Source organism: Paraprevotella xylaniphila YIT 11841, assembly GCF_000205165.1.
Taxonomy (GTDB): domain Bacteria; phylum Bacteroidota; class Bacteroidia; order Bacteroidales; family Bacteroidaceae; genus Paraprevotella; species Paraprevotella xylaniphila.
On sequence record NZ_GL883879.1, the window covers coordinates 1 to 115,127 of the forward strand.

83 protein-coding genes, 3 tRNA genes and 1 pseudogene are annotated in these 115,127 nt (G+C 50.4%); 55 read left to right on the forward strand and 32 right to left on the reverse strand.

The window, feature by feature from the left end:
• Positions 1-25 precede the first annotated feature (25 nt).
• On the reverse strand, positions 26-751 hold the full coding sequence (locus HMPREF9442_RS11820; RefSeq protein WP_008628882.1) for a hypothetical protein: 726 nt from the start codon (positions 749-751) through the stop codon (positions 26-28).
• Between the two features lie 365 nt (positions 752-1,116).
• Between HMPREF9442_RS11820 and HMPREF9442_RS11825 the strand changes: the two genes are divergently transcribed.
• Positions 1,117-5,103 carry a hybrid sensor histidine kinase/response regulator transcription factor gene (locus HMPREF9442_RS11825; protein WP_050795529.1) on the forward strand — a complete coding sequence of 1,329 codons (3,987 nt, stop codon included), beginning with the start codon at positions 1,117-1,119 and terminating at the stop codon, positions 5,101-5,103.
• 20 nt (positions 5,104-5,123) lie between these two features.
• Here the strand turns inward: HMPREF9442_RS11825 and HMPREF9442_RS11830 are convergent, their stop codons facing one another.
• Positions 5,124-6,278, reverse strand: a complete 1,155-nt coding sequence (locus tag HMPREF9442_RS11830; RefSeq protein ID WP_008628887.1) for a TlpA disulfide reductase family protein — start codon at positions 6,276-6,278, stop codon at positions 5,124-5,126.
• A gap of 185 nt (positions 6,279-6,463) precedes the next feature.
• On the opposite strand from HMPREF9442_RS11830, the gene pnp reads away from it, so the two are divergent.
• From pnp to HMPREF9442_RS11850, 3 genes are all read left to right on the forward strand, one after another.
• The gene (pnp, locus tag HMPREF9442_RS11835; protein WP_008628889.1) at positions 6,464-8,692 is read left to right on the forward strand and encodes a polyribonucleotide nucleotidyltransferase; all 2,229 of its coding nucleotides are present in this window, start codon (positions 6,464-6,466) and stop codon (positions 8,690-8,692) included.
• A gap of 166 nt (positions 8,693-8,858) precedes the next feature.
• Positions 8,859-9,470, forward strand: a complete 612-nt coding sequence (locus HMPREF9442_RS11840; protein WP_008628890.1) for a hypothetical protein — start codon at positions 8,859-8,861, stop codon at positions 9,468-9,470.
• Positions 9,471-10,426: 956 nt separating this feature from the next.
• The gene (locus HMPREF9442_RS11850) at positions 10,427-11,476 is read left to right on the forward strand and encodes a DUF4934 domain-containing protein (RefSeq protein ID WP_157183538.1); all 1,050 of its coding nucleotides are present in this window, start codon (positions 10,427-10,429) and stop codon (positions 11,474-11,476) included.
• 231 nt (positions 11,477-11,707) lie between these two features.
• On the opposite strand, the gene HMPREF9442_RS11855 is transcribed toward HMPREF9442_RS11850, so the two are convergent.
• The 6 genes from HMPREF9442_RS11855 to HMPREF9442_RS11880 form a co-directional block, all read right to left on the reverse strand.
• Positions 11,708-12,808 carry an ROK family protein gene (locus HMPREF9442_RS11855; protein WP_008628902.1) on the reverse strand — a complete coding sequence of 367 codons (1,101 nt, stop codon included), beginning with the start codon at positions 12,806-12,808 and terminating at the stop codon, positions 11,708-11,710.
• A gap of 13 nt (positions 12,809-12,821) precedes the next feature.
• Positions 12,822-14,573, reverse strand: coding sequence for a class I mannose-6-phosphate isomerase (locus HMPREF9442_RS11860; protein WP_040603082.1), 1,752 nt, complete (start codon positions 14,571-14,573; stop codon positions 12,822-12,824).
• An 11-nt stretch (positions 14,574-14,584) separates the two neighbouring features.
• A complete protein-coding gene (locus HMPREF9442_RS11865; RefSeq protein ID WP_008628906.1) occupies positions 14,585-17,308 on the reverse strand; it encodes a GH92 family glycosyl hydrolase in 2,724 nt (907 codons plus the stop codon).
• Between the two features lie 91 nt (positions 17,309-17,399).
• The gene (locus HMPREF9442_RS11870; protein ID WP_008628908.1) at positions 17,400-18,308 is read right to left on the reverse strand and encodes an AraC family transcriptional regulator; all 909 of its coding nucleotides are present in this window, start codon (positions 18,306-18,308) and stop codon (positions 17,400-17,402) included.
• Between the two features lie 141 nt (positions 18,309-18,449).
• Positions 18,450-18,523: transfer RNA gene (locus HMPREF9442_RS11875), tRNA-Asn, on the reverse strand.
• Positions 18,524-18,545: 22 nt separating this feature from the next.
• Positions 18,546-18,619 (reverse strand) — tRNA-Asn (locus HMPREF9442_RS11880).
• A gap of 164 nt (positions 18,620-18,783) precedes the next feature.
• On the opposite strand from HMPREF9442_RS11880, the gene HMPREF9442_RS11885 reads away from it, so the two are divergent.
• The 10 genes from HMPREF9442_RS11885 (at position 18,784) to HMPREF9442_RS11930 (ending at position 31,040) form a co-directional block, all read left to right on the forward strand.
• Positions 18,784-20,448, forward strand: a complete 1,665-nt coding sequence (locus tag HMPREF9442_RS11885) for a S41 family peptidase (RefSeq protein ID WP_008628911.1) — start codon at positions 18,784-18,786, stop codon at positions 20,446-20,448.
• On the forward strand, positions 20,445-20,837 hold the full coding sequence (locus HMPREF9442_RS11890) for a hypothetical protein (RefSeq protein ID WP_008628913.1): 393 nt from the start codon (positions 20,445-20,447) through the stop codon (positions 20,835-20,837). Before HMPREF9442_RS11885 ends, HMPREF9442_RS11890 begins: the two co-directional genes overlap by 4 nt.
• 136 nt (positions 20,838-20,973) lie before the next feature.
• On the forward strand, positions 20,974-21,441 hold the full coding sequence (gene rimP, locus HMPREF9442_RS11895; protein WP_008628915.1) for a ribosome assembly cofactor RimP: 468 nt from the start codon (positions 20,974-20,976) through the stop codon (positions 21,439-21,441).
• A 5-nt stretch (positions 21,442-21,446) separates the two neighbouring features.
• Complete coding sequence (nusA, locus tag HMPREF9442_RS11900) at positions 21,447-22,709, forward strand: transcription termination factor NusA (RefSeq protein ID WP_008628917.1); 1,263 nt, start codon at positions 21,447-21,449, stop codon at positions 22,707-22,709.
• An 8-nt stretch (positions 22,710-22,717) separates the two neighbouring features.
• Positions 22,718-25,519, forward strand: coding sequence for a translation initiation factor IF-2 (gene infB, locus HMPREF9442_RS11905; RefSeq protein WP_008628919.1), 2,802 nt, complete (start codon positions 22,718-22,720; stop codon positions 25,517-25,519).
• 7 nt (positions 25,520-25,526) lie between these two features.
• Entirely contained in the window at positions 25,527-26,063 is a 537-nt protein-coding gene (locus HMPREF9442_RS11910) for a CvpA family protein (protein WP_008628920.1), read from the forward strand.
• A gap of 95 nt (positions 26,064-26,158) precedes the next feature.
• The gene (gene sufB / locus HMPREF9442_RS11915) at positions 26,159-27,682 is read left to right on the forward strand and encodes a Fe-S cluster assembly protein SufB (protein WP_008628922.1); all 1,524 of its coding nucleotides are present in this window, start codon (positions 26,159-26,161) and stop codon (positions 27,680-27,682) included.
• Positions 27,683-27,704: 22 nt separating this feature from the next.
• A complete protein-coding gene (gene sufC, locus HMPREF9442_RS11920; RefSeq protein WP_008628924.1) occupies positions 27,705-28,460 on the forward strand; it encodes a Fe-S cluster assembly ATPase SufC in 756 nt (251 codons plus the stop codon).
• Between the two features lie 14 nt (positions 28,461-28,474).
• Entirely contained in the window at positions 28,475-29,818 is a 1,344-nt protein-coding gene (gene sufD / locus HMPREF9442_RS11925) for a Fe-S cluster assembly protein SufD (RefSeq protein ID WP_008628926.1), read from the forward strand.
• Between the two features lie 7 nt (positions 29,819-29,825).
• On the forward strand, positions 29,826-31,040 hold the full coding sequence (locus tag HMPREF9442_RS11930; protein WP_008628928.1) for an aminotransferase class V-fold PLP-dependent enzyme: 1,215 nt from the start codon (positions 29,826-29,828) through the stop codon (positions 31,038-31,040).
• An 84-nt stretch (positions 31,041-31,124) separates the two neighbouring features.
• Here the strand turns inward: HMPREF9442_RS11930 and HMPREF9442_RS11935 are convergent, their stop codons facing one another.
• Complete coding sequence (locus tag HMPREF9442_RS11935; protein WP_008628935.1) at positions 31,125-31,298, reverse strand: hypothetical protein; 174 nt, start codon at positions 31,296-31,298, stop codon at positions 31,125-31,127.
• A 235-nt stretch (positions 31,299-31,533) separates the two neighbouring features.
• Between HMPREF9442_RS11935 and rnhB the strand changes: the two genes are divergently transcribed.
• The 8 genes from rnhB (at position 31,534) to HMPREF9442_RS11975 (ending at position 41,113) form a co-directional block, all read left to right on the forward strand.
• Entirely contained in the window at positions 31,534-32,157 is a 624-nt protein-coding gene (rnhB, locus tag HMPREF9442_RS11940; RefSeq protein WP_008628937.1) for a ribonuclease HII, read from the forward strand.
• A 3-nt stretch (positions 32,158-32,160) separates the two neighbouring features.
• The gene (locus HMPREF9442_RS11945; RefSeq protein WP_008628940.1) at positions 32,161-33,075 is read left to right on the forward strand and encodes a helix-turn-helix transcriptional regulator; all 915 of its coding nucleotides are present in this window, start codon (positions 32,161-32,163) and stop codon (positions 33,073-33,075) included.
• A 57-nt stretch (positions 33,076-33,132) separates the two neighbouring features.
• Positions 33,133-33,444 carry a hypothetical protein gene (locus HMPREF9442_RS11950; RefSeq protein WP_008628947.1) on the forward strand — a complete coding sequence of 104 codons (312 nt, stop codon included), beginning with the start codon at positions 33,133-33,135 and terminating at the stop codon, positions 33,442-33,444.
• A 365-nt stretch (positions 33,445-33,809) separates the two neighbouring features.
• Entirely contained in the window at positions 33,810-35,327 is a 1,518-nt protein-coding gene (gene gpmI, locus HMPREF9442_RS11955) for a 2,3-bisphosphoglycerate-independent phosphoglycerate mutase (protein WP_008628951.1), read from the forward strand.
• A 206-nt stretch (positions 35,328-35,533) separates the two neighbouring features.
• Positions 35,534-36,196 (forward strand): uracil-DNA glycosylase, encoded by a 663-nt coding sequence (gene ung, locus HMPREF9442_RS11960; protein ID WP_008628952.1) that lies wholly within the window; start codon positions 35,534-35,536, stop codon positions 36,194-36,196.
• Positions 36,197-36,223: 27 nt separating this feature from the next.
• Positions 36,224-36,808, forward strand: coding sequence for a DUF3109 family protein (locus tag HMPREF9442_RS11965; RefSeq protein ID WP_040603087.1), 585 nt, complete (start codon positions 36,224-36,226; stop codon positions 36,806-36,808).
• 304 nt (positions 36,809-37,112) lie between these two features.
• The gene (locus HMPREF9442_RS11970; RefSeq protein ID WP_008628954.1) at positions 37,113-38,390 is read left to right on the forward strand and encodes a hypothetical protein; all 1,278 of its coding nucleotides are present in this window, start codon (positions 37,113-37,115) and stop codon (positions 38,388-38,390) included.
• 329 nt (positions 38,391-38,719) lie between these two features.
• Positions 38,720-41,113, forward strand: coding sequence for a leucine-rich repeat domain-containing protein (locus tag HMPREF9442_RS11975; RefSeq protein WP_008628955.1), 2,394 nt, complete (start codon positions 38,720-38,722; stop codon positions 41,111-41,113).
• A gap of 96 nt (positions 41,114-41,209) precedes the next feature.
• Here the strand turns inward: HMPREF9442_RS11975 and gyrB are convergent, their stop codons facing one another.
• Positions 41,210-43,177: a DNA topoisomerase (ATP-hydrolyzing) subunit B gene (gene gyrB, locus HMPREF9442_RS11980; RefSeq protein ID WP_008628956.1), complete on the reverse strand. Its 1,968-nt coding sequence runs from the start codon at positions 43,175-43,177 to the stop codon at positions 41,210-41,212.
• A gap of 220 nt (positions 43,178-43,397) precedes the next feature.
• Here gyrB and pnuC point away from each other — a divergent pair, with 220 nt between their 5' ends.
• Both pnuC and HMPREF9442_RS11990 read left to right on the forward strand, forming a co-directional pair.
• A complete protein-coding gene (pnuC, locus tag HMPREF9442_RS11985; RefSeq protein ID WP_008628957.1) occupies positions 43,398-43,976 on the forward strand; it encodes a nicotinamide riboside transporter PnuC in 579 nt (192 codons plus the stop codon).
• The gene (locus tag HMPREF9442_RS11990) at positions 43,973-44,614 is read left to right on the forward strand and encodes a thiamine diphosphokinase (RefSeq protein WP_008628958.1); all 642 of its coding nucleotides are present in this window, start codon (positions 43,973-43,975) and stop codon (positions 44,612-44,614) included. Before pnuC ends, HMPREF9442_RS11990 begins: the two co-directional genes overlap by 4 nt.
• A gap of 81 nt (positions 44,615-44,695) precedes the next feature.
• On the opposite strand, the gene rpsT is transcribed toward HMPREF9442_RS11990, so the two are convergent.
• Positions 44,696-44,950 carry a 30S ribosomal protein S20 gene (gene rpsT / locus HMPREF9442_RS11995; protein ID WP_008628959.1) on the reverse strand — a complete coding sequence of 85 codons (255 nt, stop codon included), beginning with the start codon at positions 44,948-44,950 and terminating at the stop codon, positions 44,696-44,698.
• Between the two features lie 30 nt (positions 44,951-44,980).
• Positions 44,981-45,052, reverse strand: a tRNA-Glu gene (locus tag HMPREF9442_RS16290).
• Between the two features lie 209 nt (positions 45,053-45,261).
• Here HMPREF9442_RS16290 and recO point away from each other — a divergent pair.
• On the forward strand, positions 45,262-45,987 hold the full coding sequence (recO, locus tag HMPREF9442_RS12000; RefSeq protein ID WP_040603083.1) for a DNA repair protein RecO: 726 nt from the start codon (positions 45,262-45,264) through the stop codon (positions 45,985-45,987).
• Positions 45,988-46,112: 125 nt separating this feature from the next.
• Here recO and HMPREF9442_RS12005 read toward each other — a convergent pair whose 3' ends face one another.
• Positions 46,113-46,559 carry a copper resistance protein NlpE gene (locus tag HMPREF9442_RS12005; protein ID WP_008628962.1) on the reverse strand — a complete coding sequence of 149 codons (447 nt, stop codon included), beginning with the start codon at positions 46,557-46,559 and terminating at the stop codon, positions 46,113-46,115.
• Positions 46,560-46,868: 309 nt separating this feature from the next.
• On the opposite strand from HMPREF9442_RS12005, the gene HMPREF9442_RS12010 reads away from it, so the two are divergent.
• Positions 46,869-47,978 (forward strand): hypothetical protein, encoded by a 1,110-nt coding sequence (locus HMPREF9442_RS12010; RefSeq protein WP_008628965.1) that lies wholly within the window; start codon positions 46,869-46,871, stop codon positions 47,976-47,978.
• A 116-nt stretch (positions 47,979-48,094) separates the two neighbouring features.
• On the opposite strand, the gene HMPREF9442_RS16470 is transcribed toward HMPREF9442_RS12010, so the two are convergent.
• The 6 genes and pseudogenes from HMPREF9442_RS16470 to HMPREF9442_RS12035 all read right to left on the reverse strand — a co-directional run bounded on the left by HMPREF9442_RS16470 (position 48,095) and on the right by HMPREF9442_RS12035 (position 54,842).
• Positions 48,095-48,268 (reverse strand): hypothetical protein, encoded by a 174-nt coding sequence (locus tag HMPREF9442_RS16470; RefSeq protein ID WP_008628967.1) that lies wholly within the window; start codon positions 48,266-48,268, stop codon positions 48,095-48,097.
• A gap of 17 nt (positions 48,269-48,285) precedes the next feature.
• Entirely contained in the window at positions 48,286-50,829 is a 2,544-nt protein-coding gene (locus tag HMPREF9442_RS15435) for a calycin-like domain-containing protein (protein WP_008628969.1), read from the reverse strand.
• 458 nt (positions 50,830-51,287) lie between these two features.
• Positions 51,288-51,944, reverse strand: coding sequence for a calycin-like domain-containing protein (locus tag HMPREF9442_RS12020; RefSeq protein ID WP_157183539.1), 657 nt, complete (start codon positions 51,942-51,944; stop codon positions 51,288-51,290).
• 20 nt (positions 51,945-51,964) lie between these two features.
• A complete protein-coding gene (locus tag HMPREF9442_RS12025; RefSeq protein WP_008628975.1) occupies positions 51,965-52,780 on the reverse strand; it encodes a porin family protein in 816 nt (271 codons plus the stop codon).
• Between the two features lie 20 nt (positions 52,781-52,800).
• Positions 52,801-53,949 carry a PCMD domain-containing protein gene (locus tag HMPREF9442_RS12030; RefSeq protein ID WP_008628976.1) on the reverse strand — a complete coding sequence of 383 codons (1,149 nt, stop codon included), beginning with the start codon at positions 53,947-53,949 and terminating at the stop codon, positions 52,801-52,803.
• A gap of 152 nt (positions 53,950-54,101) precedes the next feature.
• Positions 54,102-54,842: pseudogene (locus HMPREF9442_RS12035) on the reverse strand (peptidylprolyl isomerase).
• A 195-nt stretch (positions 54,843-55,037) separates the two neighbouring features.
• On the opposite strand from HMPREF9442_RS12035, the gene rsmH reads away from it, so the two are divergent.
• From rsmH to glsB, 16 genes are all read left to right on the forward strand, one after another.
• Complete coding sequence (gene rsmH, locus HMPREF9442_RS12040; RefSeq protein WP_008628982.1) at positions 55,038-55,946, forward strand: 16S rRNA (cytosine(1402)-N(4))-methyltransferase RsmH; 909 nt, start codon at positions 55,038-55,040, stop codon at positions 55,944-55,946.
• Positions 55,947-55,949: 3 nt separating this feature from the next.
• The gene (locus HMPREF9442_RS12045; protein WP_008628984.1) at positions 55,950-56,498 is read left to right on the forward strand and encodes an FtsL-like putative cell division protein; all 549 of its coding nucleotides are present in this window, start codon (positions 55,950-55,952) and stop codon (positions 56,496-56,498) included.
• Positions 56,495-58,657: a penicillin-binding protein gene (locus HMPREF9442_RS12050; RefSeq protein WP_008628986.1), complete on the forward strand. Its 2,163-nt coding sequence runs from the start codon at positions 56,495-56,497 to the stop codon at positions 58,655-58,657. Before HMPREF9442_RS12045 ends, HMPREF9442_RS12050 begins: the two co-directional genes overlap by 4 nt.
• Before the next feature lie 15 nt (positions 58,658-58,672).
• Entirely contained in the window at positions 58,673-60,124 is a 1,452-nt protein-coding gene (locus tag HMPREF9442_RS12055) for a UDP-N-acetylmuramoyl-L-alanyl-D-glutamate--2,6-diaminopimelate ligase (protein ID WP_172634409.1), read from the forward strand.
• An 11-nt stretch (positions 60,125-60,135) separates the two neighbouring features.
• Positions 60,136-61,401 carry a phospho-N-acetylmuramoyl-pentapeptide-transferase gene (locus HMPREF9442_RS12060; protein WP_008628990.1) on the forward strand — a complete coding sequence of 422 codons (1,266 nt, stop codon included), beginning with the start codon at positions 60,136-60,138 and terminating at the stop codon, positions 61,399-61,401.
• Positions 61,402-61,411: 10 nt separating this feature from the next.
• Entirely contained in the window at positions 61,412-62,746 is a 1,335-nt protein-coding gene (murD, locus tag HMPREF9442_RS12065; RefSeq protein WP_008628998.1) for a UDP-N-acetylmuramoyl-L-alanine--D-glutamate ligase, read from the forward strand.
• Between the two features lie 17 nt (positions 62,747-62,763).
• Positions 62,764-63,972 carry an FtsW/RodA/SpoVE family cell cycle protein gene (locus tag HMPREF9442_RS12070; RefSeq protein WP_008628999.1) on the forward strand — a complete coding sequence of 403 codons (1,209 nt, stop codon included), beginning with the start codon at positions 62,764-62,766 and terminating at the stop codon, positions 63,970-63,972.
• Between the two features lie 388 nt (positions 63,973-64,360).
• Positions 64,361-65,488: an undecaprenyldiphospho-muramoylpentapeptide beta-N-acetylglucosaminyltransferase gene (gene murG, locus HMPREF9442_RS12075; protein ID WP_008629000.1), complete on the forward strand. Its 1,128-nt coding sequence runs from the start codon at positions 64,361-64,363 to the stop codon at positions 65,486-65,488.
• A 69-nt stretch (positions 65,489-65,557) separates the two neighbouring features.
• The gene (gene murC / locus HMPREF9442_RS12080) at positions 65,558-66,934 is read left to right on the forward strand and encodes a UDP-N-acetylmuramate--L-alanine ligase (RefSeq protein WP_008629001.1); all 1,377 of its coding nucleotides are present in this window, start codon (positions 65,558-65,560) and stop codon (positions 66,932-66,934) included.
• Positions 66,931-67,668 (forward strand): cell division protein FtsQ/DivIB, encoded by a 738-nt coding sequence (locus HMPREF9442_RS12085; RefSeq protein WP_008629002.1) that lies wholly within the window; start codon positions 66,931-66,933, stop codon positions 67,666-67,668. Before murC ends, HMPREF9442_RS12085 begins: the two co-directional genes overlap by 4 nt.
• Before the next feature lies 1 nt (position 67,669).
• Positions 67,670-69,022, forward strand: a complete 1,353-nt coding sequence (gene ftsA / locus HMPREF9442_RS12090; RefSeq protein WP_008629003.1) for a cell division protein FtsA — start codon at positions 67,670-67,672, stop codon at positions 69,020-69,022.
• A 21-nt stretch (positions 69,023-69,043) separates the two neighbouring features.
• Positions 69,044-70,363 carry a cell division protein FtsZ gene (ftsZ, locus tag HMPREF9442_RS12095; protein ID WP_008629004.1) on the forward strand — a complete coding sequence of 440 codons (1,320 nt, stop codon included), beginning with the start codon at positions 69,044-69,046 and terminating at the stop codon, positions 70,361-70,363.
• Between the two features lie 23 nt (positions 70,364-70,386).
• Positions 70,387-70,836, forward strand: a complete 450-nt coding sequence (locus HMPREF9442_RS12100; protein WP_008629005.1) for a GatB/YqeY domain-containing protein — start codon at positions 70,387-70,389, stop codon at positions 70,834-70,836.
• A 237-nt stretch (positions 70,837-71,073) separates the two neighbouring features.
• On the forward strand, positions 71,074-71,439 hold the full coding sequence (locus HMPREF9442_RS12105; protein WP_008629006.1) for a hypothetical protein: 366 nt from the start codon (positions 71,074-71,076) through the stop codon (positions 71,437-71,439).
• A gap of 74 nt (positions 71,440-71,513) precedes the next feature.
• On the forward strand, positions 71,514-72,332 hold the full coding sequence (gene glsA / locus HMPREF9442_RS12110) for a lyso-glycine lipid O-acyltransferase GlsA (RefSeq protein ID WP_172634407.1): 819 nt from the start codon (positions 71,514-71,516) through the stop codon (positions 72,330-72,332).
• A gap of 23 nt (positions 72,333-72,355) precedes the next feature.
• Positions 72,356-73,288: a glycine N(alpha)-acyltransferase GlsB gene (gene glsB / locus HMPREF9442_RS12115; protein WP_008629008.1), complete on the forward strand. Its 933-nt coding sequence runs from the start codon at positions 72,356-72,358 to the stop codon at positions 73,286-73,288.
• 27 nt (positions 73,289-73,315) lie between these two features.
• Here the strand turns inward: glsB and dgt are convergent, their stop codons facing one another.
• Positions 73,316-74,671 carry a dGTP triphosphohydrolase gene (gene dgt, locus HMPREF9442_RS12120; protein WP_172604773.1) on the reverse strand — a complete coding sequence of 452 codons (1,356 nt, stop codon included), beginning with the start codon at positions 74,669-74,671 and terminating at the stop codon, positions 73,316-73,318.
• A gap of 130 nt (positions 74,672-74,801) precedes the next feature.
• On the opposite strand from dgt, the gene dut reads away from it, so the two are divergent.
• From dut to HMPREF9442_RS12140, 4 genes are read left to right on the forward strand one after another with little or no spacing between them, the layout of a single operon-like run.
• A complete protein-coding gene (gene dut / locus HMPREF9442_RS12125) occupies positions 74,802-75,236 on the forward strand; it encodes a dUTP diphosphatase (RefSeq protein ID WP_040603091.1) in 435 nt (144 codons plus the stop codon).
• 5 nt (positions 75,237-75,241) lie between these two features.
• Positions 75,242-76,987, forward strand: coding sequence for a tetratricopeptide repeat protein (locus tag HMPREF9442_RS12130; protein ID WP_253271112.1), 1,746 nt, complete (start codon positions 75,242-75,244; stop codon positions 76,985-76,987).
• Entirely contained in the window at positions 76,984-77,820 is an 837-nt protein-coding gene (lolB1, locus tag HMPREF9442_RS12135) for a lipoprotein insertase outer membrane protein LolB1 (protein ID WP_008629016.1), read from the forward strand. Before HMPREF9442_RS12130 ends, lolB1 begins: the two co-directional genes overlap by 4 nt.
• Positions 77,817-79,142 carry a murein hydrolase activator EnvC family protein gene (locus HMPREF9442_RS12140; protein ID WP_008629017.1) on the forward strand — a complete coding sequence of 442 codons (1,326 nt, stop codon included), beginning with the start codon at positions 77,817-77,819 and terminating at the stop codon, positions 79,140-79,142. Before lolB1 ends, HMPREF9442_RS12140 begins: the two co-directional genes overlap by 4 nt.
• Before the next feature lie 31 nt (positions 79,143-79,173).
• Here the strand turns inward: HMPREF9442_RS12140 and HMPREF9442_RS12145 are convergent, their stop codons facing one another.
• Complete coding sequence (locus HMPREF9442_RS12145; RefSeq protein ID WP_172634408.1) at positions 79,174-80,235, reverse strand: M20 family metallo-hydrolase; 1,062 nt, start codon at positions 80,233-80,235, stop codon at positions 79,174-79,176.
• A gap of 119 nt (positions 80,236-80,354) precedes the next feature.
• Here HMPREF9442_RS12145 and HMPREF9442_RS12150 point away from each other — a divergent pair, with 119 nt between their 5' ends.
• The 4 genes from HMPREF9442_RS12150 (at position 80,355) to HMPREF9442_RS12160 (ending at position 84,602) form a co-directional block, all read left to right on the forward strand.
• Entirely contained in the window at positions 80,355-82,211 is a 1,857-nt protein-coding gene (locus HMPREF9442_RS12150) for an AMP-dependent synthetase/ligase (protein ID WP_008629022.1), read from the forward strand.
• Positions 82,212-82,848: 637 nt separating this feature from the next.
• Complete coding sequence (prfB, locus tag HMPREF9442_RS12155; protein ID WP_008629026.1) at positions 82,849-83,961, forward strand: peptide chain release factor 2; 1,113 nt, start codon at positions 82,849-82,851, stop codon at positions 83,959-83,961.
• Positions 83,962-83,986: 25 nt separating this feature from the next.
• On the forward strand, positions 83,987-84,136 hold the full coding sequence (locus HMPREF9442_RS16475; RefSeq protein WP_008616959.1) for a hypothetical protein: 150 nt from the start codon (positions 83,987-83,989) through the stop codon (positions 84,134-84,136).
• Entirely contained in the window at positions 84,126-84,602 is a 477-nt protein-coding gene (locus HMPREF9442_RS12160; protein ID WP_008629027.1) for a CYTH domain-containing protein, read from the forward strand. Before HMPREF9442_RS16475 ends, HMPREF9442_RS12160 begins: the two co-directional genes overlap by 11 nt.
• Before the next feature lie 27 nt (positions 84,603-84,629).
• On the opposite strand, the gene HMPREF9442_RS12165 is transcribed toward HMPREF9442_RS12160, so the two are convergent.
• Complete coding sequence (locus HMPREF9442_RS12165; protein WP_008629028.1) at positions 84,630-85,025, reverse strand: VanZ family protein; 396 nt, start codon at positions 85,023-85,025, stop codon at positions 84,630-84,632.
• Positions 85,026-85,107: 82 nt separating this feature from the next.
• On the opposite strand from HMPREF9442_RS12165, the gene HMPREF9442_RS12170 reads away from it, so the two are divergent.
• Positions 85,108-86,466 (forward strand): sodium-dependent transporter, encoded by a 1,359-nt coding sequence (locus HMPREF9442_RS12170; RefSeq protein WP_008629029.1) that lies wholly within the window; start codon positions 85,108-85,110, stop codon positions 86,464-86,466.
• Between the two features lie 7 nt (positions 86,467-86,473).
• Positions 86,474-87,406, forward strand: coding sequence for a ComEA family DNA-binding protein (locus HMPREF9442_RS12175; protein ID WP_008629030.1), 933 nt, complete (start codon positions 86,474-86,476; stop codon positions 87,404-87,406).
• 8 nt (positions 87,407-87,414) lie between these two features.
• Here HMPREF9442_RS12175 and HMPREF9442_RS12180 read toward each other — a convergent pair whose 3' ends face one another.
• From HMPREF9442_RS12180 to HMPREF9442_RS12205, 6 genes are all read right to left on the reverse strand, one after another.
• Entirely contained in the window at positions 87,415-88,188 is a 774-nt protein-coding gene (locus HMPREF9442_RS12180; RefSeq protein ID WP_008629031.1) for a glycerophosphodiester phosphodiesterase, read from the reverse strand.
• An 11-nt stretch (positions 88,189-88,199) separates the two neighbouring features.
• On the reverse strand, positions 88,200-89,633 hold the full coding sequence (locus tag HMPREF9442_RS12185) for a calcineurin-like phosphoesterase C-terminal domain-containing protein (protein ID WP_008629032.1): 1,434 nt from the start codon (positions 89,631-89,633) through the stop codon (positions 88,200-88,202).
• A gap of 6 nt (positions 89,634-89,639) precedes the next feature.
• On the reverse strand, positions 89,640-90,188 hold the full coding sequence (locus HMPREF9442_RS12190) for a hypothetical protein (RefSeq protein ID WP_008629034.1): 549 nt from the start codon (positions 90,186-90,188) through the stop codon (positions 89,640-89,642).
• A gap of 18 nt (positions 90,189-90,206) precedes the next feature.
• On the reverse strand, positions 90,207-91,670 hold the full coding sequence (locus tag HMPREF9442_RS12195; protein ID WP_087944119.1) for a SusD/RagB family nutrient-binding outer membrane lipoprotein: 1,464 nt from the start codon (positions 91,668-91,670) through the stop codon (positions 90,207-90,209).
• Positions 91,671-91,682: 12 nt separating this feature from the next.
• Positions 91,683-94,952 carry a SusC/RagA family TonB-linked outer membrane protein gene (locus HMPREF9442_RS12200; protein WP_008629037.1) on the reverse strand — a complete coding sequence of 1,090 codons (3,270 nt, stop codon included), beginning with the start codon at positions 94,950-94,952 and terminating at the stop codon, positions 91,683-91,685.
• A gap of 231 nt (positions 94,953-95,183) precedes the next feature.
• Positions 95,184-96,560, reverse strand: coding sequence for an alkaline phosphatase (locus tag HMPREF9442_RS12205; RefSeq protein WP_008629039.1), 1,377 nt, complete (start codon positions 96,558-96,560; stop codon positions 95,184-95,186).
• 298 nt (positions 96,561-96,858) lie between these two features.
• On the opposite strand from HMPREF9442_RS12205, the gene HMPREF9442_RS12210 reads away from it, so the two are divergent.
• The 3 genes from HMPREF9442_RS12210 (at position 96,859) to HMPREF9442_RS12220 (ending at position 99,352) form a co-directional block, all read left to right on the forward strand.
• Positions 96,859-98,199 (forward strand): hypothetical protein, encoded by a 1,341-nt coding sequence (locus HMPREF9442_RS12210; protein WP_008629040.1) that lies wholly within the window; start codon positions 96,859-96,861, stop codon positions 98,197-98,199.
• Positions 98,200-98,325: 126 nt separating this feature from the next.
• Entirely contained in the window at positions 98,326-98,676 is a 351-nt protein-coding gene (locus HMPREF9442_RS12215) for a CidA/LrgA family protein (RefSeq protein WP_008616919.1), read from the forward strand.
• Positions 98,657-99,352: an LrgB family protein gene (locus HMPREF9442_RS12220; RefSeq protein ID WP_008629042.1), complete on the forward strand. Its 696-nt coding sequence runs from the start codon at positions 98,657-98,659 to the stop codon at positions 99,350-99,352. Before HMPREF9442_RS12215 ends, HMPREF9442_RS12220 begins: the two co-directional genes overlap by 20 nt.
• An 80-nt stretch (positions 99,353-99,432) precedes the next feature.
• Here HMPREF9442_RS12220 and HMPREF9442_RS12225 read toward each other — a convergent pair whose 3' ends face one another.
• The 4 genes from HMPREF9442_RS12225 to HMPREF9442_RS12240 all read right to left on the reverse strand — a co-directional run bounded on the left by HMPREF9442_RS12225 (position 99,433) and on the right by HMPREF9442_RS12240 (position 114,848).
• Positions 99,433-103,107 (reverse strand): hypothetical protein, encoded by a 3,675-nt coding sequence (locus tag HMPREF9442_RS12225; protein WP_008629043.1) that lies wholly within the window; start codon positions 103,105-103,107, stop codon positions 99,433-99,435.
• A 224-nt stretch (positions 103,108-103,331) separates the two neighbouring features.
• Positions 103,332-106,136, reverse strand: coding sequence for a LamG-like jellyroll fold domain-containing protein (locus HMPREF9442_RS12230; protein WP_040603085.1), 2,805 nt, complete (start codon positions 106,134-106,136; stop codon positions 103,332-103,334).
• 271 nt (positions 106,137-106,407) lie between these two features.
• On the reverse strand, positions 106,408-110,751 hold the full coding sequence (locus HMPREF9442_RS12235) for a family 78 glycoside hydrolase catalytic domain (protein WP_147639920.1): 4,344 nt from the start codon (positions 110,749-110,751) through the stop codon (positions 106,408-106,410).
• Between the two features lie 128 nt (positions 110,752-110,879).
• Positions 110,880-114,848 carry a hybrid sensor histidine kinase/response regulator transcription factor gene (locus HMPREF9442_RS12240; RefSeq protein ID WP_040603086.1) on the reverse strand — a complete coding sequence of 1,323 codons (3,969 nt, stop codon included), beginning with the start codon at positions 114,846-114,848 and terminating at the stop codon, positions 110,880-110,882.
• Between the last annotated feature and the right edge of the window lie 279 nt (positions 114,849-115,127).

The window sequence follows — 115,127 nt, forward strand, 5'->3', positions numbered from 1 at the left end:
TCAAACAGGAAAATTTAAACAAGCTCTAAAGGTTGGCATAATCCGTTATGTCTTGGAAGTTTGCCGCGTCTGCCGCGTCTAACTGGGCTTGTAACTTCTTTTTGGCTTGGTAAATGTCATAGGCAGTTGGCTCCACAAACTTCCAGTCGTATTGTGGATTCACGACACCTTCCGTTCCTTCGATGACTAACGGGTTGACCCCGAAGTCGCCTTCGTTGATTCCGATGTAACATCCGGCATATTGTGAGCTTTCACCATATAGGGGATCTTCATCGGCGATTTTGATGCGGTAAGCACCATTGTCTTGTTTCACGATTTTCCACAGGATGTGTCCTTGTTTGTCATGGTCCACACAGAGTACAAGTTCGCTGGGAATGTAGAATTCATGGAGCTTGCTGTTCGTCTTCCCCTCCATCATGGACATGCGCCAACCGTATGCGTCGTTATAAGACCCGTCCGTGACGGGACGGCGGCTCAGTTCATAGTCCTGCCCGTAGCTCAGTGTGACCTTCTTTCCCTCTTCGGCCACGATGAGTTCCGTGCCCCAGTTGTTTTTCCAATTGCCATCGCACATGAATTTCCGGGTGGCTACATGGTAGACATAATATACACCGCCTCCGTTCTCGTCGGGAGTCAAAGCCGGGTCAACAAAGGTCAAGGCCGGGTCGGGCCAGTTTTCAGACGCCCACAAGGGCAACGTGGATGAAGTTGCGCTGCATAATGCCATGGCAACGAGTAATTTGTTTCTCATTTCGTTAGAATTGAAGTTAGTCTGCCGACCGGGCTAAATCAGTGTGTGTGTAGCACGGGCCGCAGTGTTGTTTTTATTAATTAAATGACGTAGCAAGGAAGTAGACACACTGATTCCACCAATTTCAATGGTGAATATACTTCCATTTGGTTTGCTTGACGCAAAGTTAATGGCTTGCTTCCTCGGCAAGCGTGCGGAATCATTCTGAAAGAAGGGGAATTCCGTCAAACTCTCCATGGGGATATGCAGATAGTGTGAAATCGGTCAAAAAGAGGGCTATTGTTGCAAAAAGCATACGATGGGATGGTGGAACCGTTTAATTTATCATATCTTTGCGGAAAACTGGATCGTAAAATTCTAAGGCCATGAGACGGTACGTTTGTTTTTTTATGCTTTTTCTTTGGGAATGCCATGTGACGCTTATGACAGCCCGGCCATACGAGATGCAGCACTTGGGAGTGGAAAACGGTCTCTCAAATAATTTTGTGCTTGGCATGGCACAAGACAAGCGTGGTTGCATCTGGGTCGCTACGGATGTCGGTCTGAACCGTTTCGACGGAAACAGTTTCATGGTCTACAAAGCGCATGATTCGGGACTTACGTCCGATGCCTTGAACACGCTCCTTTATGATGAGGCAGAAGATGTGTTGTGGATTGGCGGTAAGTTCAGCGGACTTTGTGCTTGGGACGGCCAAACCGGATGTTTCCGTACCTACGAAAACCGTAACGGTTTAAAGTTAGAGAATGTGGTGCATTTGGCAAAGGCCGGTGACGGAGGGATTTGGATTACACCCCATCATGCGGATCCCATTCATTTTGACACCCGTACACAAAAGTTTTCCACCTTGTCCGAGATGGGCGTCCATTTGGATTATCATTCTAATTTGTGTGCTTTCGAGGATGCCGGAATATTGTATGTCGGTCACAATCGCGGTGGGCTGAGCATGGTGGATTTGAAGAGTAAGACCGTACGCCGGTTTTTCCACGATCCGGCTTCACCGCAGAGTTTGCCGGAGGACAGGGTATATGCTATCTGCAAAGACCGCATGGGGCATATCTGGGTAGGGACCGGACGGGGATTGGCCCTGTGGAATCCCTTTGCCGACAATTTTACGGTATTCCGGCATGGCCGGGGTAATCCTTCTTCTTTGGTGTCGGATTGTGTTTACGACATTTGTGAGATGGCGGACGGTAAACTTTGGATCGCTTGCGATATGGGCGGTGTGAGTATCTTGGATTTGCATCAGATGGCTTTCAAGCATCCTGAAGAAGTGGTTTTTGAGAACTTGTTGCCGGAAGGGGACGGGAAAGGACTTTCGTCCGGCAATATCCGCAAAATCCTACAGGATTCATTTGGCAATATCTGGATTGGAAATTATAACAGCGGCTTGGATTTTGTCAGCCACAATCGTCCGTTGTTCCGGACTTTGGGCAGTAAGCCTGCGTATGGGATGTATAAGGACGAAGAGGGCCGGTTGTGGGTAGGCGGGGAAAATGAATTGTTCTTGTATCGCGGCGGCAGGTTGTTGGAACGTTTTGATTTGTCGCCTTATTTGTCACGGTTCTATGGATGGGTGAGTGCCATCGTCGGTGACGGCATGGGGGCTTTGCTGATAGGTGTTTCTGGTAACGACCTCCTGAAGATGGAAGTCCGGACGGGAAGGATTGAGCGTATGCCTTTGGATGTGCGGGACTTGAGCGTGTTTACCTTTTTTAGGGAGGACGGAAAGTTTTGGATGGGGACCGTATTGGGATTGTATACTTATAGTGGTGGGAAGATACATAAGGAGACGGAGCTGAATCGCCAGTTGGAGGAAAAAAGCGTGTATGGTATCCTTCGCGACCGGCAAGGCAAGCTTTGGGTCGGGACTTGTGGATGGGGAGTTAAAGTGTTCGACCGTAACCGGCGTGTAGCGGCTGAGCTGAACACCGATATGGGATTTCCGGATGGTTCCGTAAATGCACTGTTCGAGGATTCCCGAGGCGGGGTTTGGATTGCCACGCGTGCCGGGTTGGGGTATGTCAGGGACACTCGCCGTCCTGATTCATTTCTTTTTTATGGTCATGAGCATGGTTTGGAGGACGTTTTCATACGTTCCGTTCAAGAAGACTCGCATGGAAGGATATGGGTTTCCACCAACAATGGCATCTCTCATTGGGATGAACGGAAACAGCGGTTTGAGAATTATGATTACCGTGATGGGGTCCCGATGGGAAATCTCGTTGAACGGTCAGCTTGCCGGGGGGCGGATGGTACGCTTTATTTCGGTTCGATGAAGGGTATCTGCTGTTTCAATCCTTTGGGATTGGATACGATGTCCCGCCGTGCAGGCAGTGTACAAATCATCGAGTGCCGGGAAATGGACAGCCGTACAGGGAGAGGCGGAAAATTGATTTTACCGGGAGAAAACGGGGAGATTGAATTGCCTTATCATCGCAATGCTTTCCGTATAAGTTTCTCCGTGCCCGATTATGCACAGAACGGGCAGGTGGAATATGCTTACAAGATAGAAGGATTGGAACGGGAATGGGTCAATATCGGAGAGGAAAACCAGATTTCGCTCCGTAACATGCCTTTCGGGACTTATACCTTCCGAGTGAAGGCCAGGCTGAGGAATGGGGAGTGGGACGAAAAGAATGTGGCTACGATGTCTGTCCGCATCCATCCTCCGTTATGGCTGACTTGGTATGCCTGGACTTTTTACGGATTACTGGCCTTGTCGGCTTTGTGGCTTTGGATGCGTGCCTATAAACGCAAATTAGCCGCCAAAGCCGCCATGGAGGCAGAAGAAAAAAGGATGCGCGACGAACAGGAACTGAACAACGAGCGGCTTCGTTTCTACACGAACATCACGCATGAACTGCGTACGCCGCTCACTTTGATACTCGGCCCGTTGGAAGACTTGGCCGGAGACGGGAATTTGCCGGATGTTTACCGCAAGAAAGTCGGTTTGGTGCATAAGAGTGCTTTGCAGTTGCTCGACCTGATTAACCGATTGTTGGATTTTCGTAAGGTGGAAACGCAAAACCGGCAGCTTCGGGTGGCCAAAGGCAGATTGGGACGTTTGGTGACCGAGATAGGCTTGCGCTACAAGGAACTGAACCGGAACCCGAAAGTGGATTTCCGTATAGAAGTTCCGGAAGAAGAGTTCCGGATGTATTTCGATGCGGAAGTCGTGACAACCATCCTGAACAATTTATTGAGCAATGCGATGAAATATACGCCGGAGGGGCATATATGTTTGCGTTTGTGCCGTGGAGAGGAAGAAGGAAGGCCGTATGCCGAGATTTCCGTGTCCGATACCGGATATGGGATTGCACCTCAGGCCTTGCCTCATGTTTTCGACCGCTATTACCAGGCAGAGGGAAAGCATCAGGCCTCAGGTACAGGTATCGGGTTGGCTTTGGTGAAGTCTTTGGCCGATTTGCACGAAGGGGTGCTGGGAGTGGAAAGTGAAGCGGGGAAAGGTTCCGTTTTCGTATTCCGCCTTTGGGCCGACCAAGTTTATCCGTCGGCTCTCCATTCGGAAGTTGCGGCGGAGATGGCCGGAGAGCATGTGGCTGACGAAGGGGAAGAGGCTGACATCAGGCCGCTTGTGTTGGTTGTTGAGGACAACGATGATATCCGGGATTACGTGGCCTCTTCCTTCGATGAAGGATACCGGGTGGTAACAGCCATGAATGGCAGGGAGGGATGGAGGGAAGCCCAACGTCTTGTGCCGGATATCATCGTCAGCGACATCATGATGCCGGAGATGGACGGGATTGGGCTATGCCGGAGGGTGAAAGAAGATGTACGTACTAGCCATATACCGGTCATTTTGCTGACGGCCAAAGATTCCATCCGGGACAAGGAAGAAGGATATGATAGCGGTGCCGATTCTTATCTGACCAAACCGTTCAGTGCCACGTTGCTGAACAGCAGGGTACGTAACCTGTTGGACATGCGCAGGAAACTGGCTCGGATGATTGTGGGAAAGGCAAAAGACGAAGAACGTGGAATGCCTGCCGGAGAGGTTCGTCTCAGCAAATTGGACGAAGAGTTTATCCGTCGGTTTACCGACGTGGTGACGGAGCATATCAGTCAGGATAAGTTGGATATCCCTTTCATGGCCGACAAGATGAACATGAGCGTGTCCACGCTTTACCGTAAGCTGAAAGGGTTGACCGGCCTGTCGGGCAATAAGTTCATCCGGAAGATAAAGCTGAAACGCAGTTTATACCTGATGACCGAACAAGGGCTCAACGTGACGGAAGCCGCATACTCCAACGGTTTTAACGATGTGGGTCATTTCAGACGCTGCTTCAAGGAAGAATATGGCGTTTCACCCTCGAAATACACAAAGCGTTAAGGCGTGTGTCATGTGATGCCCTATTCACATAATTTCCCGATGGCTTTTTCCAAGTCTTCTATTTGCTCGTCCCGCGCCACAAGGTCGCCGTGGCGGTCGATGAGGAAGAAGGTGGGAAGGCGGCGCACGAGGTAAGAGCCTAAATAGCCCGAAGCCTCTCCTCGGCTCTCATAGACGCAAGTCCAGGGCAGGTGTTCGCATGCCGTTTTCCAGTAATGTTCATCGGGGTCGATGGATACTTGGTAAATCTCAAATCCCTGTGCGGCGTACCGGTCGTAAAGTCCCCTCATCTGCATGATGCGTTCTTGTGAAGACGGAAGGGAGTAAGCAGTGAAGTCCAACAGTACGACCTTATTCCTGATGTCGGAAAGTTTGCGGTTTTTACCGTGTATGTCCGGCAATTCTATGTCGATGATGCCCGAAGCGGATATCTTTTCCGGGTCGATGTCTGCCAATGATACGGGAGTGGGGCGTTTGGTGTTCTTCATGCCTTGTATGGCAATGTTGTGCAAGTTTTCCGTGCGGTTGGTGCCTGGATAGTTCGCGTCCCATGCCGTGGCCACGGCTCCCACGAACTTGATGTCGTCCGGATTGCTTACCGGGTTGAAGATGAGGCTTCCGTTTACGGTCTGGAACAGGGCGAAGTAAGCCGGGGCAGAAGCAGGGGCTTCCATGATGTACTTCTTTTTCATTTCCTCCTTGTAGAGGTCTATTTTTTCACGGACGAGCCGTTCCTGTTCCCCTAACGTCAGGGTCTTGTCGGTCATGATGTCCCTGACGGATTGTTGCAAGGCGATGAGTTTGCCGTTGATTTCCTTTAGGGTTTGGCAGTCGGGTGAGCCTTCCACTTCATAGCCGGTGCCCATGGCGGGCCACGTGGCTTCCACGTGTATGGTCTCCGTAGAGTCTACGGACAAGTTGACGATTTGCCGGTCGATACGCAGGCGGTAAAATTCCGGATTGAAAGGACGCATGCCATGGAAACGGAAGTCGCCGTTTTCGTCCAGGCGGATAGAGTCAAGTGCTTCTATGCCGTTCAAGGTGACAGCCTCGAAGTAGAGTGTCTTGCCGTCGGCTTCGGCAATCCGTCCGTTGATTTCAAATTGTTCTTTCTTGTCTTTACAAGCCGTAGCCAGTATCATGAGGGCGGCCATGGCGCATGTCATTTTTTTCATCTCGGCATCATGTGTTTACAAACCATTTACAAAGATAGGGTCTTTCGGCTTCTCTCGGAGTATGAAACTACGGTTTTTTCGGAAAAAAGCCATGTTGTGCCATTTTTTACGGGCTTTAAGTCTGATTTATCAATATTTATGCGTACATTTGCCCGATTTATTGATGAAACATTTTAAGAAACCAAATGAACGTAATTAAGAAAACAGTCGAATTGCCTGATGGGAGAACCATCAGCATCGAGACCGGGAAATTGGCCAAACAAGCCGATGGAGCCGTTATGCTCACTATGGGCAACACGATGCTCTTGGCCACTGTCTGTGCCGCCAAAGATGCCGTTCCCGGAACAGATTTTATGCCTTTGCAGGTAGAGTACAGAGAGAAATTCGCCGCTGCCGGCCGTTTCCCCGGAGGTTTTACCAAGCGTGAGGGTAAGGCTTCTGACTATGAGATTCTGACCTGCCGCCTGGTGGACCGCGCTTTGCGTCCCTTGTTCCCCAGCAATTATCACGCAGAAGTTTATGTGAATGTGATTTTGTATTCTGCCGATGGCGTGGACATGCCGGATGCATTGGCCGGTTTTGCCGCATCTGCCGCATTGGCAGTTTCCGATATACCGTTTGAAGGCCCGATATCCGAAGTGCGTGTGGCACGCATCAACGGCGAGTATGTGGTCAATCCGACTTTCGCCCAGTTGGAACAGGCCGACATGGACATCATGGTGGGTGCCACGGAAGAGAACATCATGATGGTGGAAGGCGAGATGAAGGAAGTGACCGAACAGGACTTGCTCAACGCCTTGAAGGTAGCCCATGAGGCCATCAAACCGATGTGCCGCCTCCAGAAAGAGTTGGAGAAGGAAGCCGGTAAGGAAGTGAAGCGGGAGTATTGCCATGAGGTGAACGATGAGGACTTGCGCGAAGAAGTGAAGAAGGCTTGTTACGACGCAGCGTACCGTATCGCCCAGGAAGGCAACCGCGACAAGCATGCCCGTGAGGATGCTTTCATGGAAATCCGCGAAAACTTCAAATTGTCGTATGCTGAAGCACACGCTGACTTGTCGGAAGACGAACTGGCAGAGAAAAATACATTGATTGACCGTTATTACCACGACGTGGAGCGCGATGCCATGCGCCGTTGCGTGTTGGACGAAGGCAAGCGTCTCGACGGGCGTGCCACTACGGAAATCCGTCCTATCTGGTGCGAAGTGAGTCCACTGCCGGGTCCCCACGGATCGGCCATCTTTACGCGTGGCGAGACCCAGTCGCTTTCTACCTGTACGCTCGGTACGAAGTTGGACGAGAAGATTATCGACGAAGTGCTCGAACAAAGCAAGATGCGTTTCTTGTTGCACTATAACTTCCCGCCGTTCTCCACGGGAGAGGCCAAGGCGCAACGCGGCGTGGGCCGTCGTGAAATCGGTCACGGCCATTTGGCTTGGCGCGGCCTGAAAGGGCAAATCCCTGAAGATTTCCCTTATACGGTGCGTGTCGTGTCCGATATCCTGGAGTCCAACGGTTCTTCTTCCATGGCCACGGTTTGTGCCGGGACGTTGGCGCTGATGGATGCCGGTGTGCCGATGAAGAAGCCCGTCAGCGGCATTGCCATGGGCTTGATTAAGAATCCGGGTGAGGAAAAGTATGCCGTGCTGTCCGACATCTTGGGTGACGAAGACCACTTGGGCGACATGGACTTCAAGACGACCGGTACTATCGACGGTCTGACTGCCACCCAGATGGATATCAAGTGCGACGGTTTGAGTTACGAGATTCTGGAGAAGGCCCTGATGCAGGCGAAAGCCGGGCGTGAACACATCTTGGGTAAACTGACCGAGTGCATGCCTGCACCGCGTCCGGAGTTGAAGCCGCATGTGCCTCGCATCGTCCAGATTACGATTCCGAAGGAATTCATCGGTGCTGTCATCGGCCCGGGTGGAAAGATTATCCAAGGTATCCAGGAGGATACAGGTTCTGTCATTACCATCGAGGAGACAGACGGTGTAGGTGTCGTACAGGTGAGTGGCGCCAATAAGGACGTGATAGACGCAGCTTTGGGTAAAATCAAGTCTATCGTGGCTGTGCCCGAGGTCGGTGAGGTGTATGACGGTGTGATTCGCAGCGTGATGCCTTACGGTGCATTCGTGGAATTCATGCCGGGTCGCGACGGTTTGCTCCATATTTCCGAAATCGACTGGAAGCGTCTGGAAACGGTGGAAGAAGCCGGACTGAAAGAAGGCGACCACATTCAGGTGAAACTGGTGGATATCGACCAGAAGACAGGCAAGTTCAAGTTGTCCCGTCGCGTGTTGCTCGAAAAGCCGGAAGGCTACGTAGAGCGTCCAGTCCGTCGCGAGCGTCCTGAGAGAGGCGAACGCCGCGAACGTCGCCCGCGCAATGACGGACAAGGAGGCGAATAAATTGTTTCATCAACGAAAATGATAACCGAAAGGCTGTCTGCTATCCTGCGGACAGCCTTTTTGATTTGGAGACACTCATATTTTTCTTTTCAAATTTATGGGAAAATATTTGGTTATCTATAAGAAAAACGTCATATTTGCAAAGTGACATCAAAAAGGACATGTTATGAGTGTGAATAGTGCCCAAAGCCTTATAGGAATGTTGGCGGTTGTGCTATGGCTGAGTTCATGTGCCACAAGCCGGCGGAGAGCCTACGATATGCGTCCGGAGAACCGTGCCGCGCTGTATCAGGAACGCAAGGCTTCGCCCTATTACAGAATGGACAATGAGCACACGTTCCCTATCTATAAGGCACCTTATACAGTGAATCAGCAAGAGGGGCAGGTGCTTTTCGGTAGGGGGGCTTATGAGCTTTACCGTGCGAAGGACGCGACTTATGTCACGGCTACGTACCGTTGCCCAGAGGACTGGTGGTTTTTTAATTTTAATTCAGGATGGGCCATTATCGACAACAAGAGAGGCGACCGTTACATGTTGCGCGAAGTGGAGTATTATCCTACGGATACATGTTTTTGGATAAAGGACAGCAGGGACAAGTTTGTTCGTTTCGTATTGGTTTTCCCTCCGCTTCCCAAAAAAGTGAAGACCGTGGATTTCTTTATACCTTCCGGTGAGTCGCGTTTTAATTTCGACGGTTCGGAAAAGCATATGTCCGGCTTGTACGTGGAAGATTTACGACCTAAACACCGGATACCTCAAGGCGAGGTCATCCGCTGATCCCGGTTCGGCGTGGGATGTGGGGGTGGTTCCTGATTTCGGGGGCTGCCCCCTAATTTTGTCTTTCAGGCTAGACTGAGGCTGACATAATGTCAAAACGGAATCCTGCAAAGGAAGGTAAATAGAGTGGTTGTGAAGTCTTCTTGTTTGGTTCTTTTAACCTTTTAGACGGTTTTCGGTTTGTTTTTTGCATTTGTTGAGTGAATTTGTGATTCAGTCTCAGCCAAATGATTTTTCGTTTGGCTGAAAAAACATTTTTTTTGTCCGCATGTTGTTCGCCAACCCTCTGCATGTCGGTGCGAAGTTTTCCCGAAAACGGGGTGGCGATGCACCTCCGAGGCCCGTTTTTTCTCTATTTGAGGTGTTTTGCTGTACTAAAAAGGAATGACAGATTGTCTTGTGAATCTTGTTTTATGCTTACATTACCTTTTTCATATCAGCGGAAGTTGTGCCTTTTCATTGTGTTTCGTGAAAGGCAGGAGCCTCTGGTGTTTGGCAAATTGTCCGTCCCCTAATCCGCGAGAATCGCGTATTTCCAGCGGCTTCCGGCCTTGGGGACAAAAAAGGGATTCCTGAATGGGAGGTTTGACATATTGCAAATTCTTTAGGATAGAGGTGTATGGGTAGTCAAAATGACATGTAAGGTGTCTGTCTTTTTATGGCTTTTGTCATTTTTTGATAGGGAAAAGTACGGAATGTAACAAATCAAAAAGGAAGTGTTACATGGTAGAAAGTGTGATTTTTGTATTTTCTCTATATTTGTACCGTGAAGTTGTTCATGTGCAGCTTGATTTTGGATAGTATATTCATGTTCAATATATTATGATTTTGTCTTTGTTGTTATGATATTCGTAAAGAAAAGATTCTTGTTAGTGTTATTGCCTTCTCTTTTATTGTTCGCGTGCCGTGAATCAGTCCAATTTCCTTTGAAGGCTTTTGATGGCTTTGATGATGGAATGCGGAAAAACGGTGACGGGTTAGCTGTGGAGGCATTCTTTGCTGTGCCCCTGCAGTCGGGGGCACAGTGTATGGTGGAGGGTATAAAAAAAATCATACCAGTAGATTCGTTGCTGATTGTGGTGTCTGAAAGGAGCGTCTTGGCATTCGACCGCAGTGGGCATTATATATGTAATTTTGGGCAGCGCGGAAATGGAGAGGGTGAATATATAAAAGTGTCCACGGCTTATTGGGACAAGTCAACACGTACCTTACGAGTGATTGACGGTATCCGGAACCGCGCTTTGGTGTATGCCCAGAATGGGAAGTTGCTTGATACGCTTTTTTTCCCGCCTGCTACTTTTTCTTTGTTGGGAACGGCAGAGAGTTTGGGCAGGCATCGCCTTTTTTGTGCCAATTACATTTATAACGACCAAAACGTGGTGATGTCGGATTTTGATATGTCAAAAGAAGAAGGGGAGCCTGTATACAGGTTTCCCGGGCAGACGGACAACACGCAGGAATACACAGGGAGGCATCCTTTCGCGTTGTCCGGCAATGAGATAGCATGCGTGTTGCCGTTCGACAACCGGATATATGTTTACTCAACCGAAGACATGTCCTTGCAGCCTCGGATGGAAGTGTTGACTCGCCAACCGGTTCTGGCCGAAGAACAGTTGGTTGAGATTGAAGATTATGGTATCAACCGTTATGCGGAAGAATTGTCACGCGGTGTTTTCGTGGGCTTTACGGATATATTCGAGACAAGTGGGCATTATTTGTTGGGTTTTTCCAATCTTTATTATGCCGTGGCGGACAAGGTTGCAGGCCGTGTGAAACGGTATGGATATGGAGTGGATAAGGAGAATGTAGATTGTCTTCCTTTGGTGAACATACTGTCAACGGACAACGACGGTTACTTGATTGGCTATGAGAATGCGTTCGATTTGAAGTCTTGGCGTTTTGCGGACAGCATACAAGACAGGCATTTGCGTGTGATGGAGCGGGCTGTGTCTACCATGGCAGAAGAGGATAATCCTTGTCTGTTCTTTTATAAGCTAAAGCGTTGATTTCGAATATAAAGATAAGAAAGGATATTTGTCTTCATATTTTATAGCCACTCGGCCGGGGCTTTATCGACCTTGCGGAAGTTGTGCTTTCCGGAGGAGGTAAAATGAAAGCCGGAAGCCTTGGAAGGCGACAAATTCTTCGTGTCGTAGTCTCGGAGAATCGCGTATTTCTAGCGGCTTCCGGCCTTGGGGACAAAAAAGGGATTCCTGAATGGGAATATTAACAAAATGTCATGGCCTGTCTAATTGCCGCAAGGCAAATGTATAGGCTCCCAAGGCAATGGAACGGTTGGTCCCTTGCCGGGTGAGGGCTATTCCCGTACGTTTGAACGCGTCATAGGGGATGGTCCTGTCGGTATCCAGGACAGGAATGAGGCGTTTTGGGGTGGTTGCGAAGGCTTCAAATTCTTTCTCGTCTTCCAAGTCGTATATTTCCATCTGCAAACGGGGGAAACGGCTGCCGTCGCGCATGCCCAGTGTGCCGCGCAAACCTTCAAACAAGGCGGGGCGGATGTATTTATAGGCACCCGACAAACCTCCGCCAATGACTACAAGGCCGTCTATCAGGGTGAGGGCGGAAGCTAAGGCTTCTGCGGCCATTTGCCCCAGTTCGGCAAAGGCTGCCCGGGCTGCTTCCGGATTGCCGTTCCGTGTCCCTTCGGCGATTTGGAAGATATCCTTGGGGGAAAGGTTTTCTGCTGAACCGGATTCCCGGGCATAGACATGTCTCACGGCACGGATGCTCACGCTTTCTTCCACGATATATTCCGGATACTTGTGATTGCGTTGGCACCACACATCGCCACCGGTAGAGTTGTCGCCCGTGAGCAGCTCGTTCCGGATGACAATGCCTGCCCCGAAACCCGTGCCGAGCGTCACACCAATCAGGTTGTGGTAACGCCGTTGCGAGCCGCAGGCTTTCAACCGGTCGTTTACCTCCGGTAGGATGCCGGTCAGGGCTTCGCCGTAAGCGAACAAGTTACCGTCGTTGTTGATGAAAACCGGAATGCCGAAAACGTGTTCCAGATAGGGGCCTAAGGCCACGCCTCCCCGGAAACCCGGGAAGTTGGGCAGGTCTCCGATGATGCCGTGCGCGTAGTCGGCCGGTCCCGGAAAGGCGAAACTGATGGCCGAAGGAGCATAAGGCAGTATTTCCCGGATGCTTCGGAAGCCTTCGGCCAATGTGCGTTGGCACCGTGCTGCATCATCTGTCACAGCGGGGACAGACAGAGGGCTGACGATTTCCTGCCCGTTAGCCATGGCAGAAAACACGAAGTTCGTACCACCTGCATCTAACGTCAGGACGATACGCGGGTCTTGGGTGTAATTCATGTTGATACGGTATTTAGGATTTGAAACGGATGTACGCCTTAATCGTGCCGCATTCCCGGCCTATGGAACTTCCGTAGGGACGGATTGTATATTCACCCACACAAGCCGGAATAATGAATGTCTCGGCATAGTGGGCGACAAACGGCTCGAAGGCATGCGTGGGGCTTTCTACGATGAGTTCGTCGCCTTCCACCACGTTGAGTACGTTTACGCCGCCGCCCGTGTGGTGACGCACGGTGCCGGTAAACCAATGGCGGCGTGTCTCGATGAATTCGTTCTCATGCAGGCCTGTGCGTTCCTCGCGCCAACCTTCGCCTTCGGCCACAGGTTCCACGTGGTTGGCCAAATGCCGACGGACAAAGTCTGTCTGGCGTTCCCATTGGATGACATGAGAGCCGTGCCCGATGTTGATGGGGCGGGGGCGGCCATCCAGTCCCAAGCGTCCCCAATCCCACAGCTTGAATGTGAAGATGCTGGGCGTGGCACTGATTTCCAACACCATGGCTCCGGCTCCGGAGCAGTGTACCGTGCCGTTGGGGATGAGGAAATGGTCGTGCTTGCGGGCAGGCCAGCGGTTGACGTACTTTTCTGCCTCGAAGGGTTCGCCCGTCTCCTGTGCGCGGTTGAGGGCGGCAATCATTTCCGTAGGGTCGGTGCCGGTCTTCAAGCCGAGGTAGACGGTGGCTCCTTCTTCCGCATCGAGCAGGTAATAACTTTCGTCTTGTGTGTAATAGATGCCGAATGTGTCGCGGATATACTGCGTGGTGGGATGGACCTGAAGGCTCAGGTTTCCGCCGCCCATGGTATCGAGGAAATCGAAACGGATGGGAAAGTCTTGTCCGAAACGCGATTCTACGGGGGGACCGAGTAAGGCGCGGGTCTGGTGGAACACCAAATCGTTGGCAGGGATTTCGAACAGTTCGCCTCCGACTTGGAGGAAGAGGCTGTTCTCTTCCGGTACGCAGTCGAAGCACCAACCGTAGTTGGCTTGTTTAGGATCGAGGCCGCACACTTCTTTCATCCATTGTCCGCCCCATGGTGCAGGGTCGAAGAAAGGCACGACGCGGAATGGTCGCCGGGCGGTCTGTTCGAGCCCGAGGCGCAACGTGTCGCCCTTAATCATCTTCGGTCGGCCGGGAATCGTGGTGTCTAACCAATAATCTGCCGTGGGCAGCAACTTTTTCTTCAAGTCGTCGCATACAAGCCAGTCCACGAAGTAGCCGCGCTTGTAATGCCGCGAAGGCTCTTCTGCGCGGTTGTCCACGCCGAGATTGTGTATTTCGTGCCGCCGCGCCCGTTGCTGTATTTCCCAACGGGGCATGTCGGCGTATACGGTCAGGCCGGCTTCTGGTGCCACTAAGGCCGCGCCATGCCCGTAGACGACAACACATCCTTCGGTGGCGGCAATGAGGGCTTGTGCCTCGCGCGTCTTCTCTTGGTCTAAAAAATCAGCATATTTGAAATGTGACCGGAAGCCGAAGAGGCGGTCGTCCGTCACATAAGGAAAGGTCATTTCCTGTATGGTCCCGGGCGACTTGAACAGCCTTTCGGTATCAATCCATAAGGACGGGGAGAGCGAAGAAAACGCTTCGCGCAGTTCGTCGTGATGTACGCCTTGGTAGCATTCGATGCGGATTACGTAAGTCTGTCCGCAGGGGCGTGTGGGACAAACGCGCCGGATTTCGCCGCAGATGTCCTCCCAACCTTTCCATAGTTTCCCCTCCACGGCTGTGAATGGGGTTTTGTCGTAATTGCTTTGTCTCATATTTGTGTTTTTTATTTTTCCATCCATAATTCCAGAAGTCCGCCTTGCGTCAGATCCTTGTGGCTGATGCGGAAGTCGGCCAGGGGCTGCCCGTTGAACAGTTTCTTGCCGATATAACAATTTTCGGCAGAATTATGGTAAGTCTTGATACGGAAGTCCTTTCCTGTGTAATAGTCGGGCGAGAGATGGATGATGATTTCATCGAACACGGGCGACGTGATATCGTAATATGGGTGAGTGTCGCAGGTACCCGTCAGGCTGAATAGTCCTATGGACATCAGGGCGCTCACGCCGCCCATCTGCCCTTGGTCTTCATCGTGTCCGCCATATCCTTTGTCCGGTGTAGTGGCTCCATAGGCTTTTTCATTGACTTGGCGTACCCAGTACTGGCATAGGCGCGGTGCGTCGAGATGGTTGAACACATGTGCGTTGGAACAGCCCGGTTGGTTGGCATAGCTCACGTAGCCGTCGGTGTAGCCGAAAACGAATGATTGCGGGGCGGCTTGTTCAAAAGCATGGTTCAACATGCGGGCTGCTTCCTTTTTTTCGCCTATCATGTCGGCCAACCGGTCAATATCGTGTGATACCGACCAAGTGGCCTGCCAAGCGTTGGATTCTGTCCATCCCCATCCGCTCAGGCCGTCGGTATGCAGCCATTCGCCGTTGGAGCTCTTGGGGAACACCAGTTTCTTTTCGGGGTGTAACAAGGCTGTCCATCCGTGGCTGCGTCGGTCATAGTAACGGGCTTCCTTTTTCTTTCCCATCTTGAGGGCCATCTGGCCTAATGCCCAGTCTTGGAAGGCGGCTTCCAGCGTGTTGCCTGCATGGTCGGGGAAGTAGCCCAAACGTTCATAGTCGCGTATTTCGTCCGTGCTGCCCATCATGCCACCGCCCCGGTGGTTGGATGCCATGACGCAGAATGCCTCTTGGGCAGGCACTTTGGTGAGTATGCCTTTCTGGTAGGCACTGGTGATGAGTGGTGTGGCCGGACAAGTGGTCATGATGTAAGAATAGCCTCCGGCCACGGGACCGCGCGGCAACAGGCCACCGTTACGGGCATATTGCACGAGACAGGCAGCGAAGTCGTCCTGCACTTCCGGCCAGGCTAGTCCCCAAAGGATGTTCAGGTTCCATTGCGTAAGCCAAAAGGCATCCGAACTGTACATGTGGAACCGTGCCTGTCCTTGGTTGTCTTTGGGCAGCGTGCGGGTATGGTATTTCACGTTGACCGTTTGTGACCCTTGGCGTGTGCCGTCGGTGTAATCCGGATAACATCCGTTGGCATCGTCTATCTTATGACGGCCCAACAGGACATGCCAAAGGTCGGTGTAGAATTTGGTCTGCTGAGCCTCCGTACCACCTTTCACTTCGATGCGCCCCAGATAACGGTTCCATTCCGCACGTGAGTCGGCACAAGCCTGGTCGAAGTTCCAGTGTGTGAGTTCTGAATCCAAATTGGCGAGGGCATTTTCGGCACTGGTATAGGAGATGGCGCATTTTACCAATACCGTGTCGCCGGTAGCGACTGGATATTTGAGACTTACACCGGAAGTCGGAGCGTCATAGTAGCTCATGCCTTCGTTGCGGGCGTTGAGCGTGCCTGTGCCTTTCAGCCTGTCGGTGTCCTGGAAACGTTGCGTGCCATCCCAACCGTCCATGCAGTCCATGGCTTTGTCAAAACGTAGGGCATAGTATATCCTGATTCTTTCCGGACCGCCCCACAAACGTCCCCCCGTATCAACAGAACCTACGATTTCGCGGTCTCCGGTTTTACGCACGTCGGCATTGAACATTGTGGATGTGGATACATAGCCTCCGAGGTTAAGTAGCAGGTTTAAAATATTGTTTTCTTTTCCGGTATAGGTCAGGCGGTAGAAACAGACACGGTCGGAAGCTGTTTGTTCCACCCACAGCTGATAACGTTCCAAAAACATCCGGTGGAAACCAGGACGGACGATTTCTCCCTCGTGACGGAATGGCGATTTCCAACCTTGTTCGCCTTGCGTCGGGTCTACTTTACCGGTGGTGGGCATCAGGGTGACGCCAGAAAGCATCCAGTCGTGAATTTGGGGGAAACCTAACACCTCTGTGGAATTGTAGTTGTATCCGCCCCCGTACTGGTTCTTGTTACGGGTGAGTGGTGCAGCGCTAATCATGCCGAAAGGCTGGCTTCCGGTGACGAAAAAGAAATAGCGTCCTCGGGCAGATTCGATATAAGGGTCTACTTTTGATACGAAATCTTTGCGCGAATCTTTGGCGGTATAGACTTCTATTTCCGACAGTCCGGGATGGAGGCCGTCGGCATCGGTGGATTCAAACTTGACCCACTCTACCGTCTTGGCAGGGAACTTAATTGATTTGGGGCTTCCGTCATTAGGTATTTCAAACACTTTGAGTTCACTGCCGTCGCTGAAATGTAAAATTCCTCCGGCCAAGTGGCTGTCTGGGTCCGGGCGGTCGTAGAGGAGGATTTCCCCGATGGTGTAGGGCTTTTCCCATTGCAAGGTGAGTGAAGGGTATTCTATTTGGCCATAGAAATTGGTTTGGCTTTGCGAACGCCATTCACCTTGGTCGAACACCCGGATTATTCCGTCAATGGCACGGGAGGCTTCGTAGCCTTCCATGGACGAGGAAGCCGTAATCTGGGCCAAAGGGGCGATGTTGTCGCTCGTCGCTTTCATGGCGTAAGGAGAAAGTGCACTTAAAAGAACAATTCCAATGCTTTTTCTTTTCATATTCGTTCAAATGTAGAATAAAAACTGATGCAAAGAAAAGCATTTTGTGGATTTTGCGGCTTTGATTATGTTCCGATTTGCTTGTATTTTCTTACGGTACGATGTGCAACTGCCGACGTTGGTTTTCCTGCGTTCGGTAGAGTGAGGGCGGGATACCGATGATTTTGGAGAAAGTCCGTGAGAAATAGGCCGGGTCTTCAAAACCTAAGGATTGCGATATCTCATTGATTTTTAGTTCGCTGAATTCTAACAGTTGGCAGGCTTTCTGCATCTTTAGTTGAATGAAATAGTGAATGGGAGAACCACCTATTTCCTGCCGGAACATATCCGAGAAATGGGAGGGGGAGTATTTGAATTGTGCGGCAAGTTGGGATAAAGTGAGATTGTTTTGCACATTCTCATGCATAAAACGGATAACGCGGTGAGCGAAAGAAGGACTTCCCATAGTAGAGGTAATGTTGCGGTAGGGCTTCAGGAAAGTGAAGGAACCTAAAAATTGGTATAGGCATAGGCAGGAATACAGCATATATTCTTTGCGGTAGTTCATGGAGAAATTATGGAATATCTCGTCAAAAAGCCGCAAGCGGTCTTGTATACGGGAGTCGTCTCCCGGTTGTAGAGGCTGCGGGGCATATCCCGAAGGGAGGAAACGGTGGGCTTGTGTGCCTTGGAAATGAAGCCAGTAAATACTCCAAGGATTACGGGATGACGCACCGAAAGTGTAAGGAGTGTCCGAGGGAAGGATGACAAACTCGTTCTTTCGGAGTATGTAAGTTTGGCCGTTGATTTCATACCAACCTTTTCCATCTATACAGTAGATGAGCATGGCATAGTCACATCCGTCGGCTTTTTGGATGAAGTGGAAGCGTGCTTGCGGAAAGTAGCCTATTTTACGGATATAGAGGTTCCGAACTAAGGGGTCTTTCCTGTACTCCTCCAATAGCTTTTCCGAAACAGACACTACCCTTTCGTTTTTGAATCCTTCTTTAATCTTTATCATCTATAATATAATAAGGTGTAAATGGATGATGTGGATTGCAAAAATACGGATTTTAAAAGAATCCGCCGAAAGAATGAGAACGAAGAATCGTTAAAAAAAGAAAGAGTGCCTGTCGTGTAGACAAACACTCTTCGTAGATTGCGCTTCAGGATGGGCTTGAACCAACGACCCCCTGATTAACAGTCAGGTGCTCTAACCAACTGAGCTACTGAAGCAAGTGCAATTACGGGAATTGGGCGCTTCAGGATGGGCTTGAACCAACGACCCCCTGATTAACAGTCAGGTGCTCTAACCAACTGAGCTACTGAAGCAGTCTGGGGCATTCCCCTTAATTGCGATGCAAAAGTAGTGGTATTTTTTGAATTGTGCAATTTATTGGTGAAAAAAATGACTTTAAAATGAAAAAATCATAAGCCGGAAGAATACTTGTCTCCATATTTTGCTACCGTATGGTTGAAATGATTAAATTTGCGGTATGAAAAAGATATTCTTAGCTGTGGGGCTTTGCTGCATGTCGGCCGTTCCCGTGTCCGCCCAAAAGGACAGTAACCATAACTTCGAGATTTCAAAGAATCTGGAAATCTTTAATGACATTTATAAGCAACTGGATATGTTCTACGTCGATTCCCTGTCGGCCGATACGGTGATAGAATGGGGGATAGATGCCATGTTGCGGCAGGTGGATCCTTTCACGGTGTATTATCCGGAAGAAGGAATGGATGAACTGAAAGAGATGACTACCGGGAAATATGCCGGAATAGGGGCTGTAATCCGATTCTATAAGAAAGAAGACCGGGTGATGGTCATAGAACCCCAGGAAGACAGCCCGGCCATAGAAGCCGGAGTGAAAGGAGGGGACTTGATTCTGTCCATCGACGGAAAGGATATGAAAGGAAAGAGCACGCAGGAAGTAAGCGAAAACTTACGGGGCGATGCAGGTACGACTTTTGAACTGACGGTGAAGCGTGCCGGAGTGGAACATCCTTTGTCGTTCAAGATTACGCGCCGGAATATCGCGATGCCCCCCGTGCCTTATTACGGAATGGTGGCAGACGGTATCGGTTATATTTATTTCGAACGTTTTGTTGACGGTTGTTCGCGCGATGTCCGCCGGGCCGTGGTCGATTTGAAGGAGCAGGGTGCCAAGGCGTTGGTGATAGACATGCGTGGCAATCCGGGCGGACCGTTGAGCGAGGCCGTAGAGGTGACGAACTTGTTTGTGCCCCGTGGACAGAAGGTCGTGTACACGAAAGGCAAGTTGGCTTCGGTCAATTCGGAACACTACACGAAGAAAGAACCCTTGGACGTGGATATTCCGGTGGCTGTGTTGGTAGACGGTTCTACGGCATCCTCGGCCGAAATCGTTTCCGGGGCATGGCAAGATTGGGACCGTGCCGTGATAGTCGGTGAGCGTACTTACGGTAAGGGGTTGGTGCAGATGATTCGTGAGGTGCCTTATCACGGAAGTCTGAAGGTGACGACGAGCCGCTATTATATTCCTAGCGGACGCTGTATTCAGGCGTATGACTACCGTCATTTGAATCCGGACGGCTCTGCGAAGACTTTGCCGGACAGTCTGACGAAAGCGTTCAAGACGGCCGGTGGCCGCGAGGTTCGCGACGGTGGCGGCATTAAGCCGGACGTGGTGATTACACCGGACAGTCTTCCGTCCATCGTTTATGACATAGCCACTTCCGATGTGTTGTTGGACTACGTCAACCATTATGTGCAGACGCATGCTGCCATTGCGCCGGCCGGGGAGTTTTCCTTGACGGATGCGGATTACGCTGATTTTGTGAAGATGGTGGAAGGGAGTGATTTTACTTATAAGCGTCGTACAGAGGAAATGATGAAATTGTTGGAGCGGACAGCTCGCTTCGAGGGATGCTATGAGGGAGCCAAGCCGGAATTCGAGGCGTTGGCTGCAAAGATGAAGGGCGGTGTGTCTGCCGACTTGGAAGTCCCGAAAAACAAGGAAGAAATCAAGTCGGTGTTGGAAAGTGATATCGTAGCCCGTTATTATTTCAGGCGCGGGGTGGTCCAACAACAGTTGAAAGCGGATAAGGACTTGAAAACCGCTTTAGAGATTTTGACAGATACGGAACGTTATGCAAGTTTGCTTAAACCGGTGAAAAAATGAAAAAGAGAAGGGCGAATCCTAACAAGGGCATCATGTTCGGTATCATGGCTATGGCCGTAGTCGTGTTGGCGGTTGTCGTGTTCTTCTGGATGTGGTGTTTCCCTGACGGGACGCATGGAACGGAAGAGGCACGGACGGAGTATCGGATATCGTTGGATGAAGGTTTCCGGGGCGATAGCGTGCTGTTTCAAATCAATGACAGCGTGGTGTTTAGTCGAAGGGTGGCCGCAGATTCATTGGAAGTCGTCGTGGCGGTGCCTGATAAAGAGAATTTATTGATGGTGGTACGCCCGGAAGCAGATGCGGTCAGTTCGTTCGAATTGCCTTCGGAAGGCGGGCGTGTCGTGTTGCGAAACCATGACGAAACGGTGTCTATGGAAGCCTTTTGAACCGGATTTTCTCAAATGATATAAAATAACTGTTTGAAAGCTTGGCAGATTGATGCTTTTTGCCTACTTTTGCAGTCGTATGATGAAGTGAGGGGCTTGAGCGGGCTCCTCACTTTGCATTTAATAGTGTAATCGCATGATAGAAAAGAGCATTGTAAGAGGGTTAGTGGAAGAATGGCTGGAGGGCCGGGATTACTTCCTGGTGGACGTGGCCGTGAGCGCGGACGACCGCATCGTGGTGGAGATAGACCACGCCGAAGGGGTATGGATAGAAGACTGCGTGGAGCTGAGCCGTTTCATCGAGAGCCGCCTGAGCCGCGAGGAAGAGGACTATGAACTTGAAGTGGGCAGCGCCGGGATCGGACAGCCGTTCAAGGTCCTGCAGCAATACGTGAACCATGTGGGGAGCGAGGTGGACGTGCTCATGGCCGACGGGCGCAAGCTCCACGGGGTGCTGACGGCTGCCGGCCCGGAGAGTTTCGAGGTGACGGTGAAGGTCAAGAGGAAGCTGGAGGGGGAGAAGCGCCCGAAATGGGTGGAAGAGACGGTTACACTGCGGTATGACGAAATAAAGTACACGAAGTATTCAATAAGTTTTAAATAGGAACCATGGCAAAGAAAGCAGAAACCATCAGTTTGATTGATACATTTGCAGAGTTTAAGGAGACGAAGAACATCGACCGCGCCACGTTGGTGAGCGTGTTGGAGGAGAGTTTCCGCAGCGTCATCGCCAAGCTCTTCGGCTCGGACGACAACTACGACGTGATCGTGAACCCGGACAAGGGCGACTTTGAAATCTACCGCAACCGCACGGTCGTGGCCGACGGGGAGGTAAAGGACGGCAACCGGGAGATTTCCCTCACGGAGGCACGCCAGATTGACGAGGATTACGAAGTGGGCGAAGAGGTGAGCGAGAATGTGGACTTTGCGGGGTTCGGCCGCCGCGCCATCCTGACCCTGCGCCAGACGCTGGCCAGCAAGATCCTGGAGCTGGAGCACGACAGCCTGTATAACAAGTATAAGGACCGTGTGGGCGAGATCGTGAGCGCGGAGGTGTACCAGATATGGAAAAAGGAGATGCTCTGCGTGGACGACGAGGGCAACGAGCTGATATTGCCCAAGACGGAACAGATACCTTCCGACTTTTACCGCAAGGGCGAGGCCGTGCGCGCCGTGGTGGCCCGCGTGGACAATACGAACAACAATCCCAAGATTATCCTGAGCCGCACCTCCCCCGTCTTCCTGCAACGCTTGCTGGAAGCCGAGGTGCCGGAAATACACGACGGCCTGATCACGGTGCGCAAGATTGCGCGCATGCCGGGAGAACGTGCCAAGATTGCCGTGGAGAGCTATGACGACCGCATCGACCCGGTGGGAGCCTGCGTGGGCGTGAAGGGAAGCCGCGTGCACGGCATCGTGCGCGAGTTGCGCGGCGAGAACATCGACGTGATCAACTACACGCAGAACATTTCGCTGTTCATTACCCGCGCGTTAAGCCCGGCCACGGTGAACAGCGTGCGCATCCACGAAGAGGAGCGCAAGGCGGAAGTCTACCTGAATCCAGACCAGGTCTCGTTGGCTATCGGAAAGAGCGGGTTGAACATCAAATTGGCCAGCATGCTGACGGAATATACCATAGACGTGTTCCGTGAAATAGAAGGGGCCGAAGGAGAAGGCGACGACATCTATCTGGACGAGTTCGTGGGCGACATCGACCAGTGGATCATAGACGCGCTGAAGGGTATCGGCATGGAAACGGCTAAAGACGTATTGAACGCGCCGCGTGAAATGTTGGTATCCCGTGCCGATCTGGAGGAAGAGACCGTGGACGAGGTATTGAGAATCTTAGCAGAAGAATTTGAGGAAGAATAAGCACAAGTATGAGCATAAGACTAAATAAAGTAACCAAAGAATGCAACGTAGGGCTCCAGACTGCCGTCGAGTTCCTGCAGAAAAAGGGCTTCAGCGACGTGGAAGCCAATCCCAACACCAAAATCTCCGACGAACAGTACCAGATGTTGGTGGCCGAGTTCAAGAAGGACAAGGGGTTGAGGGACGATGCCGCTGCCGTCAGCCGTAAGCGGCAACACAAAGAAAAGAAAGCGACCATCGCGCTTCCCGAAGAGAAGCCGGTGGAGATCAAGACAGCGACCGAGGCCAGACTAGGAAAGGGGCCGAAAGTCGTAGGGCATATCGACTTGGATAACCTGGGGGCGCGGGGGCCGGTTGCTGCTCCGGAGAAAAAGGAGGCTCCGGTTCCTGCCCGTCCGGCTGAGGCGAAAGCGGAAGCGCCCGTGGCAGGACAGGAACCGAAACAGGCAGGGTCCCCCCAGGCCGGGAAGGAGGACTCCGTGGACCGGAAGGCGGCACTCCTGCAGGAAAGGAGCAATGCCATCGGTACGGAAACGGACGGTGTGTTCCGCCTGAACCATACGGCGCAGGCCGCTCCCCAACTCAAGGTGAAGGGGCATATAGACTTGTCGGCCTTGAACCAGTCTACCCGTCCTAAGAAAAAGACGAAGGAAGAGAAACGCAAGGAGCGTGAAGAAAAGAACCGCCAGGCAGGCGGCGACCGCCCGCGCCAGGGCGGAGGGGGGCAGAATGCGTCCGAAAGCAAAAAGAAACGCGTCCGCATCGGCAAGGAACGTGTGGACGTGAATGCCGTGGCGGGCCAACAGAACGGGAAAAAACGGGACAATGCGCCCGGGGCGAACGGTCAGGGAGGCGGCAAACATAACAAGAACAAGAACCGCCAACAGCCGGTCATCAAGGCGGAGGTATCTGACGAGGACGTAGCTAAGCAGGTAAAAGAGACGTTGGCTCGCCTGACGAACAAGAGCAAAGCCGGAAAGGGAGCCAAATACCGTAAGGAAAAGCGGGAGAATGCCCGGGCTTCCATGGAAGAACAGCTCGAAGAACAGGCAGCAGAAAGCAAGGTGCTGAAACTTACCGAATTCGTTACCGCGAACGAATTGGCCGTGATGATGGACGTCCCGGTAACGAAGGTCATCGGGACTTGCATGAGCATCGGCATCATGGTGTCTATCAACCAACGTCTGGATGCCGAGACCATCAACCTGGTGGCCGAGGAGTTCGGTTTCAAGACGGAGTATGTCAGTGCGGAAGTTTCCGAAGCGGTGAATGAAGAGGAAGACGATGAGGAAGACTTGATGCCGCGCGCCCCGATTGTGACCGTCATGGGGCATGTAGACCATGGCAAGACCTCTTTGCTCGACTATATACGTAATGCCAATGTGATTGCCGGGGAAGCCGGAGGCATCACGCAGCATATCGGCGCCTATAACGTGACGTTGGAGGATGGAAGGCATATCACGTTCCTGGATACCCCGGGACACGAGGCGTTCACGGCCATGCGTGCCCGTGGCGCGCAAGTGACGGATATTGCCATCATCATCATTGCGGCGGATGACGACATCATGCCGCAGACGAAAGAGGCTATCAACCATGCCATGGCGGCAGGCGTGCCTATCGTGTTTGCCATCAACAAAGTGGACAAGCCGGCGGCCAACCCCGATAAAATCAAAGAAGGATTGGCGGCCATGAATTTCTTGGTGGAAGACTGGGGAGGCAAATACCAAAGCCAGGACATATCAGCCAAGAAAGGCATCGGCGTGGAAGAGTTGTTGGAGAAGGTATTGCTCGAGGCCGAGATGCTCGACTTGAAAGCCAACCCGAACCGTAAGGCGACCGGTTCCATCATCGAGTCTTCTTTGGACAAGGGGCGCGGTTACGTGGCGACGGTACTGGTGTCGAACGGGACGTTGCATGTAGGCGACATCGTGTTGGCCGGTACGAACTATGGCCGCGTGAAGGCCATGTTCAATGAGCGTAACCAACGTGTGAAGGAAATCGGCCCGGCTCAGGCGGCCACGGTTCTGGGTCTGGACGGGGCGCCGACAGCAGGCGACACGTTCCATGTGATGGATACGGAACAAGAGGCACGTGAGATTACCAACAAACGTGTACAGTTACAGCGCGAGCAAGGTTTGCGCACGCAGAAGATCCTGACGCTCGACGAGGTGGGCCGCCGTATCGCTTTGGGTGGTTTCCAAGAGTTGAACGTCATCGTGAAGGGAGACGTGGACGGTTCCATCGAAGCCTTGAGCGATTCTTTGATCAAGTTGTCTACGGAAAAGATTGCTGTCAATGTGATTCATAAGGGCGTGGGACAGATATCCGAGAGCGACGTGGCTTTGGCAGCGGCTTCAGAGGCCATTATCATCGGTTTCCAGGTCCGTCCTTCGGCTTCGGCCCGCAAGATGGCCGAACAACAAGGTGTCGACATCCGCCTTTATTCTATCATTTATGACGCGATAGAGGAGGTGAAGTCTGCCATGGAAGGCATGTTGGCTCCCGAAGTGAAAGAAGAAGTGACGGCCACGGTGGAGGTGCGTCAGGTTTACCATATCAGCAAGGTGGGTACGGTAGCCGGTGCGTACGTGGTCGACGGAAAAGTGCAGCGTAGCAACAAGGCTCGCGTGATTCGCGACGGTATCGTGGTGCACACCGGGCAAATCAATGCCCTGAAACGTTTCAAGGATGACGTGAAAGAGGTGGGCACGAACTTCGAGTGCGGTATCAGTCTGGTGAACTATAACGATTTGCGCGAAGGCGACATGATTGAAACCTATCAAGAGGTGGAGGTCAAGGCCAAGCTGTAAAAAGGTGATGAATGCGTTGGATATCCTGATTCTGGCCGTGGTCTTGGCGGGCTTTGTCAAGGGGCTGATGTGCGGATTTTTTCGCCAAGTCGTCTCCATTGTGGGGTTTTTGGCGGGGCTGTGGGTTGCCTTCATGCTTTATTCCGCGTTGGGCGATTGGATAGCTCCTTATATAGGAAGCGACGTATCCGTAGGACGGGCGTTGGCATTCATCCTTCTGTGGATTGGTGTTCCGGTCGGGCTGTCGCTGTTGGCGTATATGTTGACTAAAGCCGTGGAAACCGTGAAATTAGGAGGATTGAACCGTTTGGGGGGAGCTTTGTTGGGCGGATTGAAATACATGGTATTTCTGAGTTGCGCGTTGAATGTCGCGTTCAGGATACATCTGATATCCGGTCCGACGGTCGGGAATTCCCGTCTGTATCATCCGGTTCGTGCCATGTCCGACAAGCTGTTCGACGTGTGCAAGATTCATGTGGTCCGGGCTGTGGAGGATGCGGCTTCACCGGCCTTCGGGCAAGACCCGAAAAAGCAGTTAAGGTAGCTATTTACCTTATTACATAATACGATGAAGGGCAGGAATGCGGTCATGAGGTGTACTTATGGGGCATTCCTCTCTTTGGCTATAAGTGAGAGGATATGAAAGAAATGTATAAGAAAGAAGAATATAAGAGAAATGGGGACGTTCCCAAGGACGGGCAAGGACCGGACGAAGGGAAAAACCAGTTCGTCCGTGAGGTGGCGCACAAGAAATATGAGTACGGTTTCAGTACCGACGTGCAGACCGAAATCATCGAGCGTGGCCTGAACGAGGATGTGGTGCGTCTCATCTCGTCCAAAAAGGAAGAACCGGAATGGCTGCTTGAATTCCGCCTGCAGGCTTTCCGCTACTGGCAGGCGCAGGAACAGCCGTCGTGGGCTCACCTGAAGATACCGGAGATAGACTACCAGGCCATTTCCTACTATGCCGACCCGACGAAGGGCATGAAGAAGGACGGGCCGAAGTCTTTGGACGAGATAGACCCCGAGTTGATGAAAACCTTCGACAAGCTCGGAATCCCGTTGGAGGAACGCCTGGCACTGAGCGGTACGGCGGTGGATGCCGTGATGGACTCCGTGTCCGTGAAGACCACCTTTAAGGAAAAACTTTCGGAGCGCGGCATCATATTCTGTTCCATCAGCGAAGCCGTGCGTGAGTACCCGGATTTGGTAAGGCAATATTTAGGTTCGGTGGTCCCTTACCGTGACAACTATTTCGCGGCGTTGAATTCCGCAGTGTTCAGCGACGGTTCCTTTGTCTATATCCCCAAAGGCGTGCGTTGCCCGATGGAGCTTTCCACTTATTTCCGGATCAATGCGCGGAATACGGGGCAATTCGAACGTACGCTCATCGTGTGCGACGACGGGGGCTATGTGTCCTATCTGGAAGGTTGTACTGCTCCGATGCGCGATGAGAACCAGTTGCATGCGGCCATTGTGGAAATCGTGGTGAACGAAAACGCAGAGGTGAAGTACAGCACGGTGCAGAACTGGTATCCGGGCGATGCCGAAGGGCGCGGCGGCGTGCTGAACCTAGTGACGAAGCGAGGGCACCTGCGCGGGGCGAACAGTAAGCTTTCGTGGACGCAGGTGGAGACAGGTTCTGCCATTACGTGGAAGTATCCCAGTTGCATCCTGAGCGGAGACCATTCCCAAGCTGAGTTCTACAGCGTGGCTGTGACCAACAATTACCAACAGGCCGATACGGGCACAAAGATGATTCACTTGGGGTGCGACACGAAGAGCACGATTATCAGCAAAGGCATATCGGCCGGCAAAAGCCAGAATTCCTATCGTGGGTTGGTGCGTGTGGCGCCGAAAGCCGACGGGGCGCGCAATTATAGCTCGTGCGACTCCCTGTTGTTAGGCAGCGAATGCGGGGCGCATACTTTCCCCTATATGGACGTACGGAACGAGACGGCCATCGTGGAGCATGAAGCCACCACGTCGAAGATTTCGGAAGAACAGTTGTTCTATTGCAACCAGCGCGGCATCCCTACCGAGGAGGCCGTGGGACTGATTGTGAACGGTTATGCCAAGGACGTAATCAACAAACTGCCGATGGAGTTTGCCGTAGAGGCGCAGAAACTTCTGAATGTGTCATTGGAAGGCACGGTAGGATAGACAAACTTAAAAGACAGACATTATGTTAGAGATAAAAGACTTGCATGCCAGCATCAATGGCAAAGAGATATTGAAGGGTATCAACCTGACGGTGAATCCGGGGGAGATACATGCCCTGATGGGGCAGAACGGAGCCGGAAAGAGCACGTTGAGCAATGTGTTGGTGGGAAATCCCGCATACGAGGTGACGAGTGGCAGCGTGACGTTCAACGGCAAGGACTTGTTGGCCATGAAACCGGAAGAACGGGCGCACGAAGGACTCTTTCTGTCGTTTCAACAGCCGGTGGAGATTCCCGGCGTGTCGATGGTCAACTTCATGCGTGCGGCCATCAATGCCAAACGCAAGTATCACGGGATGGAACCGATGAGCGCGGGAGATTTCCTGAAGATGATGCGTGAGAAGCGTAAGGTCGTGGAACTGGACAGCAAGTTGGCCAACCGTTCCGTCAACGAAGGGTTCAGCGGCGGGGAGAAGAAGCGTAATGAGATATTTCAGATGGCCATGCTCGAACCCAAATTGAGCATCCTCGACGAGACGGATTCCGGACTGGACGTGGATGCCTTGCGCATCGTGGCCGAAGGTTTCAACAAGCTGCGCACGCCGGAAACTTCGGCTTTGGTCATCACCCACTACCAACGTCTGTTGGACTACCTCAAGCCGGATGTGGTGCACGTGCTGCTCGGCGGACGCATCGTGAAAAGCGGAGGCCCGGAACTGGCCGTGGAGATAGAAAACAAGGGTTTCGATTGGATCAAGGCCGAAACTTCGGCCGTTTAAAAACTTGAGCGGCAATGAATAGCGAACAACAATACATAGATATTTTCACCGGATGCCGGGAGATGCTCGACAGCCATAGTGTAGTGGCGTTGAATGCCTTGCGCGACAAGGCTTTTGAGGATTTCACCCGTCAGGGTTTCCCTACGCAGAAAGTGGAACGCTATAAGTATACGGATGTCTCGGCGGCCTTTGCGCCGGACTACGGGCTGAACCTGAACCGGGTAGAGTTTCCCGTCAATCCTTACGAGGCCTTCCGCTGTGATGTGCCGAACCTGAGCACTTCACTCTATTTCATGGTTAATGACAGTTTCTACCGGAAGGCACTTCCGGCCGCCGCGTTGCCCGAAGGCGTGGTGGTATGCTCCCTGAAGCAGGCGGCCGAGGATTATCCCGACCGGGTGTCGGCCTGCTACGGCAAACTGGCCCGTACGGAGAAAGACGCGATTAACGCGCTGAACACGATGTTGGTGCAAGACGGACTTTTCATTTACGTGCCGCGTGGCGTGGTGGTGGAACGCACGTTGCAGGTGGTGAACATCCTGCGTTCCGACGTGGACCTGATGGCCAACCGCCGCGTACTGGTCGTATTGGAAGAAAACGCCCAGGTGCGGTTGCTTTTCTGCGACCATGCGATGGACGATCGCAATTTCCTGACCACCCAAGTGGTGGAAGTCTTCGCAGCAGAGAACACCCGTCTGGAGTTGTATGAATTGGAGGAGACACACGTGAAGAACCGGCGTTTCAGTAACATGTATGTGCGTCAGCAGCGCGGCAGCGTGGTGAACCTCTACAACATTACGTTGCACAACGGCCAGACGCGCAACCGTACCGATTTGGTGTTGGACGGCGAAGGAGCCGAGTCGAACCTCTGCGGCCTGGTGATAGCCGACAAGGAGCAGCGCGTGGACAACAACACCCTGATAGACCACCGTGCCGGGCATTGTACTAGCAACCAGTTGTATAAGTATGTGATGGACGAACGTTCCGTAGGCGCCTTTGCCGGACGGATTCTGGTACGGCAGGGCGCGCAGCATACGGTGTCGAACGAACGCAATGCCAACCTCTGTGCCACCAAAGAAGCCCGCATGTACAGCCAACCCATGTTGGAGATTTATGCCGACGACGTGAAGTGCAGCCACGGTTCCACGGTGGGACAGCTGAATGAACAAGCCCTGTTCTACATGCAGCAGCGCGGCATCAGCCGTGAAGAGGCACAGATGTTGCTCAAGTTCGCCTTTGCGGGCGAAGTCATCGACGCCATCTCCTTGGAGGCCTTGCGCGACCGCCTGCACCATTTGGTGGAGAAGCGTTTCCGTGGCGAGCTGAACCGTTGTTCGGGATGCAAACTATGTAAATAAGAGAAAGATGTACGACATACAAGAGATACGGAAAGACTTCCCCATCCTGGGGCGCGAGGTCTACGGTCGCCCGTTGGTCTATCTGGACAACGGGGCCACGACGCAGAAGCCCCGCTGCGTGGTGGAAGCCATGACGGACGAATACTACAACGTGAACGCCAACGTGCACCGGGGCGTGCACTTCCTTTCGCAGCAGGCCACGGAGCTGCACGAGGCGGCCCGCGAGACGGTGCGCCGCTTCCTGAATGCCCGCTCGCCGGCCGAGATCGTGTTCACGCGCGGCACGACGGAGAGCATCAACCTCGTGGCTTCCTGCTTCGGCGAGGCCTTCATGCGCGAGGGCGACGAAGTCATCCTCAGCGAGATGGAGCACCACTCCAACATCGTGAGTTGGCAACTCCTGCAGGCGCGGCGGGGCATCAAGTTGCGGGTGGTTCCGATAAACGACCGTGGTGAACTGGTTCTGGACGAATACGAGCAGCTTTTTAATGACCGCACGCGCATCGTCAGCGTGACGCACGTGAGCAACGTGTTGGGCACGGTCAATCCCATACGCCGGATGATTGAAACCGCCCATGCCCACGGCGTGCCCGTATTAGTGGACGGTGCGCAGAGCACTCCGCATTTTGCAGTAGACGTGCAGTCGCTCGATTGTGATTTCTTTGCCTTCAGCGGCCATAAGATTTATGGTCCCACGGGCGTGGGCGTGCTTTATGGCAAAGAGACGTGGCTCGACCGTCTGCCGCCTTATATGGGAGGCGGAGAGATGATCCGGCACGTCACTTTCGAACGTACCACCTTTAATGAATTGCCGTTCAAGTTTGAGGCCGGCACGCCCGACTACGTGGCCACCACGGGGTTGGCGCGCGCCCTCGATTACGTCTCCGCCTTGGGCATGGACAGCATCTATGCGCACGAGCAGGAACTGGCCCGTTATGCACTGGAGCGCATGCGCCGCATTCCCGGCATGCGCATATTGGGCGAAGCCGGGGAGCGGGATGCCGTCATATCCTTCCTGGTGGGCGATATCCACCACCTGGACATGGGTACGCTGCTCGACCGCCTGGGCATCGCCGTGCGCACGGGCCACCACTGCGCCGAGCCGCTGATGCGCCGTCTGGGCGTGGAGGGCACGGTGCGCGTCTCCTTCGGCCTCTACAACACCCTCGAGGAGGTGGACGCCCTGGCCGAAGGCATCGAAAGGGTTGCCAAGATGTTCTGAGGCTTCCTCTTTAGTTATACATCCGTGCCCCGAGGACAGGTTATAACACCAAGTCTTCGGGGCACGGATGGTTTGATACGCTTTTTAGTTCCACTCCTCCCACGTGTACATTTCCCTTTCTTCGTGCGTCAGGGTATAGAGTGCTTCGTAAGCTTCTTCTTCGGTTGAACCGTAAGCATAACAAGATGGATTTTGCAGTTGATAAGCTAAAAATCCGTCAGTTGTTTCTTCAATGCCGAATGAAATCTGTGTATCCATAATCTTTATGATTTTTAGTCAGGGCAAAGGTAACCGTTTGTTGTTTCAAACTCGTGAAAAAGACGATAAAATCCCTTTTCATTCCGCTTGTTTGAACCTGTAGCGGACGAGTATGGGATTGGAGGCGTCTTTAGTAGGAGGTAAAGGTAAATAAAGATAGACTGACGGGCAAACTTCTATGGGATTTTTTGTGCCGGCATGCTTTTGCCTCTTTTCTTTTTGTATCTTTGCCACCATGTTGTTACCGTATTTAAATCCAGATTTGATAGAGGCCGGCCTTGACGAAGCCGGGCGCGGCTGTCTGGCCGGGGCGGTGTACGCTGCGGCGGTCATCCTGCCGAAAGATTACCGCAATGAGATGCTCAACGACTCCAAACAGTTGAGCGAAAAAAAGCGGTATTTGTTGCGCGGACAGATAGAGCGGGACGCGTTGGCATGGGCCGTAGGCGTCGTCACGCCGCAGGAAATCGACGAAATCAATATCCTCAACGCTTCGTTCCTTGCCATGCACCGGGCACTCGACCAGTTGGCCGTTCGTCCGGAGGCTCTTTTGGTGGACGGGAACCGCTTCAAGCCTTACCGGGACCTGCCGCATACCACCGTGGTGAAAGGTGACGGGAAATATATGAGCATTGCCGCCGCTTCCATTTTGGCCAAGACTTACCGCGATGATTACATGCTCCGCTTGCATGAGGAATATCCTGTGTACCATTGGGATTCCAACAAAGGTTATCCGGCCAAGGCGCACCGTGAAGCCATCCGCCGCCATGGCGTGACACCCTACCACCGGATGAGTTATAACCTGTTGGGAGACGGACAGATGGAACTCTTTGCTCCCGACGAGACGAAAGGGCGATGACCGATGGAACTGGGTATTTTTGAACGGCAGTTGAGGCTGATGGTGTTGCTCACGCAAAACCGTGAATATTCCTTGGAAGAACTGTGCCGCAAGCTGGACATGAGCCGCCGCACGTTGTACCGTTACCTGGAACTGTTCCGCGACATCGGTTTCGAGGTGGTCAAGCAAGGTAGCGTTTACCGTCTCGATAAGTCGTCGCCTTTCTTTAAGGAAATCACCCAGTTGGTCCATTTCACCGAAGACGAGGCACTCACGTTACGGCACGTGCTCGACATGGCTTCCGGTACGGATGTACAGGTGCGTCATTTGCGCCATAAACTGGAGCGTATCTATGATTTCGGGATATTGAATGCGGTGGAAACCGACCCGGGACAGGCAGAAAAGCTTCAGCAGTTGTACGAGGCCGTGAAACTCCACCGCCAGGTGGTGTTGCACGATTACAGTTCTGCGCACAGCAACCGGACGAGCAACCGTGTGGTGGAACCCTATTTGTTTCTGGACCATCATGACGGGATTCGTTGTTACGAACTGCAAAGCGGCCAGAACAAGACGTTCAAAGTGAGCCGTATCGGCAGGGTGGAAGTCTTGGATTTATTGTGGAGCCACGAAGAACAGCATGCGATGGTGTATACCGACCTGTTCCGTTTCAGTGGCGAGGAACGCCGCCGGGTCGTGTTGCGGCTCGGCCGTTTGGCGTGCAGCTTGTTGAAGGAAGAATGCCCGCAGGCCATCCGCTCGTTGCAGCCCGACGGGGCGGACCATTGGTTGTTGTCGACGGATGTGTGCAGTTTTCAGGGCGTGGGGCGGTTCGTGTTGGGGCTGTTTGAAGACGTGGAAGTGTTGGAGTCGCCCGAATTCAAGTTGTTTTTGCGGGAGAAAATCAAAGATTTAACAAAAAAAGCCGGTGTTGTGTCGTAGATTGACACGACGGCATCGTTTCTTTGCACCATGAAGTTCAACCTTTAAAACTTTACGATGATGAAGAAAGAAATGATTCTGCCGTCCTCTTCCGTCCGTTCCGGACAGTATGCGGCTTCCCGTCCTTCCGTTTTTGCGGCTTTCAAAGGTTATTGTTTGCGCAGCAAGGCGGTGCACTCCCTTTCTGCGTTCTACAGCCGTTTGTTGGAAACTTGCGTCACCCCTTTGCAGACGCTGCATCTTCTTCATGCACAAATGGCTTTTGTCCTGATGGTTTTTCCGTTCCCGTTTTCTCCTTTTGTCCGTTTTTTGTTCTTGGGCTGGTTTGCACTGACGATGGTGCAATGCCGTCGTGCGGGATTGAAATAAACGGTACGGTCGGAGGGCTTTGAAGACGGTCTGACTTGAAATGCTGACAGCTTGCAATGACTTGTTTATAAACGTGTTATGTTTCTCCTTAAATTCGATTTTTTTTCTGCGCCAAACGAAAAATCAATCGGCTGAGACTGATTTTTCGTTTGGCGCAGATTGATTTTCCGTTCTCTGCACATCGCTGAAACGAATGGCAGAGGGCTGAAAAAGTTTTGTCTTTTTGTCCCATTGTACCAAGAGGCATGGGAAAGGCATAGAGATAAAAGGTGTGAAATTTCTTCGCAGGCGGGAATATTCTCGAAAACTATTCGTAATTTTGCACGGATAACGGAAAGAATGATCATTCTAAAAAATATAAAATTATGGCAAAGAAAGCACTTTTAATGATTCTCGACGGATGGGGAATGGGTAATCACGGCAAGGGTGACGTAATCTTCAACACCCCGACGCCGTATATGGACTATTTGGCCCAGAATTATCCGATGTCGCAGTTGCAGGCTTCGGGTGAGAACGTGGGATTGCCCGACGGACAGATGGGGAATTCCGAGGTGGGCCACCTCAATATCGGCGCAGGCCGTATCGTGTACCAGGACTTGGTGAAAATCAACCGTGCCTGTGCCGACGGCAGCATCTTGAAGAATCCCGAAATTGTTTCGGCTTACGAATACGCCAAGCAGAACGGTAAGAGCGTGCATTTGATGGGATTGACCTCTACCGGCGGCGTGCACTCTTCGTTGGACCATCTGTTCACGCTGTGCGGCATTTCCAAGACTTACGGCATCGAGCATACTTACGTGCATTGCTTCATGGACGGGCGTGACACCGACCCGAAGAGCGGAAAGGGCTTCATCGAGCAGTTGCAGGCCGAGTGCGAGAAGACAGGCTGCGTCATTGCTTCCATCATCGGCCGTTTCTACGCCATGGACCGCGACAAGCGTTGGGAACGTGTGAAAGAGGCTTACGACCTTTTGGTGAAAGGTGAAGGCAAGCAGGCTACGGACATGGTGGCTGCCATGCAGGAATCTTATGACGAAGGCGTAACCGATGAGTTTGTGAAAGCTATCAATAATTCTACGGTGGATGGTACAATCAAGGAAGGCGATGTAGTGATTTTCTTCAACTACCGCAACGACCGTGCCAAGGAACTGACTGTGGTGCTCACTCAGCAGGACATGCCGGAACAGGGCATGATGACAATACCGGGCTTGCAGTACTATTGTATGACACCCTACGATGCCAGTTTCAAGGGCGTGCACATCCTCTTCCCGAAAGAGAACGTGCAGGACACGTTGGGTGAATACCTGAGCAAACAGGGTAAGACGCAGTTGCATACGGCAGAGACGGAGAAATATGCACACGTGACGTTCTTCTTCAACGGTGGGCGCGAGACTCCGTTCGAAGGAGAAGACCGTATCTTGGTTCCGTCTCCGAAAGTGGCTACATACGACTTGAAACCGGAGATGAGTGCATACGAGGTGAAAGACAAGCTGGTGGCTGCCATCAAGGAGAACAAGTACGACTTCATCGTGGTGAACTTTGCCAATGGCGACATGGTGGGCCATACGGGTATTTACGAGGCTATCGAAAAGGCGGTGAAGGCCGTAGACGAATGCGTGAAGGAAGTGGTGGAGACAGCCAAGGCTGCCGACTATGAGACCATCATTATTGCCGACCACGGCAATGCCGACAATGCCATCAATCCGGACGGTACGCCCAATACGGCTCACTCGTTGAATCCAGTGCCGTTCATTTACGTGACAGCCAACAAGCAGGCTAAGGTGGAGAATGGTATTTTGGCCGATGTGGCACCTTCCATCCTGCATATCATGGGGTTGGAACAACCTTCCGACATGACGGGCCAGAACTTGATAAAAGATTAATTTTACTTTATTCATGAATCCCGGGCAAGGCTTCCGCACTCAGGGGCGTGGAGGCTTTGCCCTTTTTTGTCCTCTCTTGGGTGTCGGCATTTCTTCTCTATCATGGCGTTGAGGAGCCTTTGATGCGCCTATGGTCTCAAAAACGGGAATAAATCTCCGGATTACCGAAAAAAAGCTTTATTTTTGTAGGTATAAAGAAAGAGTTTATGGATGTACAAATAGAACCGAGTTGGAAACAGCATTTGGCTCCGGAATTTGAGAAGCCTTATTTCGTGAAGTTGACGAATTTCGTTCGTCAGGAGTATCGTACGACGACTTGTTATCCTCCGGGAAAGTTGATTTTTAATGCTTTCAACCTCTGTCCGTATGACAAGGCGAAGGTGGTCATTATCGGACAAGACCCTTATCACGGGCCGGGGCAGGCGCATGGTTTGTGTTTTTCTGTCAATGACGGAGTCCCCTTTCCGCCGTCCTTGCAGAATATTTTTAAAGAAATACATGATGATTTGGGGGTGCCGGTGCCTCCGAGTGGCAATTTGGCTCGTTGGGCTGAACAAGGTGTGTTGTTGCTCAATGCCACATTGACGGTACGTGCCCACCAGGCCGGGTCGCATCAGCGTCAGGGATGGGAGGCGTTTACCGATGCCGCCATCAAGGCACTGGCCGAGGGACGCGAACATCTGGTCTTTATACTTTGGGGGGCTTATGCCCAAAAGAAAGGGGCGTTTATCGACCGTAGCCGCCATTTGGTATTGGCTTCGGCCCATCCGTCTCCATTGTCTGCCTATCATGGCTTTTTTGGGAACAGGCATTTCAGCTTGGCCAATGCTTATTTGGAACAACACGGGGAAATACCGATAAACTGGTAGGATGCCATGAAGAACGACCGTATACCTATGATTCAGATAGACGATACCATTATCTCTATCGATTGCTTGAACGAGAAGTTTTGTTGCGACCTCGATGCCTGCAAGGGGGAGTGTTGCATAGAGGGAGATGCGGGTGCTCCTGTGGAATTGGACGAAGTGGCCGAGTTGGAAGAGGCTTTGCCGGTGGTGTGGCCTTGGTTGTCGGCTTCGGCCCAGGCTGTGATCGACCGGCAGGGCGTGGTTTACACGGATGAAGACGGAGATATGGTCACCAGTATTGTCAACGGGAAAGATTGCGTGTTCACGTGTTATGACGAGCGCGGTTATTGTTATTGTGCTTTGGAGAAAGCCTACCGCGAAGGGAAGATCTCGTTCTACAAACCGTTGTCCTGCCATCTTTACCCCATTCGTTTGAAGAAGATTGGCGGTTGTGTGGCGTTGAACTACCATCGTTGGGATGTATGCAAGATGGCCGTGATGAAGGGCGGGCATTTGAATCTTCCGGTTTACCGTTTCCTGAAAGAACCGCTCATACGCCGTTTCGGCGAAGAATGGTACACGGAACTGGAGAGTGCAGCAAAGGAATTGAAAGAACAGGGCTACTTGGAATGAGAGCCGATATGCAGGGATGATGTGAATCGTAAACCGTCTGACAGTATAGGCTTGTTCTGCGAAAGTAAAAAAATATCAGTCGCTCTCTTCCCAAGAGAGCGACTGACAATGCAAAAATACCATAATTATTTGAGAAAGAAGAAAGAACAATGCAAAATATTTTAGCATTGTCCAACAAAATGAGCAAGCTGTTTTAAATCACGTGATTTAAAACCATAGTCTGGAATTCATTCATAATGTTTTAAATACGTCAGTCGCTCTCTTGGGAAGAGTGCGATTATTTATTAATTAAAAACAAGGTATTATGAAAAAGCTAAGTTATTTATGGATGTTACTTCTGGCTTTAATGGTGGGAGTAAGTTTTGTGTCTTGCGACGATGACGATGAAGGTGATGTGGGAGCACCTAAAGAGTTGTTGGGTACATGGTTGTGGTATGGAGATGAAATTACATTTAATGCTAACGGAAGTGGCGTGATAGTGGAGGAAGGTGAACGGTATCCGTTTTCGTTCACTTATGATGCGGCTTCTAAGACCGTGACCGTTTCGGCCGATGGCGAAGTGATGCGTTGGACGATTGTTTCTATCTCAGATACTAAAATGGTGGCTGTGGATGAGGATGGTTATGAAGAGGTGTTTTTGCGTCCCGGGACTTCTGGCGGTGAAGGCGAAGGAGGCGGTGACATCCCTCAGTCTGCTCCCGAATATGACACTTCTGCTCCTGTCGATTTGCCCGATGCTGCACGTTATGCGGACGTGAGCGGAAAGTATGAAATCAATACCTCTGAAATTCCTTACCGTTCTATCGAACTGACAGCTGACGGGCAATATGTGGCGATAAAGGCTGCCGCCTATCCTTATGGCGTGAAAGCTGCGGCACGCAAGGCTACGAAAGTGGCCGGTTTGTTCAATCGCCGTCCTGTGTTCAGCCGCAATATTGAGAACACGATGTTGATAGCAGGGCGTTTTGAACAAGTTATTGAAAATGAATACAGTTTGGAAGGGCTTGGTACATTGGTTGTGGAAGGACGGGACGGAAACGGTAATATCACAGCTTTTAAAATGATAGGCTATGATGGAGTGGAGACCGAGGTTCCTGTACAAAAGGCTGTGAACGTGGACGATGAGTTGACGGGAAATTCCGGAAATCTTTGCCGTATGTGGACGGCCGTGGAAGAACGTGCACAGTATTATATGGAAAAGGTGAATGTATATGATGCCATCTATCGTGTGGATGCCGACCAAGTGACTACCTATGTGAACAGTTACGGCATAGATTGGGCGGAAGAAGACATCTTCGACGTGGGAAGTGAAGCCATGGAACGTGTGCTGTTCTCGCAAGCAGGTACTTACTTGCAATTTTTCCGCGATGGTTCTGTGGAGCTTTCCTATTGGAGATGGGAGGACAAGGCCAATGGTGTCATTTATGCTTATGACTTTGGTGAGGAATATGACGGAGCAACTGCCACTGCCGTTTTCTATGGGAATCGTGTCAATGTGTTGGAAAGTTTCTCCGACTATTCGGAAGAAGATGATTTGTTGATGCGGTCTATCTACACTACGGTGCTCGAAGCTGCTTATTGATTTTGATAGAGGTGTTAAGATAATAAAAGCCGTTTTAGCTATTTTTTTATGCTAAAACGGCATTTTTTATTTTGAAGATTAGAGCATTGGGGCTTTATTATGTCGTTGGTTTGTCTCTTCGTAAGAGATAAACTGACAGGACAAAGTTATGCTAATAACTTGAAAAATACAAGAATAACGAAGATAAATATAGTAGAGGTTACAAACAAATTCAGTACTTTGTCAAGAGTCTGACATAAAACAGATTTGTATCTCTATATTGTATAGCTTATTACTCTCGTCAGTTTATCTCTTACGAAGAGAGCAATGTGTAATTAAAAAAATAAGTTATGAAAAGAGTTACTTTTTTATGGTTGTGGGTTTGTGCCCTTTTGTGGGGCGCAGGCGTGCAGGTTTGGGGCGCACCGGTCACTTTTGTGGTGGATGGTTATAAGTATATCGTCCGTAGCGGAGAAAGCCAACGGGTTACTTTGTCAGCCATTCCCCGTGGGGTGAAGGATATAGTCATTCCTTCCTCTGTGCAGCATGAGGGTGTGGACTACAGCGTGGTGTGGATTGGTGGGGATGCCATCATCGCTTCATCCATCCATTCGCTTTCGATTCCGGCCACGGTGGAAGGTTTCAGTGATGAAAAGTATGCTTTCGACGATTGCGACCAGTTGGAGAAAGTGACGGTGGATCCAAGTTCCGAATTCTTCTTTTCGCAGGACGGATGCCTTTACAGTAAGACATTGCCGAAGAGATGCCTTGTCATTCCGCGCATGGTGAAAGGCACGGTGGTCGTTCCGGACGATGCGGTGGGAGGAGAACGTCCTTCATTGTATTTGGAGGATAAGCCCAATATCGAGGGTATTGTGTTTCCGGCCGGTTTGGTTAATCTGACAGTGAAGGACTGCCCGTCTTTGGTTTCCGCAACGTTCCCGGCTTCGGCAGAAGGTATTTCCATTGACGGTTGCCCGTCTTTGGCCAAGTTAGAGATGTCCGGCAAGAGTGAACGTTATGAAGTAGAAGACAATGTGCTGTACGGATGGTATACAGAATGGAATTCTGATGTGAGGTTGCGTGAAATCGTTTTTCTCAGTGTGGACAAGACATCTTATACGATGCCGGCGGATGCAAGGTTGACATCGTCTTATCAAGCTGCGCAGTTTGCCGCTATGGAGAATTTGGTTTCTTTGTCTGTCGCAGCGGGAAATGCCGAATATGTTTCAGAGGACAATGCCATTTATTCACGTGAGCCTTTTAATGGGGAAAGGAGCTTGGTGGATTTGGCCGGTGGATTGACATCATTCCACATACCGGCGGATGTCGCTGATGTGGCGCATGTTGAGATTCCTTCGGATGATTATAATTTTGAAGATCGTGTTGTGCCGGTATTCGGCATGTTGAAGAAGTTGGAAAAACTGACTGTGGCCGAAGGAAACAAGCACTTTGCGGCTTCCGGCAATGTGTTGCTCCAAAAGGCGGACGAAGCCATAGGCGGAGGAGAAGAAGGTTGGGTGGCCATGTTGGTGGCACCGGCCTTGACCGGCAAGGTTGTGCTGCCTGACGATGTTGTCAAGGTGGACGGTATGGCTTTCTATGGCTCGTTGATTTCTTCAGTGACCATTCCCGACGGGGTAATGGTGTCTTACGGTGCGTTCGGCAACAGCAAGCAGTTGACGGAGGTTATCTTTAAAGGGAGTGCGTCGGCCGAAAGTTCCGCTTTCGTGGGGACACCGTGGTTGGAAAACCATGAGCCTGGCGTTATTTATGCCGGAACGACGGCCATTGGCTTGGCAGGCGACTTGGCGGAAATCACCATCAAGCCGGGTACAAAGACCATCGGCAAAGAGGCGTTCACTCCGTTCGACCGTCCCACATCTTTGGTCAAGGTGGTTCTGCCCGATGGTTTGGAGACGATAGAATCCTATGCTTTCGCCAATTGTGATAAGTTGAAGGAAATCAACCTGCCGGCTTCGTTGAAAACTGTGGTTGGCAACGCTTTTGATTATTGTACGGCCTTGTCCGGTTTGACATTGGAAGAAGGTATCACTTTCTTGCCGGATGTTTTTGCAGACCTGCCCGTCAAGAAGGTTTATGTGCCTGCATCTGTCGGTGATTGGGAAGCTTCCGGTTTTGGATATTATGTAGAAGCCTTTGAGGTGTCGCCCGACAATCCTTACTACAAGTCGGTGGATGGTATTGTGTATGCCAAAGACCTCGCTACGGTGTATATGGTACCTCCGGCCAAGACGAGGGTAAGGATAGAAGAGGGGGTGAAGTATATCGGCGAGCCGGATGAATGGGCGCGCATGCGCAGCGCGGATATCACTGTGCCTGAGATTTATTTTGGCGACAGGATAGAGTCTATTTCATTGCCTTCAACCCTTGAGGCGGTTTATGGTTATGGCATGTTCTCTTATTGCAGGCTGAAAGAGTGCCGGGTTTATAATCCCTCTCCCATAGTATTGGAGGAAAATACATTCCCGTACGACTTGTCCGGAGTGACGCTTTATGTTCCGGAAGGCAGTCTGGAAGCTTATAAGAATGCCGTGGAATGGTCGCGTTTCGGGCATATTGAAGAGTTCGACGCTTCTGCCATCAACGGTTTGCCGGCAGCTCAAGAGGTGAAAGAAGTAGGCCGCTATACGTTGGACGGTCGCAAGATTACGCAGCCGGAGCGTGGCATCAACCTGATTAAGATGAGCGATGGTACAACTCGTAAGGTAGTGGTAGACTGATTGCTTGCAGATAGAAACAAAAGAATCCGCTTTGACTATGTCGAAGCGGATTCTTTTGTTTTATATGGCAGGGGGCTTTTCATTGCCCGTCCATGTTTATGCGTCGATATTGGCGTAAGTGGCGTTCTGTTCGATAAACTCACGGCGCGGTCCGACATCTTCGCCCATCAGCATGGAGAACACGTAATCGGCTCCGGCTGCGTCTTCGATGGTGACCTGCTTCAGCAGGCGTGTTTCGGGGTTCATGGTAGTTTCCCATAACTGTTCCGGATTCATTTCTCCTAAACCTTTGTAGCGTTGGGTTGTCATGCCTTGTTCGGAACCGTTGTTATATTGTTGCATGAAACGCAGGCGGTCGGCTTCCGTATAGCAATACTCTTCGATTTTACCCTTCTTGCAACGATAAAGCGGAGGAGTGGCGATATACAAGTGGCCTTTCTGGATGAGTTCGGGCATGTAGCGGTAGAAGAGCGTCATCAGCAGTGTGTCAATGTGGGAACCATCGACATCGGCATCGGTCATGATGATTACTTTGTAATAGCGTAGCTTTTCATAATTGGCTTCCTTGCTGTCTTCGCCCAAGCCGAAACGTACGCCCAAAGCCTGTATGATGTTGTTCACTTCTTCATGTTCGAAAGCCTTGTGCCACATGACACGCTCCACGTTGAATATCTTACCGCGGATGGGGAGGATGGCCTGATATTGACGGCTGCGCCCTTGCTTGGCAGAGCCGCCGGCCGAATCACCCTCGACGATGAACAGTTCGCAGTTGGCTGCATCCTTGTCCGAACAGTCGGCCAACTTGCCCGGCATACCGCCGCCCGACATCGGACTCTTGCGCTGTACGCTTTCACGGGCCTTGCGGGCGGCCACACGTGCTGTCGCAGCCAGGATGACTTTGTCCACAATCAGTTTGGCTTCTTTTGGATGTTCCTCCAAATAATAACTTAAGGCTTCGCCTACGGCTTGCTGTACGGCACCGGCTACTTCGCTGTTACCCAATTTGGTTTTGGTCTGTCCTTCAAACTGCGGTTCGGCCACTTTGATGGAAATGACGGCGGTAAGTCCTTCGCGGAAGTCCTCGCCGGAAATTTCCACCTTGTTCTTCTCTAGCTTTTCCAATTCCTTGGCGTATTCGTCTTCAGCGTATTTCTTCAGCGTACGGGTCAGTGCCGTGCGGAAGCCGGCCAAGTGCGTACCGCCTTCTATGGTATTGATGTTGTTGACGTAGGAGTGGATATTTTCCGTATAACCGTTGTTGTACATGATGGCTACTTCGATAGGAACCCCTTGCTTTTCCGTGTTCAGGTATATCACGTCGTTGAACAGGTGGATACGGCTGGAATCAATGTAGCGCACGAATTCTTTCAGGCCGTCCTTGCTGTGGAATGTCTCGCTGCGCGGCACACCGTTCTCGTCCTTTTCGCGCATATCGGTCAGGATAATGGTGATACCGGCATTCAGGAATGCCAGTTCGCGCATACGGTTGGCCAGAATCTCATATTTGTAAGTGGTCGTGATGAAGATGCTGCTGTCCGGCCAGAACTGTTGGCGTGTGCCCCGAAGTTCGGTTTCGCCTACGACCTTGACCGGATAAAGCGGCTTGCCGCATTCGTATTCTTGTTGGTAAATCTTGCCTTCCCGGAAGACTTGCGAAAGCATGTGGGTAGAAAGGGCGTTTACGCAAGACACACCGACACCATGAAGACCTCCGGACACCTTATAGGAACCCTTGTCGAACTTGCCACCCGCATGAAGTACGGTCATTACGACTTCCAATGCGGACTTGTGCTCTTTTTCATGCATGTCTACCGGAATACCGCGGCCGTTGTCTTGTACGGTGATGGAGTTGTCTTCATTGATAGTGACTTCTATGTGAGTACAATAGCCGGCAAGTGCTTCGTCGATGGAGTTATCCACGGTTTCATAAACCAAGTGGTGCAAACCTTTCTCGCTGATGTCTCCGATATACATCGCCGGACGTTTGCGTACGGCTTCCAGTCCTTCCAACACCTGAATGCTGCTGGCCGAATAATTTGTGCCTTTTATTTCTTCTTCTGACATAGTTTTAATTCGTTCATATTTAACGCACAAATATACGCAAAAACTTTGAAAGGGGAAAGGAAAAAGGAGGGTTTTGCCCTTTATGTAACCGTGAAAATCCTGTGGGTTTGTCGTGTTTAGACGAGGATGTTTGCTTGCGTCGGCCGAAAAGTGTAATTTTGCCGTTTAAAGAAGTTGCCGGGTCATGATGTCGGTTTTTTAATAATTGGAAAAAGAGGTGATGGGTAATTGTCTGGAGATAGCCGGTACCTGTGTCGGTCTGATTTATCTTTGGCTAGAGTATAAAGCTAGCATTTATTTGTGGATAGTAGGTGTAGTCATGCCGGCCATCTATATTTTCGTGTATTATGAAGCAGGGTTATACGCAGATTTTGCTATCAATGTTTATTATCTGTTGGCGGCTGCGTACGGATGGTTGAGTTGGAAATACGGGTGGGGCGGAAAGGAGGACGCTGTTTCTGCTCTGCCGATAACCCATACTCCTCCCCGGATTTATGTGCCTCTGTTCTCGGTCTTTGTGGTCACTTTGGTATTGATTGCCTGGATCTTAACAGAGTTTACCAATAGTGACGTGCCTTGGTCGGACAGTTTTACGACGGCTTTGAGTATCGTGGGAATATGGATGCTGGCCCGTAAATACGTAGAGCAGTGGTTGGTGTGGATTATAGTCGATGTGGTTTGCTGTGGATTGTATGTTTATAAAGAACTTTATTTTACGGCCGGACTGTACGGCCTTTATGCCCTAATTGCTATCGGAGGATATAAGAAATGGATACGAATGATGGAAGAGGAGAAATGAGACGGGTCGGTTGGGATTTTGTGCCGGAAGCGGTGGTCGTGGGGAATGGGGAGTTTCCCGTGTCGGCTTTGCCGTTGAGGATACTGGATACAGCTCCTTTTACGGTATGTTGTGACGGGGCGGCCGACCGTTGTTTAGAGTCGGGACGCGTGCCGGACAGGATTGTAGGGGATGGAGATTCGTTGAGCGTGGAAAACCAGAAAAGATATGCGGGTATTATCCGGTATAATCCGGACCAAGAGACAAACGACCAGACCAAAGCTGTGAGCTATCTGTTGGAAAAAGGATTTCGTCGGATTGCCATTGTCGGTGCCACGGGGCGTAGGGAAGATCATACTTTGGGGAATATCAGCCTGTTGATGGAATATATGCGGATGGGAGCGGAAGTACGTATGTATACGGATTATGGTTTTTTCGTACCGGTGAAAGGGGATTGCCGTTTCTTCTGTTGCAAGGGAGTACAGGTTTCGATTTTTGCTTTCGGCACGCGAGGCTTGCGTGGGGAAGGTCTGGCTTATCCTTTGCGCGATTTTGCCAACTGGTGGCAAGGGACGTTGAACGAGGCGACCGGTGAAGAGTTCGTGATACGTGGGGAGGGGGAGTATTTAGTGTTCATCAATATGCCGACGGTTTCTTAGGGACAGTTTGCCCAATGGGTACAGATACAAAAAAAGAGTTGAAGAAACTTCAACTCTTTCCTATATATGATACTATCGGAATTATCCCAATTTGTTGATGTAAATGGCCAATTTAGATTTCAAATTGGCAGCTTTATTCTTGTGTATGATGTTTACTTTAGCCAATTTGTCTAACATCTTTTGTACACTGGGATACATCGCTGTAGCCTCAGCCTTGTCTGTCGTAGCACGAAGCTTACGAACAGCATTACGCATGGTCTTCGCGTAATATCTATTGTGGAGTCTTCTTTTTTCCTCCTGCCGTATTCTTTTTAATGATGATTTATGGTTTGCCATCTTTACGTTTAAATAATTCGTTCAACTTAGTAGTCCCTAGGAGAGTCGAACTCCTCTTTAGAGAATGAAAATCTCTCGTCCTAACCGATAGACGAAGGGACCAACGCGATTTGAGCTTTCGCTCTTTTGCTTTCTGAAACCGTTTTCAAGTCATTTGCAGACTACCGTTCTCATTTGCGATGCAAAGGTATGGCTTTTCTTTGAACCGACAAAATAAATCGAGGAAAATCTTTCAAAAAAATGTGTTTTTGGTGATTTTTTCCCGTATTTCGGTCGTTTTTCCTAATTTTAGTCCCCAAAAATGGAGATTTATGCAGGAAAAAACGCAAGGCGTGGTGTTGCGTACGCTAAAATACAACGACAATTCTTTGATTGTGGATATCTATACGGCCATACGTGGGACGGTGTCTTTCATGGTAAAGTTGCCAAAATCGCGTAAGGCGGCCCTCAAAGGTGTGTTCTTTCGGCCGCTTTCCATTTTGGAGATAGATTTCGACTACCGGCAGAAGTCGGCTTTGCAGCGCATACGGGATGTGCGGTTCAAGTATGTTTATCAGACGTTGCCGTACGACCCACGTAAGTCTTCCATGGCTTTGTTCCTGGCCGAATTCCTTTGCCGTGTGTTGAAACATGAAGAGGGGAGCGACACACTTTTTTCCTATATCCTCTATTCTTTGCAATGGTTGGATGCCAGTGGGGAGGGGTTCTCAAACTTCCATCTGGTTTTTCTCACACGGCTGACGCGGTTTCTTGGTTTCTATCCCAACGTGGAGGAGTGGCACAAGGGGGATTGTTTCGACATGGTGGAGGCTTGTTTTGTGTCCTCTTCCCCGTCTCGCCATGCATATTTGGAACCGCAAGAGGCGGATCTCATCCCCCTCTTCATGCGGATGAACTATGATACGATGCGTTTTTTTGCGATGAACCGTCTGGAGCGCGGTCGTTACTTAGAGGTGTTGGATGAGTATTACAGGCTGCATGTCCCGGAGTTCCCTGAATTGAAATCCTTGGATGTCCTGAAGGAGGTTTTTGCCTGATTCCGAGCTTGGGGGAAGCAATGTCCGGGGCTTGTATGTCCTTAAGGGATATGCAAGAAAGCTTTGAATCACAAAAGGAAAAAGCCTATGTGGCTTCTTCCTTTTGCGTGTGCCAAATGAAAAGTCTATTGTCTTTTCAATATATAGTGTCCGGTAAGCTCGCCTTGATTGACTGTGCCCAGGCTGTCAGACAGCATAAAGCCTGTTTCGACACGTTTGAAATAAGTCTTTTCTCCGGAAGAAGGAGTAATCAGTTCAATCAAGTCCTTTGCCTTCAGGTGGTAAATGCCGCTGCTTTCATACTTCCCGTCTTTTTCGCCGATGTATTCTCTTTTATAGGTATAAGTGCTGTCTGCATTGATTGTCAGTGAAGCGCGGATGCCTTCACAGGATGCAGCCGGAAATATACCTTCAAAGGTGCCCGTCATGGCGAGGGCAGTTGTGTCGCCGACGGCTGTGGCTGCTTCCGTTTCTGTCGTTTCTGTTGTTGCAGCTTCTTTTTTCTGGTTGCTTGTGCAGGCGGCCATGCAAGCCAACAAGGCTGCTGCCAAGATCTGATTCATTTTTTTCATACTTAAGATCCTTTCTTTTATAAGTTTGCCTTAAAACAGTTGTTTCTTCAAGACACACAAAAGTACATGTTATTTTTGGAATGAAATCATGAACCCGGATAATCTTTTCGACTTTAACATACCAGAGGACCCTTTGGGCAAAAAGGCAATGTGCACAATCTTGTTGGCTAACGAGTTTTCCGGATTATTGGCAACCGTCGCCTGCCGCAAAAGACGGGGCTTTACGGAAAGTGGCGTCAACAGCAATCAGAATCAATTTTTTATCCATAGGCTTTTGCAACTGGGCTGTTTTTTATATCTTTGCCTGATATGCAGACCTATATTCTTATTACCCTCGTCGTCATTGCTACCATCCACTTGATGATGGCCTCCGTGTTGTTCTTGTATTCCCGTTATAAGGTGCAATACTTGTCCTTGGCATGGATTATGGGCATATTCGGAGTGTTGACTTGTGTGTCCTTCCCGTTCATGCCCTTGCTCAAGTTCGCGAATGTCGGCTTGCTCCATCCTTTCATGCTTTTGTTGTTGGTGGTGACTTCTTTTCTTCAGGGCATTTATCCCTTGAGCATCCCCATGCCGGGATATTTGCAGTGGGGACGGATGTGGCGTTATGCCTCGCCGGCCATATTCCTTATTATATTATATGTCGCCAGTCTGCTTTTGGGAAACCGTCCGGTGATTGTCCATACCTACTCCGAACTGGCAGAGTGTTGGTGGGGGCCGGACATGTTGTTCCGTCTGGCAGGTTTGGGGTTGTCTGTCTACTATGTGACCAATATACTTCGCCTGCCCCGGTTGTTGGTCAAGAATGCCGAGATACCCCGTTATTTGAAAGGTTACGTGACCGCCATGGGGCTGAATATGGTGTTCTATATAGTAGTTACGGCAGTATTCAATGCCATGTTGTTATTAGTCTATTTCTATTTGTTCTGTCTTTTGAATATGTATTTGTTCTATCGGACATTGGAGACCATGGCCATCCATTTGCCTAAGCCAGAGATTGTAGAGGTGGATGAAGCACCCACGGAAGAGGTTATCGTGCAGGCCGAAAAGGAGGACTTCAACGAAACCAACCGGCGTCGTTTTGAGCGGGTGGAGTTCTTCATGCAACATGACCGTGAGTGGCAAGACAACACGTTCGGGCGCGACCGCTTGTGCGAGGCCACGGGAATCAACCGCCATTTGTTATTGCAATGCCTCCGGAGCCAAGGTTATAACAATTGCCACGACTACATCAATTCTTACCGTATCAGTGCATTGAAGCGCGGAGTGGCCGACGGCTCAATCGTCTCGGTGGCCGATTGTGTCGTTGTCGGTTTCGGCTCGTCCAAGACCGCCCGTATTTGCTTTGAGCGTATGGAAGGCATGAAGTTGGACGATTACCTGAAGAAAAGGTCTGCCCTCAACGCCAAGGCTTAGCATTGTGCTTGTTTTCTGTTTGGCAAAGTGCCGGGAAACAGAAATGTGGGGCGGGCCGGAACTGCGTTCCGTGCTGCGCCCCACACTTGCGTTATGGATAAAGTTCAGGTTTAGCCTTACCAGAGTCCTTCCCAGTGATTCCGGTTGGAACGGAATTCGCCTTCGAAGATTTCATCCTTTATTTCGATGTCGTTCCTGTCCCCGGTGCCCAGTGCGGATGTCGCGATAATTCCTGTTGTGTCCAATTTCACTATTCCCACAACGGGCGTGGTATAAATGTTCTTTTTCATTTCGGTGTCTCCTGTTTTTATTTTACGATATGTTTTTTTCCGTTGATGAGGTAGATGCCTTTGGGCAGGCCGTCGGTAGTGGTGGCTTGGCTGCGCACCTTGATGCCGTTCAGGCTATAGATGTCGAAGGTTTGGCCGCCTTTCCCGGCTTCCACGTCGGAGATGCCGGTTCCGGTTCCCTCAAGGCGGATGCGCAGGGTATTCACTTCAGATCCGCTTACGGTGAAATAGGCTCCTGTGCTGCCCAGTGTACTGCCCTTTCCGCCGCGCATGATGTACTGTTCGCCTGCTTTCTCGGCTACGCCGTAAAGGCCTTCCATGTTCTTGCCTGCTTCATAGTTGCCGACGAAGGTCACGTTGCCGTGGGTTACGGAAGTGGGGACGGTTGCTTTGATTTCTGTGCTGATGTACAAGGGAGTGGCAGGTGCCTTTTCAAAATAAATGAGATAGGGCGTGTTGGCCATCATGCTTTCTGTTTTAGTGAAAGTGAGTGTAGTTCCGTCGCAAGCGGTGAAAGCTTGTACCTGTGTTGCACCTAATGTAGTGGGTGTAGTGTCGAATGGTAGGCATATCGTGTTCCAATTTGCCGCAAAATTACGGGAGAGAGTCACGTTGTAAAGCCCTCCTCCGGTCACTTCTAACGTTGTGGTGCCGTTTATGACAAGTTCTGGTGCGAAAGAGACTTTAATTATCTGTCCGATAGTGTTAGTCATGTCAATGTCGATGTCGGCTGTCATGTTGTCACCGTTTTTGGTGGCAGAGAGCACCACGGGGACATCCCCCAATTGCGGTCCGAGCCAACTTGTAACACCTTCTTTGTCTCCCTCTGTGATTTGTATGGTTTGGTTGGCGGTAAAGGAGTTCCCGTCTTCGCTTACGGTTAGGTTTTTCAATAAGATGTTACCTATGGGCATGGCATCTTCGCCTGCCCCCAATATGAAGTTGTCCAAGGCGAAGGAATAGGACGCGTCCGTATTCTTGATTAATCGGATAGTTGTAATCTGGGGATCTGCGGAATTGCCGTTGATGGTCACGAGCAATGGATTGGTAAACTTGGTTTCCAGTACTGGCGTGAAAGAGACTTTAATGACCTGTCCGATAGTGCTAGTCATGTCAATGTCGATGTCGGCTGTCATGTTGTCACCGTTTTTGGTGGCAGAGAGCACCACGGGGACATCCCCCAATTGCGGTCCGAGCCAACTTGTAACACCTTCTTTGTTTCCCTCTGTGATTTGTATGGTTTGGTTTGCGGTAAAGGTCTTCCCGTCTTCGCTTACGGTTAGGTTTTTCAATAAGATGTTACCTATGGGCATGGCATCTTCGCCTGCCCCCAATATGAAGTTGTCCAAGGCGAAGGAATAGGACGCGTCCGTATTCTTGATTAATCGGATAGTTGTGATTTGGGAATCTGCGGAATTGCCATTGACGGTCACGGTCAAGAAGCCGGAATAGTCGGTGCTTTCCAAGGGTATTTGTTCTTCTGCCTGCTTGAATTCCAACGTGTAAGTATGGAAGTTTTCTGTATTGGCACTGATGTCGTTCCCCTTCACCGTGATGGTAAGCTTGTGTGTCTCTTCATCGTAAGACTTCTTCACGGTGGCGCCTATGCCGTCGGCTTTAGCGGAAAGTTTGCTTTCGTCGTAATCTGCCGTGATGGTATATTCGTATTTGTCTTTGCTGAAACCGTCGATGCTTTTGCCGTCGTACGAGAGTTCGGCTAATTGGGAATAGTACAAGTATTGCACGTCGTCCACTTCCAGTATGCTTTGGTCTTTGATGTTAGCACGCGTCCAATAATCGGCACTTGAAATGATGACATTCATTTTTTCAGGAATGGTGTTTTCTTGCCCTTTTTCGTAATTTAGCGGCACGATGATTTCTTGCCAGTCATTGTTTGTGGTAGTGGCGAATCCATAGTCGCATGACGCAATGAGCGTCCCGTTTGCCGTTCCACTCTCTTTTCCCATAACAACGCGGTCTACATCTTCTTTTATGTCGTTTGCTGTGTGTGACTTGATTTCTGAGCTGTAGGTCCCTTTCCACAGATAGGCGATTATGTGGGCGTTTTCATTTCCCTCTGTGGATGGCGTACGTTTGTACCATCCTCTGATGGCATCCGGGCGGAAAGTGAAATTTGTCCCGCCATATACACCGCCATCACACTGTTCAATAGTAGAAATGGCATAAACCCACGGGGTGCCAAATGTGATGAAAGCGGGTGCATTGCTACCTATAGTACCGACACCGACAAATTTATTGGTGAGAACCACGGATTTTGTTCCGTTTCTGCTTACACCTTGTGTTATGAGTTTTTCTTGTTTTTCTTGTGGAAAAAAGATAGCCCAAACTTTTTGGTTTACGCTTGAACCGTTCCAATCCATTGGTTCGGTTCCCGGGCGTTGCCTGAAACCTTCGGCTCCACCGCTTTGTCCGCTTTTACTTGATTGGTAGGAACTACCGCAAACTTCTTTCCATGCTTCAAAACCTGTATTTGGGAGATATTGCGCTTGTATTCCGCAGCCAAATGTTGCCCCCAATAACAAAGTAAACAATCTCTTCATTCTTATCTGTCTTTTTATAGTTTGTAAATAGCCGCTTTTAGTTCTTTTGGCCAATACAAAAGTAGGCAGAAAGGCCAAAAGGGCATTTCCTGTTTCGGTAGTATTTTCGGCTTTTACGGTAGTAATTTCAGTAGAATCACGGGTTTACCGTTTTTGCCCGACGGGATGGGGCAGGGTAAGAAGAGAAATGGGGCAGGTGGGGCGTTGTGTCAATATAACGAAAATCCGGATGCCATTGGCAGAAGGGAGCGAATCAATCTCAGGAGATTGAAAAATTGATCTCAGGAGAATGGAAAATCATTCTAAGCAGATTGATTTTTCGTTCTCCGCAGTTTTTCGAAGAAGGTCGTTGAGGTTTGGGAAGTGGCTTGTATTCAGCTGTTTATATGACAAATGCCGATGGAGTCTCCTCCATCGGCATTTGTCATCTTTTTTTGGGGGAATCGCAGCCCGTTACTTTATTTTTTGATAACTTTCTTGCCGTCTACAATATAAATGCCTTTCTGCAATCCGTCGAGGGCATGGGCTTTTTCCACATTGCCCTTCACGAGAATGCCTTGCAGAGTGTAGACGTTTGTCGTTTGCATTTGCTTTTCAGACAGGGCAGAATGAATGGAAGAACCAAAATCGTCCGTGCCGAATACGACGTGGATAGTTTGTCCGAGCAAGACCATTTCAATGTCGATTGTAGTGTAGAATTTGTCATCGGAAATTTTACCTACCATTTGTAGGGGCACATCGCCTAACATAGGACCGAGCCACATGCCTTCAATAGGTATGTCTCCGGCCTCGATTTGTATGGTCTGGTTCGTGGTGAATGTGTTATACAATCCAGAAGCTGTCAACGGGATTTCATTCACCTTGATTGTCCCTACATACATCATGTCTTCTCCTGCGCTAAGACAGAAGTTGGGAAGTGTAATGTTCATGATGCCGTCTTTGGGGGTCTCTACCGTGATTTTAGTAGTTTGTTCAGGACTGGATTCACCGTTAATGGTGACAACGAGTTTGTCTGTGTACTCTTTAGATGCCTTGCTTCCTGTTGAAGCAGCGTTCATGGCGTACCCTTGCGTGAGGCTTGCACAAAATAATAATAAGGTAAATAACTTCTTCATATTCATATTTTTTTAAGTGATCAATAATAATAAGCCATTCCGAAAGTGGCATAGAGTGGGAAGAGTGAGAACGTGACGGTTTCAAAGTCGCTTTTGAACACATCGTTCATACCCCAGTCCAACAGTCCAAAGACGTTGAGATGCTTCTTTATACGGAAGTCGGCACAGAATTCCATCCCCCAAGAAAAATGGCGCATGTTGTCGCTGAAGTCGTAAGAAGCCGGATTGTCGGTACCGATGGTTATCTTTTGTCCCACGGGTGAGCCTTCGCGCAAATAGCCGTCGAAGACTTCGCCGTCGAAGTCACGATAAATCCAATAGCTGACGTAAGGGCCGAGATTGAATGTCCATCTGGCACCCACGCGGTAGGTGGCCGTTACGGGAATCGTGAATCCCGTCATGCGGGTCTCGGTAATGTCCGTCCCCGTGAAACGTCCTTCTACCACGTCTTCGCCCATCACGATGGCCATGTTGTAGTTTTTCACTTCAGCCCCCGTGCGCATGCCTTGCATGAAAAAACGAAGTCCGGCGGAAAGTCCCCATCTCGTATTGAAGTACTTATATCCGTCTATTCCTAAACTGAAACCGCCCTTCGGAGCGAATTCGTTGATTTTACGGATTTCCTTGGGAAGAGGAAGAGGAGTCGTTCCGCCTAGCACGAATCCGGCCCTGACGACATAACCCATACCGTCGTGGTCGGATGTCGGTCCCCATTTCGCATAGTTGGCTTCCCGGTTCTCGCGGTTTTCCTTCATCAGTTCTTTGAGGTCTTGTGCCTGTAACGTGCCCATGGCTGATGACAGGGCAAAGATTAGGATATATTTCAGATGTTTCATGTTCTCTTCTTTATTATGGGTTATTCTTCACAAACCACTTTCACTTCATCTACCAACAGCGTGCTTCCAACGGCGCCGCAGAAACTGGCTCCTTCGATGCTGGAAGTGAAGACGACAGCCAGGTTGTAGCCGTAAGCCTTTAGTAGTTTCTCGTTTACGTTGCCGCTATATTCAAAGGGGATGTCAAAGCGGGTCCATGTGTTGAAATCATGCACCGGATTTTGGATGCGTGCCAAAGCCACGATGTTAGGGTGGGTCAATACGTCATCGCCTTTCAGGGTGACAGGTTGCCCGTGCCCGTCCGTGTTCTTGTATAATACGGCATATAAGTCCGGTTCGTCAATGCGGTCTTCAATGATGGTGCCTTTTCTGTTCTGGAATTTTTCGCCTGGCTTGAATTTGTAATATCCTTCAAAGCGCAATGGTTTTTTGTTGAACGGCAGGCCGAAGCGCGTGGCGGCCATGGCATCTTTCAAGGCGTTGGCCACATCAAACGTCCCGATAAACAAGTTGCCTGCTGCGATGCGCATATTGACCATGACACCGAAAGGACCGGTGTCACACGTTTCGAGCTTGACGGATTGTCCGTTTATGGCATCCTTTGTCCACGGTATCGTAGGGAACTCGTCGGGTTTGGCTGACGAACGGCTGATGGCGTAACCCGGGTTGCCGGTAGCCCATTGGGGGACGTCGTTGCCGTGTGCCGATTTTTCGAACCACTCGTAATAACGTCCATTGGCTTCCATCTTAATGTTTTCAAAAGAAAGGTCGGTCTCTATGGGCTGTATGAGTGCAAACTTTACATGATAATCCCGGTGCCATTGCCGGTCTTCGGACATGACCCGGTAGCGTATGCCGCCGTGCGTGAAGTCTTGCACACTACCGTTTTCGGGTGTGATGGAGGCACCCGGAGTGAGCTTGAAGTTTATTTTCAACGCTTGCAACTGCGTGGAGTCTGTGAAGTCTTCGCGCAGATAAAACACGATGGACGTGTCGGACGACGCCACGTCCTTCACTGCGTCATTCGGGGTGAAGAACAAAGCCTCCTCGTCAGATGCGAGAACATAAGCCTCTTCTATATCACACTCAGAGTTGGCGGGTTCGTTTTGTATGCAAGAGCTTAACGAAAAAGCGGCAAAAAGAGAAAGTCCGCATAAGATTTTCTTCATGAATATACAAGTCTTAGATTAAAACCAAGGCAAAGGTAATGAAAAAGGTTGGTTAAATCGCAAAAAACGGTATAAAGAGTTATTTTACCATTATTTCCTTTCGTGCGTAGGCAGACGAATAGAAAAGAAAACACCGATGAAATCGGATGTTTTTAATATAATCCTGGCAAATGCTGTCTTTTACCTGTTGTTCCGGCCTTCTTTGATTTTTGTTCTACCACGGCATGCAGGATTACGATGTCGGTTTGCGGGCGGTCGTGGGAGTCTGTCGCGGTGGATTGGATGTTTTCTACCACATTGAGCCCTTCTATGACTTCGCCGAATACGGTGTATCCTCCGTCTAACCCGGGTGTGCCTCCGGTGGTGAGGTATTCTTGCTCCATTTTCCTGTTGGTTTCAAAATCACCGTACACACCGCCTTTCAGCGCGGTCCAGGCAAAGGCCAGTTCCCGGGGGCGGTATTTCTTTCCTCATACGATGTAAAATTGCGACCCGTTGCTTAGGCGGTCCGGGTTGTTTGCGTCATTTTCGCGCGCCATGGCCACCGCTCCTCTTTTATGGTATTGGAAAGGCAGGTCTATTTCGGGAGCCAACATATATCCCGGCCCTCCTTCTCCCAATATCTTTCCGCCCGGAGCCTGTTTGGAATTCGGGTCGCCTGCTTGAATGACGAAGTCTTTCACGACGCGGTGGAAGAGCGTTCCGTCGTAGAATCCTTCTGAAACTAATTTGAGGAAATTATCCCGGTGGACCGGTGTTTCGTCGTTCAGCGCGATACGAATGTTGCCCATTGCGGTTTCCAGTCGCACAATCGAACGTTTTTCGCGGATTTTCCCTTGGGTGTGAAATGCGGTTGTTCCTATTAGGAATACCAATAACAAGAGTTTTTTCATAAGGTTTCAGTCTAACTGTGGGCAAAGATAGTAAAAACTATTTCTGCCGGGAAAAAAATCGCTCTTTTTCTTGCAGATGCCTCGCGTTCTTTCTTCATGGAGTTATTAACAGCATGTCGATAAATATTTTATTATAATAAGGTGTATGTGTCTATGAAAATTCGTACCTTTGACCTCGCGTAATGTAAAATATTGATGGAAGAAGCAGTTTATCACGTCCCTGTCTTGTTGAAAGAATGTGTAGACGGTCTGGTGGTCAATCCTGCCGGGGTATATGCCGATGTCACTTTCGGAGGAGGAGGGCACAGCCGGGCGATTGTGTCCCGACTGGATACGGCCGGGCATTTGTATAGTTTTGACCAAGACGAAGATGCCGAGGCGAATATCGTTGCTGACGGACGTTTTACGTTTGTCCGGAGCAATTTCCGGTACCTGAAGAACTGGATGCGCTATTACGGCGTGGGAGAGTTGGACGGCCTGCTGGCTGATTTGGGCGTGTCGAGCCACCATTTCGATGATGCGGAACGGGGCTTCTCGTTTCGTTTCGACGGGAGGTTGGACATGCGGATGAACCAGCGGGCGCAGTTGACAGCGGCGGATGTGTTGAATGATTACGCGGAAGAGCGGTTGGCCGACATTTTCTACCTGTACGGCGAATTGAAGAATGCCCGTAAATTAGCCTCATGGGTGGTGAAAGCCCGTATGCACAGGAGGATTGAGACGACGGAAGAGTTCATGGAGGTCGTAAAGCCTTTGTTTGAGCGTGACCGGGAGAAGAAAGAATTGGCTAAGGTGTTCCAGGCTTTGCGTATAGAAGTGAACCAGGAGATGGACGCCTTGAAGGAGATGTTGACGGCTGCGGTCGAATTGCTCCGCCCGGGAGGCCGCTTGGTGGTGTTGACCTATCATTCTTTGGAGGACCGGATGGTGAAGAATTTAGTCAAAACCGGAAATGTGGAGGGCAAGCGGATACAGGATTTCTATGGCAATGTGGATTGTCCGCTCAGGGCTGTCCATAATAAAGTGATAGTGCCGGGAGAAGAGGAGCAGCGTGCGAATCCCCGTAGCCGCAGTGCCAAGTTGAGAATCGCGGAAAAGAAATAAAGGATGAAGGAAGAACTGGATTTGGAAGAAAAAACGGACGTGGAACTCGTCGGTGTGCCCACGGAGGAAGCTGCCGGAAGTCCCGGAGCAGAGGAGGCCGAGCCGGGCGGGGGGCTGTCCGAGGGGGATGGCGTGGTGCCGGGCGACGAGGAAAAGGCCGGGCCGGGTGAACTGTCTCCTATCAAGGCTTTCACGGAGAGTGAGGGCGTGGACCAACGTCCTAACGTGTCTTTACGCGAGATATTGGGTGGGGATATCCTTACGGCCGGGTGGTTGCGTCGCCAGATGGGATTGATTTTACTCTGTACGTTTTTTGCCATCATTTATATCACGAACCGTTATTCCGCAGAGCAGGAGATGATTGAGATTGAAAAGTTGAAGACGGAATTGACGGAGGTGAGATACCGTGCGCTGACCCGTTCTAGCGAGTTGACCGTAAAGACACGGCAAAGCCAGATAGAAAAAAGTTTGAGACAGACTCCGGACAGCGTGCTGCAAAGTCCGAAAGAACCTCCTTTTTTGATTAAATCCCAAAACGAGGAAGAAGAATGAACTTCGACAATAAAAAGATAATGCCCCGTTTCTTCGTGGTCATCGTACTGATGAGCTTGGGCGGTTTGTATATATTGGGCAATGCGGCCTACCTGATGTTCGTGGAGAGCGAGTATTGGACGCAGGTGAGCCGTAAACTGGTAAAAGAGAATGTGCCCATTCCTGCCAAGCGTGGAAACATCCTTTCGGCAGACGGGCAGATTATGGCCAGCTCCTTGCCGGAATATAAGATCTATATGGATTATGTCGCGTCGGACAAGAATCCGGAGACGGCCAAGGAACTGCAGGCTTGGAGGGACAGCGTGTTGATGGCCGACTTGGATTCCATTTCCCGGGGGTTGAGTAAAATCTTTCCCGATAAAACCGCCGGATATTTCAAGAAACGGCTGAAAAAGGGAAAAAAGTTGAGACGGAGGAACTGGCAGATATACGGTCGGCGAATCTCTTATATCCAGTATAAGGAGTGCAAGAAACTGCCGTTGTTCCGTGAGTCTCCTTTCAAGGGCGGGTTCTATGCAGAGGAATTCAATCAACGAAAGAAGCCTTACGGCTCATTGGCCACGCGTACGTTGGGGGCTTTGTATGCCAGTAAGGATTCGGCGCGTTACGGCCTGGAGCTTTCCTACGACTCCATTTTGAGGGGCAAGGAAGGCGTGTCCCATCGTGCCAAGGTGCGTAACAAGTGGTTGAGTCTGGTGGATGCCCCTCCGGTGGATGGTAATGATATTGAAACGACCATCGATGTGTCCATGCAGGATGCGGCGGAAAAGGCGTTGTTGAAACAGTTGAAAAACATCAATGGCGACGTGGGCGTGGTAGTGCTGATGGAGGTGGCCACGGGAGATGTGAAGGCCATTGTGAACATGACGAAATGTGCGGATGGCGAGTATCGCGAGGTAAAGAACAACGCCGTGTCTGACTTAATGGAGCCCGGTTCTACTTTTAAGACCGCGTCCATCATGGTGGCACTGGAGGACGGAAAGATTTCGAAGAATGATTTCGTAGACACCGGTAACGGACAGTGGGAGATGCACGGGCGGGTGATGAAGGATCACAACTGGCGGCGTGGCGGTTACGGAAGAATCAGTGTGCCTGAAGTGCTGATGTATTCTTCCAATATCGGGGTCAGCCGCTTGATAGACGACAACTATAAAGACCATCCGGAAAAATTCGTGGACGGGCTGTATCGTGAAGGAGTGGGCATTCCCCTGAATATACCTTTGATGGGAAGCGGAGAGCCGCGGGTGCGCCGCCCGAAGAAGGACGGCAGCAATTGGTCGAAGACGGCCTTGCCGTGGATGAGCATCGGGTATGAGACCCAGATACCGCCGATAGCCACATTGACTTTCTATAATGCCATAGCCAACGGTGGAAAGATGGTACGTCCGCGTTTTGTAAAAGCCGTCCGGAAGAATGGCGAAATCGTGCGCGAATTCCCGGTGGAAGTCATCAAAGAGCGGATATGCTCTCCGAAGACCCTGGACGACATTCAGGAAATACTGGAAATGGTAGTAAGTAAGGGACTGGGCAAGAAAGCCGGATGCAAGGATTTCAAGGTGTCGGGGAAAACCGGTACGGCACAAGTGGCCCAAGGCAAGGGCGGCTATCATGGAGGCCGGATGAAATATCTTATCAGTTTCTGCGGCTATTATCCTTCAGACCGGCCGAAATACAGTTGCATCGTCGCGATACAAAAGTCCGGCCTGCCTGCTTCGGGAGGGGGGCATTGCGGTCCGGTGTTCAGCGAGATTGCCCAAAGCGTCATGGCGAAAGGGGTATATCGCGATGTGTCGGAAGCATCAGATTCGGCTTCCGTCTTCGTCCCGGATGTGTTGGACGGTGACTTGAATGCCACGCGGGCAGTACTGAAAGAACTGGATATTCCTTTTAAACAAGACTGGAGCACGGACAAAGGTGGAAAGAGCGTTTGGGGGAAAGCGGTGAACAGCGGGAATGCCGTGACGTTGCGCGGTGACAATACGCCGATGGAAATCGTACCGGACGTGAAAGGCATGGGGGCGAAAGACGCCGTGTATATGTTGGAGAGCCGGGGATTGAAAGTGAAATTGGAAGGCGTGGGGCGTGTGGTTTCGCAGAGCATCCCGCCGTACGTCAAATATAAGAAAGGGCAAACCATACAGATTAAATTAAAAAGATAAGAGGGAAGCATGATGATGGAGTTAGATATTTTGCTGAAAAGCGTGAGTGTCGTACGGGTCGAAGGCGATACCGCACGGAACATTACGGGAATCAATATGGATTCCCGGCTTGTGCAGCCGGGCGATTTGTTTGTCGCCGTCAAAGGGACGCAGGCCGACGGTCACGCTTATATCGGCAAGGCGATAGAGAAAGGAGCCGTGGCCGTAGTGTGCGAGGCATGGCCAGAGGTGCAGGCTGAAGGGGTGACGTACGTACAAGTGAAGGATTCCGAAAGTGCGGTGGGGCGGTTGTCTACGGTGTTTTACGGTGACCCGACCTCCAAATTGCAACTTGTCGGAGTGACCGGTACGAACGGGAAAACTACGATTGCCACCTTATTATATAATATGTTCCGGGTGTTCGGTTATAAGTGCGGACTTTGTTCCACGGTTTGCAACTATATAGATGACGAGGCTGTCCCGACAGAGCATACCACGCCAGACCCGATTACGTTGAACCGTTTGTTGGGGCGTATGGCAGACGAAGGATGTAAATATGCTTTCATGGAAGTCAGTTCGCATGCCGTGGCCCAGCACCGTATCGCAGGTCTGAAGTTTGCAGGAGGTATTTTTACGAACCTTACGCGAGACCATCTGGATTACCATAAGACATTCGAGAACTACCGCGATGCCAAGAAGGCATTTTTCGACGGTTTGCCCAAGGGGGCTTTTGCCGTGACGAATGTTGACGACCGTAACGGAATGATCATGGTGCAGAACACAAAGGCCGTCGTGAATACTTATTCTTTGCGTGCGGTTGCCGATTTCAAGGCAAAGGTGTTGGAAGAGTCGTTTGAAGGAATGTGCTTGGATGTCAATGGCAAAGAGGTGAGCGTCCCCTTCATAGGCCGTTTCAATGTATCCAACTTGTTAGCTGTGTACGCTGCAGCCGTTTGTATGGGGCGCGGGGCTGAGGACGTTTTGGTAGCCCTTAGTACATTGCGCCCGGTGAACGGACGTTTCGAGACGATTCGTTCTCGGGAGGGAGTGACAGCCATTGTCGATTACGCCCATACGCCAGATGCGTTGGTCAATGTGTTGTCGACCGTGAACGAAATACTGAAACGGCGCGGCGAAGTCATTACGGTCTGCGGTGCCGGAGGCAACCGTGACAAGGGTAAGCGTCCGATTATGGCGCAGGAAGCGGTGAAAAACAGCGACAGGGTAATCATTACCAGTGACAATCCGCGTTTCGAAGAGCCGCAGGAAATTATCAACGATATGTTGGCCGGACTGGACAAGGAGCAAATGCGCAAGGTAATCTCCATTGTCGACCGTAAGGAGGCCATCCGTACGGCCTGCATGATGGCACGTCCCGGCGATGTGGTGTTGGTGGCTGGGAAGGGGCATGAAGATTACCAGGAGGTGAAAGGCGTGAAGCATCATTTTGACGACCATGAGGTAATAAAAGGAGTATTTGGCATTTAACCGTTGCGCGCATGTTGTATTATTTGTTTCGATTTTTAGGAGAGTACGGGATTCCCGGTTCGCACATGTGGACCTACATCTCTTTCCGGGCTTTGCTGACCTTGATTCTGTCGTTGGTCATTTCCGTCTGGTTCGGGGAATACTTCATCAAATGGATGAAACGCCACAACGTGAGTGAGGCGCAACGCGATGCTTCCATAGATCCCTATGGTGTGGAGAAGAAGGGTGTGCCCACGATGGGCGGTGTCATTATCATTGTGTCCATCATCATCCCCTGTTTGCTTTTCGGGCGTTTGCGTAACATCTATATGATACTGATGCTGATTACGACTGTGTGGTTGGGCGTTTTGGGGTTTGCGGACGACTATATCAAGATGAAAGTAAGCAAGGATGGTTTGCGCCCCATTTACAAGTTGGCGGGACAGACCCTTTTGGGGCTTTTTGTCGGCCTGACATTGTGGCTTAGTCCCGACGCAGTGATTCGGGAGAATGTTTCGACACAGCGCTTGGGCAATACAGAAGTCGTTGTGCACAAAAGCGAGAAAGTGAAATCGACTATTACCACGATTCCGTTCGTGAAGGACAACAATTTGGATTATGCCGAGATGATGAGCTTTTGCGGAAAATACAAGACGGCTGCCGGGTGGTTCTTGTTTGTGGTCATGACGACCTTGGTCGTGGTAGCCGTGTCCAACGGGTCGAATCTGAACGACGGCATGGACGGCATGGCGGCGGGCAATTCGGCTATTATCGGTGTGGCGTTGGGCGTATTGGCCTACGTGTCCAGTCATATAGCCTTTGCCAGTTATCTGAATATCATGTATATACCCGGTTCGGAGGAACTGGTCATCTTCATCTGTGCTTTTGTCGGGGCATTGGTCGGTTTCTTGTGGTATAACGCCTATCCTGCCCAGATATTCATGGGGGATACGGGCAGTTTGTCCATTGGAGGCATCATTGCCGTGACGGCCATCATCATACATAAAGAATTGCTTATCCCCTTGATGTGTTTCGTGTTCCTGATGGAGAGCCTGAGCGTGATTCTGCAAGTGAACTATGCGAGATGGGGGAACCGGAAAGGACTGAAGTTAAGAGTGTTCAAGCGAGCCCCGATCCATGATACTTTCCGGGTGCGCCCGGGGCAGTTGGCCCCAGACGTGAAAGTGCTGTGCAACTGGCCTAAAGGATGTTGGTTAGAGTCGAAAGTTACGGTCCGTTTTTGGATTATCACGATCATCTTGGCGGCCATGACGATTATAACGTTAAAAATTAGATAAGGAAGAAGCTATGGGGAAAAGAATGGTAATATTGGGAGCGGCCGAAAGCGGCGTGGGTGCTGCAGTGCTGGCTCAGAAAAAAGGCTTTGATGTCTTTGTTTCCGATATGGGAAAAATCAAACCTCATTATGTAGACATGTTGGACCGTTACGGGATTGCGTGGGAAGACGGCGGCCATACGGAAGGATTAGTCCTGAATGCGGACGAGGTGATAAAAAGCCCGGGCATACCGGAAGATGCCCCGATGGTGTTGAAAGTGAAAGAGGCCGGTATCCCTATCATTTCGGAAATCGAGTTTGCGGGACGTTATACGCATGCCAAGATGATTTGCATTACGGGCAGCAACGGCAAGACTACCACGACATCCTTGATTTACCATATCTTCAAGAAAGCGGGTTACAATGTCGGGTTGGCCGGGAATATCGGCCAAAGCCTGGCTCTGCAGGTGGCCGAGAAAGATTATGACTACTATGTGATAGAACTGAGCAGTTTCCAGTTGGACAACATGTACCGTTTCCGGGCCAACATTGCCGTATTGCTCAACATCACGCCCGACCATCTGGACCGTTACGACCATTGCATGCAGAATTATGTGGATGCCAAAATGCGCATCTTGCAGAACCAGGAAGAGACGGATGCCTTCGTTTATTGGAATGACGACCCGATTATCCGGAAAGAATTGGAGAAATACCAAATCAAGGCCAAGAAGTGTCCGTTCTCCATCTTGAAGAAAGAAGGGATGATAGGTTATCTGGCCGACGGGCAATATGTGATAGAATACCCCACGCCGTTCAACATGGAACAGGAGTCATTGGCTTTGACCGGGAAGCACAATATGTATAACTCTTTGGCGGCAGGCATCACGGCCGACATTGCCGGGGTGAAGAACGAGGTGATTCGTCAGAGCCTGAGTGATTTTGAAGGCGTGGAACACCGCTTGGAGAAAGTGGTGCGTGTGCGTGGCGTGGATTATATCAACGATTCCAAGGCCACCAACGTGGATGCCTGTTGGTACGCATTGGAGAGCATGAAAACGCCCACGGTATTGATTTTGGGAGGAAAAGACAAAGGGAATGATTATGAGGCCATAGCCGAACTGGTGCGGAAAAAATGTGTGGGACTGGTGTTCCTTGGGGCAGACAACGGGAAACTGCATGCCTTTTTCGATTCATTCGGTATTCCCATTGCCGACACCCATAGCATGAAAGACTGCGTGGAAGCATGTTACAGAATGGCCCGTCCCGGCGATACCGTATTGTTGAGCCCTTGTTGTGCCAGCTTCGATTTATTCAAGAACATGGAAGACCGTGGCGAACAGTTCAAATCATTGGTAAGGGCGTTGTAAAGTAAGGGAGCGAAAGGATGGTCACACCTGTAAAAGTTTTAAAGAAGTGGAGCCTGTTCGAAGGTGACAAGGTCATTTGGATGATTTTGTTCTTCCTCGGCATGATATCCATCATAGAAGTGTATAGTGCCTCCAGTAATATGAGTTACAAGACAGGGTATTATTGGAAGCCGATTCTGCAGCATGCCTCATATTTCGTCGTAGGCGTGTTGGCCACGATTTTGGTGCATAAGATACCGTGCCGTTATTTTAAGTTGATACCTTTGGCCGGCATACCGTTGTCCGTATTCTTGCTTGGGATAGCCATGTTCACCACGAAGGTGAACAACGCGAGCCGATGGCTTGAGGTGGGCGGTATCGGTTTTCAGCCTTCCGAGATAGCCAAAGGCGTATTGATAGCCACGACAGCCATGATTCTTTCGAGCATGCGTGACGAGGCCGGTGCGCAACGTCGTGCGTTCAAGTGGATTATGGGCGTTTCGATGGTAATCTGTGCGCTGATTGTCCCCGAAAACTTCTCTACGGCCGCCATGACTTTCCTGGTCATTCTGGTGATGATGTTCATAGGCGGGATACCTTGGAAACAGTTGGGCACCTTATTGGGCATTATCGTTATTGCCGGAGCCGGTTTGTTCTCATTTTTGCGTTTTGCACCGGACTCTACGACAGAATCCATGAGCGAATGGCCCGGCTTGCACCGTTTGCCTACGTGGGCCAGTCGTGTACGCGGGCATGGGAATATACCGGAGGATGCGGCGGATTACGACCTGACCAAGAATCCGCAGGTGACGCATGCCAAGATAGCCATTGCCACATGTAATGTGATAGGCCGGGGGCCGGGAAATTCCGTGGAACGCGATTTCCTGCCACAGTCGTTTTCCGACTTTATTTATGCCATCGTCATAGAGGAACTCGGATTGGGCGGCGGAGCTTTCGTCATGTTCCTATATATCGTGTTGCTCTTCCGGTCGGCCAGGATAGCCAGCCGGTGCGAGCGGAACTTCCCGGCTTTCCTTGTGATGGGGCTATCGTTGATGCTCGTCACGCAAGCCATGATTAATATGGCAGTGGCCGTCGGGGTCTTTCCGGTGACGGGGCAACCCTTGCCGCTAATCAGTAAAGGGGGTACCTCCACTTTGATTAATTGCGTGTATATGGGAGTCATCCTGAGCGTAAGCCGTTCGGCCAAGAAAAAGCCCCAGGTAACGGAAGAAACTGAAGATTGAAGAAAGATTCGCATGAGGGACGGTAATGTTCCCGGGAAGGGAACGGACTTTCCTTTATGTCATGATTTATGATTCTCCATCCGCTGCTTGCCCTTTGTGGAAGGCTTGTGGGTGGTTTTGTGTATAGAAGGCTTGTTTTCAAGAAGTTATATTCTTTGAATTTATTGCCGTAGATTGGAAAACCGGTCTCAGGAGATTGAAAAATCGTTCGACTGAGAATGAAAAATCATTTGGCGCAGATTGAAAAAACGTTTGCCGCAAGTGGATGAGAGAATGGGCTGAATCAAATGATTTTGTAAGGAATAATTCTTATCCGGAATAAAATAAGGAAGAAAAAAGGATAGAAATACCGGATTTATTATTATTTTTGCTGATAAAATTCAGTTTCATGAGAGAAGAGTTAAGGATTATCGTGAGCGGAGGAGGAACGGGCGGACATATATTCCCTGCCGTGTCCATTGCGAATGCCATCAAATCGCAGCATCCGGAAGCCGAGATATTGTTCGTCGGAGCCGAGGGGCGGATGGAGATGCAGCGTGTTCCGGCTGCCGGTTATCCTATCAAGGCATTGCCGATTTGCGGTTTCGACCGCAAGCATTTGCTGAAGAATATTGCCGTGCTTTTCAAGATTTGGAAAAGCCGGAGAATGGCGAGGAAGATTATCAGTGATTTCAGGCCGATGGCGGCCGTGGGAGTGGGAGGATATGCCAGTGGTCCCACGTTGAATGTGGCCGGGGCAATGGGAATCCCCACATTGATACAGGAGCAGAATTCGTATGCCGGAGTGACCAATAAGTTGTTGGCCAAGCGGGCCGATAAGATTTGTGTGGCTTACGACGGAATGGAGCGTTTTTTCCCGAAAGAGAAAATCATCCTGACGGGAAATCCTGTCCGTCAAGGTTTGTTGGAAAATACCAAAAGCCGTGAAGAGGCTTTGGCGGATTTCGGCTTGCTGCCGGGGCTGAAAACGGTGCTCCTGATAGGCGGCAGCTTGGGGGCGCGTACTTTGAACGAGAGCGTGCTCGCTAATCTTACGGCTATTTCGGCTTCCGGTGTGCAGTTTATCTGGCAGACGGGAGGTTATTATTTTGCCCATATACAGGAACAGTTGAAACTGAAAGGGCAGCCCGACAATCTGTTCGTGACGGATTTCATCGCCAAGATGGAGGACGCATACGCGGCTGCCGATTTGGTCATTTCAAGGGCCGGGGCCAGTAGCATCTCGGAATTGTGCCTGTTGGGCAAGCCGGCCATATTGGTGCCTTCGCCGAACGTGGCCGAGGACCACCAGACTAAAAACGCGTTGGCTTTGGTCGACAAACAAGCCGCGCTTTACGTCAAAGATGACGAGGCCGTGGACAAATTAATCGGATTGGCCCTGAATGTCATCCGGGATGCGGACAAATTGTCTGCATTGGGCCGGAATATCAAAGCCATGGCCTTTACGGACTCTGCCGACCGCATTGCGGAAGAGGTTTGCAAACTCGCCGTGGCATATAGGGAAAACCGCGATTAAGCGAGCGCGGAGGCAAGCTTGCTTGCCTCTGCCGAGCGGGAGCGGTTTATTTAAAGGAAGAAGTAGAAGATGGAAATGAACGCGATAAAAGCTGTGTATTTCGTAGGAATAGGGGGAATCGGCATGAGTGCCATAGCCCGTTATTTCCTGCAGAAAGGGCTTTGTGTGGGAGGTTACGACCGCACGCCTTCCGAACTCACGCGGAAGTTGCAGGAAGAGGGTGCCCGGATTCACTATGAAGAGGATGTGGAACAGATTCCTTCCGCTTGTCGGGACAAGGACGCTTGCCTGGTGGTTTATACACCGGCCATCCCCTGCGAGCATGCCGAGTTGGCCTATTTCAAGGCGAACGGATTCGAGATAGAGAAACGTGCGCAGGTGTTGGGCGCGTTGACGCGTGCCCATAAAGGACTTTGTGTGGCCGGGACGCACGGGAAAACCACCACATCGTCCATGGCGGCCCATATCCTGCACCAGAGCCACGTGGACTGCAATGCCTTTTTGGGTGGCATCACCAAGAATTACGGTACGAATTACATTCTTTCTCCGAAGAGCGACTACGTGGTCATTGAAGCCGACGAGTTCGACCGTTCTTTTCATTGGCTGACGCCATACGCGTCTGTGATTACAGCCACCGATCCCGACCACTTGGATATCTACGGGACGAAAGAGGCCTATTTGGAAAGCTTCAGAAAATATACTTCCTTGATTCGTCCGGGAGGTTTTTTGGTCCTGCACGAGGGACTGGAGATGCAGCCGGATGTACAAGAGGGGGTGATGACCTATTCTTATAGTCGCGGGCACGGGGATTTCCATGCGGAGAACATCCGTATCGGTGACGGTGAAATATATTTTGATTTTATCTCTCCGTTAGGGCATATCAAGGATGTGCAGTTGGGCGTTCCCGTAAGCATCAATATCGAGAACGGGATAGCGGCCATGGCCTTGGCGCAAATCAGCGGCGTGACACCGGAAGAGATAAAGCAAGGCATGGCTTCGTTCAGAGGAGTGGACCGGCGTTTCGATTTCCGCATGAAGAGCGATAAGGCCGTTTTCCTGACGGACTATGCCCATCATCCGGCCGAGATACGTCAAAGCGTGATATCTGTCCGCGAATTGTACCGGGGAAAGAAGATTGCAGCGATATTCCAACCTCATCTTTATACGCGTACACGTGATTTTTATAAGGAGTTTGCCGGGAGCCTCTCGCTGTTGGACGAGGTGATTCTTACGGATATTTATCCTGCCCGTGAAGCGCCTATCCCGGGCGTGACGAGCAGGCTGATATACGACCGTTTGGCTCCTACGGTGAAGAAATGCCTGTGCCGGAAGGAAGACGTGCCGGAAATAGTGCGGCAGTCGGATGCGGATGTGTTTATATTGTTGGGAGCCGGAGATTTGGAATCCTATGCTCCGCAGATTACGGAGGTATTGGAAGAGAGATGATTAAGAAGTTGGCCATTATATTGTTTTTGGTGGGACTGTTTTGCTATTTTATCGCAGCAGTCACGGTGCTGAACAAACCCAAGGAAGGGCTTGTGTGCAATGGCGTGGAGGTTGTGGTCGAAGACAGTCTGCGGACCGGTTTCATCCAGTCGGGAGAAGTGTTGAGGCTGTTGGAAAGCCGCAAATGCAACCCGACGGGACAAAAAATGGACGAGGTGATGTTGAGCCGGATAGAAGAGGCTTTGCGGAAGAATCCTTATATCGAGGACGTAACAAGCTATAAGACGCCCGGCGGGAAGGTATGTGTGCGCATCAAGCAACGTCTTCCTATATTGCATGTCATGTCTTCCGACGGACAGGATTACTATCTGGACCGTGCGGGCCGGCAGATGCCGAAATCCTCCTACTACGCTGATTTGGTCGTGGCGACCGGGGATATCACACCGCAGTATGCCCGGCAGAATCTGACTCGTCTGGGAAGGCTGATACAAGATAACCCGTTCTGGAACCACCAAATCCAACAGATTCATGTGCTAAAGAATGGTGAGGTGGAATTAGTGCCCCGAGTAGGGGAACATACGATCCTTTTGGGGCGTCCCACGAATGTGGAAGACAAACTGGGCAGGATGAAAGAATTTTATACGGAAGGACTGAACAAGGTGGGATGGAATAAGTACTCCCAGATCAGCCTGAAGTATAACAATCAAATTATTTGCAAGAAAAATAAGAAATGATATGGCTGTAGAGAAAGAAATCATTGTAGCGATAGAATTCGGTTCCTCGAAGATACGGGGTGTGGCCGGGTGCAAGAATATAGACGGCAGTGTGCAGGTGTTGGATATCGAACAGGTAGATGCACGGAACTGTATCCGCAAGGGTGTGGTATATAATATAGACAAGACCGTGATGTGTTTGAAACACATTGTCGACAAGATGGAGAATGCGTTGGAAATGCGCGTGCGTAAGGTCTTTGTCGGAATAGGAGGCCAGTCGTTGCGGACGAAGAAGAACACGGTGTCACGTCAGTTTGCCACAAAAACCGTGGTATCGCAAGAGTTGGTGGATTCTTTGCTCAAGACCAACAGGAATACGGTATATGCCGGCTATGAAATACTGGAAGTGGTTCCGCAGGAATACCATGTCGGTTTGGATACTACGGTGGATCCGGTCGGGGTCCTGAGCAGCCAGATAGACGGAAACTATCTGAATATCATTGCCAAAACGGAAATTAAAGAATATATTCTGAAATGTGTGGAGGCGGTCGGGCTTGACGTGGCCGGCATGTTTGTGGCACCGATGGCTTTAGCCGGCTGCGTGCTGACGGATACGGAGAAGCGTTCGGGCTGTGCTCTTGTGGATTTCGGTTACGGAACGACTACTGTCGCAGTATATAAAGGCAACTTGTTGCGCCATCTGGCAGTGATACCGTTAGGAGGAAATAATATCACTCAGGATCTTTGCAGCCTGCAAATTGATGAGGACGAAGCGGAGGGACTGAAGATGAAATACGGGTCGGCTTATTCCGATCTGAGCAGTGAAGAACTGGCCAAGAATCTTCTGGTGAACAACGGTCGTACGATTGAGGAGCGTTTGTTGGTGGACATTGTAGAGGCTCGTGAGGAAGAAATCTTGAGCAATGTGGCAGCACAGATTCGTAACAGCGGCTATCAGGATAAGTTGTTGGCCGGAATTGTCATTTCGGGTGCGGCATCCAATGTGAAGAACCTTGATAAAGCGGCAGCAGCCCGTCTTCATCCGGATAAAACGCGTTTTGCGCGTATTGTACCTTTTGCCTTACAAGCTGTTCATGCCGAGCAGGTTGTGAAGGACGGTTCTTTGAATACTTTGTTAGCGTTGATGAACGAAGGAAACCAGAATTGCGTGGAACCCAAGGTCGTAATGAAGGAGGAAGTGCCCGAGGAGGTTGCAGAAGAACAGGAAATGCCGCAAACGGCTCCCGGTTTTGTTCCGGTAGAGGAAACGCATAAGGAAGTCTACGAAAGAGAGGAACCGAAAAGTAAAGGGGGGATTTGGAAGAAGTTTAAAGAGAAACTTGTGGATTTGACTAAAACGGTAACTGAAGAATAACATAGAAAAACAAAATAGATTATGCAAGAAGAAACAGACATACGGTTTAACTTCAAAACGAACAGCCCGAGCATCATTAAAGTGATCGGAGTTGGGGGAGGCGGAGGTAACGCCGTCAATCACATGTATAAGGAGGGTATCCATGATGTGAGTTTTGTGCTGTGCAATACCGACAATCAGGCTTTGAGCGACTCTCCTATCCCGACGCGTCTGCAATTGGGGACAGAAGGATTGGGGGCCGGAAACCGTCCCGAACGTGCTCGTCAGGCAGCCATGGAGAGTTTGGACGGTATAAAAGAAATGCTGAACGACGGAACCCGTATGGTCTTCATTACGGCCGGAATGGGAGGCGGTACCGGAACCGGTGCAGCTCCCGTGATAGCACAATGTGCCAAGGAAATGGGTATCCTGACGGTCGGTATCGTGACTATACCGTTTCGTTTTGAGGGATTGAAGAAAATAGACCAGGCATTGGACGGTGTGGAGGAAATATCCAAGCATGTCGATGCGTTGTTGGTTATCAATAATGAACGCTTGCGCGAGATTTATCCGGAGCTTACTGTGCTGAATGCTTTTGCCAAGGCAGATGATACGTTGTCCGTTGCCGCCAAGAGCATAGCCGAAATTATTACGGTACATGGCATTGTGAACCTCGACTTCCAGGATGTGACCACGGTGCTGAAAGACGGTGGCGTGGCCATCATGAGTACTGGATTCGGAGAGGGTGAAGGGCGTGTGCGCCAGGCCATTGAAAGTGCGCTTCATTCCCCGTTGCTCAATAACAACGACATATTCAACTCCAAGAAGGTGTTGCTGAGCATTTCGTTCTGCGACCAGGAAGAGAGCGACCAGTTGACCATGGAAGAAATGAACGAAGTGCATGAATTCATGAGTAAGTTCGGTGACGATGTGGAGACGAAGTTCGGACTGGCCACGGATGCTACGTTGGAGAAGAAGGTAAAGATCACGGTGTTGGCTACCGGATTCGGTCTGAAGAACGTGCCGGGCATGGATAATGTGATGGCCAAGCATGGCATTGAAGATGAAGAAGCGCGGGCTCAGAAAGAAGAAATAGCCGTAAAGAAAGCCGAACGCCGACGTGAGTTTTACACGCATGACATGAACCAAAGGGAAATCAAGCGCCCGCATCATCTTTATATTTTCGGAGAAGACGACTTGGATAACGACGATGTGATTTCCATGGTGGAAGATACGCCTACCTATAAGCGTAGCAAGGAAGTGTTGTCCAGTATCAAAAGCAAGACAGCCGGAATGGAGAACGCGGCCGATGGCATGGCGGCAGGAACTAATGGAGAGGAAAAGTCGATGATAGTGTTTTAGTATATAATAAGAAGAAATAAGATATGGCACTTTTTGAACAAATCAGTAAGGATATCGTAGTGGCCATGAAGGCCAAGGATAAAGTCGCGTTGGAGGCGTTGCGGAACATCAAGAAGTTTTTCTTGGAAGCCAAAACCGCTCCGGGAGCAAACGATGAGTTGACAGATGATGCGGCAATGAAAATTTTAGCTAAACTGGCCAAGCAGGGCAAGGACACTGCGGCTTTATACGTAGGGCAAGGACGTCAGGATCTGGCCGACGAAGAGTTGGCTCAGGTAGAAGTCATCAGCCGTTATCTGCCCAAGCAGCTCTCGGCAGAAGAACTGGAACAGGAAATCAAAGCCATTATTGCTGCCGTAGGCGCTACGAGTGCCAAGGATATGGGCAAAGTGATGGGCACAGCCACGAAACAGTTGGCAGGCAAAGCTGATGGTAAGGCTATCAGCTCCTTGGTAAGGCAATTATTAGCCTGACTGCTGAGGATAAACTCAACGAAAGCCGGATGTGACGATACGGGATAAAGGTAGAGTGCCATTCGGCTTTTGTTGATTATTGTCCGGTTCTGAAGGGCGGGATATTGAAACGGAAATGAGAGCGGAACGGGGATTTCAAACCTTATATGTCTAATATTTCTTAAAATATTCAGCCTTTATCTTGGATACTGATAGTTTCATTCTATTTTTGCAAAATAGAAGTTAATTTTAAACGTAATGTGGGCGCATAGTTGGAAAAAGGTTAGTTTGTGGGTGCTATTGATGTCCTTTAGTTCCGTAAGCACTTCGGCTGTAGACCGCGTGTCCATCCGGGCTAAGGCAGATTCGGTAGGGCATGACGTGTCTTTTTCCGAATATACCCATGTCTACAAGACGAAGAGAGTCTCTTCGACTTATCCAATTAAGATTAAGATGAAGGGAGGTTCGTTGTTGGTTACGAGCCGACATTCCCAGATGCTTCCGGTGTATAAGGGTAATGGCGTATTTTACGGGTTGTTCCGACTGAACAAAGGGACAAACTGGATTAGTGGATTGCCGAAGGGGACTTATATCATTAACAACTCTAAAGTGACGGTATCGTGAGACTTCTTTACGAATATGGAAGATTGAGTTAAAGATGGAGGTTTGCTGTTGCAATGGAGACAAAGGAAAGAATCATGCCGGATAAAGCTGTGACATTAATCGATCTTGATGACATCATACGGACGCGTGCCGGAAAGAAAGCCAGATATATTCCCGGTTTTCTGATTAACGGGCTCAAACGTCTCATTCATCAGGATTTTATTAATGAGTATCTGCGTCAAGGTTATGTGGGTGTTGACTTTTGTGAACACACATTGGCTTATTTGGATGTGAAAGTAAAGGTGGACGGTTTGGAGAACATTTCCGATTTGTCCCGGAAATATACTTTTGTGTCCAACCATCCGTTGGGTGCCATAGACGGTGTGACTTTGGGAATGGTGCTCGGGCGTCATTACGACGGGAAGATTAAGTATCTGGTGAATGACCTTCTGATGAACCTGAAAGGATTGGCTCCCCTGTGTATACCTATCAATAAGTTGGGGAAGCAGGCGCGTAATTTCCCTCAAATGGTAGAGAATGCTTTTCGTTCTGATGACCAAGTCATCATGTTCCCGGCTGGCATTTGTTCGCGGCGTATGAAAGACGGCAGCATAAGGGACTTGGCATGGAGCAAGACATTTATCGTGAAAAGTGTGGCTGCCCGGCGGGATGTGGTGCCGATACATTTCATAGGGCAGAATTCCGACCGCTTTTATTCCATCGCGGAATGGTGCAAACGGTTGCATCTCAAGTTTAACCTGGCCATGCTGTTTTTACCCGATGAAATGTACCGCAGCAGGCATGGCGAGTATCGGGTCGTAATCGGGAAACCGATACCATGGAGCACGTTCGACAAGTCCAAAAGCCCCCAACAGTGGGCACAGGAAGTGAAGGAAAAAGTGTATAAGTTATAAAGAGAAGAAAACAGATTGATGATATGGAAGAAATCATAGCTCCGGTGAGTAAAGAGCTGCTGAAGGCAGAACTGACTGCGGATAAGAGGTTGCGTTATACGAACAAAAGCCACAATGAGATATATGTGGTGACGTGGCAGGATTCACCGAATGTACTTCGCGAAATCGGCCGTTTGCGTGAAATCGCTTTCCGGGCTGCCGGTGGAGGTACGGGGATGTCGCTCGATTTGGATGACTTCGACATGATGGAAGAACCCTATAAGCAGTTGATCGTATGGGACCCTGATGTAGAAGCAATTTTGGGAGGATACCGCTATTTGATTGGGGCAGACGTGAAGCTGCGTGAGGATGGGCAGCCCATATTGGCTACTTCCCACATGTTCCACTTCTCGGAAAACTTCATGAAGAATTATATGCCCTATACGATAGAGCTCGGACGTTCGTTCGTGACGTTGGAATACCAGAGTACGCGACAGGGTTCAAAAGGCTTGTTCACTTTGGACAACTTGTGGGACGGCTTGGGGGCATTGACGGTTTTAGTGCCTGACGTGCGCTATTATTTCGGTAAGATGACCATGTATCCGTCTTATGACCGTTATGGGCGTGATATGATTCTGTATTTTCTGAAAAAGCATTTCGAGGATAAGGACAGGCTGATAGTGCCGATTCATCCCTTGCAGTTGGAAGCCGATACGGAGGAATTGGGTAAATTGTTCGTTTACGAGGATTTCAAGGAAGACTATAAGATACTGAATTCGGAAGTGCGCAAGTTGGGTTATAATATCCCACCTTTGGTGAACGCCTACATGGGGTTGTCGCCCACGATGAAGATGTTCGGCACGGCTATCAACGACGAGTTCGGCGACGTGGAGGAGACCGGCATCCTGATTGCCGTGGACGAGATTCGGGAGGAAAAGCGCAGGCGGCACATTGAAACCTTCTCCGGACGCGGATAACGGGGGAGGCGGCATGAGGCTTCTCGGTTATACGAAAGGCAGGCTCATGCCATTGATTTTACGGTATAAGTCCAAGGCATACACGTCCGTCATGCCGGAGATGTAATCCAATACGGCCATGATGCGGTCGTAGAGCCGTTCGGCTCCGATGTCGTACTGTTGTGACACGCGGTTGATGAGTAACTGCGAATACGCTTTCTCAGGGTGGCATACCGCTTCTGTCATGAGTTCCAACAGCGTGGTGATAACCTGAAAACCGGCCAGTTCGATATCCACGACATCCTTGCTCCGGTAAATCTTGGCGTATGCCATGCTTTCGCAAGCTTTGTAAGCCTTTCGCGGCGTTTCGGAAATGTGGTCGATGAGGCAACCTTCAAAGGTGCCGGCCAGGATTTCTTCTTCATTGTCCAAAAACACCTTCACGCATTCACTTTCCAAGCAACCGATGACACAGGAACGCAGGTAGACGATTTGTTCGTTGATGTCACTGACGTATTGCAGGTTTTTCCGGATACTTTTCTGGCGTTCTTCCTCAAAGAAGCCCAACAATAAGCTTTGGGTCTCGTCCGTACTGAGGATTTTCAGTTTATGCGCATCCTCGATGTCCATAATCTCATAACAAATGTCATCGGCCGCTTCTACCAAATATACGAAGGGATGGCGCACATATCGCAGGCTGCCTTCTGCGCTGGTCTGGCGAGGGATGCCCAGTTCTTCGGCTATCCGTTGGTAGACGGGGATTTCGCTTTGAAAGAACCCGAATTTGGCATGTCCGCCGGCCAGGTTGGACGAAAAGGGGTATTTGACGATGGAAGCCAAGGTGGTGTAAGTCATGACAAACCCTCCGTCGCGCCGGCCTTTGAAGTGGTGGGTCAGCAACCTGAATGCGTTGGCGTTTCCTTCGAAATGAATCAGGTCGTTCCATTCCCGTTCGTTGAGCCGGTCCCCGTTCGTGGGGTCGCAGTAGGTTCTCAGCCAGTTGCCTTTGCCTTCGCTGAAGAACGTCCCTATGGCTCTTTCGCCCGAATGTCCGAAGGGCGGATTTCCCAAGTCATGTGCCAGGCAGGCGGCCGACACGATGGCACCGGCTTCGGTCAGATGGCTTCCGTGCAGTTCCGGATGCTTCTGTAAGAGTGCCCGTGAGATGTCGTTGCCCAATGAACGTCCTACACTGGACACCTCCAGGCTGTGGGTCAGCCGGTTGTGGACGAACACACTTCCCGGGAGCGGAAACACTTGCGTTTTGTTCTGCAAACGTCTGAACGGTGCGGAGAATATAAGACGGTCATAATCGCGTTGGAATTCCGTGCGGTCGTCTTTCCGGACTTGGTGGTATTTTTCCAATCCCAACCGTTTGTTGGATATCAGTTGCTGCCAATTCATATTCATTCTTGTAGATTCTTCACAAAAGTAATTAAAAAGGTTGACATTCTCTCTTTTTCTCAAAAAATCAATGGCTGTGTTCCGGGAATTGGTTATTTTTGTACCTCAAAAACAATCATTTCTATATATAATGGAAGTACGTGTTATTAATAAATCGCATCATCCGCTACCTCAATATGCCACTTCGGACTCGGCAGGAATGGATCTTCGTGCCAATCTGGACAGCCCCATCGTGTTGAAACCTCTGGAGCGTTGCCTGGTGCCGACGGGACTCTATATCGCTTTGCCGCACGGGACGGAGGCACAAATCCGCCCGAGGAGCGGACTGGCCTTGAAAAAAGGAATAACCGTGTTGAACTCGCCGGGGACGATTGATGCGGACTACCGGGGGGAGATTTGTATCATTCTGGTCAATTTGTCATCCGAGCCGTTCGAGATACGGGACGGAGAGCGGATTGCGCAAATGGTTGTGGCAAGTTATGAGCAGGCCGGATGGAAGCCTGTGGAGAGTTTGGATGATACGGAAAGAGGTGCGGGTGGTTTCGGCCATTCGGGAGAAAAATAAAGTCAGTGAAGAAGGTTACAGTTTTGATATGCGGAGTTTGGGCCATGTTGTCAGTCTGTTTCACGTCTTGTGCGACGGGAGGGAAGACGCAAGGTATATCGGCCGAGGCACAACGCAGGTTTGATTATTATTATGCCGAGGCCGTGAAGAGCAAGTTGGCCGGGCGTTACGATGATTCTTTCGAGTTGTATAAACATTGTTTGGACATCAATCCCGATGCGGCCGAAGCGTTATACAATCTCGGATTGTATTATCTGGGGATGGATGACTCTGCCCGGTGCGCGTCGCATCTGTCCCGTGCGGTGGCTTTGGAACCGGATAATATATATTATAAGGAAGCCCTTGCGTCTTTTTATTTGCGCAACCGGAATGATGTGCAGGCCGTGCCTGTGCTCGAAGATATGGTGCGGTGCAATCCGACCCGTTCGGATGTATTGGCGCAGTTGGTTAATATGTACATGAACCGTGAGCAATACCGCGAGGCGATTAGTGCACTCGACCGCATAGAGACGCTTGAAGGCAAGAACCTGTCCATCAGCATGGAGAAGTTCCGGCTGTATCGTGAATTGAAAGAGGACGGTAAGGCCTTTGCCGAATTGGAAAGTCTGGCGCGCGAGAATCCTAACGATTTGGCTTATCGTGTATTAATCGGCGATCAATATCTGTTGCTGCAACAGCCGGACAAGGCTCTTGCCGTTTATGAGGAAGTCCGGAAGAAAGAGCCCGGGAACCAGGCTTTGCGCATGTCCATGCTCGATTATTATAAGCAGACGGGCCAAGATTCGCTTTATCAGACCCAGTTGGATGCAATCTTATATGGAAAAGAGACTGACGAACGGGCCAGGGTCATGCTCATGCGTAACTATATCGTAGACCAAGAGAATGCGCATGCCGACAGCACTTTGGTATTAGCCGTTTTCGACCGCATCTTCGATGCTGTCCCTGAGACGGTGGATATGCTGACGCTTTATGCCTCCTATCTGCAAATGAAACATATAAATGGCCAACTCGAACCGGCTTTGGAACGCATCCTGAAGCTTGAGCCGGACAATCAGGTGGCTTTGTACCAGTTGGTGCAACTGGCTGTCCATGCCAATGACTATCCGAAGGTGGCGGACATTTGTACGCGTGCCATCATGCATTACCCGGAACAATTACCCTATTATTTCTATTTGGGTTTTTCTTATTATCAGCTTGAACGTCAAGACAAGGCTTTGGATGTGTTCCGCAAAGGCGTGCGGCAGATCAAGCCGGATACGGACCACGGCATAGTGGCCGATATGTATTCCATCATGGGCGACTTGTACTACAGCAACGGACTGAAAGACTCGGCTTTCATCGCATACGACTCTTGTCTGGTGTACAACCCGGAGAATGTCGGTTGCCTGAATAATTACGCTTATTATCTCTCGTTGGAAAAAAAGGATTTGGACAAGGCAGAAGAAATGAGCCACCGCACGATTGTGGCGGAACCGGGAAACAAGACCTATATCGACACTTATGCCTGGATTCTTTTTATCAAGGGGAAGTATGCTGAGGCCAAGCTTTATATGGACCGTGTCCTTGTAGGGGACATCGGGAAAGACGAAGAAGTGTCCGGAGGAGTCTTGGAGCATGCCGGGGATATTTATGCACAATGCGGCGACATGGAGGGTGCCTTGAAGTATTGGAAGATGGCACAGGAAAAAGGGGGTGATGTTTCCCGGCTTTTGAAAAAGAAGATCCAAATGAAAAAGTATATTGAAGAATGAAGAGAATGAATTTCGTATGGGGTGTCCTGGTTGCCGTTTTTGTATTGTGTCTGTCGGCTTGCCGTTCCACTAAAAACATAACGCAGACGGAGCCGCATGATGATGGTGGTGCCGTGGAGTGGGTAGACAAGATGGCGTTGTCCGGTTTGAAGGAGGGGACTGTCACTTCGAAAATGAACCTTGACTTGAATTTGGGCGGGAAATCTTTGTCGGTGGGCGGAAGCTGTAACTTGAAACGGGATGAGGTGATCCAACTTTCGCTTGTGGCCATGGGCTTTATGGAAGTAGGACGTCTGGAATTTACGCCCCAATACATGATGATGGTCAACCGGATGGGAAGGGAATACGTAAAGGTGGATTACGCGGACGTGCCTTATTTGCAGCAGGCCGGTGTGGATTTCTATACGTTGCAGGCTTTGTTTTGGAACGATGTGTTTGTGCCGGGACAGGAAGGCCGTTGGCAAGAGCGGGACTTTACCATCTCGAAGAATCAGGAAAGTACGATTCTGACCTCGAATAGCGGTTCGTTGTTGCAATGCCAGTTCGTGGTCGACTTGCTGACCGGGTTGATTCGCAATACGTCCATTGCCGTTACAGGTCAAGGTTCCGTGCCCCGTCTGAACTGGACGTATCAGCATTTTGCGAGTGTGGAGCAAAAAAGTTTTCCCGACAAGATGCAATTATCCGTCACGGGAGCGGGGAAAGACCTGACGGCTGTCTTTTCGCTGAGCAATTTGAAATGGAATGCGAAAAGCATCGAGTTGACTCCGGAACCGGGCGGAAAATACAAGAGGGTCAGTCCCGACCTTATTTTAAAACAACTGATAAAATGAAATGTAGGTTGGTCATGTTTTTTACGGTATGGATGCTCGTGTCCGGCGGAGGAACGTTGGAGGCGCAGACCAATCGTAAGATAAAGGCACTGCAAACTCAGAAGAAAGAAATACAGAAGGGCTTGACCCGTTCCCGGAAAGAACTGAAAACGACGGAGAAAACCGTAGCCACCAAGCTGCGTGACATCAGCATGATAGCCAACCGGTTGGAGGCACGACAACGTTATATCGACACGATGGAGGTGCAGTTGAAAAAGGTCAGCGACCAGGTAAATGCACTGGAACGGAAGGTGGAGCGTACGGCAGCCGAATTGGAAACAAAGAAGGCCGATTATGCCAGAGCCTTGCGTTATGCACGGGCTTGCAAGTCGGTGGGGAGTCCTTTGCTTTTCGTGCTTTCCACCCGTTCTGTGACTCAGATGTACCGTCGTTCGCGTTATGCCCGGGAATATGCCAATTATCAGCGTACGTTGGCTGAGCAAATTGTACGTAAGCAGGACGATTTGTTGGCGCAGAAGAACGAATTATTGGGTGTGAAAGCCGAGAAAAACCGTTTGATTGCCGAATGCGAGCAGCAAAAGGCTTTGTTGCAAAAGCAGCATGACGAAGAGCAAAAGAACGTAGCCGGATTGCGGCAGAGGCAGAAGCACCTGAAAAAAGAGGTAGAACAACAGCAACAGCAGCTTTCCGCTTTGGACAAGAAGATAGACCAGATGATAGCCTACGAGGTGGAGCAGGCGCGCAAGAGAGCCGAGGCTGCCCGTAAGAAAGCCGAAGCCGAGGCACGCCGGAAAGCGGAGAAGCAGCGGAAGCAGGGCCGTAATCAAGCCGCTTCGGGAAAGAAAGAAGGGAAAAAATCTTCTTCCATCCCTCCGGAGTATAAATGGATTACGCCTCAGGAACAAGCCCTGAATGGCAATTTCGTCCGGAATAAAGGGAGGCTGCCGGTTCCCATTACGGGAAGTTACATGGTGGGTAGCCATTTCGGAACCTATAATGTGCCGGGCTTGAAGAACGTTCGTTTGGATAATAAGGGAACCAATTATGTAGGGCGTCCCGGAGCTATGGCACGTTCCATTTTCGATGGCGAAGTCTCGGCCGTCTTCCAGTTTGGAGATACCAAGAATGTATTGGTGCGCCATGGCAGTTATATTTCCGTCTACTGCAACTTGTCTTCCGTGCGGGTAAGCAAGGGACAGAAGGTCAAGGCGCGTGATATCTTAGGTACGGTGGAGGACGACGGTACGGGTAATTGCGTGCTGCACTTCCAACTGCGGAAAGAGACTCAGAAACTGAACCCCGAAGTCTGGATAGGGCGTTGAGAGACTTTCAGCCGGAGCCGCAAATCTTTCTTTATATCTGTAGGCCGTCCAACAGCTCGATGTATAAGGCTATGGCTTCCCGGATTTCCGTTACGGTGATGTATTCGTCCGCCGTGTGGGAACGTGAGGATTCGCCCGGCCCCATTTTCAAAGACGGGAAGTGCATCAGCGCCTGGTCGGAGAGCGTAGGCGATCCGAAAGGTGTGCGTCCCAAAACTTTGGCTTTGGCCACAATGGGATGGTTCTCGTCTATGCGCGAAGAATTCAGGCGGAAAGAGCGGGCTTTCACTTCACTGTCCGTATGGGCGCAGGCTGTCCGGTAGATTTCTTCGTTGGAGTAGTTCTCATTGCTGCGCACGTCTACGGTGAAAGCGCACTGGTCTGGCACGACGTTGTGTTGCGTGCCGGCATGGACGACCGTCACGCTCATTTTCACGTCTCCCAAGAGCGGTGAAGTCTTCGGGAACCGGTACGTCCTGAACCACTCCATGTCTTTCATGGCTTTGTAAATGGCGTTTTCCCCTTCGTTACGTGCCGCGTGTCCCGACTTGCCGTGGGCCGTGACATCCAATACCATCAGCCCTTTTTCGGCGATGGCCGGTTGCATGCCGGTGGGTTCGCCCACCAAGGCCAAGTCGATGTGCGGCAACAGGGGGAGCACGGATTCTATACCGTTCTTTCCCGAGACTTCTTCCTCGCACGAGGCTAAGAAGATGAGGTTGTAGGGTTGTTCTTTACCGGATAATGTGCAAAAAGCCTGCCACAAAGCGACCACGCTAGCTCCGTCGTCGTTCGTGCCTAATCCGTAAATACGTTCGCCTTCCCTTGTAGGGCGGAACGGGTCTCGCGTCCAACTTGCAGCCGGTTTCACGGTGTCGATATGTGCGTTCAACAAGAGGGTGGGGCGCCCGGTCCGGTAAAACGGCGAGATGCACCAAAGATTATGTCCTGTACGGCAAGGCGTTTTGCCCCGTTCTTTCATGAAATTTTCCAATAAGTCGGCCACTTCCTTTTCTTCCCTGCTTACGGAAGGAAGGCTTACCATCCGTTCGAGCAGGCCGATGGCTTCCTGTGTCAATGCTTCAATGTCCATAATTGTGTTTCTTTGAGGCAAAGTTAAGGTATTTTGGAGAAAAATTAAATATTTTGAGGTTTTCTTGTACATCGTTTCATTTAAAACCATAACTTTGTAGATATTAAAAAGTCAAGATTATGCTGAATACAAGTCTTTTCTCAGTGCTCGTCCATGAACAGGCCAAACGTTATGGCGACAGAACGGCCATGAGCTATCGCGATTATGAAAAGAATGTGTGGGTGCCGGTTTCCTGGAACCGGTTTTCGGAAGTCGTACGGAAAGTATCTGCATCCCTGTTGGCCTTGGGGGTGGATGTGCAGGAGAATCTGGCTGTTTTTTCGCAGAACATGCCCGAATGCTTGTACGTGGATTTCGGGGCTTACGGCGTGCGGGCCGTCACGATACCGTTTTACGCTACCAGTTCGGAGAGCCAGGTGGTTTACATGGTGAACGATGCCGGGGTTCGTTATGTGTTTGTCGGCGAACAGTACCAATATGACATTGCTTTCCGTAGCATGCCCCATTGTCCGACGCTCCAGAAACTGATTATTTTCGACTCTTCCGTGGTAAAGAATCCTCAGGACACGGTGTCGGTCTATTTTGAGGATTTCCTGCAAGCCGGTGCCGGACATGAAGAGAATGAGGAGTTGAAGCGGCGTGCGGCCGAACTTCGGATGGACGACTTGGCCAATATACTTTATACTTCGGGCACCACGGGGGCCAGCAAGGGGGTGATGCTGAGCCACCGGATGTATCACGATGCGATTATCGCCAACGACGCGGTCCTGACGCTTGGGGAAAAGGATGTCGTGTTGAACTTCCTTCCTTTCACCCATGTGTTTGAACGGGCATGGTCTTACCTTTGCCTGTCCGAAGGTGCGCAGTTGGCCGTCAATCTGCGGCCTGCCGACGTGTTGCAGTCGTTGCAGGAAGTGCATCCGACGTGCATGTGTGCCGTACCCCGTTTTTGGGAGAAAGTATATGCCGGCGTGCAGGAGAAGATAAGGCGGAGCAATCCCGTACAGCGTAAGTTGTTGCATGAAGCACTTCAGGTGGGCAAGGCATATAACGTGCATTATAAGATGCGCGGTCTGATTCCTCCCGTTTCACTGAGGCTGCGGTATACGTTTTTCGAGAAAACCGTAATCGCTCTTTTAAAACGGACCTTGGGTTTTGAGAACGCCAACTTTTTCCCTACTGCCGGGGCTGCCATTCCACCGGTTGTGGAAGAATTCGTCCATTCGGCCGGCATCAACATGGTGGCCGGTTACGGGTTGACGGAGTCCACGGCCACTGTCTCTTGCGACCGGAAGGGGCAAACCAAGACGATAGGGTCCGTGGGGCGTATTATCGGAGGATTGCAGCTGAAGTTCGGTGACGACAATGAGATACTGCTGCGCGGAACATCCATAACCAAAGGATATTACCGGAAGGATGAGGCGACCCGTGCGGCCATCGACGAGGACGGATGGTTCCATACCGGCGATGCCGGTTATCTCAAGAACGGTGAGTTGTTCCTCACCGACCGGATTAAAGACTTGTTCAAGACCTCTAACGGGAAGTACATTGCCCCGCAGATGATAGAGTCGAAACTGGTGGTGGACCGTTACATCGACCAGATAGTAGTGATTGCCGACCAACGTAAATTCGTATCGGCGCTTATCGTTCCCGAATACAACTTGTTGAAGGAGTTTGCCGAACGCCATCATATCCGGTATGCCGATACGGCGGATTTGTGCCGGAATGCCGACATCAACAAGATGTTGCTCTTCCGTATCAATACCTTGCAGCAAGAGTTTGCCCATTATGAACAGGTGAAGCGCATCACGTTGCTGCCAGAGCCGTTCAGCATGGAAAAAGGAGAGCTGACCAATACGTTGAAGGTGAAACGTCCGGTGGTGAACCGTAACTACGCGGCCGAGATAGAAGCCATGTACGTGGAGGATACGCCGCCGGAAGTTCCTTGTCCGCCACCGGTGACTCCTTCTGTCTGAGTGTAAAACTCTGCCATTATGGCAGAGTTTTGAGAACATTCACAGACTAAAAAAGGATAAGAAGTATCGTTCTGGAAAGAAATCTTGTATAAAAATACGGCTTTTCAGGACTGAAAATGCAAATATACGGTATATATGCAAATCATTGTGCTGAGAACAAAAAATCGTTTGGCTGAAAGCGATTTTTTGTTCTCAGCATGTTTTTCGCATGTTCTCAGTACGACGCAGAATAAGGGGGCTTAAAAGGGTATAAATACCTCTTGTTTTGGGGTATTTTTTCTTTATTAGCCTGTTTTTCGATTACAAAAATCCGAAACAGATAGTCGTGCAGAGGGACGAAATGGAATCATCCCGGTGGCGACATTGCCGCAGGTTGACGGAAATACGGTTTCTTTTGTCAAGCCGGATGGACGAACGACCGACGGTTTGATAAAAAGGCATGCTTTGAGATTCGTTTATAGACGGGTAAGGACGCGGATGCCCTCAAATAAGCGATTCTCGGACGATGAAAACTGACAAAATGGCAGATTTGGGGGGACTGCATACCTTTGTCTATGCTTGTCCTTTTTTATTTTTGGGTGGAATAGATAAGATTTTTGGTTTTTTATATCTATCTTTGTGATAAAGTTTTGAGTTTATGATAACCATTGAGCAACTGAAAGATATTAAGACGCGTACTGAGGCGCTTTACCGCTATCTGGATATTGAAAACAAGAAAATCCAAGTGGAGGAAGAGCAGCTCCGCACACAGGCTCCGGGGTTTTGGGACGATGCCAAGGCTGCGGAAGAACAGATGAAAAAAGTAAAGGGCTTGCAGAAGTGGATTGACGGTTATAAGGAGGTCAAGACGCTGTGCGATGAGTTGGAACTTGCTTTTGATTTCTACAAGGAAGAGATGGTTACCGAAGAAGAGGTGGACGGATTGTACAGTCGTACGGTGGATGCCCTTGAAGACCTTGAGCTGCGCAATATGTTGCGGCAGGAGGAAGACCCGATGGACGCGGTGCTGAAAATCAATTCCGGTGCCGGAGGTACGGAAAGTCAGGACTGGGCGTCGATGCTGATGCGCATGTACATGCGTTGGGCGGAATCCCATGGTTATAAATGTACCATTAGCAACTATCAGGACGGCGATGAGGCCGGTATCAAGACGGTGACCATGCAAATCGAGGGCGAGTTTGCCTACGGCTACCTGAAATCGGAGAATGGCGTGCATCGTTTGGTGCGTGTGTCGCCTTACAATGCGCAGGGCAAGCGCATGACTTCGTTTGCGTCGGTGTTCGTGACACCTTTGGTGGACGATTCCATAGAAGTGTATGTGGATCCTTCCCGTGTGTCATGGGACTTGTTCCGTTCCGGAGGTGCCGGCGGACAGAACGTCAACAAGGTGGAGACCGGCGTGCGCTTGCGCTACCAATATAAAGATCCCGATACGGGCGAGGAAGAAGAAATCCTCATCGAAAACACGGAAAGCCGCAAGCAGTTGGAGAACCGCGAGAATGCCATGCGCCTTTTGAAGTCGCAGCTCTACGACCGTGCCTTGCAGAAACGTAAGGCCAAACAGGCTGAAATCGAGGCCGGAAAGAAGAAAATCGAGTGGGGGAGCCAGATACGCAGTTACGTGTTCGACGACCGTCGTGTGAAAGACCACCGTACGAATTACCAGACATCGGACGTGAACGGGGTGATGGATGGGAAATTGGATGGCTTCATCAAGTCCTATCTGATGGAGTTTGCCGGAGGAGAATGAGTTTTACCTTTAAAACGATACGACTATGAGTGTGAAAAAACAAATGAGACGTGCCGCTCGTGCCGCCCGTGAAGAGAAGAAGCAGAAACGCGCAATGGGAGCTTTGATCGGTGCCTTGGCGGTGCTGATTGTCTTGGGTATCATTGCTTTCGCCATCATGGGAAATGAGTTTTGAAATAGAACGTAAGTTTCTGGTCACGGGTGACTTCAAGTCGCAGGCATACAGTAGCAGCCGTATCCGGCAGGGCTATATTTCTACGGTGGGGAAGGCTACGGTGCGTGTCCGTATTCGCGACGACAAGGGGTATCTCACGATAAAAGGCCGTTCGAATGAAGCGGGCATCTCGCGTTATGAATTCGAGACGGAAGTACCCTTGCAGGACGCGGAAGACCTGATGAGGTTGTGCGAACCGGGTGTAATCGACAAGACGCGTTACCTTGTGCGGTCGGGGCGGCACGTGTTCGAGGTCGATGAGTTCTATGGCGACAACGAAGGGCTGATTATGGCCGAGGTGGAACTTTCCGACGAACAAGAAGCTTTTGAAAAGCCCGGTTTCATTGGACGGGAAGTCACAGGCGATCGCCGTTACTACAATTCCCACCTTCGTACTTATCCGTATAAACTTTGGCGGGAAGGATAGGGGTGCGAAGGCGTAGCGTGCGGCGAGCTATGCTTTCTTGCGCATTTTCCGGGTGAGCATGCCGCTGAGGACAATGCCGGCCAATGCTCCTATGGCATTGGCGGCCAAGTCGAGCCAGTCGCCGCTCCGGTCGGTGGTGCAGTAGGCTTGTGCCAATTCGATGAGTCCGCTCATGGCTACCGGTCCTATATAGAGGGCAAGGGCACATGGCATGGAGGGGGAAGCCTTCCGCACACGCCAGTCTTCCATCCATAAGACAAATGCCAACGAACCATACATCAACAAGTGCGCCCACTTGTCAATAAAGCGTACGTTGGCCAGTTCGGTCTTGGGTGGGGTAAACAGCGAGAGATACCAGATTACGAGAATGAGGATAACGCTAATCGGATGTCTTCTTATCCATTTTGTTAGTTCGTGCGTCATATAAATAACAATTTATCTGCAAAAATAATTCTTTTTTCGTACTTTTGTCGGCATTACAGGTCTAATTTTTAAGAACGGGCTTATGTCGGCAAATGAAAGAGTGAATTTTGGAAGTAAGATCGGGATCATATTGGCTTCGGCCGGGTCGGCTGTCGGGTTGGGGAACATCTGGCGTTTTCCTTGCGAAGTGGGCGAGAACGGCGGGGCTGCCTTTATTTTGGTTTATATCCTGTGTGTGATGTTTCTGGGCATACCGGTGATGGTTTCCGAGTTTCTTATCGGTCGCCGTTCACGGGCCAATACGGGAGGGGCATACGAAGTGTTGGCACCGGGCACACATTGGAAATGGGTCGGTATGATGGGGGTCGTGGCAGCTTTTCTTATCTTGGGATATTATGGCGTAGTGGCCGGATGGACATTGGAGTATATGGTGACATCGGCTACGGGGCGGCTTTCCGGGAGCAAGGACTATACGCTTTTCTTCAATGACTTTGTCGGCAGTCCTTGGAAACCTGTACTCTATATGGCGGCTTTTATCCTGTTGACACATGTCGTCATCGTCCGGGGGGTGAAAGACGGCATAGAGAAGTTCTCCAAAGTCATGATGCCGTTGCTGCTGTTGATTATTTGTGTCTTGGTGGTTTGTTCTTTCTCCATGCCCGGTTCGTCCGAGGGGTTGGCTTTCCTGTTGCGTCCCGATTTCAGTAAGGTAGACGGCAAGGTGGTGCTCGATGCCATGGGGCAGGCTTTCTTTTCCATGAGTGTCGGCATGGGATGTCTTTGTACGTATGCTTCCTATTTTACGCGTGATGCCAATCTGGTAAAGACAGCCGGAAGCGTGGCGTTGATAGACACGTTTGTGGCCGTGTTGGCCGGTTTCATCATTTTTCCGGCAGTCTATTCTGTTCCGGGGCTGTCGCCCGATGCCGGTCCGGGATTGGTGTTTGTCACTTTGCCCAATGTGTTCCAGTTGGCTTTCAAGAGTGTACCGTGGGTGGGCTATATCTTTTCGCTCATGTTTTACGTATTGTTGGTGTTGGCAGCGCTGACTTCCACCATTTCTTTGCATGAAGTGGCTACAGCCTATCTGCACGAGCGTTTTAAACTTTCCCGTAAGAAAGCTGCCACCGTGGTGACCTTGGTTTGTATGACGTTGGGGGTATTTTGCGCTTTGTCTTTCGGGCTGTTGAACGGAATCCGTTTGGGAGGAATGACTATTTTTGATCTTTTCGATTTTGTCACAGCCAAGCTGATGCTGCCTTTGGGCGGGATGTTCATTTCTATCTTTACCGGTTGGTATCTTGACCGTAGGATCGTGCGGGAGGAAGTGACGGATTGGGGGAAGCTCCGGATACCGTTTTTCGGCTTCTATATCTTTCTGTTGAAATTTGTGGCCCCAGTGGCCATTGCTTCCATTTTTGTAAACGAATTGTTCAAATGACCGGAAAATGAGGCGGACGTGGCGTAATCTCTTCTATTTTTCGAAAGCGGACAGAAGGGCGGTCTTGCTGTTGGCGGGCGTATTGATGGGGATTGTGTTATCCACTTCTTTTTTCTTGTGGTTCGACCGTCGGACACCGGCGAAAGAAGGCAGCGGAGACTCGTTGGTTTATGAACGCTTTTTTGCCGGATTGAAACCGGATACCGTGGTAGTCGTACGTAGCGGGCCAACCTATGGACAACCTGTTAAGGCGAAACCGGCTACATTCTTTTTCGACCCCAATACGGCCGATTCCACCGCTTTGCTCCGTTTGGGCTTGTCGCCATGGCAAGTGCGCAATATTTATAAATACCGGGCACGTGGCGGACGTTACCACCGTCCGGAAGATTTTTCCAAACTTTACGGACTGACAAAAGGAGACTACGAAAGGCTGTTGCCTTATATCCGTATCGCTGATAAGTATAAGTTGATGTCGGACTTGTACCCTCACGGTCTGCCGGGAACAGACACCGTGGAACTCCCTCCACGGCAAGAGAAATTCCCGGAAGGCATACGGGTGGAACTGAACACGGCCGATACGGCTACATTGAAGAAGATTCCCGGTATCGGCTCTTATTATGCGAGGCGGATTGTGGACTATCGCAACCGTTTGGGCGGTTTTGTGTCTGTGGCTCAACTGAAGGAGATGGGGGAGTTGCCTGAAAACATCGGAAGATGGTTTACGGTATCTCCGGCCGTACATCGTCCGTTGCTGGTCAACCGGATGTCGGTAGAAGTCTTGCGCCGTCATCCCTATTTGAATTTCTATCAGAGCCGGGTGATAGTGGAGCATCGCCGTAAATACGGGCCGATAAAAAAGCTGCAAGCGTTGTCGTTGTACGAGGAGTTTTCCCCTTCCGATTTGGAACGCCTGCAGCCTTATGTGAGTTTTGAGGAATGATTCGTCCGCTATGATTTTTCTTTCATGAGTCGTATGGCCTCTACGGGGTGGTCGGTCGTGACAAAATCTACTCCCAGGTCGCGCATTCTTTTCAGGTCTTCTTCTTTGTTCGTCGTCCAGGCATTTACTTTCAGACCGCAACGATGCGCTTCTTCTACCCATTCGGGATGTTGGTCGAACACCTTGAAATTATAGTCTATGCCGGTGAAACCTTTGGCCTTGGCTTCCTGGGGCGAGAGGTCTCCGTTGATGTAGAATATCTCGGAGGCTCCGTTGGTGGCTTTGACTAACTGTTCGCATACGTTCAGGCTGAAAGAGATGTATTCCGTTTGTTTTTCCATTCCCATGTCTTTTACCATTTTTACGATGGTTTTCACGGCTTGGTCTTCATGTTCTTTGTTTTTGTTCTTCTTGATTTCAAGAATAAGCTGCAGGTCTTTCAGCTTGCGTCCTTCCTCTAAATAAGCTTGCAAAGTGGGTAACGTCTCCCCGTTTTTGAGTTTGCTCTCTTTGATTTGCTCGTAAGTAGCCCGGGATATGGCTGTCGAACCGATGGTATTGTCATGATTGACAACCACGATGCCGTCGGCAGTCATTTGTACGTCGAATTCACTCCCGTAGACTTTCGCTTCGGCCGCTTTTCTTAAAGAGGCCAATGAGTTTTGTGCCGAACCTTCGGCTTTCCAATAACCTCGATGGGCGATGACTTGAGTCTGTGCCTGGATGCTTAGTGCGGCGAGGCAAAGACAGGCTGTAGCAATGGTTTTTTGATAGATGTTCATTTTTATCAGGCTTATAGTTCGATTTGTTGTGTGTAGTTTTCATGAAAACGGTTAGTCGCTTTGACCGTGATGGTTCGGGCCGACGTGGAAGGTTGGGCACGGAAAAGATGGCGGGTGTGGTAGCCTTCTGCTTTTCCGTTTTTCATTGTGATGAAGTCCTGGTCTTCATCTTCGAATGGCTGCATCGGGCCTTTCGGTTTTCCGTCTTCGAACCATTCTACTTTCCAGTCCGGATCCCAGTCCCAGATGTTGGCCACGACTTGTTTCGGTTGGCTCTTGAATTCTCCCGGCTTATAGGTGCGGAATTGGTAGTCAGAGGGTTTCCCGGTAGCTTTGTAGTGCCATTTCACGTTTTTGTCGTCTACCTCTACTATAAGGTATCCATTGGGAGCCCCGCAACGGTTCACGTGTCCGGCCCACCACGCTCCGCAGGCGGCTCCTATGTTGTGCTCGTAGATGTTAGCCGCAGGTTGTGCGTTTTCGTAGAAGTGGGTATGGCCGGCAAATATATGTACCTGGTAATCTTTGAGAATGTCCAACAACTCTGATGTATTACTTGTGTTTCCACTGCCCTCTGCCGTTGTATTGGAAGTAGGTGCGTGCAGGTTGAGGAACACGAGGCTGCCTTTGGGCACGTAGCTCAAATCCTTTTTCAACCATGCCAGTTGGGCCGGAGTAAAAGCTTCTTTGTATTTCTTTCCGCCTTGGTAGTCTATGTCTTTCATGGTTACGACATGTACCTGGCCGATGTTGAAAGAGTAATCGGTAGGGCCGAATGCTTTGTGGTAATCGGCTTCTCCATAACCCGATTCCGGAACTGCCGTGCGTTCCATATCGGCATACTTAAGGTTGAAATCATGATTTCCGATGGCTTGGAACATCGTCAGTCCCAAGTGGGAAACACATTCTTTATATGGTTCTACCAGGTTCATGGCATCCCAGACCAAATCTCCCACGGCCATGCCTACCACTTCTTGTCCTTTGAAAGAATCCACAGTGCATTTCAGGTCGGGAACGGTTTCTTTCCGGAAACGGTCGAGATGGGCGTCGGTTTTCACTTGAGGGTCGGAAATGGCAATGTACACAAACCGGCGGGTAGGGGTTTCCCGTGGTTCAAGCGTGAAATTACAGGTGTTTTCTTGCGAATCCGCTTTTTGGAATTGGTAGAACCTGTCAGCAATTCCGTCGGTTGCCGGTAACTTGTAGGCAGATGGGGTTGAGATGTAAACCAACGGTTGGCGTTCTGCATCGCTTTCCATGCGGTAATGTCCCGTGCCATCGGTCGTAGTGAAATTACGTCCGTCTGTCACGACTACTTGGGCTACGGGTTTTCCTTGGGTGTCGGTGATACGGCCTTTGACGATTCCCGGGGCTGCCGAGGTCTGGGCAGCCATCAGTCCGCATAAAACAAACGGGAATAGGATATGTTTATAGTTACGTTTCATAGCTTTTTAATGTTTTCTGAGTTTTACTTTATCGAATAGGGCGATGATTGCTTCCGGTCGGTCGGCCGAGCGCAAAGCTTGCTCTAAGGTTTGGGTGTCTTGTTCGAAGCAGATTACGTTGGCGCAGTCCAGGATATGGGCCATGTTGGTGATGGCGGCATCGCGGCTAATCTGATTTTTGTTGACGGCTTTCTTATAATATTTATTCACCTTGTTGACGGCTTTGTATACCGCCGGTTTGACTATTTCTACCGATGTGTCGGAGAAACCGACGGACATGTCGTATTCATGAGTATAGTTATGGACGAAAGTGTCCCACTTTTTAGCGATACCCTCTCCGAGGAAGTGGTCGGATTCGAAAACTACTTTTGCTACGGGAATGTCGCCATATATGTCGAATACAAACTCCGTGCCTGACGCTTCTTTACTCTCGGTGTTTCTTTTTTCCGGATGGGACGTGGAGACGGTTGTTTCCGTATGGTTCTCCGGACGGGCTTCTACGGGGACTGTTCCTGCGCAGCAGCAAACAGCCATTGCTACAATAATTTTTTTCATGTTCTTCTATGTTTTGCTTTACTTCTGCCAAATCAATTTGATGGAAAACTCATCGCCGCCCATGTTTTTTTTGGCTTCCTGGTAGTTTGCCATATTGGTACGTTGCACGGCGGCCGGATATTTAAACCTTCGAGGCATTTGGTTGTGGCTGATTTGTATGCCTTCTCCTACGGGAAGAACCGGATACCCCGTGCGGTTGTATTCGAACCATTGTTGATAGTCGCAGAAATACAAGGCCACGAACTTTTGATTCATGATACGCTCCAAGGAACCGTCGTATCGGGCTTGGGGATTATCGAAATAATCGGCGGGGAGTGTGGCGTTCCACTGTTCCACAGAAGCCTGTACACCTTTCTTGTAAGCGGTTTCAGCTTCTGTGGCACCTCCGGGGAGGATTCCTTTTTGGAACAATTCTGCCTTGATGAATTCCACTTCTGCGTACGACATCAAGGTAAGCTCCATAGGAGCCTTTGCCATGCTTTGGTTGGGGAGGGAAGCTGTTATGGCCGGTAGAGTCAGATAACCACTGGGAAGTCCCACGTAGGCTTTGGTACCGTCTTCCTGTTCCACTTGGGTGGCAAATACCGGCAGGCGCGGGTCATTCCAAAAGTTGAGCAGGTCGATGAAGAATTCAGATAAGTTGACGTATGAAGTGAAATCTTGAGGGCGTGCCATGGGTGCCTCTTCAGGGAATACCCCCGAGATGCCCAACATGGCAGCATCGTCATTAGATTCGAATACGGGATACGTAGCCGGATTATTGTACATTTCTTGTAATTCGGCTTGTGCGTTAAAACCTTCTGCATCCAAGAGCCGGGTCAAGGTACGCATGCGGAGCGAATTACAGAATTTCTGCCATTTCTTGATGCCTTCTCCGTCGGTAGTGCTGTAAAGCATGTCTCCGGAAGTGTTGTACACGAGTCCGCTTTCTGTGTCGAACAAACTGTTGGCCGTTTTCAGATTGTCGAGGATTTGCCGGTAGGCTTGTTCTTGCCGGTCGAACCGGGGAGCAAGAATACCTTGGTCGGCCGAACAGGCTTCCGACATGGGAATGTCACCGAAAGCATCGGCCAATATGCCGTACATCCAGCTTTGCAAGGTGAGGGATACAGCCTCGTAGTTCGGTTCTGGGGAAGCCAGTTGGGCATTGAGCCGTTGGATTTCTTTGGCATTGTTGATCCATTTGTAGTAGGTGTTCCATGTTCCGTCGCCCCGGGAGTCTGTCATGTTCCACCATCCGACCCCGCTTGTGCCGTTATTGCTTACGAGGCATTGCATCAAAGGAAATGTGTAGTCGTAATAGCGGTTCCAGTTATAAGTGCCCATGTCGTAAAGAATCGGGTCGAGCAGAGTGCCGGGATTCACCTTTTCCATACGTGTGGGGTCTGTATTCAGTTCATCGAAGTCGGTACATGACGAGCAGGCAAAGCCGCTTAATACCATTCCGAGTGTGATATTTCTTAAAAGATTCGTTCTTTTCATTGTTTTTGTTTTTTAGAAAGTAAGATTGAGGTTGAAGCCGAAAGTTCTTGTAGTAGGCAGCGAGCCTGTTTCTATACCGGATACCATGGAACTGCCATCCAAGGCTACGGATTCCGGGTCGAAGAGAGGATAGTCAGTGAAACACCACAGATTGCGTCCGTATACGGCTATCGAGGCTTTTGAGAATGGAGATTTTTCCAAGACTTTCTTAGGGAGTTCGTATTCCAATCGGATTTCTCTGATTTTCAAGAAAGAGGCATCGAACGAGTTGGTTTCTACATTGGCTCTCCGATAATACTCCTTATAAAAACTTTCGATAGTTACCACTTTCGTGTTGGGCGAGAACGTTCCGTCGTCATTCCGTACCACGCCCGGTGCTATCATGTACATTCCGCTTTGGGGCGTGTAGCCGGCGGCTGCAATGCGCGGGTCGTTGGCATCCATATAATACTCCGTGCCCGGAAGGCGTCCGTTCAGGGATTGTGTGAGTTTGCCTTGTTCCATCATTTTGTGGAATGACATGCTGTAGATTGTACCGCCTACTTGTCCGTCAAGCAGGATTCCTAATTTAAAGCCTTTATAAGAGAACTCATTATACCATCCGGCTTTCCAGTCGGCATAGGCTGTACCTACATATTCGATTTCGTCGGCTTGTTCGGGTAAGCCGTTGTCTCCGATAATCACGTTGCCCTCGGGGTCGCGTACCAGTTTGTAGCCCCATAAATCTCCTGTGGTACCTCCTACACGTCCGATGATGGATGCGGTTCCCACAGTGCTGATGACCTGGTTTTCGTCTGCTCCTTCAGCCAGTGAAAGTATTTTATTGTCATTCTTCGACCATGTGAGCGTCGTGTTCCATCGGAAGTCGCGTGTCAGGACCGGCGTGGCCGTGATTTCCAATTCATATCCCCTGTTACGGACGCAGCCGGAATTGATTGTGCCGCGGCTGTATCCTGTGGTCGGGTCGAGAGGAGCATCCAAAATTTGGTTTTTAGTGCGATTATAGTAAAACGAGAAGTCTACACCTATTCGATTGTCGAACATACGGAAGTCGAAGCCGGCCTCGTAGTTCGTCGAGATTTCAGGTTTAAAGTCTTGATTGTATAAAGTGGAAGCCACTTCGGCCGCCCCCGGAAAATTGCTGTTGTCGTAGTAAGCGGAGGTCTTATAAGGGTCGGTGTCGTTACCTACTTGGGCAAAAGAAGCCCTGAGCTTAAAGAAACTGACGGGGTCGGGCAGGGCAAATAATTCATTCATGACGGCACTGGCGCTGACCGAAGGATAGAAGAAAGAACGGTGGTTACGGGGAAGGGTAGACGACCAGTCGTTGCGTCCTGTCACATCGAGGAACAGTTTGGACTGCCAGGATAGGTTGGCGGTGAAATAAAGGCTGTTCAAAGCTTTCCGTCGGATGGTATTCACGACGTTCGGGTTAGAGATTCCGTTAGACAGCTTGTACACACCGGGGGTAATAAGTCCGTTGACGGAAGCCGACAGTAAGTCATAACGTTGTTGCATCATGTTGCCTCCTACGGAAGCATTGAGGTGGAATCCTCCGTCGTATGAATCATGATAGGTCAACAAGGCATCGCTATTCAATTCGTAGTCGAAAACGTTTTCTTTTTTAAAGAACCCGTTGCGGAATACCACGTCGCTGATGGGGCGATGCTGTTCGCGTTGGTCGGCCGAGAGTTGTATGCCGGAACGTATCATGAAGTCGAACTTGCTGCTTAGCTTCAGGTTGGCCGATACGGTAGAGACGACGTTATGCTTTTCCGAAGGGTTCTCTGCTTCATACAGCGTGACAAAGGGATTACCGATGTAGCTGCTGTAAGGCTGCAACTGTTCAAGTCCTTCCTGCCCTTTTTTCCACATGGGGCGCAACCAGTCCAGGTTCACGTTCGGATTCTGGAAGATGAGGAAGTAGGCAATGGAATTACTGTTGTATCCCAATGCGGGAGTGTTGTTGATTTTACGATAAGTATAGCTCGTTTTGAAGTTGACACGTAAAGCACGTGAGATTTGTTGGGCTGCCGATACCATGGCCGATACGCGTTGAAAGCCGGTATTGGGCAATATCCATTCGTTTTTGGTATGTGTGATAGAGGCTCTCAGGTTGCCCCGGTCTGATTTTCCGGTCAACGCTACGGAGTTGGTCAGTGTATAACCTGTTTGAAACAGGTCTTTCCGGTTGTCTTTGTAAGCCACCCAAGGAGTCGCAGCATCGGCACGGCCTTGGTTCTCCGGAGAGTATTGATAGAACATCTGTCCTTCGAAACGCGGACCGAATGCGCTGCTGGTTCCACCGGTACTGGGGGTCCCGTCCGGACCGGCACCGTATGAATAGTAATGTTGTCCGGCGTATGCCGTACCTTCCGCACCGATGTTTTTGGCTTGTCCTTGTCCGAATTCATATTGATAGTCGGGCCAGCGCATGACGTTATCCATACTGACGTGGGCACTATAAGAAACGCCAAGCCCCTTCTTGGCACCGGCTCCCGATTTGGTTGTTACCATGATTACGCCGTTTGCTGCGCGCGAACCGTACAAGGCTGTGGCACTGGCTCCTTTCAATACCTGGATACTTTCGATGTCTTCCGGATTCAAGTCTGAGAAACCATTGCCGTAGTCTACCGAGAGTTCGGCTGCATCGCCGGCTCCGTAGGCCATTCCCGGGTTGGTCATCGGGCTGCTCAGGGGAACACCGTCTACGACTACCAAAGCATTATTGCCATTCGCATTCAGTGAAACATCTCCTCGGACGGATATCCGGCTAGTACTTAGAGGTCCTCCGGAAGAGATGATGCTCAATCCGGCCACTTTTCCTGTCAGAGCCGACGACCAGTTAGCCGGCATTGTACCGGTGATTTGGCTGCCTTCCACTTTCGTCGTGGCGTATCCCAAGCCTTTCTCGTCGCGCTTGATGCCCAATGCGGTTACCACTACCTCATTGATTTCTTCCGCATCTTCCTCCAAATGAACTTGGAGGGCTTTATTGGAATATTCGATTTCTTGTGTCTTGAAACCTACATATTTCACCTCCAGGCGGTCCTTGGCTGTCAGCGTCCGTTTGCTTTCGAACGAAAACTTCCCGTCCAAGTCCGTGATGGCTCCTTCTTGGCTGTTCTTTACCTTGATAGTGGCGCCCATTAACGGTTCACCCTTTGTGTCCGTCACTTGACCTCTCACCAAGCTTTGAGCCTGTATGGCATGGGTCGTCAGGCTGCTGATAGCCAGGATTGCCATACTCTTGCTCAAATTCGTTAAAACTTTAGTTTCCATTTTTTTCTATTTGCTATATGTATTTGAGTCGTTTTCTAAATACACTGCAAAGGAACTAAAGTCTTTTTAAGACACTGTAACGTTCGTTTTAAATGTTGGTTGCAATGCTATGTCATTCCTGTTAATGAGAATAAAATCAGTCCTATATGACATTTGAAGAAGAAAAAGAGAAGTACGAGGAACTCCTTCCTGTACTTCTCTTTCTATTATAGGTTGTGTGTTTTGTCTTCCTTATTCCTTGTAGCCCGCTATTTCAGCTATCTTTTTAGGGATTTCCGTGTTGTCGATACGTCCGGTGAATTCTTCGGCACCGGCTCCTATGGCAAACACCGGAACATAGCCGTTGGAATGTCCTCCGCTTTGCCATCCTACCATAGCTTTCCGAGCCATGAGTTGCCGTGCTGTAGAGGCAATGATGTTTTCGCTTTCATACAAAGTCTTCGTGTCTTTGGCCACTCCTTCACAAAAATTCTCGTATGCTTTTTTGAGTTGCTCCGTTTCCCGTTCATCCAATGGTATTTGAGACCAAAATCCGAAGTTATCCTGTAACTGCTTGCGTACGAAATCCCACGTGAACTTTTTGCCCTCTTTCTGGTGTTGTGCGGCTATCATTTTACTGAAGGCTCCCGCACTTTGTTTTTGGTATTTCAGCAGGTCGGTACGCAGTTCGTACTTACCTGTTCCCAAAACAATCCCTCCGGTCTCGTGGTCGGCTGTGATGATAATCAGCGTTTCGTCAGGATGCTGTTCATAGAACTCGTATGCCACTTTGATGGCATTGTCCATGTCTATAACCTCTTTAAAAGCTGTTGCCGCATCGTTGCTGTGGCAAGCCCAGTCGATTTTTCCGCCTTCCACCATCAAGAAGAAACCGTCCGTATCCTTTTGGCTGAGGAAATGGATGGCTGCCCGAGTAATATCCTGTAAGGTAAGGTCATTCTTTTGACGGTCTATGGCGTAGGGGATACTGGTACGGTCTGCCTTGTTGGCCGTTTCGGTTTGCAACAGGAGCATTTTATCGGCTTTTTTTGCCTTTTTACGGTAGTCGGCATATCCGCGTGCGATGGTATAACCGGCCTCCCGGCATTGTGTGTACAAGTCCTTATTTCCGCTCAGTTCATTGTTTTCCGGTTGCAGGAAATCGGAACCGGCATAGAAATCGAACCCGGCTGCTATGAGGTCTTTGCCGATTTGATGATACATGTTCCGGTCTTTTACGTGGGCATAGAAAGATGCGGGAGTGGCATGATCCACGGATACGCTTGTAGTGACGCCCACGGCCTTCCCCTCTGATTTGGCCAAAGCGGCTATGCTATTGATGCGGGTGGTCAAGTCGGACTTGATGCCCAATGCTCCGTTTTTCGTTTTGTTTCCGGTAGCAAGGGCCGTTCCTCCGGCGGCAGAATCGGTTACCCCGTTCGTACCGGAATACGTCGTGACAAGCCCCACGTATGGAAATTGTGCAAAGCAGAGCGGTGATGTTCCGATACGCCCTTCCACGGCAGCCATATAGGTCTCCGTTCCGTTTACTTGGTTGACTCCCATTCCGTCACCGATAAAATAAAATACATACTTGGCTTTGCCCTCAGCCATTACGACCAGTGCCATACAAAGGACGGCATAAAGTGATAGTAGTCTTCTTCTCATGATGATATCAATGCTAATAGTTGATGAGCCAAAGTTACGGAAAAATCGGTCTGATGTTCAACAAAATCTAATATTTTCCGCTGCGGAACAGAGAAAAATATGGTGATGTGTCAAAAGTGCAACGAAATATAATTGCGTTAGGTTATATACGGCAATTGGATGAATAGAAAGCAAAGCATTAAACTTTTTTATCCTAAGTTTATTGTTTATTTTGAGGTTATGGGATATTTTTGCAACCAATTATTTAAATAATAAGCGTATGAAAGGAAGATTACTTTTTTTTAGCATGGCCATATTGTGTGGCGTTGTGACTGTAAATGCACAGTTGATTCGGAAGAAAGGAAAAGCTGCGCAAATGAAAGTGGGAACAGAGAATATCCTGAAGGCTCGTCCGGTTTTGGCTGTGGAAAGAGTGCAGCCTGCGTCGGCAGAGGAATATACTGTGTATAACGGAGAGGTTTCTGAGGAGCCGTATTATTGGTATGAGTATGACGCAAAGGGGCAGATTGTTTCTTCCTCTTCTGTATATACCATGAGTGGAGAGGTTGACTCTTTTTATGTTCAGAAATCCTCTTATGACTATTCTAAGGGATATCCGGTGTTATTGGACCAGTATCATTACCGGGAATCGGCCATAACGCATGAGAAAACCCCGTTTGAATATCGTCAACGTACTACGATGGAAGGAGGGGTACGTACGAAATTGGAGAACGAAAATTATGACATCATCGAGTTGGACCAGGCGGGGCGTGTGACACGGGCTGTGGAGGATGTCCGTGAATTCCGTATGGAGGACATCTATACCTGGAACGGTGAGGTTCCTTCTTCATGGAGGAATTTGTATGAAGAATATGGAGGTGGCGGAGAAGTCCTTTATAAGACAGAGATGAACGTGACCGATATAAAAGAGGTTTATGCTGCGGTTCCGTTTAATGCTTATGCTATTGATTTGACAGAAAATTTCGGGAGTGGTACGTGGATTTGTAATGCTACCGGAACCGTTACTGAGGACGGAGAGACATTTGACTTGGTGTTGACCGGAAGTGTGAGCGAGGACAAGAAAACGCTGACACAGACCATGAAAGCGGGAGACATATTGGATGATGTGGTTACGCTGACCTATACGGATGACAACGGTAGCTATGTGTTGGAAGACCGGGATAACTCTTACGGCGACCTTTTTATTATGAAAGAGACACATGTATTCAATGAAATGGGAGATGAGGTTGAAAATTCAAGGGAAGAAATTGGAAACGAAGGCGTAGAGTATTCTTCGAAAGAAAAGATGGAGTGGGAGTACGACGAGCAAGGCCGTCCGCTCAGCATGAAACGTTATATTGCAGACAGAGAAGGCAACTTTGAATTGAATTCCATTCTGAAGTTTACGAAATGGCATGACGGCTCTTCCGTTTCTTCGGCTGTGGCAGACGGAGAGGTTCTGGGGGCTACGCTTTATGCTTTGGATGGTGTGAAAGTTTGCGATTTGTCTGCGGAAGAAATTGCAGATGTAAAGGGGTACGTACAGAAGAGTGGCATTTATATCTTGGTGAAGAAAACGACTCGCGGTACAGTTACGGAAAAATTGATTATCAATCGTTAAGGAGTAATATTTGCCTCTTTTGAGAATATTCCTCGTGTGTCGTTTCGAGAGGGAGCGGCGCACGAGGGCTTTTTGTAAGTAAGAATATAGTTTTTTTAGCGTTTTAAGGTTATAAAGATTGTAGACATGGTAAAACAATGTACGATTTTGTTCGGCTGTCTGGCTTTGGGCGACTTCGTGGTGTGGGCCACGGGGGTAAAATTGCCGGGCAGCATTATCGGTATGCTTCTCCTGACCGCCTTCTTGCAGATGGGATGGGTAAAGCTGCGTTGGGTCAAGGGTATCTCAGATTTCTTAGTAAGCAACATGGGGTTCTTTTTCGTTCCGCCGGGAGTGGCCCTGATGCTTTATTTCGATGTGATTGCCGCTGAGTTCTGGCCGATTTTTACGGCCACGGTGGTCAGTACGGTATTGGTTCTAGTCGTCACGGGGCACGTGCATCAATGGGTAAGAAGACATGGAGTATTTAGAAAGTGATTTTTTCCTTATCGCGCTGACGTTCGGCGTGTATTTTCTGGCCAAACGTTTGCAGGCGCGTACAGGCTGGGTGGTGTTGAATCCCATATTGTTGGCCATATTGGTCTTGATAGGCTTCCTGAAAGTTACGGGTATTTCGTACGAGACGTATGCCGGGAGTGCTTCCATCATCGACTTCTGGCTCAAACCGGCCATTGTGGCTTTGGGTGTGCCTTTGTATCTGCAACTCAAGAGCATCCGGCGGCAACTGATGCCGGTGTTGGTTTCTCAGTTGGTCGGTTGTTTTGTCGGCATTGTTTCGGTGGTATTGACTGCCAAATGGATGGGAGCCTCCGATGATGTGATTATCTCCCTTGCGCCCAAGTCGGTCACGACTCCTATTGCGATGGCCGTGACGGAATCGTTAAACGGTATTCCTTCCCTGACGGCTGCCATTGTCGTGTTGGTCGGACTGTTCGGAGCGGTATGCGGGTTTAAGATTCTTCAGGTAGGGAGGGTGAAAAGCCCTATCGCCCAAAGCCTGAGCATGGGCACGGCTTCGCACGCCGTCGGGACATCGCGTGCCATGGAATACGGGCGTATTTATGGGGCGTATGCCAGCTTAGGATTGATTCTGAACGGGTTGTTGACGGCTCTTTTTACGCCTTTGATGTTGCATTTATTAGGTATTGTTTAAGAGGAGATAAAGTGAGCCGGTTCGATTCACATGGTTCGAACCGGCTCATCACAAAACATTGTATTAACTTAAACAAGAAGTTACTTGACTATCACTTTCACTGACTTCTTGGTGCCGTCGCTCATCAAATCCTGACGAATATAGATACCGCGTTGTTTCGGCTCATCTACACGTACGCCGTTGATGGTATACCATGCTGTGCTTACTACGTTTGCCTTGCCGTCGGTAACAGCATCTTCTATGGCAGAAGTGAAGTCTCCCGGTTTGTTAGCATCTCCGTCACCGTAATAATAGAGGCGGAAATTGTCAAAGATAGCCCAGTCGTTAGGAATTACTTCTTTTTTGCTGACTCCGATGGTGACAGGTTGCCCGTTCTCCGATACGTAGAATGAGAAGTTACCTTCGTACAATCCTTCGTCGAATGCAGCTTTCGTCCCGTTCACATTGTTCACCACAAAGTGGTAAAGTTTGTCTGATTCAGGGAAGAGGCTGTCAGCCAATGCGAAATCACCGCCATCATACTTGTATTCGTTTACGTGGTCGAAAATGGAAGCCAGTTCTTTGCTCCATTTACCATCACCGGCCTCTACATAGACTTTCGCATTCCGGGCATCCGTGCTGTCGCGGTGTGCAACGGCGGCTTCCACTGCTCCTCCGGCTCTGTAAAAGCCGTTATAAACCAAACGGTAGTATCCCTTGGGTAAGGCATACAGTACTTGGTGGATGTCTGCATCGCCCTTGCCCACGTAGAACTCATAGTTCTGTGCACCGGTCGCGTTGGCGTTGTTGCCTTCCGTGGTCACCCATCCCTTGATGGAGGAGAGTTCCTTGGAGGGGTCGTTCGGGTCGGGAACGGAGAAACTCGGGCTTTGTATCATTGCGGTGACATCGGCTGGCGCGTTGATGCTAGCTCCGGTGAAGTCGATGTCCGTGCTTACCATCGTGGCGTAAGCCTTGTCGATTTTCACGGTGGCATCTTCAATCCATTTTATGGATTCCAGGCTTTGTGCCAGTGCCGGTTCCATTTCATCCAACAATAGGTCTTGGAATTTACCGTATTCTGCTTTGGACGAGTATGGGTCGTATACGCCCGTGTCGAAGTTGTTGATATGCTCTGTTACCAATGTCTCGAACGCGGAAGCTGCTGACATGGCATCATGTCCGCCCTTGATGGCAGCGTTCAAAGCTTCGTTTTGTGCTTTGTAGGTTTCGAGGGTCAAGCCTTCAGCTATGGCATTGTTGGCAGCTTCGATGGCTGCGCCCAGTGTTTGTTTGGCTTCTTCTGTGGTCAGGGCTTCTTCGTTGTTAAGCAAATCAGTGGCTTCTGCAATCAGGGCGTTGATGGTAGAAACGGCACCGCTCATGTCATCAGCTCCGGCGTATTTGATTTGGAAGTTGTCAAACAAAGCCCAATATCCGGCTAATCCGGCCTGTGGAATGGTTATTCCCACACGGAGTTTCCCGTCATCTTCCACATAACATTTGAAAGAGAGCTTATAAGCATCGGGGTTGGCTTCCATGATGGCTGCAGCACTGGCCATGCCATTGGGAGTCCACTTTCCTTCAAGTTCCGCTCCACCGGCTGTCAACTGCTCGCAATTGTTCACGGTATTGGTGTCTTGTACGCATTCAAACGGGTGGCATAGCTTGGCTTTTGTGTTGTTGCCGAAAGCATAAGCCAAAATGTCATTCGTGGTATCGCCTTCCAGGCCCCATGCGGATGCGCAGGTGCCATTCCATGTCGGGCGGTAGAACCCTTGCAAAGTGACTTCATACGTGCCATTGGGCAAGCCCTCCAACTCCTGGTATACGTCACAAACCGTTTGATAAACTTCACCCATGTTATAGCCATAGTTGAACTTGTTGTCACCAGACACGAAGTCGTATTTCCACCCGTCCTTGCTGCCCGTAAAACCGGGATTATTCATTATCCCAGTCACATTGTCGGTATCCCCATTTAGTAAGGCCTTCTTTATTCCCGACATCCAAATCCGGTCGGCGCGCGGTTGTATGCTGTCTACTTCGGCGGGATTGAATGTCCTGCCATCCCGTGCCGTTTCCAAATCTATGAGGAATTGCTCGTAATCGGGGAGGTCTAAATCTACATATACTCCGTTGTCCCATGCATTTGACAAATCCAAAATTTTCTGGTTCAAGGTCTTGTAGGCGTTCACATCAGCAGTCAGCGTGTCCATGCCGGTTTGTACCGTAGTGAGTAACATGCCCAAGGTCTTGTCATCGACTTCCGGGTTGGAGGCCGCATCTTTAGCGGCTTGGAGCATCTTGGTGAACTTTTCCTCTCCGGCTATTGAGTATTTTTCTTGGTTGGTGTCATATTTTGCTTTTAGTTCTTCGGCTTTGGTGATGACCTTGTTCAGTTCTTCTGCCATGCCGCCTTCGACCAGACCCAGATATTCGAGCTTGAAATTGTCCACGCCCACCCAGTTGCAGTTTGTGTTGACGGTCTTGAAGCCTATCTTGATAGAGCCTTCCAGAGCGAAGAATTCCAAGATTACATTGCGCGGAGAAGGAATGCCTTCAGCAGGGGCTTCAGTACCTCTGATTCCACCGAATTCGATGGTGTGTGCTTCGGCACGGTATTCCGTCCCGTTGTTCTCGGCAAAGACGTAGACCCCATGGGGCACGGTATTTTGCCAGTCGCCTTGCCAGTATCCGATGGTGTTGGCCGTGAGGCGGTATTTTCCCACAGGCATGTTTTCCAAAGTTTGGGAGATATCCATCGGATTGCCCGAAAGGTTGCCGTTGTTGGCAGAAGTCACCCATTTTTCGGAGAAGTGATCCATTTTGTATTTGTTGTCGGCAGTCTCGTAGCTCGTTCCGCTTTGATGTCCGATGCTTCCCACTACATTCCAACCGTTGTTCCCGTCAGCAAACGAATTATTAGCGATGGCGTTAGTGAATTCTACGGGTTTGTCCGGTGTGGCTTCCGAACTCTTCCAGTTTACGATGTCTTGCTTTAAGGCTTTGGCTGCTTCTTCGACTTCTTCAGCCGTGGCGTTAGCCTTATTATAAATCTCGGCATACTTTGCATAATCGCTGAATCCGGCCTCGTCAGCGGCATTCAGTTGAGTTTGCAATTCTTTCTTGGCTTTATAGACCGTATATACCTCGGAATCCACGAACTTCCAATCCAAGCTGGCAGTTTCATGTCCGGAAGTGGATGTGTCGATGGACGGGGACACTTCAAGCTTTCCTTCGTCTATTCCCATGTAGGCATTGGCGTACAAGCCGTCGTTTGCTTCCGTGCCATAAAGCTTGTCTTCATCTATCATCTTTATGCGGTAGACCTTGTTGGCCTTGTCCTGTGCCACAATCTTCCATAAGATATGTCCCTGTTTGTTGTGGTCTACCCAAATGCTGGCGGCTGCATCGTTGAACAACTCATGGAAACCTCCGTTGGAGGGAGCTTTCATCATACTTAAGCGCCAACCGTAGGCTTCCGAGTATTCAGGGTCACTCTCCGCACGGCGGCTCAATTCATAGTCTTGCCCGTAACTTAGGGTTACTTCTTGTCCATCGTCTGCTACTACAAGACGTGTGCCGTGTGGTTGTCCGGCGGCCATGAACTTTTGTGTGGCTACGTGGTAGATGTAGAACACCCCGCCTCCGGTACCATCGGTAGCTAAGTTCGGTTCTGTGAATTGTAGTACGGGATCATCCCATGCGGCCCACAAGGGAAGTGTTGACGAAGTCGCACCGCAAAGTGCCATTAAGGCAAGTAATCTGTTTTTCATTTTGGACAGAAATTAAGTTAATAATATCAATATTCTCTATTTCCTTCCGGAAACGGTGTCAAATATACGATAATCCCGTTTACCCCCCCCGTTTTTGCAAACTTTTGTATTTTTTTGCATTGAGCGTATTCCACGAATAGTTCCCGCTCCATAAACGGAACCGTCCCGGAAAACAAGGGAACTGTTTTCCGGGACGGTTTAGGGTGTGGCCGTGCGCATCCACGTTAAGGATGCCGTACCGTAAATTTCCTGCTGTCGTTCGCCTGTCCGCACCGGGCTTTCAGGATATACATGCCGTCAGGAAGTCCGCTGACATCGAATGAAGTCGTGGCTCCGTTCGTGCCTCTTTGGGTAAGTTGCATGTTGCCTTGCAGGTCGTAAATGTGGAAGTCCACTCTTTCCGGACCGTTGTCCAACAAGTAACGCACGTCGAGGCGGCGGTCGGCAGGCAACGGACCTACGTCGAACGCGCCTGGCTCGTCTTTCGGCGTGCCGCAGATACGGGTGGTGCCGTCTGCGAGCTTCTTGATGTCTTCAGCACTTAAAGCATAATCGTATATACGGAAGTCGTCGATACTGCCGTTGAACAACGGGTCGGCTGCAGACTGGCTGCGCCCGATGTAGTTCAGCAACGGGTGGAAGTCGGAAGGGCGCAGGGTGATGTCTTTCGAAGAGGCCATGAGTTCCCCGTTCAAATAGAGGCGTACTTCCTCTTTGTCCATCGTGACGGCCAGATGTATCCATTCTTTGCGGTAAGTTGTGATTCGTTCACCGTCCAGTTGCTGTTCGTCCCCGTCGTTTTTGATGGCAAACCGTATCCGCCCGTCATCCGAACGCACGGTGAGGAACATATATTCGTTTTCCCCGTTCCCGAAGTCAAACACGCGCTGCCAACTGTTGCCGCCTTGCCAGTACACCCAGGTTGAAATGGTGGTTTCCGCATGGTCGGCCACGTTGGTCGGCAGTTGCACGTACTGGTCGGAACCATTCAACGCCAAAGCGTATCGTCCGGATTTTCCTTCGGTATACACACCTTCTTCCGGCATGGCTCCATGGCGGATGTTAAGGGTCGTGTCGTGGAGGTTTTCTTCAAATTCATAGCGTGCAACGAGGGCGTCCGTCGGAGCTACGCTTGCGCTTGCGGTCAAGGATGCCGGGGAAGTGTTCACCGAAGCATCCACCGTCTTGACGGTGTAATAATATGTCTTTCCCTCTTCGGCTTTGTTGTCCACGAAAGCCGTGTCTGTCACGTATCGTGCGATGATTTCATAATCCTCCTCCGGATTTTCCGAACGCAGCACGGTGTAGGTCGGGTCTGTGGCATCAGCCTTGTTCCATGTCAGTAGTACGGAAGAAGCGCGGCTTTCGGCTTTCAGGCCGGTGGGAGCGTCGATGTCGCGGATGCGCGGACGGACGCCTGTCGGGATGAAGCGCCAGAGTTGAGCTGCGCTTTCTTCGTCCGGTTCGGCCTGTACGATTTTGCTTCCCGATGTCTTGAGGCACAGCGAACTGTTGCGGTTTCGGATGCGGAACCATCCGTCGCCGGCATATTCCAAATACCATTGTTGGTTAGTGCCCTTGTTGTTTTGGTAAAGTATGATTTCCGTACCGTCGTCCATTGACCAATTCAGTACGTCTAGCGTCTGGTTTGAAACGCCCGAAAGAATCTGGTGGTAACTGAACGCACCTCCGATGCGGGCGTCTACCGGATTCACGTGCCATTGCAACGACTTCTTTCCTGTGGAATAAGTGGACGAGGTGAGGGAACCGTTGTCGTTGTCCAACAGTTTCCGGTTGCTTTTGTTGACTAATGCGTAGGTGCCGTCCACCACGGGTTGCACGTCGTCGCCCCACGTGATGTTCACCACGGTTTCGGCATTGGTCTGCCCGTCCTGATAACTTCCCGGTGCCCCGCCCGGAAGCTCCATGATGTATTCCCGTTGCGGCCCGTGCCCGTCGAAGAATACGTCGCGTTCTTTCGAAAGGAAACGGTAGGAGGTGGTAGCGGCCTGCCGTTCGGATGTGCCGCCGAAAGCTTGCACCTTGCCGTCCGGTGCACGGTAGACCGAGGCGGCTGTCCAGTTGGGGCGGTGTTCCGCGTAGGCTAACCGTTCGCCATGGCTTGCCTTGCAGAACTCGCCACGTGTGTATTCAGCCCATCCCCACCATATTCCGGTCTGCATGCCGTATTCCAGTCCCACCATGGCTTCCATAACGTTGTGCATCTCGTCGGCCGTGGCGTGCTTGCCGTCTTCCCTTACGGTAGTGAAGAATTGGGCGAAATTGTCGAAACTTCCGGCCAGCTGGTGGGTATTGCCTTCATCCAACTGGTCTTTGAGCGAATTGTACCAAGGCAGGGCTTCATCGCAGTTCAGCGTGTTGCCGCCGCAGATGCGGATGCCGTCGAAACGGGGATTCTTGCGAAGCTCTTCCGCTATTTGGCGGAAACCGTTTTTCCGCAGGGTGGTGTTGAGTATTCCGTCTTGGCTTCCCGGTATCCATTGGTTCCATCCGTAATCCGGTTCGTTGAACGGAGCCACCGACACCACGTCATAGCCTGCTTCTTGGTAATACTTCGTAGAAACATCAATGAGTTGTGCCCATGCTTCGGCATTGGTTTCATACCATGGGTCTACGTGCGGGTGGTCGCAGTTCAGCATTAGCTTTACGTCGGGCTTCACCCACTTCAGCATGGCGATGCGGGCTTCTATGGTGTCTTTTTGTTCCTGTTGCAGGTCGCCGTCTGTCAGGGCGTACGTGGGTTGGAAAGAGGTCCTGACCACTTCCAAGTTGTCTTTGCCCATGAAAGCGGCACTGCGTCGCAGGTTGTTTTCATCGAACCATGCGATGTCCGCACCCCATTCCACGTCGTGTACGATTCCTTTGTCAGAAAGCTTGAAAGGGACTGTACGGTCAGCTGTGGGCTGGGGCGTCAAGTTGCTGCTTGAACTGAAACTTTGGGCAAACATGGGTTGGGTGACGAACCCCACCGTCATGATTGAAATCAGGTGTAATGTTGGGCTTTTCATGTGATATGAATGATTTGTTTTCTCTGCAAAGAAAAAGAAATTAGGCGATTTGGCCAAGGAAAGATGCAAGATAATTATCCGGAAAGGGGCAGGCTGTCAGGATAAGCACACTTCATGGGATGGTTCTGCGCCAAACGTTTTTTCGATTGCCACAGAACGGAAAATCGTTTGGCGCAGAATGAAAAATCAATCTAAGCCAAACGATTTTATGTTTGTTAGGTTTTGATATACAGTAATTTATAAGAATAATATTCTTATGTTTGTTGTCAAATTATTTTTTGATGACCTTTTTACTGTATTTTTCCTCCGGTGTGTCCACGCTTACCACATAGATGCCGGGAGTCCAACCGGATGTGTCGATGCTTCCTCCATGTCCCTTGTTATAGAGGATTTGCCCGTCGCAGGCCATGACTGTGGCTTGGCAGATGGTGGCATCACAACTGATGTGCAAACGGTCCTGGAAAGGATTGGGATAGGCTCGGAATCCCATGGTGGAATGTTCCTCCACGTGGTCGGGGGTGCCTTCTTCCGTGTCGAACTGGTAGGTGCCCGATTGCAGTTCTATCACGGCCTTTCCGTCTATTATGCCTTTGAAGTCCACGCCTTCTGCTTCTTTCAGGTCTTTTCCGCTTTCAGTGATGTCGTCTGTCTTTTCCATTAGAGGCAGATAGAGTGTGGCTGTAGTGTTGGCCGGTATGGTAGCCGTATAGCTGATGCGTCCGTCCTCTTTGTATTGCCATTCACTGCTGATGCGCCCGTATCCGGACAGATGAGATGCTTTGGCCTGCGTGATGCGTTTTTGTCCGGTGGGGAATGCTGTCCTGAAGTCCGGAGTGGGTTGCAGGATGATGTGTTTGAATCCGGGTTGTGTTTCGTCTGCCTCGATGCCGCCCACGTAACGGAACATCCATTCCGACACCACACCGTAGGAGTAATGGTTGAAGGAGTTCATGATCCACGGGTGCTTGTTGAACCCGCCTTCCTTGGTGTAGGAATCCCAGCGTTCCCAGATAGTTGTGGCTCCTTGGTCTACGCTGTACAGCCACGATGGGTTCTCGCGTTGCAGCAGCAGGTCGTAGGCCAAGTCGTCCATGCCTTCCGCGCTGAGCGTCTGGTTCAGGATGCTCGTGCCAAGGAATCCGGTGCTCAGTTTGTAACCGTTGTCCGTAATTTTCTTGCGCAACGCCTCTCGTGCCTTTTCTCTGGCAGATTCGGGCAGCAAACCGAACTTCAGCGCCATCAGGTAGGAGGCTTGCGTGGATATGTTGGGCAGGCCGTCGGAATTGAGATATCTGCGTTGGAATTCTTCCTTGATGTTTTCGTAGAGAGTGCTGTATTTCAGTGAATCCAAATAGAAACGGTCGGTCTGTGCCTCGCTCAGCACTCCTGAAATCTTGCTCATCAGTTGGGCCACGTAGGCATAATAGCATACGCTGACGTAGCGTCCGTCCGTGGTCTCGTAAGAGAGCCAGTCGCCTGTGGCCGTACCGGCACCGTTGTATTTGAAGCCCCCTCCGCTTTGTGTGGAGAGCCAGTCCATGTAGAGGCTCATGGAAGCATAGCTTTCGCTCAGTACACTTTGGTCGTCGGTCATGAGATAGACGGTCCAAGGTACGATGACCCCGGCATCGGCCCATCCTGAGTTGCCGAAGCCCCAGAAGTTGCAGAACGGTGCGATTTCCGGATATGCTCCGTCTTCGCGCTGGCTTTGGCGCAGGTCGTTCAGCCATTTGCGGTAGAAGGCCCGTGTGTCCGTGTTATAGGAAGCCGCGCGTGCGAACACTTGTGTGTCGCCCGTCCAGCCGAGGCGTTCGTCGCGCTGCGGGCAATCGGTGGGCACGCTCAGGAAGTTGTCGCGCTGGCTCCAGATGATGTTGCTGTAAAGTTGGTTTATGTCCGGATGGCTGGTTTCAAAAGTAGCTAGTTCTTCGAGGTCGGAACCGACGGATTCTCCCGTAAGTTTGCTGATTTCCACATCCGAGGTAGTCGTCACTTCGCAATAACGGAAGCCGAAGAACGTAGTGGAGGGGTGGAAAGTCTCTCCCTCTTCTGTCCCTTTCAGCGTGTAGTGGAGTGTGGCTTCCGCCGTGCGCAAGTTGTAAGTGTAGAGGCTTCCGCCCGGTCCATCGTTGGCCCGGTCTGCCGCTCCTGTGTCGTTCAGCATTTCCCCGAACTTGAAGCGGAGTTTCGTGCCGCGTTGTCCTTTGGCGGTGAAACGGATCCATCCGGTCATGTTCTGCCCCAGGTCGAAAAGGGCGGTTTCACCGGCTTTCAGCCGGAGGGTTTCCGTGCCTTCCAATGTACGGACCACGTTGACGGTGCCGTAAGTGGTGCCGGAGGCTTTCGTGCCTTCATATACGGTGATGGTCTGGGGCGTGCGGCGCAAGAAGTCGCGCACCTTGACCGTGGGGCCGCGGAAGGCTGTGATTTCTCCGTTGAATTCTGTGTTTTCAGTTGTGGCGAACCATTGTGAGGCATCATATCCGGGAGTGCTCCAGTCGATTTCGCGTCGTGCGTCATACGTCTCGCCGTTGTAGATGTCTCCTGAAATGACAGGGCCGCAGTAAGAACAGCTCCAGTCTGTTCCGGTTACGATGTTTTCTATCGTGCCGTCTTCGTATTCAAGCCTTAGTTTGGCGATGAATCCGAGCGAGGGAGAACCGTACATGCCATGTGCGATGGCTCCGCCCCACCAGCCGTTGCTCACTTGTGCGCCGACTGCGTTTTCGCCTTCTTGTATAAGAGGGGTCACATCGTAGGTCATGTAGTTGATTTCTTTTCTGTAGTCGGTCCAACCCGGTTTCAGTTCATCATACATGGCCGTACCGTCTTGTCCGACGCGCTTCCCGTTAATGAACAAGTCGAATATTCCAAGGGCGGATGCATAGATTTTAGCCGATTTCACCGCGCTTTTTGCCGTGAAAGCCTTGCGAAAAAGAGGGATGCCTTTTTCTGTACCGGTCTGCATGGCACAAGTCTCTTCGTAAGTGGAGTGTACGCACAGCATTTTGCTTCCTTCCTTCGTCATTACGGTACCGTCACTGAATGCCATTCCGGCTCCCTCAAAATCCTCGGAAAAGGTCACAGTGCCTTGCGTACCGTCCTCTTCATCGTAAGTGGTCACTTTGATATTGTCATAATACGCCATCTCGTCCATGGTCAAGTCGTGGTAGGTGCGGAAGCCGATCAGTCCGTTTTTCAACCGGCCGGACGTGTCGGTATAGGTGTCCACAAGTGTCCCGTCGATATGGGTCTCCACGGTCGTACCTTTCACCTTGAGGGTCAGATGATGGAGCGAGCCGGTGAGTTCTGCCTTGGTGAAGAACTTGCCTAAATCAGCATCGCTGGAGCTGAATGCACCGTTTATTTTCACGTGGCGGCGCAAGAACGGTGTTCCTTTGTCGCGCACATTGATGCCCCACAGGTGGAAATTGTCCGTGTCGTAGCCTGAAAAGATTATACCTGCGTTGTCGCGTTCGATGAGGAAATCCAAATCGAGTACATATACCACTGGAGTGTTCATGGGATTGTACCAGGAATAGGAGGCTTCGATGAACAGGCGTCCGTCCTTGATTTGCCCGGCGGTAAAAGGATTGTTTTCGTCCGAGAAGTCTTCTTGGAGCAAGACTTCCGGTTTTTCCCCATCCAAGCCGGTTACGGTGAAGTTGTCGAAATAAGCCCGTTCCGTATCATTGTAATTGTTTAGGGCGCGGTCCTGGCGGATGCCTACCGTTCCGTATCCGTAATCCTCACCGTCGGGATTCGTCCGGGTGTCAATCAATACGTCGTCGATGTACGTACGCGCCACGTCACCGTCCACTTCGATGCGCAGATGGTAGGACTTATGCAGTTGCACGTCGATGAACGGGCGAAGATCTGTCTCTGCCAGACAGGTCGCATCCGCGAGGTCGGGGCCACGCCAGATGTGCGGGCGGAAACGGGGATAACCGGCTTCGAGGTTCACTTGCCACATATAGTAATGGCTGTGTTCGGCATTCGAGGCAAAGATGATTCCTGCGGAAAGGTTGTCGATTTCGAAATCCGTTTCTATGGAATAGTGCGTGATGGTGTTTTCGGATGTAGCCAGTGGCGTGTCGGTCGCTTTGATCCAACGTGCACCGTCCCACCCGCTGCCGAGCAGTCCGGTTTCAAAATATGCTTCTTCGGACGAAGTAGATTCACGTCCTTTGTTGTCCCATACGGTCACAGTCCAATAGTAACGGGTAGAAGGAGACAATGGGTTGCCGTCATAAGGCACGTCTATCTGGCGATCGGATTCGATTCGGCCGGAGGTCCATACCTGTTCGCTGTGGGCGGCATCGGTGAATACGGAGATTTCATAGGCAGTTTGTCGGATGCCCCGTTCATTGTCTGCGTCCATCATCCAACTGAACATAGGTTTTTCCACATCGATACCTACAGGGTTTTTCACGGCTTCCGTACGTAGTCTTTCCACTTCCATGGCATAAGAGGAAAAGGGAGACAATAGCCCGACGGCACACCAAAGGGCGGTGCGGCGGAGCAAGGAAAAAGGGAATCTCTGATGAACCGGACGGGTATGTTCCGGCAGGAAAATGCCGGAGGTTGTCCGGCTTTTGTTTCTGTTCTGTATCATGTTATGACAATGTATAAGATGTTTTCGGATGCAAAGCTAAAGGAAACCGGATGGATGAGGGTGTAACAGATTGCCAAAAGGGTGGAAAATCGCGGCAAGGCGTATTTTTCAAGGGAGATACGCACTTGTCATGCCCGATTTCCCATGTCCGGCCTGTCTTGGAACTGTCTGGGCGTTTGGCCGTATTCCTCCTTGAAGCATTTGGCAAAATACTTCGGGTCGTTGAAGCCTACGGCATAGGCCACTTCGGACACGGTCATGTCGGTTTGCCGTAGCAGGCGGCAAGCCGACCGGAGACGGATATTCTTTACGAAATCCATCGGGGTAAGCCCGGTCATGGCTTTGAGTTTGCGGTTCATGGTTGATTTGGACAGCTTGGATTCTGCGGCGAGGCTGTCCAGATTGAAGTCGCTGTCCGTGAAATGGCTTTCTACGGTCTTCACCATGTTTTCCAGAAAGATCTTGTCCCGGTTCTGGTAAGGTAGGACATCGCAGTCTGTATCCGGTGTGTGAAGGAACTGTCGGCTGCGTTGGCGGTATTGCAGGAGCAGGTTGTCGATGCGAGCGGTGAGTACGTGAATGTCAAAGGGCTTGGTCAAGTAACCGTCTGCTCCGGCTTCGTAACAGGCCGCATGGGTGTCGTCCGTGGCTTGTGCCGTGAGGATGATGACGGGAATATGGCTGGTGGACAGGTCGTTCTTTACCTTCCGGCAGAGTGTCAGTCCGTCTGTGTCTGGCATCTTCAGGTCGCACACCATCAGGTCTATATTTTGGTCTTGGAGCCGAGAGAGTGTCTGTCTTGCGTCGTGGGCTGTTATGATGTGGTAGCGTTGTCCGATTAAACGTCCGATGGAATCGGTGATTTCAGCGTTGTCGTCCACGATAAGTATGGTCGGACACAGCCTTGCGGACGGAGAATGTGCGGATCCGTCGGCTGACGGTCGTGTTGTATCGCTATCCGGATGGTTCACCATCGGTGGCTGGCAGATTTCTTCCGGCCGGTAGGCTGTTTCTTCTAACGGCAGATCGATGGTAAAACGGCTGCCTTTGCCTGGTGTGCTTTGCAACTCCAATGTGCCGTGGTGCAGGCAGACTAATTCTCGTGTCAGGGACAGCCCGATGCCATTCGATTCGGTTCCGTTGGCTTGAGGGGCGCGGTAGAATCGGGTAAATACTTTGGTTTGTTCTTGGGCGGAGATACCGGTACCTTCATCCCATACTTCTAACCGTAAATGTTTGCCATCGTCTTTCTTTGCAGTACGTAGCCGTATGCCGACGTTATGGTGGGATGGTGTGTACTTGACGGCATTGGAAAGAAGATTGAATACCATTTCTTCCAATTTGTCCGCATCGTAGAAACCGTAAATTTCCTCAGGGAAGATGTCCAGGTTAAAGTCAATCTCTTTTTTGCGAGCCAATAATGTGAAGTCTGTTTGTGCAATGTGGCGTATAAAAGCCGCCACATCACCGTAGCTTGCCTGCAAGGACAGGCTTTTCTGTTCGGCTTTCCGGAAGTCGAGTACTTGACGGATGAGCCTTTTCAGGCGGAGGATATTGTCGCGCAGGCCACGGGTTATAGGGGAACCGGAGGGGCTGTTTTGTTCGATTTCATCGGTCAGGCAGGACAGGACGGTGAGCGGAGTGAGCAGTTCGTGGGAAACGTTGGTAAAGTATTCCAACTTTGTCCGGGCGATTTCTTCGCGTAACAGTTGTGCGTTTTTTTTGTGCAGATGTTTGGCATAAAGGCGGAAACCGCATACGCACAAGAGAAGAAACATGACGGTATAGGCTGTATAAGCTGCCCAGGTTTCAAACCATCGGGGGCGTTTGACAACGGTGTAAGTGGTACTTGGGCCTGTTGTGTGCCCGTTTTCGTCCATACCCCAAACCTCTAATGTATAAGTTCCTTTAGGCAGGCGGTCGTAGAAAGCCGTGTGTACACCGGCTCTGAGTTGTATGGGTTTCCGGTCCAGGTCGGCAAGCCGGTATGCCATGCGGATGTTTCCGGAAGAAGAATATGTAAGGGAGGAAAAACGGAATTCGATGCGGGAGGCTTCCGGTGGCAAGACAATCAGCCCGTCGTTCCATGAAAATCCTTCGCAAGGGTCGGTCTGCATGCTTCTGTCTTCGATACGTAAGTCCGTGAGGAATATCTTGTCCGGCTTTACTTCCGGTTGCGGTTTGTCGGTATGTATGGTGATGAATCCTCCGTGGCCTCCGGCGTATAACAGTTTTTTATGTCCTGTACACGACGCGTTGTTACGGAAGGCAAATACGGGAACATGCTTGTCTTGTGTGTTGTAAGTATGTCGGGTACGCTTCTCTGGGTTATACCGGATGACGGCACTCGGCGTGACAAGCCATAAGTCTTTACCGATGGCTTCCAAATGGAGCACCGGTGACATGTCAGGCAAACCGGACAAGGTGTGGTCCGACCATTTGGAAGCCTTTGGATAGAAACTGTAGAGGCAGCCCAGTTCCGTAGCCATCCAGATGTGTCCGGTGCTGTCGCAGCAAAGGTGCCGGATGCGGTCGTGCGGGGACAAGGGTAGTTTATAGCGGGTTGTGGGGCGGATTCCTGTGGGATAGGTATGCATGCAAGAGAGCCTGCCGGTAGCATCGCTTATCCATAGCCGGCCTTGTTGGTCTTCGCAAAGGGCATTGACGTTTCCGGGGAGGTTTGTGACTGCGGCGAGAGGATGGCCGTCCGGTTTGAATACGAACAGTTTCCTTTCTGTCATGACCCATAAACGGCCTGCCGGGTCTTCAAGTATTCCGGTGACATGGCCGGTTTCTGCCCCGTCGTGGGCTAAAAGCAGCGTATCGGTGAAGCGAATGTCCATACCCTGACGTTGTGCCCGGAACACGGTCGGGACAAAAGCCGAGGCGATCCATACCGTGTTGGGAAACCGGGAACGGGCGATGAGATTGACTTCCACATTCCTTTTTTGGGAATAGGGATGGAGGTTGTAGGTCCCGCTATCCGGGGCGTACAGCCCGATGCCGTTGCGTTCTTGATTGAACCATAGTACACCGCCCTCATCTTCGTACATGCAGTTGATGTTGGTATCAAATCCTAATGTTTCTTTGATGAAAGGCAAACTGTGCCCCGATAGCTCTTCCGGACAGAAAGATATATGGTAGCCTGCGTCGAATGCTCCTAACCAAAGGTCTCCTTCCCGGTCTCTCAATAGAGTGGAAAACATCCGGTTGCGGTCGAAAGGGACAGATGCGGACGAGAAATGCAATATGCCGTCTGTGGGACGGTTGAATATGTGCAAAGCATTATAGGAAAGCATCCAGAGTTGTCCGTTGTGCCCGTCTTGTTCTATATCGAAGAAAATGTCGTCTGCCACGTCCTGATGTTCGTACATGTCCGCGCCGTTCCGTTCGGGATAAAAACGGAAAAGCCCGTCGCCCCATGTGCCTAACCAATAATGTTCGTCGCGATCTTGAAACAAGACAAAAGGTATGTTGGCGTTTCCTATGGCCGGATAGCCGGTGAAATGGTCTTTTTCAGCATCCCATCGGAACAAACCTTTGCCCCAGGTCAATATCCATAAATGTTGGGCGTGGTCTTCATAGATGGAGGTGACGGCGGCTTTCAGGTCATATCGTCGAAGGATATGCAATTGTTCGTCGCATCGGTACAAGGCTTGTGCCGTGGCAATCCATAACTGCTGTTTTTTGTCAGTGTACACATATTTGATTTCCGTATGACAGAACGCTCCATTCAGGACGGGCATCCATTTCCATGTTTGTTTGTCGAACAGGTTCAGTCCGTTTTGTGTACCGATGAATACGCGGTGTTCCGTGTCGGTAATCAACGTAATGGAGTTGTCCGTCAGTAGGTCGGGATGTAAGGGGTCAGATTTGAACACTATGGTTTCGTATCCGTCATAACGTGCTACACCATGGGTTGTGCCAATCCATATCATGCCTTCGCGGTCTTGATGAAGGGAAGTGGTTTCTCTTGAGGGAAACGAAGAGGCAAACGGAAGGGGCGTGGCCGAGTAATCCCGTGCGTGCAGGGTAAAGAACGAAAGGAACAATCCGGACCACAGGAGCGTGAGGAATATGGAATCGCGGCTTTTCATGCGGGTGTATTTTTCACAAAGTTACGAAAAATGGAGGATAATGGCATGGATTTGGAAATATGAATTTGAGACTGTGATTAAGTAAGTTATGGGGAATGCTGTGCTATACCCTTCATGGAGAGGTGGATGGGGTATGGAAGGTCTCAGCTGTTGCCGTCACCGGCCGGGAGCGATAGAGAAAAACGAACCCCGGTTTCCGATGCTTGTTTGGGGTTGGAAACAGGGGCTCGTGTGTGTATGTTTATCGGTGCGTTACCGGACGATGACTTTTTGCCGGTC

What these genes read in the sequence shown, in the direction of transcription:
- HMPREF9442_RS12025 (WP_008628975.1), bottom strand. Translation starts at nt 52,780, where the DNA reads ATGAAACATCTGAAATATATCCTAATCTTTGCCCTGTCATCAGCCATG.
- dut (WP_040603091.1), top strand. Translation starts at nt 74,802, where the DNA reads ATGGAAGTACGTGTTATTAATAAATCGCATCATCCGCTACCTCAATAT.
- lolB1 (WP_008629016.1), top strand. Translation starts at nt 76,984, where the DNA reads ATGAAGAGAATGAATTTCGTATGGGGTGTCCTGGTTGCCGTTTTTGTA.
- HMPREF9442_RS12205 (WP_008629039.1), bottom strand. Translation starts at nt 96,560, where the DNA reads ATGGCACTGGTCGTAATGGCTGAGGGCAAAGCCAAGTATGTATTTTAT.
- HMPREF9442_RS11945 (WP_008628940.1), top strand. Translation starts at nt 32,161, where the DNA reads ATGGAACTGGGTATTTTTGAACGGCAGTTGAGGCTGATGGTGTTGCTC.
- HMPREF9442_RS12195 (WP_087944119.1), bottom strand. Translation starts at nt 91,670, where the DNA reads ATGAAAAGAACGAATCTTTTAAGAAATATCACACTCGGAATGGTATTA.
- sufD (WP_008628926.1), top strand. Translation starts at nt 28,475, where the DNA reads ATGAATAGCGAACAACAATACATAGATATTTTCACCGGATGCCGGGAG.
- HMPREF9442_RS12170 (WP_008629029.1), top strand. Translation starts at nt 85,108, where the DNA reads ATGTCGGCAAATGAAAGAGTGAATTTTGGAAGTAAGATCGGGATCATA.
- pnp (WP_008628889.1), top strand. Translation starts at nt 6,464, where the DNA reads ATGAACGTAATTAAGAAAACAGTCGAATTGCCTGATGGGAGAACCATC.
- HMPREF9442_RS12045 (WP_008628984.1), top strand. Translation starts at nt 55,950, where the DNA reads ATGAAGGAAGAACTGGATTTGGAAGAAAAAACGGACGTGGAACTCGTC.
- HMPREF9442_RS11935 (WP_008628935.1), bottom strand. Translation starts at nt 31,298, where the DNA reads ATGGATACACAGATTTCATTCGGCATTGAAGAAACAACTGACGGATTT.
- HMPREF9442_RS12185 (WP_008629032.1), bottom strand. Translation starts at nt 89,633, where the DNA reads ATGAAACGTAACTATAAACATATCCTATTCCCGTTTGTTTTATGCGGA.
- HMPREF9442_RS12010 (WP_008628965.1), top strand. Translation starts at nt 46,869, where the DNA reads ATGCAGACCTATATTCTTATTACCCTCGTCGTCATTGCTACCATCCAC.
- murD (WP_008628998.1), top strand. Translation starts at nt 61,412, where the DNA reads ATGGGGAAAAGAATGGTAATATTGGGAGCGGCCGAAAGCGGCGTGGGT.
- infB (WP_008628919.1), top strand. Translation starts at nt 22,718, where the DNA reads ATGAGCATAAGACTAAATAAAGTAACCAAAGAATGCAACGTAGGGCTC.
- HMPREF9442_RS11910 (WP_008628920.1), top strand. Translation starts at nt 25,527, where the DNA reads ATGAATGCGTTGGATATCCTGATTCTGGCCGTGGTCTTGGCGGGCTTT.
- HMPREF9442_RS12150 (WP_008629022.1), top strand. Translation starts at nt 80,355, where the DNA reads ATGCTGAATACAAGTCTTTTCTCAGTGCTCGTCCATGAACAGGCCAAA.
- HMPREF9442_RS15435 (WP_008628969.1), bottom strand. Translation starts at nt 50,829, where the DNA reads ATGAAGAGATTGTTTACTTTGTTATTGGGGGCAACATTTGGCTGCGGA.
- HMPREF9442_RS11890 (WP_008628913.1), top strand. Translation starts at nt 20,445, where the DNA reads ATGAAAAAGAGAAGGGCGAATCCTAACAAGGGCATCATGTTCGGTATC.
- gyrB (WP_008628956.1), bottom strand. Translation starts at nt 43,177, where the DNA reads ATGTCAGAAGAAGAAATAAAAGGCACAAATTATTCGGCCAGCAGCATT.
- HMPREF9442_RS16470 (WP_008628967.1), bottom strand. Translation starts at nt 48,268, where the DNA reads ATGAAAAAGAACATTTATACCACGCCCGTTGTGGGAATAGTGAAATTG.
- HMPREF9442_RS12050 (WP_008628986.1), top strand. Translation starts at nt 56,495, where the DNA reads ATGAACTTCGACAATAAAAAGATAATGCCCCGTTTCTTCGTGGTCATC.
- rimP (WP_008628915.1), top strand. Translation starts at nt 20,974, where the DNA reads ATGATAGAAAAGAGCATTGTAAGAGGGTTAGTGGAAGAATGGCTGGAG.
- HMPREF9442_RS12190 (WP_008629034.1), bottom strand. Translation starts at nt 90,188, where the DNA reads ATGAAAAAAATTATTGTAGCAATGGCTGTTTGCTGCTGCGCAGGAACA.
- ung (WP_008628952.1), top strand. Translation starts at nt 35,534, where the DNA reads ATGGATGTACAAATAGAACCGAGTTGGAAACAGCATTTGGCTCCGGAA.
- HMPREF9442_RS12160 (WP_008629027.1), top strand. Translation starts at nt 84,126, where the DNA reads ATGAGTTTTGAAATAGAACGTAAGTTTCTGGTCACGGGTGACTTCAAG.
- HMPREF9442_RS11965 (WP_040603087.1), top strand. Translation starts at nt 36,224, where the DNA reads ATGATTCAGATAGACGATACCATTATCTCTATCGATTGCTTGAACGAG.
- murC (WP_008629001.1), top strand. Translation starts at nt 65,558, where the DNA reads ATGGAAATGAACGCGATAAAAGCTGTGTATTTCGTAGGAATAGGGGGA.
- HMPREF9442_RS12060 (WP_008628990.1), top strand. Translation starts at nt 60,136, where the DNA reads ATGTTGTATTATTTGTTTCGATTTTTAGGAGAGTACGGGATTCCCGGT.
- sufC (WP_008628924.1), top strand. Translation starts at nt 27,705, where the DNA reads ATGTTAGAGATAAAAGACTTGCATGCCAGCATCAATGGCAAAGAGATA.
- glsA (WP_172634407.1), top strand. Translation starts at nt 71,514, where the DNA reads ATGCCGGATAAAGCTGTGACATTAATCGATCTTGATGACATCATACGG.
- HMPREF9442_RS11860 (WP_040603082.1), bottom strand. Translation starts at nt 14,573, where the DNA reads ATGAGACAAAGCAATTACGACAAAACCCCATTCACAGCCGTGGAGGGG.
- HMPREF9442_RS12165 (WP_008629028.1), bottom strand. Translation starts at nt 85,025, where the DNA reads ATGACGCACGAACTAACAAAATGGATAAGAAGACATCCGATTAGCGTT.
- HMPREF9442_RS16475 (WP_008616959.1), top strand. Translation starts at nt 83,987, where the DNA reads ATGAGTGTGAAAAAACAAATGAGACGTGCCGCTCGTGCCGCCCGTGAA.
- murG (WP_008629000.1), top strand. Translation starts at nt 64,361, where the DNA reads ATGAGAGAAGAGTTAAGGATTATCGTGAGCGGAGGAGGAACGGGCGGA.
- HMPREF9442_RS12175 (WP_008629030.1), top strand. Translation starts at nt 86,474, where the DNA reads ATGAGGCGGACGTGGCGTAATCTCTTCTATTTTTCGAAAGCGGACAGA.
- glsB (WP_008629008.1), top strand. Translation starts at nt 72,356, where the DNA reads ATGGAAGAAATCATAGCTCCGGTGAGTAAAGAGCTGCTGAAGGCAGAA.
- sufB (WP_008628922.1), top strand. Translation starts at nt 26,159, where the DNA reads ATGAAAGAAATGTATAAGAAAGAAGAATATAAGAGAAATGGGGACGTT.
- ftsZ (WP_008629004.1), top strand. Translation starts at nt 69,044, where the DNA reads ATGCAAGAAGAAACAGACATACGGTTTAACTTCAAAACGAACAGCCCG.
- HMPREF9442_RS12055 (WP_172634409.1), top strand. Translation starts at nt 58,673, where the DNA reads ATGGAGTTAGATATTTTGCTGAAAAGCGTGAGTGTCGTACGGGTCGAA.
- HMPREF9442_RS12200 (WP_008629037.1), bottom strand. Translation starts at nt 94,952, where the DNA reads ATGGAAACTAAAGTTTTAACGAATTTGAGCAAGAGTATGGCAATCCTG.
- HMPREF9442_RS11825 (WP_050795529.1), top strand. Translation starts at nt 1,117, where the DNA reads ATGAGACGGTACGTTTGTTTTTTTATGCTTTTTCTTTGGGAATGCCAT.
- prfB (WP_008629026.1), top strand. Translation starts at nt 82,849, where the DNA reads ATGATAACCATTGAGCAACTGAAAGATATTAAGACGCGTACTGAGGCG.
- HMPREF9442_RS11855 (WP_008628902.1), bottom strand. Translation starts at nt 12,808, where the DNA reads ATGAATTACACCCAAGACCCGCGTATCGTCCTGACGTTAGATGCAGGT.
- HMPREF9442_RS12085 (WP_008629002.1), top strand. Translation starts at nt 66,931, where the DNA reads ATGATTAAGAAGTTGGCCATTATATTGTTTTTGGTGGGACTGTTTTGC.
- HMPREF9442_RS12235 (WP_147639920.1), bottom strand. Translation starts at nt 110,751, where the DNA reads ATGATACAGAACAGAAACAAAAGCCGGACAACCTCCGGCATTTTCCTG.
- HMPREF9442_RS12030 (WP_008628976.1), bottom strand. Translation starts at nt 53,949, where the DNA reads ATGAAGAAAATCTTATGCGGACTTTCTCTTTTTGCCGCTTTTTCGTTA.
- HMPREF9442_RS12180 (WP_008629031.1), bottom strand. Translation starts at nt 88,188, where the DNA reads ATGAACATCTATCAAAAAACCATTGCTACAGCCTGTCTTTGCCTCGCC.
- HMPREF9442_RS12005 (WP_008628962.1), bottom strand. Translation starts at nt 46,559, where the DNA reads ATGAAAAAAATGAATCAGATCTTGGCAGCAGCCTTGTTGGCTTGCATG.
- pnuC (WP_008628957.1), top strand. Translation starts at nt 43,398, where the DNA reads ATGGGTAATTGTCTGGAGATAGCCGGTACCTGTGTCGGTCTGATTTAT.
- HMPREF9442_RS11970 (WP_008628954.1), top strand. Translation starts at nt 37,113, where the DNA reads ATGAAAAAGCTAAGTTATTTATGGATGTTACTTCTGGCTTTAATGGTG.
- HMPREF9442_RS12070 (WP_008628999.1), top strand. Translation starts at nt 62,764, where the DNA reads ATGGTCACACCTGTAAAAGTTTTAAAGAAGTGGAGCCTGTTCGAAGGT.
- HMPREF9442_RS12215 (WP_008616919.1), top strand. Translation starts at nt 98,326, where the DNA reads ATGGTAAAACAATGTACGATTTTGTTCGGCTGTCTGGCTTTGGGCGAC.
- HMPREF9442_RS12210 (WP_008629040.1), top strand. Translation starts at nt 96,859, where the DNA reads ATGAAAGGAAGATTACTTTTTTTTAGCATGGCCATATTGTGTGGCGTT.
- rpsT (WP_008628959.1), bottom strand. Translation starts at nt 44,950, where the DNA reads ATGGCAAACCATAAATCATCATTAAAAAGAATACGGCAGGAGGAAAAA.
- HMPREF9442_RS12140 (WP_008629017.1), top strand. Translation starts at nt 77,817, where the DNA reads ATGAAATGTAGGTTGGTCATGTTTTTTACGGTATGGATGCTCGTGTCC.
- HMPREF9442_RS11990 (WP_008628958.1), top strand. Translation starts at nt 43,973, where the DNA reads ATGAGACGGGTCGGTTGGGATTTTGTGCCGGAAGCGGTGGTCGTGGGG.
- HMPREF9442_RS11870 (WP_008628908.1), bottom strand. Translation starts at nt 18,308, where the DNA reads ATGATAAAGATTAAAGAAGGATTCAAAAACGAAAGGGTAGTGTCTGTT.
- rsmH (WP_008628982.1), top strand. Translation starts at nt 55,038, where the DNA reads ATGGAAGAAGCAGTTTATCACGTCCCTGTCTTGTTGAAAGAATGTGTA.
- HMPREF9442_RS12230 (WP_040603085.1), bottom strand. Translation starts at nt 106,136, where the DNA reads ATGAAAAGCCCAACATTACACCTGATTTCAATCATGACGGTGGGGTTC.
- dgt (WP_172604773.1), bottom strand. Translation starts at nt 74,671, where the DNA reads ATGAATTGGCAGCAACTGATATCCAACAAACGGTTGGGATTGGAAAAA.
- gpmI (WP_008628951.1), top strand. Translation starts at nt 33,810, where the DNA reads ATGGCAAAGAAAGCACTTTTAATGATTCTCGACGGATGGGGAATGGGT.
- HMPREF9442_RS11950 (WP_008628947.1), top strand. Translation starts at nt 33,133, where the DNA reads ATGATGAAGAAAGAAATGATTCTGCCGTCCTCTTCCGTCCGTTCCGGA.
- rnhB (WP_008628937.1), top strand. Translation starts at nt 31,534, where the DNA reads ATGTTGTTACCGTATTTAAATCCAGATTTGATAGAGGCCGGCCTTGAC.
- HMPREF9442_RS12240 (WP_040603086.1), bottom strand. Translation starts at nt 114,848, where the DNA reads ATGAAAAGCCGCGATTCCATATTCCTCACGCTCCTGTGGTCCGGATTG.
- HMPREF9442_RS12020 (WP_157183539.1), bottom strand. Translation starts at nt 51,944, where the DNA reads ATGAAGAAGTTATTTACCTTATTATTATTTTGTGCAAGCCTCACGCAA.
- nusA (WP_008628917.1), top strand. Translation starts at nt 21,447, where the DNA reads ATGGCAAAGAAAGCAGAAACCATCAGTTTGATTGATACATTTGCAGAG.
- HMPREF9442_RS11885 (WP_008628911.1), top strand. Translation starts at nt 18,784, where the DNA reads ATGAAAAAGATATTCTTAGCTGTGGGGCTTTGCTGCATGTCGGCCGTT.
- HMPREF9442_RS12225 (WP_008629043.1), bottom strand. Translation starts at nt 103,107, where the DNA reads ATGAAAAACAGATTACTTGCCTTAATGGCACTTTGCGGTGCGACTTCG.
- HMPREF9442_RS11840 (WP_008628890.1), top strand. Translation starts at nt 8,859, where the DNA reads ATGAGTGTGAATAGTGCCCAAAGCCTTATAGGAATGTTGGCGGTTGTG.
- HMPREF9442_RS12105 (WP_008629006.1), top strand. Translation starts at nt 71,074, where the DNA reads ATGTGGGCGCATAGTTGGAAAAAGGTTAGTTTGTGGGTGCTATTGATG.
- HMPREF9442_RS11930 (WP_008628928.1), top strand. Translation starts at nt 29,826, where the DNA reads ATGTACGACATACAAGAGATACGGAAAGACTTCCCCATCCTGGGGCGC.
- recO (WP_040603083.1), top strand. Translation starts at nt 45,262, where the DNA reads ATGCAGGAAAAAACGCAAGGCGTGGTGTTGCGTACGCTAAAATACAAC.
- HMPREF9442_RS11865 (WP_008628906.1), bottom strand. Translation starts at nt 17,308, where the DNA reads ATGAAAAGAAAAAGCATTGGAATTGTTCTTTTAAGTGCACTTTCTCCT.
- HMPREF9442_RS12145 (WP_172634408.1), bottom strand. Translation starts at nt 80,235, where the DNA reads ATGGACATTGAAGCATTGACACAGGAAGCCATCGGCCTGCTCGAACGG.
- HMPREF9442_RS11850 (WP_157183538.1), top strand. Translation starts at nt 10,427, where the DNA reads ATGCGGAAAAACGGTGACGGGTTAGCTGTGGAGGCATTCTTTGCTGTG.
- HMPREF9442_RS12220 (WP_008629042.1), top strand. Translation starts at nt 98,657, where the DNA reads ATGGAGTATTTAGAAAGTGATTTTTTCCTTATCGCGCTGACGTTCGGC.
- HMPREF9442_RS11820 (WP_008628882.1), bottom strand. Translation starts at nt 751, where the DNA reads ATGAGAAACAAATTACTCGTTGCCATGGCATTATGCAGCGCAACTTCA.
- HMPREF9442_RS12100 (WP_008629005.1), top strand. Translation starts at nt 70,387, where the DNA reads ATGGCACTTTTTGAACAAATCAGTAAGGATATCGTAGTGGCCATGAAG.
- HMPREF9442_RS11830 (WP_008628887.1), bottom strand. Translation starts at nt 6,278, where the DNA reads ATGAAAAAAATGACATGCGCCATGGCCGCCCTCATGATACTGGCTACG.
- ftsA (WP_008629003.1), top strand. Translation starts at nt 67,670, where the DNA reads ATGGCTGTAGAGAAAGAAATCATTGTAGCGATAGAATTCGGTTCCTCG.
- HMPREF9442_RS11975 (WP_008628955.1), top strand. Translation starts at nt 38,720, where the DNA reads ATGAAAAGAGTTACTTTTTTATGGTTGTGGGTTTGTGCCCTTTTGTGG.